Annotated in this window: 101 protein-coding genes, 1 tRNA gene and 1 other RNA gene (1 of these 103 cut by a window edge); 67 read left to right on the plus strand and 36 right to left on the minus strand. The window is 44.8% G+C overall.

What is annotated here, in order from left to right; translation table 11 throughout:
- Positions 1–1949, minus strand: partial view of an LPS assembly protein LptD gene (lptD, locus tag MHO32_RS01135; protein WP_005450467.1) — the 5' portion only. The gene continues 397 nt to the left of window position 1, outside the view; the window shows 1949 of its 2346 coding nt (coding positions 1–1949); its start codon is at positions 1947–1949; its stop codon lies beyond the left edge, outside the window.
- Between the two features lie 269 nt (positions 1950–2218).
- Between lptD and djlA the strand changes: the two genes are divergently transcribed.
- Positions 2219–3079, plus strand: coding sequence for a co-chaperone DjlA (gene djlA / locus MHO32_RS01140; protein WP_009698850.1), 861 nt, complete (start codon positions 2219–2221; stop codon positions 3077–3079).
- Between the two features lie 136 nt (positions 3080–3215).
- On the opposite strand, the gene MHO32_RS01145 is transcribed toward djlA, so the two are convergent.
- From MHO32_RS01145 to leuA, 5 genes are all read right to left on the minus strand, one after another.
- Positions 3216–3998, minus strand: a complete 783-nt coding sequence (locus MHO32_RS01145) for a DUF547 domain-containing protein (RefSeq protein WP_009698849.1) — start codon at positions 3996–3998, stop codon at positions 3216–3218.
- Between the two features lie 133 nt (positions 3999–4131).
- Positions 4132–4734, minus strand: coding sequence for a 3-isopropylmalate dehydratase small subunit (gene leuD / locus MHO32_RS01150; RefSeq protein WP_005450464.1), 603 nt, complete (start codon positions 4732–4734; stop codon positions 4132–4134).
- A 10-nt stretch (positions 4735–4744) separates the two neighbouring features.
- Positions 4745–6163 (minus strand): 3-isopropylmalate dehydratase large subunit, encoded by a 1419-nt coding sequence (gene leuC, locus MHO32_RS01155; RefSeq protein ID WP_005450463.1) that lies wholly within the window; start codon positions 6161–6163, stop codon positions 4745–4747.
- 111 nt (positions 6164–6274) lie between these two features.
- Positions 6275–7366 carry a 3-isopropylmalate dehydrogenase gene (leuB, locus tag MHO32_RS01160; protein ID WP_114320410.1) on the minus strand — a complete coding sequence of 364 codons (1092 nt, stop codon included), beginning with the start codon at positions 7364–7366 and terminating at the stop codon, positions 6275–6277.
- Between the two features lie 89 nt (positions 7367–7455).
- Complete coding sequence (gene leuA, locus MHO32_RS01165) at positions 7456–9003, minus strand: 2-isopropylmalate synthase (RefSeq protein WP_005450461.1); 1548 nt, start codon at positions 9001–9003, stop codon at positions 7456–7458.
- Between the two features lie 534 nt (positions 9004–9537).
- Here leuA and MHO32_RS01170 point away from each other — a divergent pair.
- The 8 genes from MHO32_RS01170 to MHO32_RS01205 all read left to right on the plus strand — a co-directional run bounded on the left by MHO32_RS01170 (position 9538) and on the right by MHO32_RS01205 (position 20404).
- The gene (locus tag MHO32_RS01170; RefSeq protein ID WP_038897765.1) at positions 9538–10326 is read left to right on the plus strand and encodes an SH3 domain-containing protein; all 789 of its coding nucleotides are present in this window, start codon (positions 9538–9540) and stop codon (positions 10324–10326) included.
- Positions 10327–10542: 216 nt separating this feature from the next.
- On the plus strand, positions 10543–11091 hold the full coding sequence (locus MHO32_RS01175) for a phosphatase PAP2 family protein (RefSeq protein ID WP_005450458.1): 549 nt from the start codon (positions 10543–10545) through the stop codon (positions 11089–11091).
- Between the two features lie 3 nt (positions 11092–11094).
- Positions 11095–12141 carry an MJ1255/VC2487 family glycosyltransferase gene (locus tag MHO32_RS01180; RefSeq protein ID WP_047512564.1) on the plus strand — a complete coding sequence of 349 codons (1047 nt, stop codon included), beginning with the start codon at positions 11095–11097 and terminating at the stop codon, positions 12139–12141.
- 532 nt (positions 12142–12673) lie between these two features.
- On the plus strand, positions 12674–13633 hold the full coding sequence (calR, locus tag MHO32_RS01185; RefSeq protein ID WP_005430441.1) for a LysR family transcriptional regulator CalR: 960 nt from the start codon (positions 12674–12676) through the stop codon (positions 13631–13633).
- A gap of 299 nt (positions 13634–13932) precedes the next feature.
- Positions 13933–15741 (plus strand): AMP-dependent synthetase/ligase, encoded by a 1809-nt coding sequence (locus MHO32_RS01190; RefSeq protein ID WP_038897768.1) that lies wholly within the window; start codon positions 13933–13935, stop codon positions 15739–15741.
- A gap of 449 nt (positions 15742–16190) precedes the next feature.
- A complete protein-coding gene (locus MHO32_RS01195) occupies positions 16191–17915 on the plus strand; it encodes an acetolactate synthase 3 large subunit (protein ID WP_005450455.1) in 1725 nt (574 codons plus the stop codon).
- 1 nt (position 17916) lies between these two features.
- Positions 17917–18411, plus strand: coding sequence for an acetolactate synthase small subunit (gene ilvN / locus MHO32_RS01200; RefSeq protein WP_005450454.1), 495 nt, complete (start codon positions 17917–17919; stop codon positions 18409–18411).
- A gap of 112 nt (positions 18412–18523) precedes the next feature.
- A complete protein-coding gene (locus MHO32_RS01205; RefSeq protein ID WP_239210528.1) occupies positions 18524–20404 on the plus strand; it encodes a sensor domain-containing diguanylate cyclase in 1881 nt (626 codons plus the stop codon).
- Between the two features lie 92 nt (positions 20405–20496).
- Here the strand turns inward: MHO32_RS01205 and MHO32_RS01210 are convergent, their stop codons facing one another.
- Positions 20497–21174, minus strand: a complete 678-nt coding sequence (locus MHO32_RS01210; protein ID WP_017190055.1) for a GntR family transcriptional regulator — start codon at positions 21172–21174, stop codon at positions 20497–20499.
- 151 nt (positions 21175–21325) lie between these two features.
- On the minus strand, positions 21326–22738 hold the full coding sequence (gene pykF, locus MHO32_RS01215; RefSeq protein WP_005450451.1) for a pyruvate kinase PykF: 1413 nt from the start codon (positions 22736–22738) through the stop codon (positions 21326–21328).
- A 432-nt stretch (positions 22739–23170) separates the two neighbouring features.
- On the opposite strand from pykF, the gene MHO32_RS01220 reads away from it, so the two are divergent.
- The 6 genes from MHO32_RS01220 (at position 23171) to MHO32_RS01245 (ending at position 29874) form a co-directional block, all read left to right on the plus strand.
- Positions 23171–23932 carry a DeoR/GlpR family DNA-binding transcription regulator gene (locus tag MHO32_RS01220; protein ID WP_005450450.1) on the plus strand — a complete coding sequence of 254 codons (762 nt, stop codon included), beginning with the start codon at positions 23171–23173 and terminating at the stop codon, positions 23930–23932.
- Between the two features lie 115 nt (positions 23933–24047).
- Positions 24048–25880: a glutamine--fructose-6-phosphate transaminase (isomerizing) gene (glmS, locus tag MHO32_RS01225; RefSeq protein ID WP_005450449.1), complete on the plus strand. Its 1833-nt coding sequence runs from the start codon at positions 24048–24050 to the stop codon at positions 25878–25880.
- A gap of 222 nt (positions 25881–26102) precedes the next feature.
- Positions 26103–27215 carry a DUF481 domain-containing protein gene (locus tag MHO32_RS01230; protein WP_005450448.1) on the plus strand — a complete coding sequence of 371 codons (1113 nt, stop codon included), beginning with the start codon at positions 26103–26105 and terminating at the stop codon, positions 27213–27215.
- Positions 27216–27346: 131 nt separating this feature from the next.
- Positions 27347–27724 (plus strand): DUF3316 domain-containing protein, encoded by a 378-nt coding sequence (locus MHO32_RS01235; protein WP_009698839.1) that lies wholly within the window; start codon positions 27347–27349, stop codon positions 27722–27724.
- Positions 27725–27797: 73 nt separating this feature from the next.
- Positions 27798–28487, plus strand: coding sequence for a heavy metal response regulator transcription factor (locus MHO32_RS01240; RefSeq protein ID WP_239210529.1), 690 nt, complete (start codon positions 27798–27800; stop codon positions 28485–28487).
- Positions 28480–29874 carry a heavy metal sensor histidine kinase gene (locus MHO32_RS01245; protein ID WP_009698837.1) on the plus strand — a complete coding sequence of 465 codons (1395 nt, stop codon included), beginning with the start codon at positions 28480–28482 and terminating at the stop codon, positions 29872–29874. The genes MHO32_RS01240 and MHO32_RS01245 overlap by 8 nt, the downstream gene beginning before the upstream one ends.
- Here MHO32_RS01245 and MHO32_RS01250 read toward each other — a convergent pair.
- From MHO32_RS01250 to MHO32_RS01275, 6 genes are all read right to left on the minus strand, one after another.
- Entirely contained in the window at positions 29828–30472 is a 645-nt protein-coding gene (locus tag MHO32_RS01250; protein WP_017190058.1) for an HAD family hydrolase, read from the minus strand. The two genes, MHO32_RS01245 and MHO32_RS01250, sit on opposite strands and share 47 nt — an antisense overlap.
- 102 nt (positions 30473–30574) lie before the next feature.
- A complete protein-coding gene (locus tag MHO32_RS01255) occupies positions 30575–31105 on the minus strand; it encodes an MltR family transcriptional regulator (protein WP_005450437.1) in 531 nt (176 codons plus the stop codon).
- 86 nt (positions 31106–31191) lie between these two features.
- Positions 31192–32340 (minus strand): mannitol-1-phosphate 5-dehydrogenase, encoded by a 1149-nt coding sequence (locus tag MHO32_RS01260; protein WP_239210530.1) that lies wholly within the window; start codon positions 32338–32340, stop codon positions 31192–31194.
- Positions 32341–32454: 114 nt separating this feature from the next.
- Complete coding sequence (locus tag MHO32_RS01265; RefSeq protein ID WP_017190060.1) at positions 32455–34407, minus strand: PTS mannitol transporter subunit IICBA; 1953 nt, start codon at positions 34405–34407, stop codon at positions 32455–32457.
- A 600-nt stretch (positions 34408–35007) separates the two neighbouring features.
- Entirely contained in the window at positions 35008–36756 is a 1749-nt protein-coding gene (locus MHO32_RS01270; RefSeq protein WP_239210531.1) for a lysophospholipid acyltransferase family protein, read from the minus strand.
- A 143-nt stretch (positions 36757–36899) separates the two neighbouring features.
- Positions 36900–37193, minus strand: a complete 294-nt coding sequence (locus MHO32_RS01275) for a hypothetical protein (RefSeq protein ID WP_049534632.1) — start codon at positions 37191–37193, stop codon at positions 36900–36902.
- A gap of 163 nt (positions 37194–37356) precedes the next feature.
- On the opposite strand from MHO32_RS01275, the gene MHO32_RS01280 reads away from it, so the two are divergent.
- The 3 genes from MHO32_RS01280 (at position 37357) to MHO32_RS01290 (ending at position 40221) form a co-directional block, all read left to right on the plus strand.
- Entirely contained in the window at positions 37357–38076 is a 720-nt protein-coding gene (locus tag MHO32_RS01280; protein ID WP_005450432.1) for an SIMPL domain-containing protein, read from the plus strand.
- A 229-nt stretch (positions 38077–38305) separates the two neighbouring features.
- Positions 38306–38578, plus strand: coding sequence for a hypothetical protein (locus tag MHO32_RS01285; RefSeq protein ID WP_009698831.1), 273 nt, complete (start codon positions 38306–38308; stop codon positions 38576–38578).
- Between the two features lie 347 nt (positions 38579–38925).
- The gene (locus tag MHO32_RS01290) at positions 38926–40221 is read left to right on the plus strand and encodes a tyrosine-type recombinase/integrase (RefSeq protein ID WP_239210532.1); all 1296 of its coding nucleotides are present in this window, start codon (positions 38926–38928) and stop codon (positions 40219–40221) included.
- A gap of 186 nt (positions 40222–40407) precedes the next feature.
- On the opposite strand, the gene MHO32_RS01295 is transcribed toward MHO32_RS01290, so the two are convergent.
- Positions 40408–41193 (minus strand): hypothetical protein, encoded by a 786-nt coding sequence (locus tag MHO32_RS01295; protein WP_193236704.1) that lies wholly within the window; start codon positions 41191–41193, stop codon positions 40408–40410.
- A 305-nt stretch (positions 41194–41498) separates the two neighbouring features.
- Positions 41499–42887, minus strand: a complete 1389-nt coding sequence (locus MHO32_RS01300) for a hypothetical protein (RefSeq protein WP_193236702.1) — start codon at positions 42885–42887, stop codon at positions 41499–41501.
- Between the two features lie 338 nt (positions 42888–43225).
- On the opposite strand from MHO32_RS01300, the gene MHO32_RS01305 reads away from it, so the two are divergent.
- From MHO32_RS01305 to MHO32_RS01320, 4 genes are all read left to right on the plus strand, one after another.
- Positions 43226–43411, plus strand: a complete 186-nt coding sequence (locus MHO32_RS01305) for a helix-turn-helix transcriptional regulator (RefSeq protein WP_239210568.1) — start codon at positions 43226–43228, stop codon at positions 43409–43411.
- Complete coding sequence (locus MHO32_RS01310) at positions 43392–44660, plus strand: virulence-associated E family protein (RefSeq protein WP_239210533.1); 1269 nt, start codon at positions 43392–43394, stop codon at positions 44658–44660. The genes MHO32_RS01305 and MHO32_RS01310 overlap by 20 nt, the downstream gene beginning before the upstream one ends.
- A gap of 188 nt (positions 44661–44848) precedes the next feature.
- Positions 44849–45049, plus strand: a complete 201-nt coding sequence (locus tag MHO32_RS01315) for a helix-turn-helix transcriptional regulator (RefSeq protein WP_336246129.1) — start codon at positions 44849–44851, stop codon at positions 45047–45049.
- Positions 45050–45233: 184 nt separating this feature from the next.
- Positions 45234–46004 (plus strand): hypothetical protein, encoded by a 771-nt coding sequence (locus MHO32_RS01320; protein WP_239210535.1) that lies wholly within the window; start codon positions 45234–45236, stop codon positions 46002–46004.
- Positions 46005–46056: 52 nt separating this feature from the next.
- Here the strand turns inward: MHO32_RS01320 and MHO32_RS01325 are convergent, their stop codons facing one another.
- The gene (locus MHO32_RS01325) at positions 46057–46311 is read right to left on the minus strand and encodes a hypothetical protein (RefSeq protein ID WP_239210536.1); all 255 of its coding nucleotides are present in this window, start codon (positions 46309–46311) and stop codon (positions 46057–46059) included.
- 76 nt (positions 46312–46387) lie between these two features.
- Between MHO32_RS01325 and MHO32_RS01330 the strand changes: the two genes are divergently transcribed.
- From MHO32_RS01330 to MHO32_RS01340, 4 genes are all read left to right on the plus strand, one after another.
- Positions 46388–46750 (plus strand): hypothetical protein, encoded by a 363-nt coding sequence (locus MHO32_RS01330; RefSeq protein ID WP_239210537.1) that lies wholly within the window; start codon positions 46388–46390, stop codon positions 46748–46750.
- Between the two features lie 477 nt (positions 46751–47227).
- Positions 47228–48103, plus strand: coding sequence for a phage integrase N-terminal domain-containing protein (locus MHO32_RS01335; RefSeq protein ID WP_239210538.1), 876 nt, complete (start codon positions 47228–47230; stop codon positions 48101–48103).
- A 68-nt stretch (positions 48104–48171) separates the two neighbouring features.
- Positions 48172–48303 carry a hypothetical protein gene (locus tag MHO32_RS25745; protein WP_020840061.1) on the plus strand — a complete coding sequence of 44 codons (132 nt, stop codon included), beginning with the start codon at positions 48172–48174 and terminating at the stop codon, positions 48301–48303.
- A 25-nt stretch (positions 48304–48328) separates the two neighbouring features.
- Positions 48329–49270, plus strand: a complete 942-nt coding sequence (locus MHO32_RS01340) for a hypothetical protein (protein WP_239210539.1) — start codon at positions 48329–48331, stop codon at positions 49268–49270.
- Between the two features lie 249 nt (positions 49271–49519).
- Here the strand turns inward: MHO32_RS01340 and MHO32_RS01345 are convergent.
- The 5 genes from MHO32_RS01345 to rpsU form a co-directional block, all read right to left on the minus strand.
- Positions 49520–49595, minus strand: a tRNA-Ile gene (locus MHO32_RS01345).
- 145 nt (positions 49596–49740) lie between these two features.
- Positions 49741–51603 carry an RNA polymerase sigma factor RpoD gene (rpoD, locus tag MHO32_RS01350; protein ID WP_005450428.1) on the minus strand — a complete coding sequence of 621 codons (1863 nt, stop codon included), beginning with the start codon at positions 51601–51603 and terminating at the stop codon, positions 49741–49743.
- A 99-nt stretch (positions 51604–51702) separates the two neighbouring features.
- Positions 51703–53463: a DNA primase gene (gene dnaG / locus MHO32_RS01355; RefSeq protein ID WP_239210540.1), complete on the minus strand. Its 1761-nt coding sequence runs from the start codon at positions 53461–53463 to the stop codon at positions 51703–51705.
- Between the two features lie 148 nt (positions 53464–53611).
- Positions 53612–54055, minus strand: coding sequence for a GatB/YqeY domain-containing protein (locus tag MHO32_RS01360; protein WP_005450424.1), 444 nt, complete (start codon positions 54053–54055; stop codon positions 53612–53614).
- A 28-nt stretch (positions 54056–54083) separates the two neighbouring features.
- Positions 54084–54299: a 30S ribosomal protein S21 gene (gene rpsU, locus MHO32_RS01365; protein ID WP_001145625.1), complete on the minus strand. Its 216-nt coding sequence runs from the start codon at positions 54297–54299 to the stop codon at positions 54084–54086.
- 230 nt (positions 54300–54529) lie between these two features.
- Between rpsU and tsaD the strand changes: the two genes are divergently transcribed.
- Entirely contained in the window at positions 54530–55546 is a 1017-nt protein-coding gene (tsaD, locus tag MHO32_RS01370) for a tRNA (adenosine(37)-N6)-threonylcarbamoyltransferase complex transferase subunit TsaD (RefSeq protein WP_005450422.1), read from the plus strand.
- A 187-nt stretch (positions 55547–55733) separates the two neighbouring features.
- Positions 55734–56552: an alpha/beta fold hydrolase gene (locus MHO32_RS01375; protein ID WP_005450420.1), complete on the plus strand. Its 819-nt coding sequence runs from the start codon at positions 55734–55736 to the stop codon at positions 56550–56552.
- A 39-nt stretch (positions 56553–56591) separates the two neighbouring features.
- On the opposite strand, the gene plsY is transcribed toward MHO32_RS01375, so the two are convergent.
- Positions 56592–57203 (minus strand): glycerol-3-phosphate 1-O-acyltransferase PlsY, encoded by a 612-nt coding sequence (gene plsY / locus MHO32_RS01380; protein WP_005450419.1) that lies wholly within the window; start codon positions 57201–57203, stop codon positions 56592–56594.
- A gap of 265 nt (positions 57204–57468) precedes the next feature.
- Here plsY and folB point away from each other — a divergent pair, with 265 nt between their 5' ends.
- From folB to MHO32_RS01395, 3 genes are read left to right on the plus strand one after another with little or no spacing between them, the layout of a single operon-like run.
- Positions 57469–57828, plus strand: coding sequence for a bifunctional dihydroneopterin aldolase/7,8-dihydroneopterin epimerase (gene folB, locus MHO32_RS01385; protein WP_005436044.1), 360 nt, complete (start codon positions 57469–57471; stop codon positions 57826–57828).
- On the plus strand, positions 57825–58307 hold the full coding sequence (folK, locus tag MHO32_RS01390; protein WP_005450416.1) for a 2-amino-4-hydroxy-6-hydroxymethyldihydropteridine diphosphokinase: 483 nt from the start codon (positions 57825–57827) through the stop codon (positions 58305–58307). The genes folB and folK overlap by 4 nt, the downstream gene beginning before the upstream one ends.
- A 15-nt stretch (positions 58308–58322) precedes the next feature.
- Complete coding sequence (locus MHO32_RS01395; protein WP_009697588.1) at positions 58323–59126, plus strand: undecaprenyl-diphosphate phosphatase; 804 nt, start codon at positions 58323–58325, stop codon at positions 59124–59126.
- A gap of 78 nt (positions 59127–59204) precedes the next feature.
- Here the strand turns inward: MHO32_RS01395 and MHO32_RS01400 are convergent, their stop codons facing one another.
- On the minus strand, positions 59205–60425 hold the full coding sequence (locus MHO32_RS01400; protein ID WP_239210541.1) for a multifunctional CCA addition/repair protein: 1221 nt from the start codon (positions 60423–60425) through the stop codon (positions 59205–59207).
- A 148-nt stretch (positions 60426–60573) separates the two neighbouring features.
- Between MHO32_RS01400 and MHO32_RS01405 the strand changes: the two genes are divergently transcribed.
- Together MHO32_RS01405 and MHO32_RS01410 are read left to right on the plus strand one after the other, a co-directional pair.
- Positions 60574–62202, plus strand: a complete 1629-nt coding sequence (locus MHO32_RS01405) for an ExeA family protein (protein WP_050934699.1) — start codon at positions 60574–60576, stop codon at positions 62200–62202.
- The gene (locus tag MHO32_RS01410; RefSeq protein WP_222325826.1) at positions 62202–62927 is read left to right on the plus strand and encodes a general secretion pathway protein GspB; all 726 of its coding nucleotides are present in this window, start codon (positions 62202–62204) and stop codon (positions 62925–62927) included. Before MHO32_RS01405 ends, MHO32_RS01410 begins: the two co-directional genes overlap by 1 nt.
- A 110-nt stretch (positions 62928–63037) precedes the next feature.
- On the opposite strand, the gene MHO32_RS01415 is transcribed toward MHO32_RS01410, so the two are convergent.
- From MHO32_RS01415 to MHO32_RS01425, 3 genes are all read right to left on the minus strand, one after another.
- Positions 63038–63649 (minus strand): TIGR04211 family SH3 domain-containing protein, encoded by a 612-nt coding sequence (locus MHO32_RS01415; RefSeq protein WP_005450408.1) that lies wholly within the window; start codon positions 63647–63649, stop codon positions 63038–63040.
- Positions 63650–63843: 194 nt separating this feature from the next.
- The gene (locus MHO32_RS01420; protein WP_005450407.1) at positions 63844–65103 is read right to left on the minus strand and encodes an inorganic phosphate transporter; all 1260 of its coding nucleotides are present in this window, start codon (positions 65101–65103) and stop codon (positions 63844–63846) included.
- Between the two features lie 130 nt (positions 65104–65233).
- A complete protein-coding gene (locus MHO32_RS01425) occupies positions 65234–65914 on the minus strand; it encodes a TIGR00153 family protein (protein ID WP_005450406.1) in 681 nt (226 codons plus the stop codon).
- 205 nt (positions 65915–66119) lie between these two features.
- Between MHO32_RS01425 and MHO32_RS01430 the strand changes: the two genes are divergently transcribed.
- Entirely contained in the window at positions 66120–67652 is a 1533-nt protein-coding gene (locus MHO32_RS01430) for a CYTH and CHAD domain-containing protein (protein ID WP_009697592.1), read from the plus strand.
- A gap of 25 nt (positions 67653–67677) precedes the next feature.
- On the opposite strand, the gene MHO32_RS01435 is transcribed toward MHO32_RS01430, so the two are convergent.
- Complete coding sequence (locus MHO32_RS01435) at positions 67678–68496, minus strand: ion transporter (protein WP_239210542.1); 819 nt, start codon at positions 68494–68496, stop codon at positions 67678–67680.
- A 48-nt stretch (positions 68497–68544) separates the two neighbouring features.
- Between MHO32_RS01435 and MHO32_RS01440 the strand changes: the two genes are divergently transcribed.
- The 3 genes from MHO32_RS01440 (at position 68545) to hldE (ending at position 74273) form a co-directional block, all read left to right on the plus strand.
- The gene (locus MHO32_RS01440) at positions 68545–69801 is read left to right on the plus strand and encodes a methyl-accepting chemotaxis protein (RefSeq protein ID WP_005450397.1); all 1257 of its coding nucleotides are present in this window, start codon (positions 68545–68547) and stop codon (positions 69799–69801) included.
- Between the two features lie 120 nt (positions 69802–69921).
- Complete coding sequence (gene glnE / locus MHO32_RS01445) at positions 69922–72765, plus strand: bifunctional [glutamate--ammonia ligase]-adenylyl-L-tyrosine phosphorylase/[glutamate--ammonia-ligase] adenylyltransferase (protein WP_239210543.1); 2844 nt, start codon at positions 69922–69924, stop codon at positions 72763–72765.
- 77 nt (positions 72766–72842) lie between these two features.
- Positions 72843–74273, plus strand: a complete 1431-nt coding sequence (gene hldE, locus MHO32_RS01450) for a bifunctional D-glycero-beta-D-manno-heptose-7-phosphate kinase/D-glycero-beta-D-manno-heptose 1-phosphate adenylyltransferase HldE (protein ID WP_005450394.1) — start codon at positions 72843–72845, stop codon at positions 74271–74273.
- Between the two features lie 206 nt (positions 74274–74479).
- On the opposite strand, the gene tolC is transcribed toward hldE, so the two are convergent.
- A complete protein-coding gene (tolC, locus tag MHO32_RS01455; RefSeq protein WP_005450392.1) occupies positions 74480–75802 on the minus strand; it encodes an outer membrane channel protein TolC in 1323 nt (440 codons plus the stop codon).
- 229 nt (positions 75803–76031) lie between these two features.
- Between tolC and nudF the strand changes: the two genes are divergently transcribed.
- From nudF to parC, 6 genes are all read left to right on the plus strand, one after another.
- Positions 76032–76682 (plus strand): ADP-ribose diphosphatase, encoded by a 651-nt coding sequence (gene nudF / locus MHO32_RS01460; RefSeq protein WP_005450390.1) that lies wholly within the window; start codon positions 76032–76034, stop codon positions 76680–76682.
- Entirely contained in the window at positions 76682–77125 is a 444-nt protein-coding gene (locus MHO32_RS01465; RefSeq protein WP_005395930.1) for a DUF1249 family protein, read from the plus strand. The genes nudF and MHO32_RS01465 overlap by 1 nt, the downstream gene beginning before the upstream one ends.
- A 61-nt stretch (positions 77126–77186) precedes the next feature.
- A complete protein-coding gene (gene cpdA / locus MHO32_RS01470) occupies positions 77187–77993 on the plus strand; it encodes a 3',5'-cyclic-AMP phosphodiesterase (protein ID WP_239210544.1) in 807 nt (268 codons plus the stop codon).
- A gap of 54 nt (positions 77994–78047) precedes the next feature.
- Positions 78048–78632 (plus strand): esterase YqiA, encoded by a 585-nt coding sequence (gene yqiA / locus MHO32_RS01475; protein ID WP_009697597.1) that lies wholly within the window; start codon positions 78048–78050, stop codon positions 78630–78632.
- A gap of 254 nt (positions 78633–78886) precedes the next feature.
- Positions 78887–80767, plus strand: a complete 1881-nt coding sequence (parE, locus tag MHO32_RS01480; protein ID WP_005447744.1) for a DNA topoisomerase IV subunit B — start codon at positions 78887–78889, stop codon at positions 80765–80767.
- Positions 80768–80770: 3 nt separating this feature from the next.
- Entirely contained in the window at positions 80771–83059 is a 2289-nt protein-coding gene (gene parC / locus MHO32_RS01485) for a DNA topoisomerase IV subunit A (RefSeq protein ID WP_005447746.1), read from the plus strand.
- 38 nt (positions 83060–83097) lie between these two features.
- Here parC and degS read toward each other — a convergent pair whose 3' ends face one another.
- From degS to zapG, 3 genes are all read right to left on the minus strand, one after another.
- Positions 83098–84165: an outer membrane-stress sensor serine endopeptidase DegS gene (gene degS, locus MHO32_RS01490; protein WP_009697598.1), complete on the minus strand. Its 1068-nt coding sequence runs from the start codon at positions 84163–84165 to the stop codon at positions 83098–83100.
- Positions 84166–84371: 206 nt separating this feature from the next.
- Positions 84372–85739: a Do family serine endopeptidase gene (locus tag MHO32_RS01495; RefSeq protein WP_101960637.1), complete on the minus strand. Its 1368-nt coding sequence runs from the start codon at positions 85737–85739 to the stop codon at positions 84372–84374.
- 218 nt (positions 85740–85957) lie between these two features.
- Positions 85958–86401 (minus strand): Z-ring associated protein ZapG, encoded by a 444-nt coding sequence (zapG, locus tag MHO32_RS01500; protein WP_005447760.1) that lies wholly within the window; start codon positions 86399–86401, stop codon positions 85958–85960.
- Between the two features lie 196 nt (positions 86402–86597).
- Between zapG and zapE the strand changes: the two genes are divergently transcribed.
- The 8 genes from zapE (at position 86598) to sspB (ending at position 93160) form a co-directional block, all read left to right on the plus strand.
- Positions 86598–87701, plus strand: a complete 1104-nt coding sequence (gene zapE, locus MHO32_RS01505; RefSeq protein WP_005447762.1) for a cell division protein ZapE — start codon at positions 86598–86600, stop codon at positions 87699–87701.
- A 254-nt stretch (positions 87702–87955) separates the two neighbouring features.
- Positions 87956–88384: a 50S ribosomal protein L13 gene (gene rplM, locus MHO32_RS01510; RefSeq protein WP_005372872.1), complete on the plus strand. Its 429-nt coding sequence runs from the start codon at positions 87956–87958 to the stop codon at positions 88382–88384.
- 15 nt (positions 88385–88399) lie between these two features.
- Positions 88400–88792, plus strand: a complete 393-nt coding sequence (gene rpsI, locus MHO32_RS01515) for a 30S ribosomal protein S9 (protein ID WP_005436094.1) — start codon at positions 88400–88402, stop codon at positions 88790–88792.
- Between the two features lie 547 nt (positions 88793–89339).
- A complete protein-coding gene (gene petA, locus MHO32_RS01520; RefSeq protein ID WP_005436095.1) occupies positions 89340–89930 on the plus strand; it encodes a ubiquinol-cytochrome c reductase iron-sulfur subunit in 591 nt (196 codons plus the stop codon).
- Positions 89930–91195: a cytochrome b gene (locus MHO32_RS01525; protein ID WP_005447764.1), complete on the plus strand. Its 1266-nt coding sequence runs from the start codon at positions 89930–89932 to the stop codon at positions 91193–91195. Before petA ends, MHO32_RS01525 begins: the two co-directional genes overlap by 1 nt.
- On the plus strand, positions 91192–91929 hold the full coding sequence (locus tag MHO32_RS01530; RefSeq protein ID WP_009697600.1) for a cytochrome c1: 738 nt from the start codon (positions 91192–91194) through the stop codon (positions 91927–91929). Before MHO32_RS01525 ends, MHO32_RS01530 begins: the two co-directional genes overlap by 4 nt.
- Before the next feature lie 96 nt (positions 91930–92025).
- The gene (gene sspA, locus MHO32_RS01535; RefSeq protein ID WP_005436105.1) at positions 92026–92661 is read left to right on the plus strand and encodes a stringent starvation protein SspA; all 636 of its coding nucleotides are present in this window, start codon (positions 92026–92028) and stop codon (positions 92659–92661) included.
- A 19-nt stretch (positions 92662–92680) separates the two neighbouring features.
- Positions 92681–93160: a ClpXP protease specificity-enhancing factor gene (gene sspB, locus MHO32_RS01540; RefSeq protein ID WP_005447768.1), complete on the plus strand. Its 480-nt coding sequence runs from the start codon at positions 92681–92683 to the stop codon at positions 93158–93160.
- 64 nt (positions 93161–93224) lie between these two features.
- Here the strand turns inward: sspB and MHO32_RS01545 are convergent, their stop codons facing one another.
- From MHO32_RS01545 to MHO32_RS01560, 4 genes are read right to left on the minus strand one after another with little or no spacing between them, the layout of a single operon-like run.
- Positions 93225–93866, minus strand: a complete 642-nt coding sequence (locus MHO32_RS01545; protein WP_005447770.1) for a BON domain-containing protein — start codon at positions 93864–93866, stop codon at positions 93225–93227.
- A gap of 22 nt (positions 93867–93888) precedes the next feature.
- Positions 93889–94479, minus strand: coding sequence for a phosphoheptose isomerase (locus MHO32_RS01550; protein ID WP_005447772.1), 591 nt, complete (start codon positions 94477–94479; stop codon positions 93889–93891).
- Positions 94480–94482: 3 nt separating this feature from the next.
- Positions 94483–94851: a YraN family protein gene (locus MHO32_RS01555; protein ID WP_005447774.1), complete on the minus strand. Its 369-nt coding sequence runs from the start codon at positions 94849–94851 to the stop codon at positions 94483–94485.
- Positions 94838–96649 (minus strand): penicillin-binding protein activator, encoded by a 1812-nt coding sequence (locus MHO32_RS01560; protein WP_239210545.1) that lies wholly within the window; start codon positions 96647–96649, stop codon positions 94838–94840. The genes MHO32_RS01555 and MHO32_RS01560 overlap by 14 nt, the downstream gene beginning before the upstream one ends.
- 68 nt (positions 96650–96717) lie before the next feature.
- Between MHO32_RS01560 and rsmI the strand changes: the two genes are divergently transcribed.
- The 16 genes from rsmI (at position 96718) to lpxC (ending at position 115231) form a co-directional block, all read left to right on the plus strand.
- Positions 96718–97581, plus strand: coding sequence for a 16S rRNA (cytidine(1402)-2'-O)-methyltransferase (gene rsmI / locus MHO32_RS01565; RefSeq protein ID WP_005447783.1), 864 nt, complete (start codon positions 96718–96720; stop codon positions 97579–97581).
- A 356-nt stretch (positions 97582–97937) separates the two neighbouring features.
- An RNA gene (rnpB, locus tag MHO32_RS01570) (RNase P RNA component class A) lies at positions 97938–98366 on the plus strand.
- Positions 98367–98542: 176 nt separating this feature from the next.
- A complete protein-coding gene (gene rsmH, locus MHO32_RS01575; RefSeq protein ID WP_239210546.1) occupies positions 98543–99493 on the plus strand; it encodes a 16S rRNA (cytosine(1402)-N(4))-methyltransferase RsmH in 951 nt (316 codons plus the stop codon).
- 5 nt (positions 99494–99498) lie between these two features.
- Positions 99499–99816, plus strand: coding sequence for a cell division protein FtsL (gene ftsL / locus MHO32_RS01580; protein WP_005428577.1), 318 nt, complete (start codon positions 99499–99501; stop codon positions 99814–99816).
- Positions 99813–101618 carry a peptidoglycan glycosyltransferase FtsI gene (locus MHO32_RS01585; protein WP_005447785.1) on the plus strand — a complete coding sequence of 602 codons (1806 nt, stop codon included), beginning with the start codon at positions 99813–99815 and terminating at the stop codon, positions 101616–101618. The genes ftsL and MHO32_RS01585 overlap by 4 nt, the downstream gene beginning before the upstream one ends.
- Before the next feature lie 60 nt (positions 101619–101678).
- Complete coding sequence (gene murE / locus MHO32_RS01590; RefSeq protein ID WP_050934694.1) at positions 101679–103154, plus strand: UDP-N-acetylmuramoyl-L-alanyl-D-glutamate--2,6-diaminopimelate ligase; 1476 nt, start codon at positions 101679–101681, stop codon at positions 103152–103154.
- A gap of 2 nt (positions 103155–103156) precedes the next feature.
- Complete coding sequence (locus MHO32_RS01595; protein ID WP_005447788.1) at positions 103157–104521, plus strand: UDP-N-acetylmuramoyl-tripeptide--D-alanyl-D-alanine ligase; 1365 nt, start codon at positions 103157–103159, stop codon at positions 104519–104521.
- Positions 104521–105603, plus strand: a complete 1083-nt coding sequence (gene mraY / locus MHO32_RS01600) for a phospho-N-acetylmuramoyl-pentapeptide-transferase (protein ID WP_005447790.1) — start codon at positions 104521–104523, stop codon at positions 105601–105603. Before MHO32_RS01595 ends, mraY begins: the two co-directional genes overlap by 1 nt.
- A 39-nt stretch (positions 105604–105642) precedes the next feature.
- Positions 105643–106956 carry a UDP-N-acetylmuramoyl-L-alanine--D-glutamate ligase gene (murD, locus tag MHO32_RS01605; protein ID WP_009697606.1) on the plus strand — a complete coding sequence of 438 codons (1314 nt, stop codon included), beginning with the start codon at positions 105643–105645 and terminating at the stop codon, positions 106954–106956.
- A gap of 18 nt (positions 106957–106974) precedes the next feature.
- Positions 106975–108171: a cell division protein FtsW gene (ftsW, locus tag MHO32_RS01610; RefSeq protein WP_009697607.1), complete on the plus strand. Its 1197-nt coding sequence runs from the start codon at positions 106975–106977 to the stop codon at positions 108169–108171.
- On the plus strand, positions 108158–109225 hold the full coding sequence (gene murG / locus MHO32_RS01615; RefSeq protein ID WP_047512505.1) for an undecaprenyldiphospho-muramoylpentapeptide beta-N-acetylglucosaminyltransferase: 1068 nt from the start codon (positions 108158–108160) through the stop codon (positions 109223–109225). Before ftsW ends, murG begins: the two co-directional genes overlap by 14 nt.
- Positions 109226–109247: 22 nt before the next feature.
- Positions 109248–110705, plus strand: a complete 1458-nt coding sequence (murC, locus tag MHO32_RS01620; protein ID WP_005447797.1) for a UDP-N-acetylmuramate--L-alanine ligase — start codon at positions 109248–109250, stop codon at positions 110703–110705.
- 191 nt (positions 110706–110896) lie between these two features.
- Positions 110897–111682: a cell division protein FtsQ/DivIB gene (locus MHO32_RS01625; protein WP_009697609.1), complete on the plus strand. Its 786-nt coding sequence runs from the start codon at positions 110897–110899 to the stop codon at positions 111680–111682.
- Entirely contained in the window at positions 111675–112937 is a 1263-nt protein-coding gene (ftsA, locus tag MHO32_RS01630) for a cell division protein FtsA (protein ID WP_005447800.1), read from the plus strand. The genes MHO32_RS01625 and ftsA overlap by 8 nt, the downstream gene beginning before the upstream one ends.
- Before the next feature lie 30 nt (positions 112938–112967).
- Positions 112968–114212 carry a cell division protein FtsZ gene (ftsZ, locus tag MHO32_RS01635; RefSeq protein WP_009697610.1) on the plus strand — a complete coding sequence of 415 codons (1245 nt, stop codon included), beginning with the start codon at positions 112968–112970 and terminating at the stop codon, positions 114210–114212.
- Between the two features lie 101 nt (positions 114213–114313).
- Positions 114314–115231, plus strand: a complete 918-nt coding sequence (gene lpxC, locus MHO32_RS01640; protein ID WP_005447804.1) for a UDP-3-O-acyl-N-acetylglucosamine deacetylase — start codon at positions 114314–114316, stop codon at positions 115229–115231.
- The last annotated feature ends 112 nt before the right edge of the window (positions 115232–115343 follow it).

Genomic DNA, 115343 nt, shown 5'->3' on the forward strand with positions numbered 1-115343 from the left:
ATGTATTCTCGAGTGACGTAACGGTAGTTACCTTGAACAAAACCACCATTGAATTGGTATTCCAGCGTGCTGTTAGCAAGCTGCATTGCGCTCAAATCAATGTCGTATTGAATACCGCCGTGGTAGAACAGGTAATCGTTGTAGTTGAAGTCTGTTTCAATTGCCCAAGATGAGTAGTTTGAGGTCTCATCTGGCACGCTAGGACTGTTACTGATCTTGGTTTTCTTATCGAAGTAGTAGATCTGACCAAACGAGATATTGAGGCGCTCTTTATAGTCATCATCAAAGAATCGAGTACTTGCACCGTAACTCAACTGGTTTGCTGATGCGATCTTATCAATGCCACTGTATTTACGGCTGCGGAATAGACCATAGTAGTCAGTTTGCAGCAAGGTGGTATCGTAGTTGTAGATGTTCGTCTGATCTTCTTCAGGGACATACAAGTACTGCAACTGAGGCTCTAGCGTTTGTGTGTAGCCTTCAATCCAGCTAGTGTCACGCTCTAGATACATACGTGCATGCGTACGGAACTCTGGAATGACGCGTGATACGTTTTCATCAAGCTGGTTGCGTAAATTAGTATCTGTTAGCCCTGTTAAGTCTTGAGAGTAGTATGTCGATAGGACACGAGCTTCTGTAGTCCATGTCGCCCAAGAGTTCGAAAGCGGGATAGTAAGACCAGGCTCTACGTGAACACGAGTTGCATCGGGCTTAGCTGTATCATCAGTATCAAAGCGGCTGATTTGGCTCTTCACGTCAAAGTTAACGTAATTGCCCATGAGTGGTGTGTAGTAGTTCAAATCCAACTGAGGCAGCAGACGGTATGGTTGGTTCTCGTCTTGAAGTAGGATTTGGAAATCACGAACTCGCAGTGATGCATCCCAGAAATTCGAACGGTATTGTACTTCACCTTCTTGAAGCAACTGACCATCTTCTCGGTTACCAATATCAGAGCTGAGATCTCGGAAGTAATCAATATCGCTGACTTTGGAGTAGTCTAAGTTGACTAACCATTGTTTGTTGATGATGCCTTCATGTTTGAACTGGTAACCCCAACGCGACTCGTCGTTGTACTTCTTGTCGCTGTTCATGTACTCGCCTTTGATTTCACCTTGTCCCCAACCATCGGTTAGGTAACGAAAATCAGCGTCGAGCTTGTTACCACGCTTCTGCATGTATAACGGAGTGATCGTCATGTCGTACTCAGGCGCGATGTTCCAATAGAATGGAATCTCAACTTCCATACCATCGTTGGAGCCATACGACAGAGAAGGGAATAGGAAACCTGTCTTACGCGTATCACCAATTGGCATTGTTAAGTACGGTACGTAAAAAACGGGAACGTCCAATACTTCAAAACGAGGGTGGTGCAGTGTAGCGGTTTCTTCATCTTGGTCGACATCAATACCTGATGCGACTAATCGCCAAGAGTTATCGCCTTGAGGGCATGATGTGATAGAGCCGTCTTCCAGCTCATAAACGGATTGACCCGTACGTGCGATATACGCTGCGGTACCTCGACCTTGCTGGCAAAGGAATTGGTAGTCGGTATTTTCTAGCGAGAAGGTATCTCGGTTGATGTCGTTGGTGACACGATCAGAGCGCGCCTTCACCTTACCGTCATTGAAGGTTACGTTACCTTCCGCTACCACTACATTGTCTTGTTGATGAAGTGTCACGCTATCCGCAGTAATCTTCTTTGGTCCTTGCGTCACTTCTACGTTGCCGGAGTATTGGGCTTTGTCGCCATTGATCGCCTGAAGACTATCAGCTTGTACTACGACTGGGGAATTTAGCGCGTCCTCCTCACCACTTGTCTCGACCAAACATTGATCTGTGATGGGCATTTCCTGCACACTATCATTGATATTCGCTTCAGCTTGAGTGGTGGGTACAAACAAGGCGGTGCTGATAGAGGCCGCTAAAAATGTGCGGGAGAAATGTTGCATTGAATTGAACTTTCCTGTGTCACTACTACTCGATGGCTATAGGGCTTGTTGTACCCTAGCTTTATAGCCAAATGAATCAACTATAGTTTGCAATTATCCCAGAGCATGGACTCGCTGTGGCATAATGCCGATATAAAATAGCTGCAAAGATAAGCAGGCGAAATAGCCTGACCGTAAAAAAACTAATTCCATTATCATAAAGGAAATCGTTGCGTCCGGCACTATAAGACCGCCGTCGTCGATAAAAATTCATTGATAGAGAACACATAATGCATATTTTTGGCAAAATATTGGGTGCCTTTTTTGGCTTGTTACTCGGAGGTCCATTCGGTTTATTGTTTGGTCTATTTATCGGTCACCAATTCGATAAAGCACGTCGTTTGAGTCAAGCGGGGTTTTCTACTGGCGGTTTTGGTAAAGGTCCAAGCCAAGCTCAACGTCAGGAAGAATTTTTTAAAGCAGCATTCGCAGTAATGGGACATGTGGCTAAAGCCAAAGGGCAGGTAACGAAAGAAGAGATTCAACTTGCTTCAACGATGATGGACCGCATGAGCCTTCATGGTGAGCAACGCCGTGCTGCCCAAGATGCATTCAGAGAAGGTAAAGAGAGCGACTTTCCGCTGGAAGAAGTATTGGTCCGAGTGAAGATCTCTTCAGCCGGTCGCTTTGATTTGCTGCAATTCTTTTTAGAGTTACAAATTTCTGCCGCATTTGCCGATGGTTCTATTCACCCGAGTGAGCGCAGTGTTCTACATAAAATTGCTCGTGGTCTTGGTTTCTCTTCCGAACAGCTAGAGCGACGTCTCAATATGCAAGAAGCGGCTTTCCGTTTCCAAAGCCAAGGTGGCTTCCATGGTCAGCAGCAAGGTCAGTATCAATCTTCAGGTGCAGGGTGGCAGCAAGCGTCACAAGCAGACCAGTTGGCCGATGCCTATAAAATTCTGGATGTGTCTTCAGATGCAGACGGTAAAACCGTTAAGCGCGCTTACCGTAAATTGATGAACGAGCATCACCCAGATAAATTGATGGCAAAAGGCCTACCACCAGAGATGATGAACGTTGCGAAAGAAAAGTCGCAGGAAATTCAAAACGCGTACGATCTGATCAAAAAGGTGAAGGGCTTTAAATAAGCGCGTATTCTTATCAAATCTCAATAAAAAGGGCACCTAGTGCCCTTTTTTAGTTTCTGTCTGGTCTTTGGTTTGGTGATGGTTTCGAGCTTTCGGGTTAGCATGATCCAAAAGCGCATAGACCTACCAGCCCCCATCAATTGGCTTGATTTAAATTCCAATCGTATTCGTATTTTACTTTTCCAGAAAAGCCTTGGTATTGCGGAGCATATTGAGCAATGTGATTAAATACTTGTTCCTCACCACCAAAATCTTCAGCAAACCAGTCATAAATGGAAGAAAGCTGCGCTGAATTACCTTTAATTGATACACCTTTACTACTGTTAATAAATGTTTTGGCTGCAGAGTCGAGTAGCGCTTGCGTGTTTTCAGCGGTGAATGCTTGAGTTTGTAAATTTGGACATCCCAAGCTTGCACAATTCACTGCATAGTGTGTTCTCGGATCTTGCCAAATTGGACGCAAAATACGATGTTCAATGTCGTTTAAAGTCAAATCTTTACCATTCACCACCACAACTTCGTCTCCCCAAGGTCCAAAGCTAAATAGCCCGCCTAGTTTCGTAATGGATTTAACAGGGTAGTTATCCAAAATTAGGTCAACGGTGATGGCGTTATAAAGGTTAACCCAATACGCGTATTGCTCTGCTTGATTGTATTGTAGGGGATCGAGTTTGGCTAAGCGTTGGATGTACTGTTTTAACTTCGCTTTATCCGTTGCTGAAACTTGGTTATAGCGAAATAACGTGTTTTCATCCTGCTCAACCAAATAGCGGTCTAATAGTTGTTGCCATTCTTGATGAGAAATTTGTGTTTTGCTGGCTTGATTCGATTGCTTCCAATACGGCCACAAATCGGATTTCGGCGCAGAAAAAGCGGAGAAAGAGACGAGGGCACACAATATCAATAATAGACGCTTCATAATTGAACCTTTGGGTTAAACCTTGTTGATAGTGTAGACCTGTAGAAGAAGTAGTTTCTTTCTGAGGTAATGAAAATAAAAGAAAAAAGGCTGGCATAAGCCAACCTTGTATTTGTTTCAATCTCGATTTGAATTAGCTTAAGAAGCTTGGAATTTTCGCTTCGTATTCAGCAATCTTATCTTCGTGTTGAAGGGTCAGACCGATATTGTCTAAACCGTTCAGTAAGCAATGACGACGGAAGGTGTCGATTTCAAAACCATATTCTTTGCCGTTAGCACGAACGACATTAGCTTCTAAGTCCACTTCCACTTCAGCACCTTCGTTAGCCTCAACAAATTGGAATATTTCATCCACTTCTTGTTCTGTAAGGCGAACAGGTACCATCTGGTTGTTGATGGAGTTACCGTAAAAAATATCGGCAAAGCTAGGTGCAATCATCGCTTTGATGCCGTAATCGGCTAATGCCCAAGGGGCGTGCTCACGAGAAGATCCACAACCGAAGTTTTCTCGTGCTAGCAAGATAGAAGCGCCTTGGTAGCGCGGAGCGTTCATCACGAACTCTGGATTTGGCTGTTCGCCAGCATCATCTAAGAAACGCCAGTCATGGAACAAGTGTTTACCAAAACCTAGACGAGATACCTTTTGTAGGAACTGCTTAGGAATAATGGCATCGGTATCTACGTTCGCTGCATCTAGAGGAACAACTAAGCCTGTGTGTTGTTTAAAACCTGACATCTGTTCTCTCCTAGTCCTGGTTCTCAAAAGAAGTCAATTCGCGAATATCAACAAAGTGACCAGCGATTGCCGCTGCCGCTGCCATAGCAGGGCTAACCAAGTGGGTGCGACCATCACGACCTTGGCGACCTTCAAAGTTACGGTTTGATGTTGACGCACAACGCTCATGGGGACCCAAGCGGTCGTTGTTCATGGCCAGACACATTGAGCAACCCGGTAGACGCCATTCAAATCCTGCCTCTTTAAAGATAACGTCCAAGCCTTCCGCTTCAGCTTGGGCTTTTACTTGTTCTGAGCCCGGAACGATAAGAGCTTGAACATGCTCTGCGACTTTACGACCTTTCGCTACTTCTGCTGCTGCACGCATGTCTTCGATTCGTGAGTTAGTACAAGAACCAACAAAGACTTTATCGACGTTGTAATCTGATAACGACTTACCAGCTTCAAGTCCCATGTAAGCCAACGCTTTTTCAGCAGAGGCTTTTTCTACTGGATCTGCAAAGCTCTCTGGTGTTGGGATTGGCTGGTCTACAGCGATTACTTGACCTGGGTTTGTGCCCCAGGTGACTTGTGGCTTGATGTCTGCACCGTTCAGCGTTACTACGGCATCAAACTGAGCATCATCATCCGTTTTTAAGGTTTTCCAGTATTCCACTGCCGCATCAAATTCAGCACCCTGTGGCGAGAACTTACGACCTTTAATGTAATCGAATGTGGTTTCATCTGGTGCAATCAAGCCTGCTTTTGCGCCTAGCTCAATCGCCATGTTACATACCGTCATACGACCTTCCATGGAAAGATCAGTGATGGCTTCTCCACAGAACTCGACGACATAACCTGTACCGCCAGCAGCTGTGGTCTCACCAATAATGGCAAGTACGATGTCTTTAGCAGTGATGCCCGGAGCTACTTTGCCTTTCACTTCGATTTTCATCGTTTTTGCACGTGCTTGTTTTAGCGTTTGAGTTGCTAGCACGTGCTCCACTTCTGAAGTACCGATACCAAATGCAAGTGAACCAAATGCACCGTGAGTTGCGGTATGTGAGTCACCACAAACAATGGTCATACCCGGTAGCGTAATGCCAAGTTCTGGTCCCATTACATGCACAATGCCTTGGTATTTGTGGTTAATGTCGTAAAGCGTAACGCCAAATTCTTCACAGTTTTTCGATAGCGTTTCCATCTGGATACGGGCCATCTCGCCGGAAGCATTGATGTCTTTTGTCGTCGTGGAAACGTTGTGGTCCATAGTCGCAAAAGTTTTGCTGACCTGACGCACTTTACGACCTTTTTCACGCAAGCCGTCAAATGCCTGCGGAGACGTCACTTCGTGTACCAAATGACGGTCGATGTACAAGATTGGGTTTTCCCCTTCTGCTGCGACGGCAACGTGTGCGTCGTAGACTTTTTCGTATAGTGTTTTGCCCATTGGTTTGCTTCCTTTCCTCGTTATCCTTGTCGCTTTGTTTTAGCACCAATGACTGAGAGGTAAGTCATTGGTGGATAGAGGATTTAGTATTTATTATGAATCTGTTCTGTATTATGAGTTTGAGATGTACTCAGCGATCTTATCGCCCATCTCAGATGTTGTAAGCGCAGGGTTGTCACCAGCAAGATCGCCCGTTAGCTCCCCAGCTGAAAGTGCTTTTGATACTGCGGCTTCAATGTCTTGCGCCGCAGTTTCTTCACCTAGGCTGTAACGCAGCATCAGTGCTGCTGATAGGATTTGCGCCACAGGGTTAGCAATATTCTTACCTGCGATATCGGGTGCACTGCCACCTGCTGGCTCGTACAGACCAAATTTACTTTCGTTTAGGCTTGCTGAAGGCAGCATACCCATTGAGCCAGTGATCATTGCACACTCATCAGAAATGATGTCGCCGAAGATGTTTGAACAAAGCATTACGTCAAACTGAGCTGGGTCTTTAATCAACTGCATTGTTGCGTTATCAATGTACATGTGTGACAGCTCGACATCTGGGTAATCTTTTGCGATTTCTTCTACCACTTCACGCCATAGGATTGAGCTTTGCAGAACGTTCGCTTTATCGATTGAACACACCTTCTTACGGCGTAGACGTGCAGATTCAAACGCAATTTTTGCGATACGTTCGATCTCAAAGCGGTGGTAAACCTCGGTATCAAATGCTTTTTCTGTTGCGCCTTCACCTTCACGACCTTTCGGTTGACCGAAGTAGATACCACCAGTTAATTCACGTACTACCACGATGTCAAAACCACGACCTGAGATGTCTGCACGAAGTGGTGAGAAGGCTTCTAGACCAGAATGGATCTGTGCTGGACGAAGATTACAGAATAATTGGAAGTGTTTACGTAGCGGAAGTAGGGCACCACGTTCAGGTTGGTCATTTGGTGGTAAGTGCTCCCACTTTGGTCCGCCTACTGAACCGAATAGGACGGCATCAGACTCTTCACACGCTTTGACTGTACTTTCTGGAAGTGGGCAGCCGTGATTGTCGATCGCAATACCACCAACATCATGCTCGTCACGTTCAAATGCAATACCGTGTTTCTTTTCGATTGCATCCAACACTTTATGCGCTTGCGCCATCACTTCTGGGCCGATACCGTCGCCAGGTAAAACGGCAATTTTGTATGATTTGTCTGTCATGTTAATCCTTTAATATTTCTAAATTTTTGAGCTTATCTAAACGAATTTGGTTGGAGTCTGAGATGTGAATCAGACCCCAATGAATCACATTAAACTGTCGCGATCTTCTTTTGCTTCATCTCTTCAATCTTATCGGCACGATGAATGCTGTTGATGACGTGTAATAGCGCTTGACCAGATGCTTCTACGATATCGGTAGAAACGCCGGTACCGTGGTACTTACGACCTTTGTAGTTGGCGATAATGTCTGCTTGACCAAGACCATCTTCACCTTCACCTTTTGCCGTGAGGTCGAACTTGTCTAGAACGATGTCGTAACCTGTCACGCGGTAGATACATTGGTATAGCGCATCAACCGGACCATTGCCGACTGCAGCCTCACACGTTTCCTCATCACCACATTGCATCTTGATGCTGGTAGTCGCCATTACGCTGCCTGATTGCACACTTAGGTAGTTCAACTTGTAGAAATCATCTTCTTCACGCAAGTTTGAGAAGTGCATTAGGGCTTCTAGATCGTAATCAAATACTTGACCCTTACGGTCGGCAAGCTTCAAGAAGTCCTCGTACAACGCATCTAAGTTGTATTCTTCTTCTTTGTAGCCCATTGAATCCATGTGGCTTTTCACGGCTGCACGACCACTGCGGCTGGTTAGGTTCAGAGCTTGGTTTTTAAGACCGATCGATTCAGGCGTCATGATCTCGTAAGTGTTTTTGTTCTTTAGCATCCCATCTTGGTGAATGCCTGAAGAGTGGCTGAATGCGTTGGCACCAACGATCGCTTTATTGCTCTGAATTGGCATGTTACATAGCTGACTAACCAACTTGCTGGTGCGGTGGATTTCGTCGTGTTTTAGACCGGTATGCACACCCATGAATTCTTGGCGTGTTTTTAGGATCATCGCGATTTCTTCTAAAGAACAGTTACCTGCACGCTCACCGATACCGTTAATGGTGCCTTCTACTTGTCGCGCCCCTGCTTGGACGGCTGCGATAGAGTTTGCGACTGACATACCTAAGTCATCGTGGCAGTGCACAGAGATGATGGCTTTGTCGATGTTGGGTACGCGGTTGAATAGGGTTTCAATGATGCCACCAAACTCACTTGGTACTGTGTAGCCAACGGTGTCTGGAATGTTGATGGTGCTTGCGCCCGCATCGATAGCGGCTTCAACCATGCGGCATAGGTTGTCGATTGGAGTGCGCCCTGCGTCTTCACAAGAAAACTCGACGTCGTCGGTGTAATTGCGTGCGTGTTTTACTGCTTTAACACCCATTTCAACCACATCGTCGTAGCTGCGGCGAAGTTTGTCCTGAACGTGAACAGTCGAAGTGGAGATGAAGGTGTGAATTCGGAAAGCATCAGCGACTTTTAGTGCTTCAGCGGCGGCATCGATGTCTTTCGCAACGGCACGCGAAAGGGCACAAACTCGGCTATTTTTTATGTGTTTTGCGATGGTTTGTACGGACTCGAAATCACCTGGTGAAGAGACAGGAAAACCCGCTTCGATAACATCAACGCCCAGCCTTTCAAGCGCATAGGCAATCTGCAGTTTTTCTTTAACCGTCAAGCTTGCTGACAACGCTTGTTCGCCATCACGCAATGTGGTGTCGAATATAATGACCTGATCGTTCATGTTTGCTTCCTTCATGATTTTTGCACTTTCGCGCAAGTTAATCGTTTACTTCCGGTATTTAGATATAAAAAAACCCGCATTTGCATGCGGGTTTCTAAGAAATTGGTGTGGTTATTTTTCTTCCACAGCCTACCCGCGCGAACTGGTCACGATCAGGAGGAGGCTAAGCAGGATAGAAAAACGTGCTGACATAGTTGTTAAGCATTCCACAAAATTAAGTTAACAAATTAGTACCGCACTCAATGGAGCACGTCAACCCTAAAGTTGATTTTTTATTCATATCGGATCAGTAGGTGAATTAATCTTCTATCAATGATGGACGTCTTCAATGTGAAGAAAGGGGAGATGTTTGTGCTACAACAATTATTGCCGCGACTAAGATCACGCTCACCATCTTCTTCTCATTGTTTTGATACTGCATGCTTTGCGAGCTATCACACAAAGGAGGCAATTGGTTGGCATAAATTCAGCAGAGCGATTTATAGTAGAACGGTTGTATCTACCGAATTTTTGAGGCAAATAGGTTAGGGATTAATGGATTTAGCGAAACAACTTGGACGTTCTGCGCTGGCTCTAGCTCTGGTTTCTTTATCTGGGTGTCAGTTACTTCAATTTGGGCAACCGACAGAGGTCACCTCTTCAGTGGTGGCGAGCGATCATGCTCATAGTGTCTTGATGATCAACCACCAAATGGATGAATACTTGAGTGAAGATGGACGTGAATCCTTTCTAAATCAAATGCTGGTGGCGTTAGAGTCGGATAACCGTGACAAGTTTAAAGGTAAAGATCCAGACACTTACTCTTGGTGGAAGATCCGTGTCCAGCCAAATCAATGGAAGGAAGCAGAAGTAAGTCGTCCTATTGTAGAGGGAGTAGATACGTCAAATACACTTGAATTTATGGATGTTTCATATCGCTCAAAGACCACTCTTAATTTGCGAGCAAAACCGAGCTTAAAAGGGGAGAAGCTGGGAGAGCTAACCAAAGGTGAGGTCTTTAATGCTCTTGCTAAAGTGGAAGGCGAACCATGGTTGTTGGTCGAACAAAAAGGTGTGATTAGAGGTTACGTACACAAAGACTACGCTCGTAGTAATGTCGTCAACCGAGACATTTTGTCGATCAAGCCTAATCCACTATTAAAGCATAATGTTGAGCCAAGCGAACAAGGGAAAAACGAATTGTTCGGTAGCTATACTTGCCGTGATTTGAGCTATGAGCTCACGAAAGATGGTCACATGACCACCGGCTCGCTTAGAGCATGTCGTAAACAAAGAAAGATCTGGTACATCGATGCACCAGTCTCTGCTTCCAATCAGTCTTGATCTTTTATGCTCAGACCTTCTGGGTGAATATCTTCGTACTTATGAGCTCGGTTGATCAACGTAACGATTACCGAGCTTAGTGCTAATCTTAACTCCCGCCGTTTTTTCTGCCCTGCTGCAAATGATAACGTGTCATTAATTATCCAAATTCTCGTCATGTAGTTGTCACCTTACACGCCTAGTTTTCATGTAAAGGTCAAAGTAAAGGAATGTTACATGCGAGCTTTAGAGACAATTAGCCAGCCAATGGCAAGCATTGCTAAATTTGATTTGGCGTTCTCCAGTGTGTGTTTACAACATCGATTTAATCAGCAAGTCGCGAATATCAGTAAAGGAGTTTCTCATAGTGGGGATGGACACCTCTATGTGGTGTTAGGGTTGTTAGCTTGGCTACTTGATAAGCAACATGGTCATTGGTTCTTGATTACCGGGTTAACCGCATTTGCCATCGAATTACCCATTTACTGGGTGTTGAAAAACAGCTTTAAGCGCCGTCGTCCTGAGGAATTGAGCGCGTTGCTTCCTGCCTTTATTACTCCCTCTGACCGTTACAGCTTACCTTCAGGTCATACTGCGGCGGGCTTTTTGATGGCGACGCTCATTCATCATTTTTATCCAGACTTAGGCATATTTGCTTTCACTTGGGCAGCCTTGATTGGGACATCACGTATTCTGCTTGGCGTGCACTTTTTTACTGACATTATCATTGGTGCTTTGTTGGGGAGCCTATGTGGTTCTTTGGCAATTGGGCTCATTGGAGGTTAATGGATGAAAATTCTGTATGGTGTTCAAGGCACAGGAAATGGTCACATCGCCCGCGCAAGAGCCATGAGTAAAGCTTTTCAAACTCACGACGTGCAGGTTGATTTTCTTTTCTCTGGACGCGAACCAGAAAAGTACTTTTCAATGGAGTCTTTTGGAAACTATCAAACTCGGCGTGGCTTTACCTTTGTGACAGAGAAAGGTGCCGTCAGCTATGCTAAAACGGCATTACGCAATAACTTGGTTCAGTTTATCCAAGAAGTAAATCAGCTGGATTTGTCTTCTTATGATCTGGTGATCAATGATTTCGAACCCGTCTCGGCTTGGGCTGCTCGTAAGCAGAACAAACCTTGTATTGGTATCAGTCATCAAAATGCATTCCGCTACCCAGTACCTCTTAAGGGGGCGAGTTGGTTGGATAAATCCGTCATAGAGCATTTTGCTCCTTCGCAACACCACCTAGGTTTGCATTGGTATCACTTTGATCAGCCGATCTTACCACCTATCGTTCATACGCTTGAGCAAACGAGTGGTAATGATGACTTTGTTCTCGTCTATCTTCCGTTTGAATCAATAGAAGACATCAGCGATTTGTTGTTCCATTTTAATCAACAGTCTTTTGTCTGTTATCACCCGAACGTGATTGAGTGTGAGCAAGTGGAAAATATTGAACTAAGACCTCTGTGTCACACTAACTTTCAATCTCATTTGCAACGTTGTAGTGGAGTGATTGCCAATGGTGGTTTTGAACTGCCATCGGAAGCCCTTTCTCTTGGCAAGAAGCTATTACTTAAACCGCTTTCTGGGCAATTTGAACAGCAAAGTAACGTCGCAACATTGGAAGACTTAGGGCTAGCATCTTCGATGGAAAACCTTGATATTTCGACGGTACGTCAGTGGTTGAAAGAACAACAAGCAGAAAGCGTGAAGTATCCTGATGTTGCAAAAGCGATCGCCAACTGGGTATTACAAGGTGTCTGGGATGCACCTGAAAAACTCTCTGAACAACTATGGGAACAAGTCGATTTTCCGAGTTACGTATCGAATATTTAACGTCTGATTTATCTTCTAAGTTGCAGTCATTCACGCGCTGATTGGCTGCATTTTTATGCCTTCTATATCATTTCTATTCACGGTCATTTTGCTGACTCTTTAACTGATTTGCATGTTTTGTGAACTTAACTATTGATGCTGGTTTTTGAACTCAAATGCAAACAATAAGCAGGGCAAATGGGTTGTATGATCCCTGTAGATTGTCATTAACGTGCTAAATAGGTTGTAAGAAACCTCTGATTTAGGCGTTTTATACTTTTTTATGTTTTTCTTAACGATATGATAAATATGGAATAAATAACTAATTGGCTAAAATTTAATGATTAAATATCAATCTAGTTGCGAAACCTTGATTGATTAGTTGATAGTACGGTTCGAGCCGGAAATATCTGGACGATAAATATAATACAAATTCGGTTTTCTATTCCTTAAAAAATGATTTGAATCCAGCCACGGTCGTTTGTGTGCAAAGAGATTCTATTCGTTAAGAATTCATTGAACCAAGTTGACGATTACATAAGAGGCGCACTCCATGTTAGATAAAAAAGACGCGATGAGCGCAATTGCTAGCTACCGTATGGAAAGCACATTGCGTGGTGTAGATTTAAACCTATTGACCGTATTTGATGCAGTGATGCAAGAGCAAAATATTACTCGTGCAGCACATAACCTTGGCATGTCACAACCAGCAGTAAGTAATGCGGTTGCTCGCCTAAAAGTAATGTTTAATGATGAGCTATTCATGCGTCAGGGTCGTGGTATTCAGCCAACTCAGCGTGCTCGTCAACTGTTTGGTCCTATCCGCCAAGCACTACAGCTTATTCGTAACGAACTTCCAAGCTCAGTTTTCCAACCTGAGTCTTCAACTCGTCTATTTAAACTGGCGATTTGTAGCCCATGTGATATGCGTTTCGCACCGAGAATCATGGCTAACATTAACGAGCAAGCACCAAGCGTACAGCTACACCTAGATGCGGAATTTGATCGCCTTCTATCTGAGCGTATGCGCTACCAAGAAATCGACTTCGTAATTGACTACGCACGTTTTGATGATCAAGGCTTCTCAAGCACTGAAATCTTTAAAGATGAGCTAGTGGTTATTGCTTCTAAGACGCACCCTCGCATCCAAGGTGGTGTATCTGCTGAGCAACTGATCAACGAGAAACACGCGAAGCTATCACGTGTACATGGTCAACGTAGCTTCTCTGAGCAAGCGTACCGCGAACTTGATTGCCAAGCCGCTTATGAAGGTTCAAGCCTAAGCAACCTGCTATACGTAGTAAGCCAATCTGAGCTTGTGACTATCGCTCCTCGCTGGATGGCTGAGAATGCAGTGAACAGCGACCAGTTGCAAATCCTAGATTTCCCATTTGAAAACAAGGAAATCAGTGGTTACCTAAGCTGGCACGAATCAAGTGAGAAGGACAAAGGCCACATCTGGTTACGTGACCAACTTATGATCACTTGTGGTGAAGTTGTTGCGCTTAAATAAGCTGAATTTTTAGCCTGATCAACTGGTCAGACTGGACTTGTAATCATCAATTTTTACAATTCCTTGCCCCTGAGAGAACGCCGTCTCTCAGGGGCTTTTTATGTCCGCTATTTAATAGTCGAAACAGCGACTTAAGTTGATTAAACCTTCAGCAGTTAAAGACCTGCTATGCTCTCATTAGTGATAGTCGTCTCTTAATAATGATAAGTTTGATAATGGTCAGTTGCGTTTTTAAGCGTCGAGGTTACACTTGTGCGCTCAAATAGCTTACGCCTGTAAGCCAAAAGGTAATGTAAAGAATGGCCAAGTTAGATTTTCATATCGTAAAACGTATTCGTGAACAAATTGCGAAGGGTAGTACTCGTGTTGCGCTTAAACATAAAGTCGGCGACACATGGCAAGGTATTACTTGGGAGCAGTTTGGTCAGCAAGTAGATGCTTTGTCACTTGCGCTTTTGGCTCAGGGATTGGGCGTTCAAGATAAGATCGGTATTTTTTCAAATAACATGCCGCAATGGACCATTGCTGATTTTGCAGCACTTCAATTGCGTGGCGTTACCGTACCTATCTATCCAACTAACACCGCAGCTCAATCGGCTTACATCATTGATAACGCAGACGTCAAAGTGTTGTTCGTTGGTGAGCAGCCACAGTTTGATGCCGCGGTTAGCATTTTCGATGAATGTAAGCAGCTAGAACTGATCGTTGCGATGTCAGATGATATTGACCTAGGCGATCATGCATTTGCCATGACATGGAAAGACTTCGTTGCTCAGGGCGACGTTAGTCACCAAGCTGAGCTAGAAACTCGTTTAGAACATGCGCAAGAAGAAGATCTACTGACCCTGATTTACACCTCTGGTACCACAGGTCAACCGAAAGGTGTAATGCTAGATTACGCGAACATCTCTGCTCAACTTGAAGGTCATGATGAGCGCTTGAGTTTAACTGAAGACGACGTATCGCTGTGTTTCTTGCCATTATCACACGTGTTTGAGCGTGCATGGACATTCTATGTGCTTTATAAAGGTGGTACCAACTGCTACCTGCAAGACACCATGCAAGTACGTGATGCCCTGAGTGAAGTACGCCCAACCGTGATGAGTGCGGTTCCTCGTTTTTATGAGAAGATCTTCTCTGCGATCCACGAGAAAGTGTCACGTGCACCATTCCATCGCAAAATTATGTTTACTTGGGCGGTCAACATGGGTGCGAAGATGGCTGCTTGTCATCAAGAAAACCGCAAGCCATCACTGATGCTACGTAAATCTTATGCTTTGGCAGACAAACTAGTGTTGAGCAAGCTACGTGCATTATTGGGTGGACGCATTAATTTCATGCCATGTGGTGGCGCGAAGCTAGATGAAACCATTGGGCGTTTTTTCCACGCAATTGGCATCAATGTTAAGCTTGGCTACGGTATGACAGAAACCACGGCAACCGTATCTTGTTGGGATGATCAATGCTTTGATCCGAGCTCTATCGGTATGGCAATGCCAGGCGCTCAAGTTAAGATTGGTGAAAACAACGAAATTTTAGTGCGCGGTCCAATGGTGATGCGTGGCTACTACAAAATGCCAGAGGAAACTGAGAAGACGTTTGACGAACATGGCTTCTTGAAGACTGGCGATGCAGGCTACATTGATGAAAATGGCAACTTGTTCATTACTGACCGCATCAAAGAACTGATGAAGACTTCAAACGGTAAGTACATTGCACCTCAAGTCGTAGAAGGTGCAATCGGTAAAGACCACTTCATTGAGCAGATTGCTGTCATCGCAGATACACGTAAATTTGTATCGGCTCTGATTGTTCCGTGTTACGACTCACTTGAAGAGTATGCGAAAGAACTAAATATCAAGTACCACGATCGTGTTGAATTGATCAAACATCATCAGATTGTTGAGATGCTTGAGAAGCGTGTTAATGACCTGCAGAAAGAACTGGCTAAGTTTGAACAAGTTAAGAAATTCAAACTTTTACCTAAAGCATTCTCGATGGATGATGGTGAGTTGACCCCAACACAAAAACTTCGTCGTAAAGTCATTAACGACAAATACCAAGATGAAATCGAAGAAATGTACACTGAAAAGTCTGATAAAAAGTAACTTAAGCTAACTTAGATTTCAGATTGATGAAAATGTCCCCAGTTGCCTGATATTGTGCTGCTGGGGATTTTTTATGACCGTCTTTCACACTTTTAGTTGTGACTTATGAAGGAAGTTTCGCTGAAAGTTGCCATTTCTAGTGAAATTATTCACTTTATTTTCTTTTGGTTTCTTATCTTGATTCTATTTTGCGCTACTTAGTTAGCGTCAAACCCTGCCTTTGTTCTGATTTATAGCATCTTGTTTAAAATTTGATTCAACTCTCATTAGACCCGTTGATAATAAAACGTTACATTTGTTGTGTTACCTTGCGTTTTGTTATGACAGACGTAAGACATAGCTGAAAAAGTGGAAGTATTTCTATTAGGCTACGAATAAGACCTAGACTATGTAAAACCAGACCAAACCGTTGGCCTTACGGTGAGGAAAACTGGTAAGGAGAGCAAATTATGACAGCAATGTTGTCAGGCGCAGAGATGGTTGTGCAATCTCTGATTGAAGAGAGCGTAGAGCAAATCTTTGGTTACCCTGGTGGGTCCGTTTTAGATATCTACGACGCACTGCACGCCAAAACCGATCAAATCAAACACGTACTAGTAAGACACGAACAAGCCGCTACCCATATGGCAGATGGCTATGCGCGAGCGACGGGCAAGCCCGGAGTCGTACTGGTATGTTCTGGTCCTGGTGCAACCAATACCATCACAGGTATTGCGACTGCATACATGGATTCAATTCCAATGATTGTTATCTCAGGTAACGTACCAAACAACCTGATTGGTAATGATGCCTTCCAAGAGTGTGACATTGTGGGTGTTTCACGCCCTGTTGTGAAACACAGCTTCCTCGTTAAGAAAGCGGAAGACATTCCTGAAACGATCAAAAAAGCGTTCTACATCTCGACAACAGGTCGACCTGGACCGGTTGTGATTGATTTGCCGAAAGATATTTTGAACCCGCAAATCAAGCTTCCTTACGAGTACCCAGAAAGCATTTCGATGCGTTCATATAAGCCAACGACGTCTGGTCACAAAGGTCAGATCAAAAAAGCGTTGAAGTCGCTTGTTGAAGCGAAGAAACCAGTACTGTACATCGGTGGTGGGGCGGTAATTTCCGGTGCGCATGAGCATATTCAAACGCTATCGGAGCAGTTAAACCTTCCTGTTGTAAGCACACTAATGGGGTTAGGTGCCTTCCCGGGTACACATAAAAACTCGCTTGGTATGCTAGGTATGCACGGTACTTACGAAGCTAACATGGCGATGCATGAAGCGGATCTTATCTTTGGTATTGGGGTACGTTTTGATGACCGTACGACCAATAATCTAGAGAAGTATTGTCCGAATGCTAAAGTGATGCACATTGATATTGACCCATCTTCTATCTCGAAAAATGTGAAAGTTGATTTGCCTATCGTAGGTTCTGCTGAAAAAGTATTAGCGACCATGGTTGGTCTGCTCAACGAGCAGGGCAATAACAACGATCAAGAAGCGATAGGTCAGTGGTGGGAAGACATTCAAGTATGGCGAGATCGCAACTGCTTGGCGTATGAGACATCTCCTGAGCGCATTAAGCCGCAACAAGTTATCGAAACACTGCACAAGCTAACCAAGGGAGACGCTTACGTTGCGTCTGATGTAGGACAGCACCAGATGTTTGCGGCGCTTTACTATCCATTTAATAAACCACGCCGTTGGATTAACTCGGGTGGCCTCGGCACAATGGGCTTCGGTCTACCTGCTGGTATGGGTGTGAAATTCGCCATGCCAGAAGAAGAAGTGGTGGTTGTGACTGGTGATGGCAGTATCCAAATGAATATTCAGGAGTTGTCGACGGCCATGCAATACGACATCCCTGTAAAAATCATTAACTTGAATAACCGTTTCCTAGGCATGGTAAAACAATGGCAAGACATTATTTATCAAGGTCGTCACTCTAACTCGTACATGAGTTCTGTTCCTGATTTTGCAGCGATTGCAGAAGCTTATGGTCACGTCGGTATTCGTATCGAAACGCCAGATCAGCTAGAAGCGGGTCTCCAAAAGGCGCTCGACATGAAAGATCGTTTGGTGTTTGTCGACATCAACGTAGATGAAACCGAACACGTTTACCCAATGCAGATCAAAGGCGAGGGTATGGACAAGATGTGGCTAAGCAAAACGGAGCGTACTTAATATGAGACACATTATTTCTTTGTTAATGGAAAACCAGCCAGGTGCTTTGTCTCGCGTTGTCGGTTTGTTTTCTCAGCGTGGTTACAACATTGAATCATTGAACGTATCACCAACTGATGACGAAACACTGTCGCGTCTAAATATCACGACTAACTCTGATGAAATGCAGTTGGAGCAGATTCAGAAGCAATTGCATAAGCTGATCGATGTGCTCAAAGTGCAAGAAGTCACGGAATTTGACCACATCGAGCGCGAACTGATGATGGTCAAGGTGAAAGCGAGTGGTTTTGCTCGTGCTGAAGTGAAGCGTACCGCGGATATTTTCCGTGGTCAGATTGTTGATGTCACGGCTTCTCAATATACGGTGCAACTTGCGGGTACCAGTGAGAAACTGGACGCTTTCATCCAAGCGATTTCGGAAGTTACGGAAGTGGTCGAAGTGGCTCGAAGTGGTGTCGTAGGCATTGCTCGCGGGGAACGTTGCCTCAAGCCTTAATGAAATCTGATGCATTTAAGAAAAGCCATCGTTGTTCGATGGCTTTTTGTTTAGAAAATAATAAACAGTGATATAATTGCTGCTTTCGTAATCAATGTGAGTAGTAGAACGCGTGAAAGTCAGGAAGTTAGTCAGCGCTTTGTTGGCGACGACGCTATTTTTTAGCGCGCTCATCTCAATTTACTACTATCAGAAATATCAAACGCTGTTAGCGGATAACGTCAAGAGCACCGCTAAAGAAGCTCTTCATCAACTCGCGTATTCCGAGCGAGAATATAACAACGTTCAAGATCAAATCTCTTCCATCAGTGATCTACTCGGTCATAGCCAAAGCCTTTACGATTATTTGCGTGATCCTAGCGACAAAAATCTCGCCATTTTACAAGAGGTGTGGAGCTCAGTCGCCGTTAACCAAAAATGGTATCGGCAGATACGTTTCCTAAACCTTGAAGGGCAAGAGAACGTACGGATTAATTACGACTTCAAAACGGGCATTGCTGCGCCAGCTCAGGTTTTGCAAGATAAGTCCGAGCGAGCTTATTTCCAATTCGCTCAGAATCTTAGCAATGACCAGATCGGCTCTTGGGGGATAGAGTTAGAACGAGAAAATAGTGAGCTCGTTTATCCGTACAGTCCATCGATTCGTATCATGATGCCTGTTGCGATGGATGGCACGCGCGAAGGCTATCTGGTACTGAACATCAACGTTCAATATTTGTCGTCACGTTTAAATTACTCACCTGTAAGAGATTTTAACATCGAGCTTATCAACCAAGCGGGCTACTACGTTGCGAGCTCTCATAATGACAAGCTGTATGGCGATATTATTCCTGCTCGCTCTCGATTCAACTTTGGTTTGCTTCACCCCAAAGTTTGGCAGAACATGGGGGCAGAAAAGATGGGTTACGAATACGATGGTAACCATCTGGTGATCTTTAATACGATTAACTTTGTGCCGGGGGAGTCTCTTCATTTAATTATCGATCTTTCGCAAGAACAGCTCTTAGAGCGAGCTGATCGAGACATTGATGACTTATTGCAAGAAGCTCTCTTTGTTTTAAGCTTGATGCTGGTTTTCGCGCTCCCGATAACAACTTTAGCACTGCACTATCGTCGCCATAGCATTGAGTCCAAGCTGGCTCGAGCGGCACTGGATGGCATGACCGCAGTGATGATTTCGGATACTTCACACCGAATTATGATGGTTAACCAAGAGTTCGAACACATGATGGGTTATTCGAATTCTCGCTTACGAGGCTGGAATGCCCACAATCTGATTTTTATCCCCGAAGACATTGAAAATATTCTGGCGATTTGGAATCAACTGGGTGTTGAGCAAGTATGGGAAGGTGAGGTGCGTTGTCGTACTAAACTTAATCATGTATTTACTGCCATTATGCGTATTCAAGCCATTATGGCAAAGTCTGGTAAGGTCAGTTATTACATCACTTCACTGGTGGATATTTCGGAGCGTAAAGAGCTAGAAGAAAAGCTGCGCAACTTAAGTGAGAAAGATGGTTTAACCAGCCTTTGGAACCGCCGTAAATTTGAAGAGCAGCTTGCACAATATACCAACTTGGTTGAACGCTATCCGAATACACCAACGACTTGTTTAGCCTTATTTGATATCGACCATTTCAAGCGTATTAACGATGAACTGGGGCATGATGAAGGCGACAAAGTCATTTGTACTGTGGCTGAAACTTTACTTCGTGGGGTGAGAAGCACCGACTTCGTGGCTCGAGTTGGCGGAGAGGAGTTCGCGGTGATCATGCCGCACACTACTACGCAAGAGGCGGAAGTGGTTTTGAATCGCTTGCGTGTTGCAGTAGAGCTAAGTAGTGACCGTTCAGTGACCGTAAGTGTGGGTTACAGCGATGTGACTGCGGATAGAACTCGCAGTTACAAATGTGCCGATATTGCCCTGTACGAGTCAAAAAGTGCAGGGCGGAACCGAGTGTCGATTTGTCACAGTTTTGATGACATTGCTTAGAGGCGATGAGAAAAAGCAGTAATTGGCTTCTCTAGCAAATAAAAAAATCGGGATAACCCCGATTTTTTGCTATCTATTGGGCGACGATATGATTAAGCCGTTTCTAGCTCTAGTACGGTTTCAATACGCTGCATTGAGCTCAATAAATGCTTATCAAGCAGTGTCATTGCTTCTTCGCTGTTCTTCGCAAGAACAAGCTTCATGATCATCTCATGTTCATCAATGTTGAACAGAGCATCTTGCTCAGAGTTCAATGTTTGCATCGCAAAGTAGCGGTAGCGTTTGATTTGGTTGATCAGATCACTGAAGAACTCAAACATGTTCTTTGAATCAGCACCTTCCAGCAAAGAGACGTGGAACTGATGGTGGCGCTCTTCCCACTCTTTCCAACAGAATGTTTCGTCAAAGTTCAGACGAGATAGCTTATGGTATGACGTTAGCACGTCCAATTCCCAGCTTTCATCACCCGCCAAGATTGCTTTCTTAAGCAGTACAGAAGAAACCACACGAAGGCTTTCGTATAGGTCGTTCAATTCTTTTTTGCACACAGGCGCAACCCAACAGCCTTTTTGTGGCTCAAGCTTTACATACTTGCTCCAAGACAGTTGCACAAGTGCTTCGCGGATAGGTGATGCACCAACGTTGTATTTCTCTTTCAGGTCAGCAACCACAAGCTTTTGACCTGGCTTTAATTCACCCGTCAGGATGTCCTGACAGATCATTTTCGAAACTTTGTCGGTAAGAGTAGGACTGGACACAAGCAACCTCATGAAATTTTATTATCGTGACGACAACTAAACAGTACGTAGTTCGGTTGTGATTGATAATACAGCGTACTGATTATGAGGGCAAGATTAAATATATAAAAAAAGAGGGCCGAAGCCCTCTTTTTTATTGAACTGATGATTGAATTCTTCAGTCTTATAGAACGTGTACAGAAGCTGTGTTCGTTGTGCCTGAAGCTACTAGAGCACCAGAAACCATAACAACGATATCGCCTTTGTTACCTAGACCTGATTCTAGAGCAAGTTCTTTACCTGCTACGTAGAACGCGTCAGTGCTTTGGATAGACTCAACAACTACTGGAGTAACACCTTTAGTTAGAACTAGCTGTGCAGCAGTCTTAGTGTTAGTCGTTAGTGCTAGGATGTTTGCAGTTGGGAAGTACTTACGTACTGAACGTGCAGACTTACCACCTTCAGTTGCAACAACGATAAGTGGAGCAGCTAGTTTTTCAGCTGTGTCTACCGCGCCTTTACATACTGCTTCAGTGATGCGAAGACGTGGGCTGTCTAGACGAGAACCTAGCTCAGCTTTTAGAGCTGAATCAGTACGGTTCGCGATTTGAGCCATGATAGTTACCGCTTCAACTGGGTACTTACCTTTAGCAGTTTCACCAGAAAGCATAACTGCGTCAGTACCGTCCATTACCGCGTTAGCAACGTCGCCAGCTTCCGCACGAGTAGGACGTGGGTTGTTGATCATAGAATCAAGCATTTGAGTTGCAGTGATAACCATCTTACGTGCACGGTTACACTTCTCGATCATCATCTTCTGAGCGAAGATTACTTCTTCAGCTGGGATTTCAACACCTAGGTCACCACGAGCAACCATGATGCCGTCAGAAAGCTCTAGGATCTCGTCGAAGTTATCAACACCTTCTTGGTTTTCGATCTTAGAGATGATGTGGATGTTCTCGCCGCCGTTTGCAGCAAGTACTTCACGGATTTCTTGAACGTCAGAAGCTTTACGGATGAAAGAAGCAGCTACGAAATCAACACCTTGCTCACAACCGAATTTAAGGTCGTTCTTATCTTTTTCAGATAGTGCAGGTAGGTTTACAGAAACGCCTGGAAGGTTAACACCTTTGTTTTCGCCTAGAGCACCGTTGTTAAGAACTTTACACTTAACTTCAGTTTCAGAAGTTGCAAGCACTTCCATTTCGATTAGACCGTCGTCTACTAGGATAGTGTTACCAACGTTTAGGTCGTTAGCAAAACCAGCGTAAGTTACTGCAACTTTGTCTTTGTTACCTACAACTGAGATGTCAGTTGTGAAAGTGAATTCTTGACCAGCTACTAGATCAACGTCGTTGCCGTCTTCTAGTTTGATAGTGCGGATTTCTGGACCTTTAGTGTCTAGAAGGATTGCAAGTTGTTTGCCTGTAGCTTCCATTACTTGGCGGAAGTTCGCGATACGAGTGCCGTGCTCTGCGTAGTCACCGTGAGAGAAGTTAAGACGCATAACGTTCATGCCAGCGTTTACTAGTTCAGTTAGCTTCTCTACAGATTCAGTTTTAGGGCCAATCGTACAAACGATTTTGGTCTTTTTCATGGAAGATACTCTCCGGTAAGTATAGTTACAATTTGAAAGTCGGTTGTTTACTCTGAAGTTAGGGCGTTTTGATGACATTTAGTGCCTGTCACCCACCGATTTTCCGCCGCATTATTGGAACTTCAGATTCTGTAAGTCTTTCACCAAGTTTAGTCATTTTATGACTAAAAGATCGGCGATTTTGGTTACCTTTTTGTGACTAATCCCACTTTATATGCAGAAAGTTGCAAAAAAATAACCTTCAATTCTGTAATTTTTTTTCTTTTCGGTGGCGAATTCTACCACCGAATGAATCCAATATCACTGTTTAAGAATTGTCTTAGGACAAGGTTTTATCGAGAAATATTAATTTTTTGGATCGAAATAAATGGACTTAAAAGTTTCGTTTTGACTATAATAAATTTCAAACCGAAACTTAAAATTAAAACATAAATGTCGAAACGAAACACTCAACTAAGAAGACACGCCATTTCTAACCTAGTAAATGAGCTTGGGGAAGTCAGCGTTGATGAACTGGCGCAGAAATTTGAAACCTCAGAAGTCACGATTAGAAAGGACTTAGCTTCTTTAGAGAAAAATGGACAACTTTTGCGCCGTTACGGTGGTGCGATTTCGATTCCAACCGAAGTTATTCATGAAGAATTGAGTCCAATTGTTTCGAGTCGAAAGTTAAGTCTAGCAAAAGCGGCGGCATCACTGATTCGTGATCATAACCGAATTGTGATCGACAGTGGCAGCACAACAGCGGCATTGATTCAGCAATTAAACGACAAACGTGGTTTGGTTGTAATGACCAACTCGTTGCATGTCGCAAATGCACTTAACGAATTAGAGAGCGAACCAACCCTGTTAATGACAGGTGGAACTTGGGATACGCACTCAGAATCCTTCCAAGGCAAAGTAGCCGAATCTGTACTAAGAGCTTACGACTTTGACCAGCTGTTTATCGGTGCTGATGGTATCGATTTAGAGCGCGGAACCACAACGTTCAATGAATTGGTTGGCTTAAGCAAAGTCATGGCAGAAGTCTCTCGTGAAGTCATTGTCATGATCGAGTCTGAAAAAGTCGGACGCAAAATTCCGAACTTAGAGTTGGCTTGGGACCAAATTGATGTATTGGTTACCGACGCAGAGTTACAGCCAGAACACAAAGCACAGATTGAACAACATGGCGTAAAAGTCATTTGCGCCTAATCTAACTAAGTAAACAGTTTCATATTTCACTTCCCTCTGGATAAAGGCCTTTGCTTGCTGCCTCTATTTGAAACCATGGCTAGGGAAGAACAAAACTACAAACGGAGATAAACACATGTGTGGAATCGTAGGTGCAGTAGCACAACGAGATGTTGCAGAAATTTTGGTTGAAGGTCTACGTCGCTTGGAATACCGCGGTTATGACTCAGCGGGCGTAGCGATCGTTGATGGCGAAACCAACCTAACGCGTATTCGTCGTCTAGGTAAGGTACAAGAGCTGGCAGACGCAGTTGATCAAGCAAAAGTGATCGGCGGTACTGGTATCGCACACACTCGTTGGGCAACACACGGTGAGCCTTCAGAAGTGAACGCACACCCACACATGTCTGGTGACATCGCAGTAGTACACAACGGCATCATCGAAAACCACGAAGAGCTACGTGAGCTACTTCAATCTCGCGGTTACGTATTTGAATCTCAAACGGATACTGAAGTTATCGCTCACATGGTTGAGTGGGAGCTTCGCACTTCAGAAACATTGCTTGAAGCAGTACAAAAAACAGCAAAACAACTTGAAGGTGCATACGGTACAGTGGCACTGGATCGTAAAGATCCTTCACGTATTGTTGTGGCGCGCTCAGGTAGCCCAATCGTTATTGGTTTTGGTGTGGGTGAAAACTTCCTCGCATCTGACCAACTTGCGCTACTTAACGTAACACGCCGTTTCATGTACCTAGAAGAAGGTGATGTTGCTGAGATCACTCGTCGTGACGTAACGGTATTTGATGCAACAGGTGAGCGTGTAGAACGCGAAATCACAGAATCAAACGCGGAACACGACGCAGGTGACAAAGGTCAATACCGTCACTTCATGCAGAAAGAGATCTACGAACAACCAACAGCGTTGATCAACACAATGGAAGGTCGTATCACGGCAGACTCTGTTGTCACTGAAGCAATCGGTGTTAACGCGGCAGAAATCCTAAGCAAAGTGGAACACGTACAAATCGTTGCATGTGGTACATCTTACAACGCTGGTATGACAGCACGTTACTGGTTTGAAGACATTGCGGGCGTGAGCTGTGATGTAGAAATCGCGTCTGAATTCCGTTACCGCAAATTTGTGACGCGTCCAAACAGCCTATTGATCACGCTTTCTCAATCTGGTGAAACCGCCGATACGCTAGCAGCACTTCGCCTAGCAAAAGAGAAGGGTTACATGGCGGCAATGACCATCTGTAACGTAGCGGGTTCTTCTTTGGTTCGTGAGTCTGACTTCGCATTCATGACACGTGCAGGCGTGGAAATCGGTGTGGCATCAACTAAAGCGTTCACGACTCAGCTTTCTGCGCTACTCATGCTAGTGACGGCACTTGGTAAGCAACAAAACCGCATTAGCAAAGAGAAAGAAAAAGAGATCGTAGAAGCGCTTCACGCTCTACCGAAACAAATCAATGCAGCGCTGTCTTTCGAAAAAGAAATTGAAGCACTAGCACCAGACTTTGCCGATAAACACCACACTCTATTCCTAGGTCGTGGTGAGTTCTACCCAATCGCGATGGAAGCGTCTCTAAAACTAAAAGAGATCTCTTACATTCACGCAGAAGCCTACGCGGCAGGTGAATTGAAACACGGTCCTTTAGCATTGATCGATGCAGATATGCCAGTTGTGGTTGTTGCACCAAGCAACGATCTTCTAGAGAAGCTGAAATCAAACGTTGAAGAAGTACGTGCTCGTGGTGGTCTGCTTTACGTATTTGCCGATGCTGACGCAGGCTTCGAAGGTGATGAGACAATGAAGATCATCACAATGCCACACGTTAGTGAAATCACGGCGGCGATCTACTACACCATTCCAATGCAGCTACTTTCTTACTACGTAGCGCTGATCAAAGGTACGGACGTAGATCAACCACGTAACCTAGCGAAAGCGGTAACCGTAGAATAATCAACACATGGTGTGATTAAGATTACACTTGTTTATGTTGCGCTATGTAAGTAGCGAGAACCTAAAGCGAAGTCACATGACTTCGCTTTTTTTATGCTTGTTGACATGGTTATGATGCGCAATACGTTGACATTCACTTGTTTACTTTCTGACACGTCGGACGGCGAGCATTACTATCGTAAGCCCAACGGATGTGGTTTCTATTGAACTGAAAAGGTCACTATGAAAATCAAACTCTTGGCAGTATGTATTGTTTCTTCGTTCTACCATCACTACGCCTTAGCAGATGAAGAACAAACGCAGCAACGCAAAAGCCAAACAGTATTTATTGATGAAAACGATGATTGGCTACAACTTAAATCTGGCGAGGTGATCAAAGGCGAGTTAACGGGGACAATCAAAGAAGAAACGAACTCGTTCGATCAAGAGATTGAATTTGATAGTGATGATCTTGGTGATCAAGAGATTGAACTGGAAGATATCGCGATATTAGAAACAGCGAGCTTTTTTACCATTCGAACCGCAAGCGGTGATGTTTTCGACGGTTACTTGTCGATTCGTGATGAGCAGCTGTACTTGACTAATGACGGTGAAGAGATGGCGTTTCCTATTACGGATGTTGTATCGATTTATCGCGGGGCAGAGAAAGATTCTGATCATTGGACGACCGAGATTTTCTTTGGTTTAGACATTAGCAAAGGCAACACCGATGAGTTTTCACTGCTCGGTGAAGTGGAAGCGGAAAGAAATACCGTTGGCTCGCGCACTAAGTTAAAAGCGAAGCACGAAAACTCCAAGACGAATGATAAAACGACGGCAAACAATAGTTCGTTTGATGGCTCCTACGATATCTATTTGAGCAATCGTCTGTTCTTTCGACCGCTCAAACTCTCTGTACTCAGTGATGAGTTTCAAAACATTGAATACCAGGTTAATGCTTCAATGCAGATGGGTTACTTTATCATTGCCAATTCACAAACAGAGTGGGATGTCTCTATTGGTCCCGGTTATCAGTACACCGATTTTAAGACGGTAGAAGAGGGGGAATCGGGTGACGCGACCAGTAACACGCTGGCGTTTGAATCTAACTTTGAGTATGAACTGACCGATGACATCGATTTAAGCCATACCTATAACCTGAATTGGGCAAGTAACGACGCGGGCGGCGCCCGTCATACCAATGAGCTAGGTTTCGATATCGATCTTGTTGATGATCTTGAACTTAGCATTAAAGCCGTTTGGGATCATGTCTCTGACACCAAAGCCGACTCGGAGGGGGTAGTACCAGAGAAAGACGACTACAAATTCCACTTTGGTTTAACTTACGAGATTTGATTATGCTCCTTGTGAGGCGAAGATGATTGTTGGATTTATGACAAAAATGTCATCTTTGGGATAGGTTGGTGTCAGGTGTCTTGTTGAATAATGAAGTCATTGAAAACAAACACACTGAAAAGGTCATCAACATGAAAGCAATGAAAACCGCTCTCCTTGTCGCAGCTATGGCAATCACTAGCGCATCCGCGTTTGCCAACCCTATCTTCACTAGCGGTAATTATGTGAGCAGAGAAGAGATGAAGACTCTCTCTGTGGAACCTACCGCAACGTCAGATGCCGCATACCAACAAGCTTTCGCTGAACTTAATGCTTTGAAAAGCATGTCGGCTCGTGAGCTTAATAAAGAGCTGAATATCTCTAACTTCAATATTGCATCTAAGAGCACTCATCTGAAAGACAGTGGGTTCATCACGGTTCAAGAACGCATGAACGCAGATGGGCAGCTGGAATATGTCGGTACAGTGAATGTCAAAGTGCACTATGCAGAGCGCGACAGTAATCGATAAAAGTGAAGCGTGAAAAGAGTATGATGTTGTTGCGTCGTACTCTTTTTTTGATGGCTGAGGTAGAGGATAGAAGTTGAAATTACTGATTGTAGAAGATGAATTGAAAGCCGGAGAATACTTGCAAAAAGGGTTGGTAGAATCGGGTTATGTTGTTGACTGGGTGCGCGATGGTGTAGACGGGCTGTATCATGCAACAAGTGAGTCTTATGATCTTATTCTTCTCGATATCATGTTACCAAAGCTCGACGGTTGGCAAGTGCTTAACACCCTGCGTAGCAGTGATATCCATACCCCGGTCATTATGCTTACGGCTAAAGAACAAATTGAGGATCGTGTTCGTGGTTTTGAATTAGGAGCCAATGATTACGTCGTCAAACCTTATGCCTTTGCCGAGCTTCTGGCGAGAATTCAAAATGTGTTTCGCCATCATACTTCCTCGCGAGTTTTAACTTCTTCGCAGACGCTGCAAATAGCCGACCTAAAGCTGGACATGATGAAGCGAGTTGCGACGCGGAACGGGCAAACCATCACTTTAACTGCCAAAGAATACGCGCTACTTGAGCTTTTGATGCGAAAAGAGGGACAAGTCCTATCACGAACGACCATTGCTTCACTGGTGTGGGATATGAACTTTGATAGCGACACCAATGTTATCGATGTTGCCGTTAAGCGATTGCGCCAAAAGGTCGACAAGCCGTTTGAGGTAGCTTTGATCCACACCGTTAGAGGGATGGGCTACAAGTTGGAAGCTCTTGATGCGTAAGTTACCAGCCAACCTCTCTATGCAAAACAAGCTCGTTTTGATGTTTGTTGGCACGACATTGGTGGTATATCTCGCTTTAGCATTCATTCTGTATTACACCATCGAACGTCATTTCTTCACCCAAGATTACAACGACACAGTGACCAAATATAACTCGATAGAAAAGACGATGCTGGTCTCACCGGAGTCGGCTTATCTACTTATCGACAATAGCTCTGTCTATATGTGGGCATTTAAAGAGGAAGCACTGACTTACAAAAACTCGACGCTCTCTATCCCTAAGGATTTGTCGTTGACGCTGAGCTCTCCACAGATCTTAAATCAAAACAATGCGATAGAGTGGCGTGAAAACTCGTTAGATATTCGAGCGTTCGCTTTTAAAACCAAAGATGTCACTGTTGTTATTGGCGTGAGCATCAACCATCATCGATTATTCTTAAATAAGCTTGGTTGGATCTTATTTTGGTCTTTAGGCTTCGCATTTATTGCATCGACGCTATTTAGCCGAGTGATCGTTAATCGCGGTTTAAAGCCCATTTTGACCTTAAATAAGCACATTCAACACATCACACCAGAACAGTTGGATATCCGCATTGCCCCAGAAACCTTACCAGTAGAGCTACGTGAACTTGCTACTAAGCACAATGCCATGCTGGATCGGTTACAAACTGGTTTTCATCGTTTGAGTGAGTTTTCTTCTGATATTGCTCATGAGCTCAAAACGCCTTTGACCAATATTACGACCCAAAACCAAGTGATATTAGGCGCGTGCCGTACATCGGAGGAATACCAAGAAGCGATTGCTTCTACGCTTGAAGAGTTAAACCGAATTACCAAGACCATCAATGATTTGCTGTATATCGCAAAAGCGGAGAATAAGCTTATCCATCGACACAATGAGCACTTCGCTGTTCATGAACAGCTTGCTCACTTAATCGAGTACTTTGGCATACTGGCGGAAGATTCTGCTTTGAGCATCATCACTTCGGGGCAAGCGATGTTGTACATGGATCGAAATATGTTTGAGAGAGCGGTAGGGAATTTGCTCTCTAATGCCATTCGCCATGCTTATGATGAAACAACGATTCGTGTTGATGTCGAGCAGAGTGATGAGTTTGTCACCATTACCGTTCACAACGTCGGTGAGACGATACCTAAGCAAAATCTACCGTATCTATTTGATCGCTTTTATCGAGTCGACAAGTCACGCCAACATTCTGGCAGCGTTGGAGCTGGGCTAGGGTTGTCGATCACACAGTCGATCGTTCACGCTTATGATGGCAAGATCACCGTGACTTCAGAAGAACACCAAACCCAGTTCTGTTTAATATTGCCCGCAGCTAAAGCGTATCCAGAAGCGGAATCACTTCCTCAAGAGATGCTTTAATTATCACTTTATCTTTAAATTCCTGCAGTGGTGGCAGTAAATCTGGAATCATCACGGCGTGGCATTCAGCAGCGAGAGCAGCTTTAATGCCATTGTTCGAATCTTCCAATACAAGACTCTCTTTTGCATCGATGCCGAGGTGGTGATAAGCCATTTGATAGCAGTCGGGGTTGGGCTTACCACGTTCTACATCTTCAGCGGTAATCACTAAATCGAACTGGGTAAGGTACTCAGTATTATTGAAGTTATGTTTTACTTCTGGGAGATGAGAAGAGGTCACAATAGCAGTGAGCAAACCACGTTGTTTAATGGCTCGTAACAACGAATCGAAACCAGGTTTGAGCGCAATACCTTGGTCTCTGAGGTGATGGAAATGCTCATCTCGCACAGCCTTGTAGCGCGGCATATCGATGGCTTGTTGAAAATGCTCGGCGAGTATTCTTTCACATTCAGGGTCTTGGACGCCGATGAATTGTTGATAGAAATCATCAGTGATGGCTAAGCCTTGCTCGGTGGCGGCGTACTGCCAACTCTGTTTGTAGATAGACTCGGTGTCGAAAATCAGTCCATCCATATCAAAAAGTACAGCTTTTAACATTGGTAGAGCTCCTACGTAGGGTGTAGAGCGGCTGACATTGATTATGTTGTTATACCCAAGCAACCTCGAATCCTTTTGAAGGTAACTTGGGTATAAATAGCGTTAGAATGGGCTCTCTTTGCCGAGTTCATTGCAGATTTCGACAATAGCAAGCGAGAGCCCTGACTTAATGATTTGTTGTTGACGTTGCAGTTGAAGCTGATAGAACTCAAGGTCGATATCGTCATCTGGTTCGCTGACTTCGAGTTGTACCATACCCATCTTCTTCACCAAGTGCAGTTTTTTGATTGGCTCTAGAATATTGGGGTCTGTGAACTCGTAATCAGAAGCGTCACTATTGAGTTGGTTTTTGAGTTTGATGATGTCTTCGATGTCGTGATAAATGTCATCGGGAAGCACACCTAAGCCAAACAATAACTTCAAACGAACAGATAGATCGCCCAGCGGTCCTGAGTCTTGTAGCAGCGGACCGACCACAGATTGGACAGCGAAGTTATCTTTACGAAAAATTCTTTGCACTAGCCCATCGATCGAATCGTTAAATACGTCGACGGTTGCAATAAAAAAGCCTCGTACCGAAGGTGCGCTGTTTAATCGCTCAATGATCTCGGTTTCGTTGATGTTATCTGCCATATACTGAATACATTTCTAATTATTAGTATCCCCATCTCTTTAAGTGGATAAGGATATAGAAGGGGAGCCAAGCTCCCCTAGGTAAATCAAAGTTGGTTGTAAAGTGTCTCGATTTGAGCCACTTCAGCACTGTCTTCTGCAAGACCTGTGTATGTCGCTAGCGTCTTCTTCACACCCACTTCTTTTAATGAGGTTTGCAGTTCTACTGCTTGTGGGTCGGTGTCGTTAGTGTACTTCAACGCAGCAGCAATGCCTTTCAAAAGAGTTTTATTTTCAGTGCCATACTCAATTGTACCGAGTAAAGGCTTCACTAATCTATCGTTCGCCCCCAATTTACGAATTGGTTGGCGACCAACACGATCAACTTCATCAACTAAATAAGGGTTGGCAAAGCGACCTAGGATCTTTTCGATGTAAGCGTTGTGCATGTCGCGGTCAAAACCGTAGCGTTTGATCAGTACTTCTCCGCTTTCTTGCATTGCTTGTTTTACTTCTGCGTGAATGCTTGGGTCTTCAATTGCTTCGCGAATAGTGCGATGTCCTTTCAAGCAACCTAAGTAAGCGGTAATGCAATGACCCGTATTTAGGGTGAACAGCTTACGCTCGACAAACGCCATTAGATTATTGGTTCTTTCCATGCCAGCGATATCAGGGATTTCACCTTTGAATTGCTGTTCATCCACAATCCATTCACTAAAACTCTCTACCGTGACTTCTAGTGGGTCATCGTTCGCGGCTTCTGCTGGTGGTACGATGCGGTCCACTGCGGAGTCGACGAAGCCAACTAGCTCGTCTGCTTTCGCGTGTAATGATTCATCCAAATGTTTGTACACTTCACCTTTTAGGTGAGTCGTGCCACGAACCATGTTTTCGCACGCGATGATGTTCAACGGTTTTTCGTTGCCTGCCGCAAAGCGCTTTGCAATGCCGGTCGCGATGGTTTTTGCAATGATGTCCAGTACGTTGGGACCTACGGCAGTTGTTACCAAGTCAGTTTTTATAATGCGATCGATGACATCTTCGCTGGCGGAGTTAACAGCGGTGACGTGGGTTACGGTGTCAATCTGGCATTCCGTACCGACCACTTTTACTTTGTATTCTTGTTTGTGGCTAAGTTGATCAACCAGTGGAGCATCAACGTCTGCAAATGTGACCTCGACTTCTGCATCTGCCAATAGTTTTCCGATGAAGCCACGACCAATGTTACCTGCGCCAAAATGAACTGCGTTTTTCATAATTCTTACCTACCAATGTCTGAAATGTTGACTAAAACGAATCTAGGGTGAGGCCAACCGCATAGGGGGTGACAGCTGACCTCGGTTTGCTCAGGAGCAAATTAAAAGGAGTGATTAAGCCGCTTGCTGACCACCAAGGATGTTCAGAATCTCTTCTACATCGTTGGTGCTAGTTAGCTTCTCAATTGCCTCCGGCTCATCGAGCGCGTTTGTAATGGTGGTAATCACCTGGATGTGCTCATCGTTCTTAGCTGCAATGCCGATAACCAGTTTTGCTACATCATCGTCGTCTTCAGTAAATTGGATACCCGCAGGGTATTGGCAGATTACAATGCCTGTTTTCTTCACGCGGTCTTTCGCTTCTACGGTACCGTGAGGTACTGCGATAGATTCGCCTAGGTAAGTTGGAACCAACGCTTCACGTTCAAACATCGCGTCTACGTATTCTGGTTCTGCGTAGCCAAGTTCAACCAATTTGTTGCCTGCAAAGCGAATGGCTTCTTCTTTGTTGGCTGCTTTCAAACCTAGGTGAATGTTCTCACGTTGAATTTGGAATACAGATGGTTGCTGTGGCTCAAAGCTGTCGTCGTTCGCCGCCATTACCGACACTTTTACCATTTGGTCGTCATTGGCTGCGGATTGGTTTTGTGCTGCTAGTAGTTTGGTGACTAGCTGGTTGTACATTTCGCTGTCTAGGAAGTTCGTCAATGAAATGTGGTGTGCGTTCGGAGCATGCTTACGTGCACGATCCGTTAAGTCTTTATGAGTAATCACGATATCTGCACTCTCTGGTAAGTTGTTAATAGCAAGGTTGGTTACATGGATGTTCAGACCGGCGTCTTGAACCTTTTTGCGCAGCATGCTTGCACCCATTGCGCTTGAACCCATGCCCGCATCGCAAGCGACAATGATGCTTTGTACTGTCGCTAGGTCTACGTCACCTTTGCTTTGGCTGTTTACCACCGCATCGTTTTTAGATGCAGATTTCATGTCTTTCATTTGTGATGTTGCTTTCTCTAGTGCAGCTTCATCACCGTCTTCTTCTGTTGACGTTTGCGTCTTCATCAGTAGTGCCGCTACTGCGAATGACACACCTGTTGCTGCTGCGATAGATGCGAGTACACCTACGATTGAACCTTTCTGAGTCATCAACAAGATAGCGAAGATTGAACCTGGTGATGCTGGAGAAACGATACCTGCGTTAAACATTGTTAGAACGAATACGCCAGTCATACCACCTGCAATGGCTGCTAGGATTAGGCGAGGGTTCATTAGAATGTATGGGAAGTAAATTTCGTGGATACCGCCGAAGAAGTGGATGATTGATGCACCACCGGCAGTTTGACGAGCCGTTCCTTTACCAAACACCATGTAAGCCAGCAAGATACCTAGACCAGGACCTGGGTTCGCTTCGATTAGGAAGAAGATAGATTGACCTGTCTCAGACGCTTGTTGGATACCTAGTGGAGAGAAGATACCGTGGTTGATCGCGTTGTTTAGGAACAGGATCTTCGCAGGTTCAACGAAGATTGAAGTCAGTGGTAACAGGTGAGCAGATACTAGGAAGTTAACGCCAGCTGCTAAGCCACCAGATAGAATTTTTACGAATGGACCGATAAAGATAAAAGCAAGAATCGCACATAGCATGCCGATGATGCCTGCAGAGAAGTTGTTAACCAACATCTCAAAGCCACTTTTTACTTTACCGTCGATGTAGTTATCGAATTTTTTGATCGCCCAGCCACCCATCGGACCGACCATCATTGCACCCATAAACATTGGGATGTCTGTACCGACAATCACACCCATTGTTGTGATTGCGCCGACTACCGCACCGCGATCGCCACCGACTAATTTACCACCGGTATAACCGATAAGCAGTGGTAGCAAGTAGGTAATCATAGGACCAACCATAGAGGCTAACGTTTCGTTAGGTAGCCATCCAGTTGGGATGAATAGAGCAGTGATAAAGCCCCACGCGATAAACGCGCCGATGTTTGGCATTACCATGTTTGACAGAAAACGACCAAAATTTTGTATCTTGATCTTGGCATCTGGTGATATCATAACAATTCCCCGTTCGATGTTCTGATGAATATTGTTGTAGTAAACGGTTCGCCAAAACCGCTTGTTTGATTGCTTAGTACCCAATCAATTTACCACACATTTTCCAATTGGAACTGACAACGGGTTTTTCGTGATCTACGCCCGCATTTCCTAGGCTGAGAAACGGTTTTTAAGTGACTTGGATCGACTTATTGACCTGTAAATAAATAACAAAAAGCCACTTTTAAATCTGTCAATAAAAATACTAGTGATCAATTCGATCTTCTGACAAATTAAAATCCAAAATACTTTGTGATTTAGATCACTTTTGATTTCTTTTGAAATCCGAATTAAATACCGCAAGTGATCAATATCACACTTTGTGTTGTATTGCTTGGTCTTGTAAGTGTGATCTATATCTGGTTTGGTAATTTGTGAAAGTTTTTGACGTAATTAGCGTGACCAATGTCATCGCTAAGGTTTTGATAAATTGCGTTGATGAATGTCTTTTCGAACCACTTCACGCAGTGATATGTCATTAGTGATAGAAAGATTAGAAGTGCATTGCTCTAGGGCTTCATTCTATCCATGACAACGCACTTTTCATGGATATTTCAATACTCAGCGGTGTTGACCTAAGTAACGGTGAGCCTGCTCGCCCCCCATGTACCGTGCTAATGTTTTTTCTTGGACATTACGCAAGTCAACCATGATCAATCCATCCAAAGCGTTGTTGAATGCTGGGTCTACATTGAAGCAAACCAGCTTGCCGTTGAGACTTAAATACTGACGTAGCAACACTGGCACGCCTTTCCCTTCGTCAATTCTGGCAATCACTCGAGACAGCAGTTGTAAATCGCCTAATGCCGTAAGCATGCTGGTATTCCAACCACGATGGTTCTCTGGCAGAGGGTTAGATGGCGTGACGTATTCTGCACAGTCTTTGTCATAGTGGTGCAGTGTCATTGATTGAGCCAACAACTGGCGTGCTGTGTCGCTGTAGTCATTGCTGATACTGACTGGACCAAATAGGTGTGTGTAATCTGGGTTTTGATGTACGAAGGTCGCAATGCCTTTCCACAGTAGCAATAATGCACTCATGCTCTTTTGATATTGCTGAGCGATCACCGAACGCCCCATCTCGATCGATTTTCCCATCTGATCTAAAAAGCACTGGTCATAGTTAAACAGCGTACGTGAATACAGACCTTCTACACCACGCTTCTCAATCAGTTGATCAACCAGACCTAAGCGATAAGTGCCGACCAAGCATTGGTTTTCTCTGTCCCACACAAATAGGTGCAGATAGTCATGATCGAAGTGATCAATATCTATCGCTAATCCAGTGCCTTCACCAACTTGACGAAAATTGAATTCACGTAGACGACCAATTTCATGCAGTAGAGAAGGAATGCTCTTCGCCTCAGCACAATAGACATCGAACTCTCCACTTTCGAGTAGCTTTGTTTCTTCTGGTAGGTTGTTCAGTTCTTCAAGCAATTCGCCTATGGGTAACCCTGCCGCAATTGGAGAGAGCATTTCCGAAGAGGACGAGGGCTTGATTGGTTGGGTGTCACGATTAAGTAAATAAGTATTGAGGCGCAAATAGTTAACGACCTGATCATCGTTAAGTGTGTTGAGCTCTTTAAATTTTATGGCTTGCCCAAACGAAAGCTTGATGGTTTGTGCGTGTTTGTTCAATAGCTCTCGACCAAGCATTAGGGTGCGCAAAAGTGGGTGGATTTTCCCCGCCATGTAAAAGCGTTTGGAATTTTGACCACTGATAAAGACTGGAACCGTAGTCGCTTTGTTTTTGCGGATAAGGCTACTGACACTGCGGCTCCACTCTTTGTCTTCTATACGTTGTGGTTTCGCATCGACTAATTGCGATACTTCACCGGCAGGAAAGACGAGTAATAAGCCACCATTAGCCAGATGCTTGTTGGCTGCTCTAAGCGCTTTCATGTTGGATTTGACAGCGTCTTTGCCTTCAAATACATCGACGCCAATGAAGAGCTGATCCAGCTCAGGAACGGTCTTAAGGTATTGATTGGCTAAAATTTGAATATCCCCCCTGACCATCAATAGCAGCTCCGCCAAGATCACGCCTTCCACACACCCTAGAGGGTGGTTCGCCACAATGACGGTTGCACCTTGCTTAGGAACAGAGTCGAGTGAACCATGAGTGATACGATAATCGATGCCCAAGATATCTAGGGTAAAGCGGAGAAAGGTTTTGGTGTCGGCATTGATAGGTCGTCGGGCGTAGAACTTATCAAGTTGGTTTAAACCCGTTGCCCATTCAGTAACATTTTCACCAATGCCAAATGGCGTTTTACGAGGGAGACGAAAGGGGGTCGAACTATCCATATTTACCTCAGCGTACAAGTTGCTGATTGGATGGTAGAAATTACAGATGACAGTTCAGAGGCAAAAGCATGAGCCTTTGATGACAAAGCCGTGAAGCTTTATTGAACAAAGGCTATTCACCCAGATTTATGAGGGGAGTTTGTTTATGATTTATCACCGGCAAACATCAGGACGCTCATGGCGTTAAGCGTTTTACTGATTGACTCTATAGAGCTTAATACCTGTTTGGTTGGTTCATTTTCCAATAGTAGACGACCATCAAACCCCTTGGTTCCACAAGGCTCTTCTTCGCAAGCCAATGTTCGCTCTTCATGCGTATTTTCTTCGGTGATTTGCTTATCAATTGTTGGGTCTTCAGAGGTCATATTGTTGGCACTAAAACAAGAAGTTGAGATGAAGACACCACTAATAAGAAGCATTAACTTTGTTTTCAACATGATGATAAACTCAATAATAAAACACTGTTCGATTTTATGTTATTGTCTTCATCATTTCGAGTGATATGACAGAAATTTAGCTTTTGGTCGCTATTCTTTTGCCATTCGTAGGCTATCTTATCTGCATAACAAATTGATTGGTTTAACGAAATCAGGAGGATGAATGGAGAACGTTTCCAACAAAGCGTCAATATGGTTAGGGCTGTGTCTAATTATTGGTTTGGGAGTGTTGGGTTTCTTTATCCAGCAGACAGCGGTGAAATATAAAGCGTATGAACGTGTGGTTACGGTGAAAGGCTTGTCTGAGCGAGAGTACCCAGCGGATACAGTAATTTGGCCTATTCAATTTACTGTGGCGAGTAATGATATGACCGCAATGTTTGATGACATTGATCAGCAGACTAAGCTGGTCATCGATTTTCTTGTGGCAAAAGGACTGAATGAATCAAACTTCTCTCTGTCATCACCAGCTGTCATTGACCGTAAAGCTCAGCAATATGGTAGTGAGCAAGATATCGAATATCGCTACCTCGCAAACCGAACTGTGACGGTTTACAGTCAGAATATTGATTTGGTGAGAGCAGCAATCAATGAAATTGGCGAGCTAGGCAAACAGGGCGTTTTATTAAACCAAGATCCTTACTCGAATCGTGTGGAGTACAGCTTTACTAAGCTTAACGAGATTAAGCCTGATATGATTGAGGAAGCGACGAAGAATGCACGAGAAGTAGCAGAAAAATTTGCTAAAGACTCACAGAGCTCGCTCGGTAAAATTAAGCGAGCGACACAAGGTCAGTTCTCAATTTATGACCGAGATAGCAATACGCCTTACATCAAGAAGGTACGCGTTGTTTCAACTGTTCAGTATTACCTATCGGACTAAGCAAGATTATCTCAAGTTTCAACCCAATCTCACAAGCCAGTCATTTGACTGGCTTTTTTATGTTCAATCGATTGCATTATAAGTGCTGTAGGTTTTCTCGCTTATGCAAGTGATCTTTTATAAAACTAAGTTCTTATTTGTTTGGCAATGAAGTTGATAAAAGTCAATTCACAGAAGGAGTTAGAGGCGTAATTTTGACCGCACTTATTAGCTAGAAGGAATTACTAGAATGGCCTTTAAACATTACCTCAGAGAGTTGTTAGGCTTAACCATTGTTGTCTCTGTGGTATTCGGAGTATTGAGTATCTTACTGGACTTCTGTGCTCTTGTAGCGCTGTGCGAACATCAAGAGAATATTGCCCATATTTTTTTCCATGAATCGTTCTACTTTATCGCATTCCTGATCCCGCCTTATTTCTTATGGAAAGTGATTAACCGTCCCGGCTTAGTTTCAGCAACAGAAGAATATCAGGTCAGCAAGCTTGAGTTAGAGCGCCCTTAGCTGGAAATAAACCTAAACGTAAGTGCTTGGCTTGCGATGAGGATATTGGACGGAATCTCTATCTTCCAGATACAACAAAGGCCCGTAGATTTCTCTACGAGCCTTTCGGAATATGGTGGCCCCTCCCAGACTTGAACTGGGGACCAATCGATTATGAGTCGTAAAATATCTCGTTTCATAGAATCTCGAATTATCTCACAACTTACCAAAGTTATTGAATTTTAAGCGCTTAACAGGCTTGCCTTATTGCATGTTATCTCACAAACTGTCATTAAGCGACTTCCTAACTACACCCACAACTACACCCAATTTAGTGCTGGGTGTAGTTGCGCAACAAAGGATCTGCCATGGCAATTACGCAAAAAGAGATTGTGGGGCTCAAGCCGAAAAGTAGTGCTTACTATGTTTGGGATGATGACAGAACAAAAGGCTCTGGGCGCCTCGGAGTAAAGGTTTTCACCAGTGGCAATAAAGGTTTTGTCTTCCGTTACTACCGTCAGAGCAAGCGTCTCTTTATTCAGTTAGGTCGATTTCCGGCGTTGAGCCTTGTTGATGCACGGAAAGAGGCACACAAACTGGGCTTAATGCTTAAGCAGGGACTCGATCCTAAATTTGAAATAGCCAACGCAGAGAAAAAGCGTGAAGCCGCCCGACGTGAAGAAGAGCGTAAGGGGAGCATAGAGCTATTGTTTCAAAGTTACGTGAACCAGATGAAAAAAGAGGGGAAAAGAACTTATCAAAATGTTTACCGCTCGCTGGAGAAGGAGGTTTATCCATTTATTTCTAGAGAAACGAAAGCTTGCGATGTAACTACTGCTGACATTGTTACGATTCTCGCTCACATGATACAACGTGGTGCCGCAACACAGAGCAATCGGGTCAGGAGCTACCTTCATGCCGCATTTAACTACGGTCTTTCACATGATAATGACCCAGCGAATTACTTGAGAGACGCTAAGTTTGGTCTCGCCTTTAATCCAGTGTCTTCTATACCAAAACAAAAAGACGCAGAACGAGTAGGAGAGCGTTACCTAACTTTCACAGAACTACACCAGTTTATGCAAGACATTGAGTTTGACATTGAAGGGGTTCGAGCCTCAGAAATGATGCGATGCCTTATTCTTCTTTGTATTCATACTGGAGGGCAGAGGCCTTATGAGATTGCAGCATCAAAATGGACGGCAATCAACTGGGATGAACGAACCTTGCTTATCACACCAGACCTTTCGAAAAATAAGCGTAGCCACTTGGTGCCTTTAACTAACACAGCTATATCGATCTTAAAGAGATTAAGAGAAAGAGACTCAACCAGTCATTTTATCTTCCCTCATTATAAAGACGAAAATGACCACGTTCGCTTAGATTCATTGAGCCAAACCATTGCTCGTTATAGAGATGATCACCCTCACTTTGAGCATTTTATCCCTAGAGATTTACGCCGCACATGTAAAACCCTGATGGGAGAGCTTGGCATAAGTAAAGCATTGAGGGATAGGCTACAAAACCATGCGCTCAATGATGTGAGCTCAAAACACTATGATAGATATGAGTACCTAAGTGAGAAACGTCATGCTTTGGAACTGTGGGAAAGCAAACTATTAAGAGTCGACTACGTTTCACCTAACGTAGTGGAGTTTCGATGACTTATCTTTTCTAAAGAATTTCAAGTCGAGCTTATGATTGTTTGACGATTACGTAAGCTTTATTCAGTTTTATGCTTTGGCGGAAAAAGTAACTTAACAATTATGAGCTTAAATTGATTTTCTAAGAACTAAACAACCGCACTCGTTGGTGCGGTTGTTTAGTTATTGTATTGGGGAAGTAAACACCTAACTTTGTGGTCCATTGGTGCTGAATACACCTTTAAACCAAAGTATCATCCTCGCGATGATACCTTTCTTTTTTCGAAGTTGCTCCGCTTTGATTGCGAGAATGACGTCTCTAGAGGCTTCCATTAACAACTTAACTTTGAAATCATCTATGTTGTTAATACTAAAACCTTCCGCATCTCCGGCTTTATCATGAAAGCTCTCGATTATGTTACTCAGTTTATCTCCCAAGGAGGGACTAACTGCTTCTATCACTATTATTGAGTCTTGCAGTTGATTGAGTTTTACTCGTGCATATTTTACGTAATAGAGTGTTAGGTTGTGTTCGTTTTCAATGTATTTCTGCACAGACTCGTCAATAAAGAGCATAAATGGTGTTATGAACTTAGGTATCAGTATCTGTCTCATCCAAAACTCATCATGAACTGAGTTTTTATGGTTACGTGCGTTTGTAAGAAAAGTTAGATATAGAGTTAGGGCTGAGAGTACCGCTGAAACAACTATAGCTATTATGGCGATGAGGTCAGAAGATTTTAATTCGTTATCTGACTTTTTCTCTTTTGATGTAGTGTCTTTAGGACTACTTACGTCTTCTCTTTCTGTTTTCTCTTCAACAACACACCGGATATCAGTTAGATCATACTCAACAACACATAGGTCATTTGGTATGAAATCATAATATTCAACCGTAGCTATACTGTCGTCCGCATATACCTTAAAGGTAATAAATAACGTGGACAGTATAACTAGTAAGAAGCCTGAGCAGCGATTATAACTAGACTTCAAATGAGCTTAGTCCTCTTCTAATCGCTCTAGTACACTCTTCTGCGCTGTCTGGGTTTAGTCCAGACATGTCAATTCTAGTAAGGAGCTCGTTCGTATCTTCTAGGCTTGCTAATAAATGTAAAAGTTCAGCACCAACTAGACCAAGAAAATAAGAGCTAGTTACTAATTGTTCGTGTTTTGCTTTGAATACGAAATACTCAGCATTTCTTACGCCAAAGTGCTCTCGTGCTCGGTAACCGTTCTTTCGACCAGTAAAAAGACTAGCATTGTCAAACTTACTGAAATCTATAGTCAATTCATTGCTTTTAGTCATTTTTATCTTCAATACCTTGTAGTGGCGTCGTACTACCTTGCAAAGGAATCCTAATGTTAATCATCAAACCAGGAAAATATACGCCTTTCATTGAGTATACAAAGCTAGAATCTGGTGGCAACTCTAAACTAGATTCTTTGTTGAAAGCAATCGTAACACTTTCTTCGCCTTTGGAGTTTACCTCTGTGTGAGAATGGTAGGTACCATCGAATTTTACAACGGTAGAACCTGATATCAAGTTCATCTGTGCTGCAGAGTTCTCAACTCCACGAACTCGCAACTCTACATAAGAGCGATGTATATCCTCAAAAGTTTCAATTAAATTAACGGTTCCTTGACCTCGCGTAGGATCTGAATCTTTCTTTGATGAGGTATTTCCCTGTAATGCCGAAACTGTTAATAAATTACATTTAGACTCTTTGCCCAAGTGCTTATCAACATACTTCATAGCTAATTTTTTTGCTTTACTCTCTTTAGGTAGCTCTTCAAACGTCTCAGCGATAGTATCCCCCAAGTTAAGGACCATAAGCTCAAAGAATCTACCTCGTTTCGAGCTCGTGTTCAAAAAGCTTCTAACAAACCATACTGGAGCGGTTCTATTACAGTGATCATTTGCGTTATCTAATATCTCTCCGATACAGTAACGTAATTTGGTTGCTGCTTGCTCTTTCAGGGTTAGGAGTTGCTCATTGAGGCATTTTTCTAGGTGGGCAACACATCCATTTGCTGTATTAGTTTTCTTGTCGTCGGAAGAAACGCTAGCTGCCTCATTTAGTCTATTATCGACCTTATAGACATGTACGCTGCCATTGGTAACTTCAAATTTCATTGATTTATTACCGGGGCTGATAGCTTCTGACAGGATGCCAATATGTCTTGTTAACTCACAAGCTCGTCTATCCTTTGGTAATTTACCTTCATAGTCTATCGGGCTATCAATTTCAGCACGATAATCTTGATACTCTAGTGCTAGTCGGCCTAACAAGAACTCACTAGCAAGGCTAGTTTTAGTCACTTTGGACTGACTGAAGAAGACTTTTTTAATTTTTTTGTCAGATAAAGATACCTGAAGTTTCCCTAGCGATTTCAATACTGATTCAGGATCAGAAAAAATATCAAAAACGCTTGGGGCTTTGAATTTATAAAAAGATTGATTGTTGTCTTTTGCTTTTAGTTGAGTATTCTTGTAAATTCTCGACAGATCTCTAAGTATTGGATTATTATCGGTTTTTATAAAGCTGGCATCTTCCATTGCCTTTTTTCTTAATTTCTTTTTGTGTTCCTTTCTCTTTATTCTAACTTTTAAAGATTTGCTGTTACGTAGATGTTTTTTCAGTTTTTTGATGCGAACACAATCTGCCGGAAATAGCCTTTTTTTCAATGCCTAGCCCTCCAAAAATGGACGTTGATTTTATCACTATCATTCATTTTCAAGCAATTAGGTTTCTATTACTGCAATTAGGACTGTGTTAGTGAAACTGTATGTCCTGTTAAGAAAATTAGGTGTTTTAGTTATAGCTAATGGTTCTAAAAACAATGCATGTAGTTATGGCTTTCTCTTAATTTCGATACATTACGTTTTGATGCTAATTTGCTGGTTATGGGGCTTGTATAAATAAACAATCGACCTCCTAAAAGCATCACCTCCTTTTTTTTCAAAGATACTAACTCCTGTCACTTGATGAGATAAGGAGAAAGTTGATGACACATAATCGAATCATGTCCTTAAAAGAGGTTTCAGAAGCCTTAGGACGAACTCCCAAAACTATTTGGCGATGGTGGGCAAAAGAGAAAACATTTCCGAAACCTATTCTTATCAATGGACGCTGCCTTGGGTGGCGAGAGTCTGAGCTAGATAACTGGATGGAGAGTCAAGGGGGTAAAAGTGACAACAACAAGTGCTAAAAGTCAGCCGAGCGAGCCTCAACTCGATTTTCCAGACAAGAAAAAAGAAGGGGTTAAGAAGCTTATTCTCAATACGGATGACAACCTAAGGGTACTGTTAGATCACAAAGGATATGTCCCTTACTTAAATGCGATGAACACTGAGATAGAAGTGCTCCATAACGGTAAGGTGATGGAATACGAGGTGCTAATAAGTAAGTTAATAAGTGACTGTGCAAGATTCGATGTACCAAAAGCTGCAATTGGTGATCATCTACATGTCTTGGCAAAGGAGCGTTCATATCACCCTATTGTTTTGCATCTGTCTGACTCTAAATGGGATGGCGTCGAACGAGTGAAAAAAGTTATTGGGTGCATCCGTTCTAACAGGCCTGAAGTTACGGAGTTAATTATGCGGAGGTGGCTTGTTGGTTGTATTGCGGCGCTGTACGAGCCTCGGTTTAGCAGTAAGTTAGTTCCAGTGCTTCAGAGTAAGCAGTCTTTTAGAAAAACCGCGTTCTTATCAAGAATAGGTGACATCGTACAAGGGGCATTTCTTGGAGGTCGGGCATTAGATCCCCGCTGTAAAGATAGCGTGTTACCTATTATTAAGTCATGGATTGTTGAACTTGGTGAACTGGAGTCCTCAACAAAGCACAGTCAAGGTCAGCTGAAAGCCTTTATATCCCAAGAGGCAGACACAATCAGGTTGCCCTATGCGCGTACCGACCTCAAAAAACCGAGGCAAACGCTTTTGATAGCGACGGTAAACGGCCAAGACTTCTTAAAGGACAGAACGGGTAATACTCGGTTTGGTGTGATTGAACTAAATGAACCCATTGATATGACTACTGTGAATCGGATTCTCGGGTGGCAATACAACGGAACTGGCAGCCTTCGCCAAGAAGAGCCCGAGTCATTGCGGCAGTTTTGGTTGGAGGTCAAGCACATGTATGAAGCTGGTGAGCCGTGGGTACTGTCAATGGACGAGCAGGCTCTGGTTGATACGGTATCTGATAAATATTTGGACAAAGGGCGTTGGTATAAAATGCTTCAGGAGCGAATATCAATGGGCTCTGATGATAATCGAAGCCAGACTGAATGGCTTGCGCCAGGCCAAATTAGCCAGATCTTAGGCATACCATGTAACTATGTTGCTCATGTTGGCAGAGCTCTACAGCGATTAGCTGATGAGGGGAAAATTGAAACTCGTTACAAAGATGGTTACAGACTGTATTTGTTTCCAAGCAGCTATCGTCCACATTTCTGAGGTTGTATGTTCATAACTTTGCTTCACTTACCTCACTTAAAGTGGAGTAAGTGAAGTAAATTGAGAAAAACCAAGTTTATGTCGTTCGCACTGCGAACATCTGATCAATTCAATCAATCGACCTCTTAAAACCGTTACACCTCTTTTTATCAAAGATACTGGTTCAGTCATCAAATGAGAAAAGGAGGATGCTCATGGCAAGAGACCGAATTATGTCCCTTAAAGAAGTTTCAGACTCACTAGGTCGCAGTCCGAGGACGATCTGGCGTTGGTGGGCCAAAGACAAATGTTTTCCTAAACCAATTCAAATCAACGGACGTTGTTTAGGGTGGCGAGAAAAAGACTTTGTTGATTGGCTAGTTGCACAAGAGCAGTCCTTTGAAGAGTAAAGTTATAGAAGCGAGGTAATAGGCCTCGCTTTTTCGTTCGCACTGCGAACATCGACTTAATACTTTGTGAAATACAGCGATCGTTAGTTTAAAAAAAATATCCGGTTCTATCTGTCTTAATGTTCATTTTGAAGCTCAAGAGGAGCAGGCATTACAGCTTCTCATCCATTAAGAAGGAAAGAAAATGAATAGTGTTAAACATATTTCGACTGAAACGTTTGATTCCGCAGCTGTGAAGTTTTGTAATCAAACAAGCATCGCATTATCTGGTCATGTTGATATGAGACATGTGTTATTTGGGTATTTCGAGGAGTTTCTATCTCCTATGACGCCTTTAAATCATGACCATGCGCTCTGCGCTGTTATAGAGGACATTGATTGCATCATTGTTGATTACGGTAAAGACATCAGACGGTTTCTTAACCTCACAGAGGCTTTAGCTTGGGCTAAATCCATTCTAGGAGTGAAGGTATTCAGGTGTGTAGATTTATCCTTGTTTGGTGAGGCTGGCTTCTTCATAGAAGACTACATGGATGAACTAAGAGAAAACTCTGATAGTTTGATAGACTTTTTCGTAGATAGCTTTAATCACCACGGTTGGCGTGTGTCTCCATATCAACTTGCTCGTGATGTAGAGATTATGTGCGAAGATAACGAACCGGAACTTGTTGAAGCTTTATATAACTTTGCTAGAAATATTCATGGCTTTAGTTCTATAGGACCAGATCGCTCGCCTTGGTTCATGAGTAAACCTGATATTGAAGGGGCCTATAAAGTTTGTGTCTTTAACGGAAAGGTTGAGTCGGTAGAGCTTAAACGTGTTCATACTGAAGGCGATGGGGCTAGTGGTTTGATGGTGTTACGTGAGGAAGGGGAGCCTGTGTTGTTATCTGACCGAAAGACAGATGAATGGCTGTGGTCTTATACTTTTAACCAAGCTACACCAATTACCTAAAAGGCATGATTAATTAGAAGCGGCTTGACGTAGAGTTGAGTCGTTTTCTTTATTACCAGTAGTGATTATCCGAGTGAGGTCTTTCGGTAATTTTATTCCTCAGTGTCCCTTCTAAATCTCGTTCAAAATCATTACCGATGTCATCGAAATAGGTTGTGTCTGACAGCCCATCATCAAAGCTTATATGCTCTTTATCTCTGCTTTTTACAGCATCAGAGGCATCTAGAATTAAAATAATGCCTTCAAGTAGAGCAATGCAAGTTGTGCTGAGTATTGCTAATAGGCTAGGGACCTTTTTATCTTCCATGTTTTCACCTGTACACAATCAGTATTACGTCACGAATTTGAGTGTAGCATTCTTATAAAGTTAGCTATGAAATAACATGTTCGCAGTGCGAACAAAGCAAGATAAAGGGGGACGTATGGTTCACATGGAAGAGTTTCTTTGGAAGCGCTATATGGAAGATATGGAGCATGTGTTTCTGGATGCACTTGCATTTGTGAGTGACCAACATCGTGTTGTGCTGGCGAAAGCATTAACGGCCATTTTTGCTGAGGATGCTCCATTTGAACTATCTGATGAGAACATACTGGCCTACCTAAAATCTACTGATGCGATCAAGCGTCAGATATTCATCAAGTATGGTTACTTTGAGCCACGTTTTGACTTGCCTTTGCAAGAATTGGTTTTATGTATTGACGATATCAAAGAGCCTTTACTCAAATCTATCAAGCTGCCAATGTAGCGCCTCCTGTCACTAGCTATGAAATAGGTAGTGACAGGAGGCGTGCCTCAACCACCAAAGCTTACGCTTTCTGCATTCCACTCTTTTTTAAAGCGGGGTCGCTTGGTGACAGCCAAGTGACGGCTTGCTAGCCTAACAATGTAAATACAAGTAGCCGTCGCTCTAAAGACACTTCAGAAATCGTAAATCATATAAATAGGAGAAAGAAACGTAACCAGCATTGTTCTTCATAATGCTCTTCTCGTAGGTGCTCAAGCTTCTTCAAGTAGACCATGTACGACAGTCGTCACTTCGACATACAAACCATAAATCTTGCCCTCATCGCCTCTGAGGCATTCTGCTTACTAACCATAAGTTGGAATTGGGCTTATCACTAACCAACAGGTCACAGTGGTTTGATTACGTTTCTCTTCGATATGTTTCAAATAAACAGAGCCATATGAGCTATATGGCTCTCATTTGATTAGGAGTAGAGGTATGGCTAAGCCGAGCTTAAGGCACGGACTTGTTTTGTTGATGAGACGTAATGCAGACGGAAGTTATGCATCCCAAGCTGCACGCAGCAATATTCTTATTCAAATTGAGAAACAGTTAAAAGGGGGAGGCTACAGGCACTTAACTCCTCATACGCTTAAGCTAAAGCACGTAAAATTTCTTGTTGAGCATTGGCAGAGCCAAGGCTTGAGCATAGGAACGATCAAAAATCGCATGGCTCATGTTCGTTGGGTATTTGAAAAAACTGGCCGTGAGCATTTATTGCCGAAATCGAATGAAGAACTAGGTATCGGAAAGCGAGTGTTTAGCGACAATACAATGAATAAGGCAAAAACACTTGATGTGGAAAAGCTCAACACAATCTCAGACCCGTACATCAAAACAGCATTAGAACTACAATCTGCGTTTGGTTTGAGACGAGAAGAAGCGTTGAAGTTCTCACCCTGTATAGCTATCAAAAATGATAGAATTTTTTTAAAGGGTTCTTGGACTAAGGGCGGTAAGGAACGAGAGGTTCCAATTCGAAATGAATACCAGAAGCGAGTTTTAGAACATGCCGTTGAAATAGCTCCCAAAGGTTCTATGATTCCGGCTGGAAAAACATACATCCAACAACTAAAACATTATGAGAGCACCTGCAAGCAAGCTGGGTTATGTAAGAATCACGGCTTGCGACATCAGTACGCCCAGACACGTTATATTGAACTTACAGGCATGAAGGCTCTAAAGGCTGGTGGTTTGACGAGCAGAGAGCTTAGCGTAAACCAGAAAATGGTAGATAAGGAAGCTCGTTTGATTATCAGCAAGGAGCTGGGACATGAAAGAGAAGAAGTCACGGTAATTTATCTGGGACGATAAACTAGACAGCTCACCAATTCTTCAGTAGATTGAAAAGTAATCAGTAAGAATAAGAGTGGAGCTTTACTATGTTGACGCAAATTCTAGATGCTGCCGATATGACGTTAGCGCAGTTCTTGTTTTTATCTCTTATCGTCTTCGGAACGACATGTTTGATTCTGTTTGCAACTTGGTATGACCACAAGCATGGAATTGAATAAAGTGCGAATCTAAAAAAAGCGCCCCTTGAGAAAGGGGCGCTTTTTTGTTGTAGGCAATAAGGATTCTCTGAGTTTTCTGCTCTTGATGGCAAATTGCTTTAAGTATGAGGTTGTCTTTTCTGGCATGGGAGATCTTCTTGATTCTGATTATTCAGAAAAACTGAATAGTGTTTTTGGATTTAATGTAATTCCAAACATCAAAGTAAACTTAGATAATTGTCATACGCAATTAGTGACTTATGTGAATGAAGTGTTTTTGACAAGATTTTTCCACATATCGCTGACTAACTTTAATTCAGAGAAAGTGGTAATGAATGTAATTAAGTTAATACTTCTGACAACGATTCCAACAGTCATGTTAGTCGGATGTGGAGGTAGTGGTGGCTCAGATAACAATAATAGCTCTAATTCTATGGAGTCGGAGGTATTCGAGTATATTGCTAATGCTCCATTATACTTACAACCTTACGAGCAAGTTGATGTTACAAAAACATACCATGCGTCGGTAAACGGTAAGAGCATTAAAGTTGATACGTTGAATGGGGCTATCCAAGAATACAGTCAAGTTCGTATCGATGATGAGAGAGCTATCAACCCTGTATTATCAGATTGCGCTGAATATATTGAATCAATCAAGCCACGCTTGAATCATTATTTCCACTCATTGACTCCGGAGCAAAGTGACCTCTATGGAGAAGATGGTGAAGCTAATGCCAAATTTTTGGGACTTGGTAAAATCACAACTGATGATGACAATGGAGAGCAAGCCGAACTGCTAGAGGTTTCTAGCTTTAGGTTTGAGCCTCGCTCACGTTCTGAAGATGCAGTGTACGTGAATAACAACTGGTCTGGCGTAATCGATCTCCATCATGCTATAGGCTTTTCTTACTTTGAGGTCGATGTGGGTAATAACTGCCATATAAGCTTGGACAGCTGGAATATTTCAAATGGAGATATGCTGAGGTAACTGTGTGCTTGCAGGAAACGTCGACACAATTATTTAAAAGCGCCCCTTGAGAAAGGGGCGCTTTTTTGTTGTATGCAATAAGGGGTTATCTGAGTTTTCTGCTCTTGATGGCAAACACTACTTTTGATTAACAGGAGAGGACTCGAAATGTGCGTTAAGTCTCTTCCTAACTACACCCACAACTACACCCAAAATCATCAAATGCAAAAAAGGCGTAGTAGGTACTAACCTGCTACGCCTTTCGAAATTTGGTGGCCCCTCCCAGACTTGAACTGGGGACCAATCGATTATGAGTCGACTGCTCTAACCACTGAGCTAAGGGGCCTTAATAGGTCAACGATTATAGGGGAAGCGTTGCGAGGTGTCTAGCCACTAGGTGGGGCAATTGCGCTTAGTTTTTATTCACTTAGCTTCACAGATAATAAAAAAGGCGACCCATTGGTCACCTTTTTTGATTTTAATCGCTTCGATTACTCGTCTAGGAAGCTGCGCAGTGTTTCTGAGCGGCTTGGGTGACGTAGTTTACGTAGTGCTTTCGCTTCGATCTGACGGATACGTTCACGAGTAACGTCGAACTGCTTACCTACTTCTTCTAGAGTATGGTCAGTGTTCATGTCGATACCAAAGCGCATACGAAGTACTTTTGCTTCACGTGGTGTTAGACCTGCAAGTACGTCTTTCGTTGCCATTTTCAGGCTCGTTGCCGTAGCAGAATCTAGTGGTAGCTCTAGCGTAGTATCTTCGATGAAATCACCTAGATGCGAATCTTCGTCGTCACCGATTGGTGTCTCCATAGAGATTGGCTCTTTAGCGATCTTCAGTACTTTACGAATCTTGTCTTCTGGCATTTGCATACGTTCTGCCAGTTCTTCCGGTAACGGCTCACGACCCATCTCTTGTAGCATTTGACGAGAGATACGGTTTAGTTTGTTGATCGTTTCGATCATGTGTACCGGAATACGAATCGTACGTGCTTGGTCCGCGATTGAACGAGTGATTGCCTGACGGATCCACCACGTTGCGTAAGTCGAGAACTTGTAACCACGACGGTATTCGAACTTATCTACCGCTTTCATCAGACCGATGTTACCTTCTTGGATTAGGTCCAAGAACTGTAGACCACGGTTGGTGTACTTTTTAGCGATAGAAATTACTAGACGTAAGTTCGCCTCAACCATCTCTTTCTTCGCACGGCGAGCTTTCGCTTCACCGATAGACATACGACGGCTGATGTCTTTAATGTTTTGAACGTTCAGAGAAGTCTCTTCTTCAATCATTTTTAGTTTAGCGATTGAACGACGGATTTCTTCTTCGTTACGTTTGATCTTCTCAGCGTATGGCTTGTCAGATGATAGGATTTCATCTAACCATGCTTCGCTTGATTCGTTACCTGTGAACAGCGCGATGAACGATTTCTTCGGCATTTTGCCGTATTCAACTGCAGACTTCATGATCAGACGTTCTTGAGTACGAACGCGATCCATTGCTGTGCGCAGTTCATTCACTAAGTGGTCGAACTGTTTTGGTGTTAGACGGAATTCTTTGAATACGTCTAGCATCAACTCGTTAGCTACTGTTGCTTTCGGGCTTTCGTAACCGTGCTCGTTGATTGCAAGCTGAAGGTTTTGGTATGTGCTGCGTAGCTGGTTGAATTTCTCAAGCGCAAGCTCTGGGTCGATACCTACATCTTCTTCAGAGTCATCTGAATCGTCATCACTTTCTTCGTCTTCATCAACGTCTTCTTCGTCTTCTTCTTCTAGCTGAGATTCAGTTAGTTCAGAACCGATGTGCGTCGCTGTTGGTGCAGCTGTGTCGTCTGCATCAGGGTCAACAAATCCAGAGATTAGGTCAGTTAGACGAAGTTCTTCTGCTTGAACTTTGTCAAACTGCTCAAGAATGTATGGGATAGTGCCAGGGTATTCAGCAACAGACGATTGAACTTGGTTAATACCTTCTTCAATACGTTTTGCGATGTCGATTTCGCCTTCGCGAGTCAGCAGCTCTACAGTACCCATTTCACGCATGTACATGCGCACTGGGTCTGTTGTACGACCAATTTCACTTTCTACGCTAGAAAGTGCTGCTGCTGCAGCTTCAGCTGCATCTTCATCGGTGATGTTTGTGTCATCGTTCAGTGCAAGATCATCAGCATCAGGAGCAGTTTCTACTACCTTGATACCCATGTCGTTGATCATCTGAATGATGTCTTCTACCTGTTCTGAATCTACGATTTCAGCAGGTAGGTGGTCGTTTACTTCGGCGTAGGTCAGATAGCCTTGTTCCTTGCCTTTAATAACAAGTAACTTTAGCTGTGACTGCGGATTTTGATCCATAGACGGTATCCAACTTCGTAATCTGGTGAAGGAATCAGTATGCGAAATGCAAACCACTTACTATAACAAATTAAATTGTTGCTGACTAATTAAACAGGGTTACGCTTTTAAATCTAGCATCAAAGCTAGCAGCTCCCTTTTCTCTTCGGCTGATAAACCGACACTTCTTGCTTTGGCCTGCAGGTTTTCAATTTGTTTTTCTACGCACTGGGCAATAATTTTATCCAGTGAGTCTAAAAATATTTCTTCTTGGTTGTCTTCATCGAGGGGAATATCCCAGCTCGCGAGACGAGACAGAAGGGTCTCATTTTGGCTGTTTCGCCAATGCTCTAATAATTGGCCAGTGTTGATATGGGGATGCGCCTGACATTTATCAAGTACATCAGCAAATAAACTTAGGCCTGGTATGGATAAATCTCTCACTGAGGAAAGATCTGGTACCATTTGAGCATAGCTCGGATTCTGAATAAGTAGAGCGATTACCTCGCGCATCGGAGTTCGTTTGATCTCTTTGTGCGGCTGAGGTCGACTTTCACCCGTCTTTTTACGTGGTTGACGTAAGCGGTTATCAAAACCCGTGCGTTCATCAAGTAGCTTTTCGAGTAACTCCTGAAAATAGGGATCAGGAATCTTGTCAATCAATGCACTCGCATAGGCTCGTAGTGCTGATTTACCTTCATTATTACCCAAGTTGATTTGGTGTAATTCAATCAGGTTATCAAAGAGATAACTCGAAAGCGGTGTGGCTTGTTCTATTTGCTGTTCGAAGGCTTGCTTGCCATATTTTCGAACGTAGCTGTCAGGGTCTTCACCGTCAGGTAAGAACAGGAACTTCAATGTATTACCCGTTTTAAGGTACTGAAGTGCATTTTCTAGCGCGCGCCATGCGGCTTCTTTACCTGCTCGGTCACCATCGTAACAACATACGACGGTATTCGTTTGCCTAAACAGCATTTGAATGTGGTCGCCAGTGGTTGACGTGCCCAAAGAGGCGACAGAGTAATCTACGCCATATTGCGCCAACGCGACAACATCCATATAACCTTCAACCACCAAAATTCGTGGTGGTTCACGATATGCTTGTAGCACTTCGTAAAGACCATAAAGCTCTTTACCTTTATGGAAGATAGGCGTTTCTGGTGAGTTCAGATATTTTGGTGTGCCGTCGCCAAGTACGCGACCGCCAAATCCAATCACTCGACCACGGCGATCACGAATGGGGAACATGATACGACCACGGAAGCGGTCATAGCGGTTACCTTTGTCGTTCTCGATCAACATGCCGCCAGTCACAAGCATGTCTTGATTGTCTTTGTTCTGACCAAAGTTTTTACGGACTAAGTCCCATTCATCCGCCACATAGCCGATGCCAAACTTCTGTACGATTTCACCCGACAAACCGCGGTCTTTTAGGTACTCAATCGCCACTTTACTTGTTGGCTGCTTGAGTTGGTTACGATAGAACTGAGCAATGCTGCCCATGATATCGTAGAGACTACGCTTTTCGCTGCTGCTGGCTTGTGGTCCTGAGTTAAATTGACCGCCACCACCACTGCGTTGTTCGCGTGGTACATCTAATCCAAGATAAGATGCCAGTTCTTCAATGGCTTCGACAAAGTCTAGGCGTTCGAACTCCATAATGAAGTCGATGGCATTGCCATGCACGCCACAACCAAAACAGTGATAAAACTGCTTTTCTTGGCTAACGCTGAATGACGGTGTCTTTTCGTTATGGAAAGGGCAGCAAGCGCCGTAGTTTTTGCCTTTTTTCTTAAGTTTCACGCGCGCGTCGATGATATCGACAATATCGAGTCGAGCTAGGAGGTCATCAATAAAACTACGAGGGATGTGTCCAGCCATAAAACCTAACAAAAAAAGAAAATCATGATTGGTGTGAATGGGTTACAGAGAAAAGCATGTGTGCGGCTTTTTGTTATTCCATTCTGCCAGATACAAACAAGCCGTGCGTTCCAAAGGATAGCACGGCTTGCTGCAATTGGGTGGGGTATTAAGCCAATTTAGCGCGAACTAAACCGCTTACTTTACCCATATCTGCACGCCCTTGAATTTGCGGTTTCAGAACGCCCATTACTTTGCCCATGTCTTGCATGCCAGCTGCGCCAGATTCAGCAACTGCGCTCTCAATAAGAGCTGCAACTTCTTCGTCTGTCAGTGGTTGAGGCATAAAGTCCTCAAGAACGGTAATTTCAGCTTGTTCCGCATCAGCAAGATCTTGACGACCTGCTGCTTCAAATTGCGTTACAGAGTCGCGACGTTGTTTAACCATCTTGGTCAACACAGCAAGAATGTCGTCGTCGCCCAGAGTAATCTGTTCGTCAACTTCACGTTGCTTAATTGCAGATAGAGCTAAACGAATAGTACCAAGGCGCAATTTGTCCTTGGCTTTCATCGCTAATTTTTGCTCTTCTTTGAGTTTATCAATCAGAGCCATAACTAAATTCCTTTCCGGAGCTCAGTTATTAGTACAGGCGAACGCGACGAGCGTTTTCGCGAGCTAGCTTCTTAGCGTGACGCTTTTGAGCTGCTGCTTTAGCGCGTTTGCGAACTGTAGTTGGTTTTTCGTAGTGCTCACGACGACGCACTTCAGAAAGGATACCTGCTTTTTCGCAAGAGCGCTTGAAACGACGTAGAGCAACGTCGAACGGTTCGTTTTCACGTACTTTAACTACTGGCATATGCCTTTCACCTCAGGGGTTATTCGTTAACGCTGGAATTTAATGAACCAAATCACAATTGTTTGGTCAGTTACCAGCTTGATCAAAAATGGTGCGGAATTTTAATCCGATCAACACAGCTTTGTAAAGCGTTTTATCGCCTATTGTCTGTACAAAATTTGTTTGAAGCACCAAGGCAGGGTAATATGACGCCCAAATTTCCTCTATATAGAAAGCACACTGAGAAAACCATGCGCATTATTGGTATTGAAACCTCTTGTGACGAGACTGGCATCGCGATTTATGACGATGAGAAAGGTCTTTTATCACACAAGCTTTACAGCCAAGTAAAACTTCACGCAGATTACGGCGGCGTGGTGCCTGAGTTGGCTTCACGTGACCATGTTAAGAAAACCATTCCTCTTATTAAAGAGGCTCTGAAAGAAGCGAATCTGACTTCCAAAGACATCGACGGTGTTGCATACACGGCAGGTCCGGGTTTGGTAGGTGCATTGCTTGTCGGTGCCACTATCGGTCGCAGTATTGCTTATGCTTGGGGTGTGCCTGCGGTGCCTGTTCACCATATGGAAGGTCACCTACTGGCGCCTATGCTAGAAGATAACCCACCACCGTTCCCATTTGTGGCGGTATTGGTATCGGGTGGTCACTCAATGATGGTTGAAGTTAAAGGCATCGGCGAGTACAAAATCCTAGGCGAATCTATTGATGATGCGGCGGGTGAAGCATTCGATAAGACTGCGAAGCTAATGGGCTTGGATTACCCTGGTGGTCCACTGCTATCTAAGTTGGCTGAAAAAGGTACTCCGGGTCGCTTTAAATTCCCACGTCCAATGACGAATGTGCCAGGTTTGGACATGAGCTTCTCAGGTTTAAAAACTTTCACGGCAAACACGATTGCTGCAAACGGTGATGATGAACAAACTCGCGCTGATATCGCTTACGCATTCGAAGAAGCGGTATGTGCTACGCTGGCAATTAAATGTAAGCGCGCACTTGAGCAAACAGGTATGAAGCGCATTGTTATTGCTGGCGGTGTAAGTGCTAACCGTCGTCTGCGTGCTGAGCTTGAAAAACTGGCTAAGAAAGTTGGTGGTGAAGTTTACTACCCACGCACTGAGTTCTGTACGGACAATGGCGCGATGATCGCATACGCAGGTATGCAACGCCTGAAAAACGGTGAAGTGGCAGATATGTCGGTAGAAGCGCGTCCGCGTTGGCCTATCGACCAGCTTACGCCAATCGCGTAATCAAACTTCTACTGAAGGTTTGAAATATATTCAACACGATAAAGGTCTCTGCTCATCAGAGGCCTTTATTTTTAACTAGCTAATTGAAAGGCCTTGTGTAATTGATTGTAAGAGCCTAACTGATGCGAGCAGTTTTGTTTCGTTTCAGTGATAGGATTGTGCCGAAGAATAATAAATGGATATAACAATGAATAAGTTTGAAATTGAAGGTCAGCAGCTTGCTTACCTAGATAAGGGCGAAGGTCCTGTATTGCTGTTTGGTCACAGCTACTTGTGGGATAACCAAATGTGGGCTCCACAGATTGAAGTGTTGAGCCAATCATATCGTTGTATCGTGCCTGATCTATGGGCGCATGGTGAGTCGGACGCCGCGCCTGCTTCGACACGATCTTTAGTCGATTACGCTCAACATATGCTGGCACTCATGGATCATTTGGAGATCGAACAATTCTCTATTGTTGGTTTATCGGTTGGTGGGATGTGGGGAGCAGAGCTGACGTCACAAGCTCCTCAACGTGTTAAATCTCTGGTTCTTATGGATACATTCATCGGTTTGGAACCTGAAGTTACACATAAGAAATACTTTGCGATGCTGGATGCGATAAGCCAAGTTCAAGCCGTACCAGCACCGATCGTTGAGGCTGTCACACCGCTGTTCTTTGCCAACAACGCAGAGCAAGCCAATCCTGAACTTGTGGCATCATTCAAGCAAAGTCTTGAAGCATTGCAAGGTGAGCGCGCGGTCGAAGTAGCTCGTATTGGACGTATGGTGTTTGGGCGTCGTGACGTTATCGAAGATGCAGAGATGTTTGCATTGCCAACCTTGATTGCGGTTGGTCGCGAGGATAAGCCTCGTCCAGTATTTGAATCTTACTTAATGAACGATTGCATCACTGGCAGTGAGTTGGTTGAGATCCCTGAAGCGGGTCATATCAGTTCATTGGAACAGCCAGAAATCGTCAACCAGATGTTGTTGGATTTCTTGAATAAAGTGCATGCGTCGTAATTTTTTCAAGTAACGATTGAATAAACAAAAAACTCGGCATTACGCCGAGTTTTTTTCTACCAATTTCTTTTCACCAATCTTGGGTTCTTCCCCTGACAATAAGCGGCGAATATTCTGATGATGTTTAAACACGATCAAACAACAAAGCATCGCGACAGGTAAGGTGTACTGCGGTTTGAACATCCAAGCATAGAAGGGCGTAACGAGTACCGTAACAAGCGCAGCTAGAGAAGAGTAGCGAAACAACAAAGCGACCGATAACCAAGTCAGCATGACCAGCCCAGTCAGATCCAATCCAATAGGGGCTATTGCACCAAGTGCTGTTGCGACACCTTTACCCCCCTTAAAGTGGAAAAATATTGGGTACATGTGACCAAGGCACGCTGCAATGGCAATAACGCCAAGGATGATTGGGTCGATACCAAGAAAGTAGCCGCTCCAAACCGGAATTGTTCCTTTGAGCATGTCGAACAGCAACACTGCCGCCGCTGCACCTTTGCCTCCGATACGCAGGACATTGGTGGCTCCAGGATTGTTAGAGCCCACTTTACGCGGATCCGGCAGTCTTAATAAACGACAAATTAGCACCGCGCTGGAGATAGAACCCAGCAAATAGGCTGCCATTGTCATTATTAGTGCCAGTGCGTCCATAGAAGTCCTTGATGGATTGGAATTTAATGCTCAGTTCCTGAGTAATTGCTATCATACCGCGATTCGGCTTTGAGCAAAAATACTCTCTGCGATAGAGCTTGCATTATGGGATTTCTTGTATATAAAGAGTCTTCGCAGTTTATACCCAAGCGACTTTTCCAGCCAATTTACAGAGTGAAAGGTCATAGTAGGTTGCTTGGGTATAGAATAGTACGATCAATTTGCCCAAATCGGGTATCCGACCTCTGTAAAAGAAGGACATAAGATGGCTCTGGATAAAGTTTTTATTGAACAGTTAGAAGTAATCACCACCATCGGCGTTTACGATTGGGAACAGCAAATCAAGCAAAAGCTGGTTCTGGATATCGAAATGGCACACGACAACAAACCTGCGGGTAAGAGTGATGATGTTCAAGATGCGTTGGATTACTCACAAGTGAGTGAAGCGGTGTTGAATCACATCGAAAATGGTCGTTTCTTGTTGGTTGAGCGTGTCGCAGAAGAAGTTGCAGAACTTATCATGCAACGTTTCTCTGTACCTTGGGTGAAAATTCGTTTGGCGAAGCCTGGTGCGGTGCCTCAAGCACGCGCAGTTGGCGTTGTGATTGAGCGAGGTCAGGCATGATCAAAACGTATATCGGAGTAGGCACCAATATCGAAAGAGAGCAGCACGCGCGAGTAGCTTATCAAGAGTTACAAAAGCTAGGCTGCGATCTGTGTGTTTCTCCGATATATGAATGCGAGCCAATCGGCTTTAGTAGTCAAAACTTCTACAACTTCGTGATTAGTTTCTCCACGAAGCTATCACTCGAAGAGTTGAGTCACCACTTACGCGAGATTGAATTTCAGTGGGGGCGCGAAGAAAACGCGCAAAAGTATCAGGATCGAACCTTAGATCTCGATATAGTCTTGTTCGGTGAATGCATTTCGCCACAAAAACCTGAGCTACCTCGCAGCGATATCTACAAATATCCTTTTGTAACAAAGCCCCTGTATGATCTCGAACCTCAATTGGTGATCCCCGGCGATGGAAGAACAATCGCAGATATTTGGCAGGCGATGCAGCCAGTCGATTCACTCAAACCAGTTTCTTTTTCACTTTAATTTTGAGTTGTTTACATGAGTTACTTTGAAGCCTTTATTTTGGCTCTGATTCAGGGTCTGACAGAGTTTTTGCCAATTTCCAGCTCTGCCCATTTGATCCTGCCTTCTGCCATTCTTGGTTGGGAAGACCAAGGTCTGGCATTTGATGTTGCTGTTCACGTTGGTACGTTAATGGCCGTTGTGATTTACTTCCGACAAGAAGTCATCACGCTATTCCAAGCGCTATTTGCTTCTATCTTTAAGGGTGATCGCAGTAAAGAAGCCAAATTAGCATGGATGATCGTGCTGGCTACGATTCCTGCATGTGTATTTGGTTTGTTGATGAAAGACATCATTGAGATCTATTTGCGCAGTGCCTATGTAATTGCAACGACGACCATCATTTTTGGTCTGCTACTTTGGTGGGTAGACAAGAATGCAAAACTGGTTGCCGATGAATACCAAACGGGTTGGAAGAAAGCGCTATTTATTGGTATCGCTCAGGCGCTTGCTATGATCCCTGGCACTTCTCGTTCTGGTGCCACGATTACTGCGGCTTTGTACCTTGGCTTTACTCGTGAAGCTGCGGCGCGTTTCTCGTTTCTGATGTCGATTCCAATCATCACCTTGGCTGGTGGTTACCTAGGCTTGAAACTGGTAACAAGTGGCGAGCCTGTACACGTTGGCTTCCTGCTAACTGGTATTGTGACATCCTTTATCAGTGCGTACATTTGTATCCACTTCTTCTTGAAGATGATTTCACGTATGGGTATGACGCCATTTGTGATTTACCGTCTGATTCTAGGTTTCGGTTTATTCGCCTTCTTGCTAACGGCTTAAGTTGAGCAGCTAAAACTGAAATAAAAACGCCCGCTTTTAATTGCGGGCGTTTTTGTCTGTCTACCTGCTTTGCCGGACTTATTTGCCTAATGCAATTCTAACCGCTTCTACACGGCGCTTCTCTTGTTCATCACGAATAGCGGGTCCTTGAAAACCCTCTTTAATAATGGCTTGCACATCGACTGATGTCGCCGCTTTATAGGCTTGCATAAACAATTCTGCTTGCGGGTAGGGTTGCAGTTCTAATCCTTTACGACCAGCGTGATCGGCTTGGCAGCAAATTAAGATATCTTGCAAGCGTTCGGATTTACGCCAAACATCAAACTTATTGAGAATTTTGATGACGGTTTGAGGTTTAAGCTCAGCCGCTCGATGAATATTGGAGTGCTGCTCGCACACCATTAATGCTAAGTCGCGGAACTCATTAGGTACGCGTACACGATCGCACAGTTTTTTGATTAGCTTCAAACCGGTATGGCAATGCATCTTATGGCTCGGCCATTCCTTTTCAGGCGTGATGCCTTTACCCAAATCATGCACTTGTGCAGCAAATCGAACTGGCAGTGAATCACTGAGTTTTGCTGCTTGCTCAGCCACCATTAAGGTGTGGATACCAGTATCAATCTCCGGGTGCCACTTCTCTGGTTGAGGAACCCCAAACAATGCATCAATTTCAGGCAAGACAACCGCTAATGCACCGCAATCTCTAAGCACTGATAAGAATACGTCAGGTCGAGCAGTGGACAATGATTTGTGCCATTCTTGCCAAACGCGTTCTGGTGTCAGCGTGCTCAGTTCTCCTGATTCTGCCATATTGCGCATCAGTAGCATGGTTTCTTCTGCGACACTAAAGCCTAAGTGGGCTAACTTTGCAGCGAAGCGTGCGACACGCAAAACACGCAGTGGATCTTCGATAAAGGCATTCGAAACATGGCGCAGCACTTTAGCTTGCAGGTCTTGCTGGCCACCATGGGGGTCGTACAACTTACCGTCATTATCCATTGCCATCGCATTGATAGTGAGGTCACGACGGATCAGATCGTCTTCTAATGTGACACTTTGATCGAAAAAGCAATCAAAGCCAGTGTAGCCTGCGCCAGATTTTCTTTCGGTTCGTGCAAGGGCATGTTCTTCTTTGCTCTTAGGGTGTAAGAACACAGGAAAATCTTTTCCAACCGCAGTATAGCCTTGGCTAAGCATGATTTCCGGCGTTGCTCCAACTACAACCCAGTCTTTGTCGTAGCTATCTATTCCAAGCAAATGATCTCGAACTGCTCCACCAACTAAATAAACTTGCACGGATTACCTCTTAATTTATCGATCTGACGTTGGACATTGTAGCAAGCAATGGTACTTTTCTTTACTTCTAAAAGAACTTAGCGCTTTGTTTAAGTCTAATAAGGAAATACCCGATTTGATTGAGGGTGGGTTTTAGCTGGAGATCCTAATGTATAAGGACTTTTTCGGGTTTGTTGAACTGCCATTTTCCATAGTTCCAAACTCGCGTTATCTGTATCTGAGTCAACGTCATAAAGAGGCGATTACGCATCTGCAGGCGGGGTTAGGCGATGGTGGTGGTTTTGCTATGCTAACCGGTGAAGTAGGGACAGGTAAAACCACGGTTGCTAAAGCCATGCTGGCAAACTTGGATGAGAATACGAAAGCGGGCTTGATCCTTAATCCGACCTTCTCAAGCCGCGATTTACTTGAAGCTATTTGTGACGAGTTCAAAGTCACCTACCCCGAAGAAGCGAGCCTCAAGCAGCTTAACCAAGCGATTCATGATTACTTATTGCGCAATCATAAAATGGGCTGGACGACCTTATTGGTGATTGATGAGGCTCAGCACTTAGCCGCTGATGTGCTTGAACAGCTTCGCTTATTAACCAACTTAGAAACGGACACCAGAAAGCTCCTCAAAGTGCTGTTAGTTGGTCAGCCAGAGCTGCAACGCTTGCTGCAAACCACTCAATTGCGTCAACTTGCTCAACGGATTACTGGTCGATATCACCTGCTACCACTCGATGAGAAAGAGACTGCGGACTATATTACTTTCCGCCTGCATACTGCTGGTGGTGATAAACAGTTGTTTGACCGTAGCTCGACCAAATTGATTGCTAAGTACAGTCACGGCATCCCACGCTTGATTAACCTGATTTGTGATAAGTCGTTAAACCTGAGTTACCACAAAGGTAATGTTGTGGTTGATAAGCAAACAGTACATCAGGCTTGTGAAGAGGTGATGCAGTTCCAAGCCGAAATTTACCAGCAAGACCAGCCTGTCCGTCGTAGCTTTGAATGGCCTACTTGGGGCTCTGCTGCGATTGGCGTGTTTGCCGCGGTAGGTATTGGTTGGGCAGTGATGCAGAAAATGCCATCTCAAGTTAGTACCAGCATCCAACCTAATCCCATTCAAGTTGCTCAGACGACATCGCAACCTGTAACTGCAGAGATGAACGAGCAACTCACCAGTGAACAACGCAATATGCTCTTAGAGCAGACGCAATCGAACTTGGCAGTTAATGAACTGTACAAGTTGTGGGGCTATCGTGCCTCTGTTCGTGACAACTTGTGTTTGTCCGAACCGCAATCAACCATGCGTTGTGAGCGTAAAATGGCAACGTGGCCGTTGTTAGTGCAACAAAATCGCCCTGTCATCTTAGAGCTGAATTACCAAGGGCAAGTGGGTTACGTCCTGTTGTACGCGATTGGAAATGACAAGGTGGAAGTCCTTAATGGTAGCCAACGTTTGCGATTGCCTGTTTCATGGCTTAAACCATTGTGGCAGGGCAATATCATTGAATTGTGGCAAGCTCCTCTGAGAGAGACCCTACGTTTAGATATGGAAGGTCCAGCAATTGAAGTATTGGATACCCTTCTCGCTCAAGCGGTGAATGAACAGCCATTAGGCACGGACATCTTTGATGCTGCATTAAAAGAGCGAGTGGAATTGTTCCAGCGTTGGCAGGGCATTGGCGTTGATGGTATTGCCGGTCAAAGAACTTTAGAGCGCTTACAGCAGAGCGTGCAAACTGATGCTCCTGCCTTGAAACAGATTAAAGAGGAGGGCGCATAATGTCAGTCATGAAGCATGTGGGGCTCTTTTTATTGCCGGTAAGTATTACGGCAGTCGGTGCTGCTTGGTATTTGGACTTATTTGCTCAAGAGGGCATAGCTCCAGCGGCAACAGAGATACAAGCACAAGCAACCAATGCATTGGTCGAGCTTAAATCTACGACTAACTTTGAAAGCTTGAGTTATCCTGAAGAGCCCCAATTGGCGCAGCTTCAGCGTGAATGGCCAACAGCAGAGCTCTCACAGGACATTGGTACCTTTATTGGTGAAGAGTATGCGAGTAATGACGCCGTTCCTGGTGAGCAAGAGCTACTCAACGAGCCTCAGAAAACAGTAAAAACAAGCCCTACAATGCGAAGTGGTGATGACCTTGGTTTGTCTTTAGATGATCTTGATTTGTCCTCATTGTCGCCTGACCTTGCTTTGAAAGTAGAGAACGCGCTTGCGAACGATGACGAGCCATCGACAAACGATAGCTCGTCTGTTGACGATTTAGAGCGAGAAGCTCAACAATGGCATGGTCGTTTGCCTGCTCTTAACTTACAAACTCACATGTACTCAAGTGATGTAAAGCGACGTTGGGTGAAAATTAACAATGTTGAGTACCACCAAGGCGATGTTGTCGATGGGCAAGTGACCTTAAAAGAGATCCAACCTCAAGCGGTCATTGTCGAATTCCAAGGCGAGCAGATCCGTATTCCTGCTTTGTATGAATGGAAAGGCTAGAGGCATCCTATCGTTTCTTTCTCTGTATCATTCAGGACTAAACAGACAAAACAAAAAAGCCAGTCGAGTTCGACTGGCTTTTCTTTTACCGATTCATCAGAGTAAGGTGATTATGCCCAACCTGCTGGTGATTTCTTTCTACGTGGGATGATATGAGGAAGAATCAAACCAAACAGTAGACCTAGACCTGCAACACCACCACCGTAAGTAAAGTACTTCAGTAACATGTCGTCTTTTTGTGTGTCTAGTTTGGCGCGAAGTTCGCGGTTTTCTGTTTCAACAGAAGTAAGCTGGTCGCTGATTTCAGAGTATTTCTTCTCTAGATCAGAAATTTGTTGGTTGCGTGTTTCTAGTGAGGTTACTAGACCCGCTTTTTCTGTGTCTGAGTTCTGGCGTGCGTTTGCCAGTTGCTCTTTCACTTCTTTCAGTTCTTTCTCAACGCGAGGAAGGCGGATTGCCATGCTCTCTTGGTTAGTTACAAACTTGCTTTGAACCCAGCCAGTACGACCGCGTGCATCACGGATTTGGGTGTAACCCGTGTCTTTGTTTGTTTGAAGAAGTTGTACTTTAGAGCCTGCGTTAACACTACCCATGATACGGTAAGTGTTGTTTGGACCAGAGTGCATGAAAGTGAATAGGTCATCAGAAATATAACGGTCTGCCGCTAGTGCCGCTGGCGCTGCTAGCAAAGTAAACAAAACCGTGATGATTAGTTTTTTCACAGTAAATCCCTTAACGATTTTCTTGGATACAGCTTTGGCACCGAATTATTGGAGCCGGAAATAGACGAATATTATGCAGTTTCAAACTTAGGTGCAACAAAGAAGGGAGGCAAAGCCTCCCTTTCTGTGCGTTTGAGTCAATAATGACAAAGCGTTTACATTGTATTGACCCAGCGCTTCGCGCTAAAGCAGTGTTACGAGAACATCGCTTGGATGCCGTAGAAGAATACGACTGCTAGTAGTGCACCAGCAGGTAGCGTAACGATCCAAGATGCAACGATGTTACGAACTACGCCCAAGTTAAGGGCTGCAATACCACGAGCGAAACCTACACCTAGAACCGCACCAACCAGTGTTTGCGTTGTAGAGATAGGTAGACCTGTACCTGACGCTAGAACTACTGTACATGCTGTTGCTAGCTGAGCAGCAAAGCCACGGCTTGGTGTTAGTTCAGTGATACCAGTACCAACTGTTGCCATTACTTTGTGACCTAGTGTTGCTAGACCAACAACGATACCAAAACCACCTAGAGGAAGAATCCACCATGCGATTGAGCTTTTCGTTGTGATTTCACCCATGTGCTCAACAGTTGATACAACTGCAGACAGTGGACCGATCGCGTTAGCTACGTCGTTTGAACCGTGAGCGAATGCCATAGCACACGCTGTGATAACCATTAGTACGCTGAAGATACCTTCTACGCCAGCAAAGCTGCGGTCTTCTTCACGGTTAGCAAATTTCTTCTGAATGTAGAAGTAACCGCCAGCCATTACTGCTGCAGATACGACTGCTGCCCACATCCATGCTTCACCGTTGCTAAGGTGTAGACCTACGTGTTTCAGACCTTTCTTGATAGTTACAAGTGCAATCACCATCGTCGTGATGAACATGTAAACTGGAACGAAACGTTTTGCGTTGAATAGTGGGTTCTCAGTATCAAAGATCAGACGCTGTGCGCTGACAAAAATGACGTAAGCAAAGAATCCTGAGATAACCGGAGTAATAATCCAGCTACCGACAATCCCTTGTACACTGCTCCAATCAACTGCTTCAGTACCTACAGACACACACGCAAAACCGATGATTGCACCGATGATAGAGTGAGTAGTCGATACTGGCCAGCCCATGTAAGAAGCAAGTAGAAGCCAAGTACCAGCCGCAAGAAGCGCTGACATCATGCCGTAGACAAGAATATCAGGTTGGCTAGCAAATAGAGATGTTTCGATAACACCTTTACGGATAGTGTCGGTTACTTCACCGCCTGCAAGGTATGCACCCGCAAATTCAAAGATCATCGCAATGATGATTGCTTGTTTTACGGTTAGCGCTTTTGAGCCAACAGATGTACCCATAGCATTAGCAACGTCGTTCGCGCCAATACCAATCGCCATCATGAAACCAAAAATCGCTGCAACAATAATCAGGACAGTGCCGTAGTTCGCAAGGATATCCATCGTAATACCTAGTTGTTTTATAACAAGCGGAGCAAAATTTTGCGCGCGTCAGCCCATAAGACGGTGAATTTTGTCATCGTCCATCTGACACGCGTGAATAATGCTCTTCGTTATGTCGTTAACTTATGTTTTAAGATCGAGATAGCATGACTTCCAAACGAGCACCTACGCGCTGCGCTTGGTCGGCAATACCACCTACCCATTCAAGAATCTTGTACAAGAACATGACATCGATAGGGTTCATGTCAGATTCAATCACCATCAGTTGTTGGCGAAGTTCAATCTGCATTGCATCGGTATCATCTTCAATCACGTCCAATTGATGAATCATTTCAGCAACGAGCGTTACTTCACGGCCTTTGAAGCCGGTCTCTAGAAGTTCATCAAGTTCGTTAATTACTTTTTGCGCCTGATCAGCCGCATCAAGACAACGTTGAACGTATGCGAGGAAGTTTGGTTGGAGAGCCTCAGGAATGACAAGTTGACGACCATATACACGGCCAGCAATGTCTTTTGCCAGGTTAGCAAGTTTGTCTTGTTGAGTTAGAAGCTCAAGCATGTCAGTACGATCGACTGGCATAAACAAACCGCGAGGCAGTTTTAGACGGATTTCACGTTTTAGCACGTCCGCCTCTTTCTCTAGGTGAGAAATTTGAGCACGGATTTCAGCTGCTTTTTCCCAGTCACCCTTTGAAGATACTTCAAAGAACTTAACCAGGTGTGAACAACATTCGTTGACACACACAACGTGGCGCTGCAAAGGCTTAATTGGGGACTTTGCAAATAACCCCATAATTGTATTTACTGGCATGGTCATTCAACCTAATAACTATAACCTTAAAAAAACATACACCATTTCTTGGCGAAATGTTGAACGATGGCTATAAAGGCGCGCATGTTAACGCATTAAATCGCTCATTAAAACTGTTTTAGATCATCATTCGGGTGATATTTCTTTCTTGCCGTGTGAGAAATTAGGCAATATCCTGTTTCTATCTGCTTTGAAAGGTATAGCTATGGAAACCGAGATAGAACTGAAGTTTTTTGTTTCTCCTGAATTTTCAGAGACTTTAAGAGCTAAAATTTCCGAAACAAAAGTACTTCAGCACAGTAGTCGTGATTTGGGTAACACCTACTTTGATACCGCTGATAAATGGTTAAGAAAGCACGACATTGGTTTAAGAATTCGCCGTTTTGATGATGTTTTTGTCCAGACTGTAAAAACAGCAGGACGCGTTGTTGCAGGCCTTCATCAAAGACCAGAATACAATGCTGAGCACACCAGTAATGAGCCGGACCTCACGCTTCATCCTTCTGATATCTGGCCTTCTGGCAAAGATGTCGCTACGCTACAAGCGGAACTGACGCCGCTCTTTTCTACCAACTTTACTCGTGAACAATGGTTGATTGGGATGCCTGATGGTAGCCAAATCGAAGTTGCATTCGACCAAGGAGCTGTGATTGCTCAAGGTACGGATGGAGAAGAGAAGCAAGATCCTATCTGTGAAGTTGAATTAGAGCTGAAATCGGGTCAGACAGACGCTTTGTTTACCCTTGCTCGCAGTTTGTGTGAGGCAGGTGGTATGCGCCTTGGTAACCTGAGTAAAGCTGCGAAAGGCTATCGCTTAGCCAGTGGTTACGCTGGTGATGAAGTCAAACCACTAGCATTAGTGGACAGCACGAAAAACGACACAGTCGAGTACTGCCTGATTAATTCGCTAGAGCATGCGCTATCGCACTGGCATTACCATGAGCAAATCTACACTGAGCGTGATTGCGTTGAAGCATTACGTGAAATCGTTAATGCGATTCGCTTTATCCGCCAGACATTTACTATCTTTGGCAGCATGGTGCCGCGTCGAGCAAGTGCAATTCTTCGCCAAGAAATGAAGTGGCTAGAAGAAGAGCTTGAATGGTTAGATGAACACGCTCACTTAGAAGAGCTGCTAGATGATAAAGGCAACGTGCTGCGCAAACTTGATGCGCGTAAGTTCCTTGTTTCTGAGTTGACACAACAACTGGGCGAGTTGCCAAGCCGCGAAGCGGTGTTAGAGCTATTAAGCTCTGCACGTTACACCGGTTTGTTATTGGATTTGAGCCGTTGGATTCTGACGCGTGGTTGGCAGCCATTTTTGGATGATAAAGCGCGCGAAAAGATGTCGAGCAACATTCAACCTTTCTCAGTGAAGCAGTTGGATCGCACTTGGGCTGAGCTGATGGAAGCTTTCCCCGCAGAGCGAGAACTCTCGGCTCAAGAGTACGTGGATCAGCGATACCGTCTTTTACGTAACTTGTACACCGGTATCGGTTTTGCGAGCTTGTACGATGCAGAAGAGCGCAATACCTTCCGTTTACCATGGGCAGACCTAGTGCATGGTATCGACGACCTGCTTATGCTTAATCACCTTCTGCCATTAATTGGCATGTTAGAAGGGGAAGAACAAGAGCAGTTAGAGCGCTGGCTACACCGCCAAGAACGTTCCATCCTGCATGCCATGGATCAGACTCGCGCAATCAGTGTTGAAGTCGAGCCATACTGGCAAGAATAAGAGTAAAAAATAGGACCCTCTGGTCCTATTTTTTTGTCTGTTGTTTTTGCTCTTGCAGTTCATCTTCGATGGACTGCAGTCGATTTAAGATCTGCTCCTGCCTTTCTAATACTTGCTCCAAGAGCTTCTCTTTATTCTTAGAACGATTGTCCTGTTGTCTGGTCGGTGCGGTTAGGATCGACGTGATCAAACCTGAAATCATACCGAAGATGCCGACACCACAAATGATGATCAGTACGGCAAGCAGCTTGCCTCCTGTCGTGACTGGATAGTGGTCGCCGTAGCCAACGGTCGAAATAGTGACAAATGCCCACCACAAAGCGTCTGTTCCTGTTTGAATATTGGCTTCAGGGTTTTGCCCTTCAATAAACAACATGGCGCTAGAACCAAGAGTGATGAGAACCACCATTAACAGCAGAATAGACGCTAATGTAGTTTCACGGCGGTTTTGCTTGAGCTGGAAAAGAATGAACTTTGAAGAGCGTAAGACCAGAATGACACGCAGGATGTGAAATAAGCGAGCAAAGCGCAAAGGCTCAATCATTGGGATGCTCGCCACAAAATCAATCCAGTGATGCTTGATAAATGACCAACGATCTGTGGCTCGGATCAAATCTACGATGAGCTGCAGTAGAAAAATACTACAGATTATAAAATCCAGACCGATAAGAACTTGACGGGTTTCGTGATCAAGTGGGAAAAACAACAGGCCTGAGATCACAAATAGCGCCATAAAGGACAATATTAGTGATAGCAACCCCATCGGTTTGGTGCTGTCTTTGATATCATAGTTTTTCATACGAAGCTCGAAATAAATCGCGCAACCAGAGCCAATCGCGCGCATAACTATAAGTAATACAAAGACTATATAAGACTCGGTGGAGAACTGACAATGGAAAAGCTGGCATTTAAGCCGTGGGAAAGGGTGATATCCGACATCAAGCTCGTTCCGAAAATGGTCATGTTGATGGTATTCAGCACCATCTTGATTGTGGCAAAGCAATTGTGGGACGCAAGTACCTTCTACAACTCATTACTTGCAGCAACGCAAAATGAACAAGTTGCCCAACAGCACTATGAAGCCTACTTAACACAAGTGGCTTGGCAAACTGCATTGTTGATTGTGGTGTTTGTGGTGTTACTGCTTGCAGCAGCTCGTGTCATGCTACGACAAACACAATATTTGAACGATGCAATCAAGTTAATGGCAAGCAAAAACCTTTCTGTGCCATTTGGTATGGATTGTAAAGACGAATACGGTGACGTAGCGCGTGAGCTAGAGAAAACCCGTCGTCAGTTGCATGATGTCATCCAAATGCAGATCAACGCATCTGATGAGCTTGCAACGTTGACCGAAGTGATGACATTGAGTATGTCGGAAACAAAAGAGTCGGCACAAGAAGAGTTTAATGAGATCGATCAACTTGCTACCGCAATGAGTGAGATGTCATCGACAGTTCAAACGGTTGCGGATCATGCGCAGACGGCATCTTCATTGACCGAGCAGGCATCAACGCAAGCCGTGACTGGTCAGCAGTTCTTGCAGAAAACGGTCTCTAAGATGAGTGAACTGTCTTCCGATATCGCGTCTTCGGCAAGTGCCGTTAACCAAGTAGAAGAGCGTGTTGACGCAATTGGTAGTGTCGTTGGCACCATTCAAGGTATTTCTGAGCAAACTAACTTGCTTGCACTGAATGCGGCAATTGAAGCGGCGCGAGCTGGTGAAGCTGGTCGCGGCTTTGCTGTCGTTGCAGATGAAGTTCGTAACCTTGCACAACGCACTCAGCAAGCAACCGTTGAAATCCAAGAGATGATTACTCAGCTTCAATCAAGTGCCACCTCAGCAGTGGAATTGATGGAGAAAAGTGTTGTTGAAGCAGCAGAAGGGGTAGAGCTGGTATCAAATGCTGGTAGCGAGTTGGACGGCATTGTTGGGCAGGTGACGCAGATTAACGACATGAACTTCCAAATCGCAACGGCGTCAGGCCAACAAAGCAGCGTTGCAGAGGAAATGAGTCAAAACTTAACCAACGTTCGTGAGCTTGTTGAAGCTTCAGTTGTGGTCGTGACTGAGCTATTGGAAACCTCTGAGATGATGCAAAGCAACGCCGAAGAGCTAGATAAGAAGATTAAATCTTTCGAAGTCTAGTTTCTGTAAGCTTTGATAAAACGCCCACAAACCTTTTGTGGGCGTTTTTATTTATGCCAACTCTGGTATAAAAGAGTGTATACCTCTCAAACCACAGTGCTTTTCAAACAAGGAAGAAAAATGCAGCTGCCTTCGTCACTGATTTCTGTCGCGGATTCCGCGGTCCAAAATGCTGAGCAAGCGGGATACTTTCAACAATGGCCTACCGAGATTGCCGAACAGTTTCGTTTTGTGTCTGGTCTAAGTAAGTTCATTACCGAAGCGATTCACCGTGATGAGAAACTCGCGCAAGACTTGCCAAACATGCTGGCAGAAAATAGTCGACAACAAGCGTATCGTGTTCGTCTAGCGGAGCTGTTGGCTGGATGCCAAGATGAGATGGCTGGGCATCGTGTGCTGCGTCAGTTCCGTAACCGCGAAATGGTTTACATTGCGTGGAAAGACTTCACCCATACTTGGACGTTAGAAGAATCGCTTTGTCATTTGTCTCAACTGGCTGAAGCGATGATCTTCGAAACTTATCAATGGCAATACAAGATTTGCTGTAATGAGTGGGGCACGCCAACCAATGCCGAAGGTGAAGCGCAGCCTATGCTGATCATCGGCATGGGTAAACTTGGTGGCGGCGAGCTGAACTTCTCTTCTGATATCGATCTGATTTTTACTTATCCAGAAAACGGTGAGACACAAGGCGCGCGCCGCAGCATTGCTAATGCGCAATTCTTTACCCGTTTAGGGCAGCGCATCATTAAAGCGCTCGACCAACAAACCTTTGACGGCTTCTGTTACCGCGTGGACATGCGTTTGCGTCCGTTTGGTGAGAGTGGTCCGTTGGTAATGAGCTATGCGGCACTAGAGGATTACTACCAAGAACAAGGAAGAGATTGGGAACGTTACGCGATGATCAAAGCGCGTGTGATGGGCAGTGAAATGTATCCGCAATATCAAGAGTTGCGCCAGATGCTGCGTCCGTTTGTTTTCCGCCGTTATATCGACTTCAGCGCGATTCAATCCCTGCGCCGCATGAAATCAATGATCAGCAGTGAAGTGCGCCGTCGCGGTTTGAGTAACAACATTAAACTGGGTGCTGGCGGCATTCGCGAGATTGAGTTTATCGCTCAAGTGTTCCAGTTAATTCGTGGTGGTCGTGAACCTTCTTTACGTGGTCGTGGTTTACTAGAAACTTTGAATGCCATTGGTGAGCTAGGTCAGCTTACTCAATCAGAGGTTGATAATCTTGAAGCTGCCTATAAATATCTGCGCCAGCTAGAAAACCTGTTGCAAGCCATGGCAGACAAGCAAACGCAAACCTTGCCGGATTGTGAAGATGAGCAATTGAAACTTGCTACGGCGATGCGTTTTGAATCTTGGGATACGCTCATTGCTCAAACCCAACAACACATGGCAAATGTCCACAAGGTGTTTGAAAGCTTAATCGGTGATGACGAAGAAGATGAAACAGAAGCGGTGGCTCGTCATTTTCACGAATTGTGGGACATGGCGACCAAGCAAGATGTGCTTGAACACGTTCTACAAGAGGACATTAAAGCTGAAAACTCACAAGAGTTAGCAAAAACCATCATGCAGTTCAAAGCGGACTTGGCAAAGAAAACACTTGGACCGCGTGGTCGTGAAGTGCTAACTAAGTTGATGCCTAAAGTCTTTGATGCGGTATTTGCCCACCCAGATGCGCAATTCGGTTTGCCACGTGTTTTGCACTTGCTGCACAACATCTGCACTCGTACAACGTATCTTGAATTGTTGGATGAACATCCGGCAGCCTTAATACAACTGGTTCGTTTATGTACCGCCAGTCCTATGATTTCAGAGCAGCTATCGCGTTATCCGATTCTGCTTGATGAGTTGATCGACCCTCAGCATCTGTACAACCCAATTCCACTTGATAGCTACCGAACAGAGCTACGTGATTTCCTTGCCCGCATCCCAGAGGATGATATGGAGCAGCAGATGGAAGCGCTGCGCCAGTTTAAGCAAATCTGTATCTTACGTATTGCAGCGGCAGACATTGCTGGTGTATTGCCCGTCATGAAAGTGAGTGACCACTTAACGTATTTAGCGGAAGCGATCGTTGAAGCGGTAGTGAACCAAGCGTGGCTGCAAGTGTCGGAAAAGTATGGCGAGCCAACGCATGTGAAAGATCGTGAAGGCAAAGGCTTCGCCGTGATTGGTTACGGGAAAGTCGGCGGCTGGGAACTGGGTTATAACTCAGACCTTGATATTGTGTTCATGCACGATTGCCCAGTTAACGTTTATACCGATGGTAAAAAAGAAATCGATGGTCGCCAGTTCTATCTTCGTTTAGCGCAGCGCATCATCCATATTTTCTCAACTCGTACAGCATCAGGCATTCTGTATGAAGTGGATACTCGCTTACGCCCATCTGGCGCTTCAGGCTTATTAGTCAGCCCAACAGATGCATTTGATGATTATCAACATAAAGATGCCTGGACGTGGGAGCATCAAGCTCTTGTGCGTGCTCGTATGATTTATGGTGATGAGCCTTTGGCGATCGCCTTCCATAACACTCGCCACGATGTGTTGTGTAAACTGCGTAACCAAGACACGTTAAAGAAAGAAGTGGTCGATATGCGTGAGAAAATGCGTGACCATCTTGGCGGGAAAAAGTCCGGTCGTTTTATGCTTAAGCAAGATAACGGCGGCATTACCGATATTGAATTTCTCGCTCAATACCTTGTGCTCAACTACAGTCACAGTAAGCCTAAGCTCATTCGCTGGTGCGATAATGTACGTATTTTTGAAACTCTAATCGCACAAGGTGTCATGGAAGAAGATCAAGCGATGCAACTGACACGCGCATACACATCAATGCGCGATGAAATTCATCGTCGAAACTTGCTTAACTTAGATGCCGATGTGGCAGAAGAGAAATTTATTGCGGAGCGAGAGTGGGTGAAGCAAGCATGGAATCAATGGTTTGCCTAAGCAGAAGTAGTGCACAAGGTTCAGCCTAGAAAAAGGCTGTGTTAAACTCACCACGATTTAATTTTTGGAGACCAATAATGAAACCAATTCTACCTGATTACAACAGCGCTGGTGTGCTTATCATCGGCGATGTCATGCTAGATCGTTACTGGTATGGCCCGACTGGACGTATCTCTCCTGAAGCGCCAGTACCTGTTGTGAAAGTAGAAAATAATGAAGAGCGTCCGGGTGGTGCTGCGAACGTGGCAATGAATATTGCCTCACTTGGCGGTCACGCTCACATTGTTGGTCTAACGGGGATGGATGAGCCAGCGAAAGTTCTGACTGAAACGCTGAACTCGCTAAAAGTAAAATGCGATTTCGTCGCGCTGCCTGATTACCCAACCATCACTAAACTACGTGTGATGAGCCGTGGTCAGCAATTGATTCGTCTGGATTTTGAAGACAAGTTCGAAAACACCGATGCTGAACCTGTGTTATCTCGTATGGAAACTGCTTTGCCAAGCGTGAAAGCTGTGATCATGTCTGATTACGCGAAAGGTTCGTTAGAGCATGTACAGGCTTACATCCAGAAAGCACGTGCTGCGAATATCCCAGTCTTCATCGACCCGAAAGGTGCAGACTTCGAACGCTACCGTGGTGCAACGCTACTGACACCAAACATGAAAGAGTTTGAAGATGTTGTTGGTAAGGTGAAGTCAGAGCAAGAGCTGGTAGAAAAAGCGCTAGCACTAGTAGAAGAGTTCGAGTTTGAAGCTCTATTGGTAACGCGCAGTGAAAATGGTATGACGCTGATCCGCCGTGGTCAGGAACCATTCCATCTACCGACTCAAGCAAAAGAAGTCTATGACGTAACTGGTGCGGGCGATACGGTGATCTCTGTATTGGCGGCTTCTGTTGCCGCAGGCAAATCATTTGAAGAAGCTTGTGCTCTAGCCAATGCAGCGGCAGGTGTTGTGGTTGGTAAATTGGGTACCTCAACGCTTTCTGAAATTGAGCTGGCAGAAGCCATTCACGGTAGCCAAGATACAGATTACGGTGTGATTTCAGAGCAAGCTCTGATTGAAGCCGTGAAGAAAGCACGAGCGAAAGGTGAGAAGGTTGTGATGACTAATGGTTGTTTCGATATCTTACACGCTGGTCACGTGTCTTACTTAAACCACGCCGCAGAACTCGGTGATCGCTTGATTGTTGCGGTAAACACGGATGATTCGGTAAAACGTCTAAAAGGTCCTGGTCGTCCAGTAAACCCAACCGATCGTCGTATGGCTGTGTTAGCTGGTTTAGGTGCTGTCGATTGGGTTGTGCCTTTCAGCGAAGACACGCCTCAACGCCTTATTTCGGAAGTACTACCAAGCTTGTTAGTGAAAGGTGGTGATTACAAGCCTGAAGAGATCGCTGGTGGTAAAGAAGTGATTGCCGCAGGCGGTGAGGTTCGCGTGCTGAACTTTGAAGATGGTTGCTCAACTAGCGAAATCATCAATGCCATCAAAGGCGGTAAAGGCTAAGCCTTCCTTGCTTTCGATTCTTAAAGAAAAGGTCGCTCTATGGGCGACCTTTTTTGATCGTAATTGTTTTTTGGAATGTAATGCTTAGCAAAATAGCTCGCAATAAAAAACGCCAGTTGAAAGCTCAACTGGCGTTTTATGCATTATACCCAAGTCATTCTCGCTGAACTAAGCGTCTCGAGGTTACTTGGGTATACATGAGACATTTATTTTGCTGGCTTAAGGCCTGCATCAACATCTAGGATATCTTGCTCGCTCAGTGTACCTACCGCTTGGCGTAGCTGAAGACCAGCAAGAATGTAGTTGTAACGTGCGTCTGACAAGTTCTTGTTTGCATCGTATAGACGGCGAGTTGCGTCTAATACGTCAACGATAGTACGAGTACCTACATCGAAACCGGCTTCTGTCGCTTCTAGTGCAGATTGCGCTGACACTACAGACTGTTCGTACGCTTTTAGTGCGCCGATAGAAGCGTTGATGTTGTTGTTTTGTGCACGCACTTCTTTCACAACACTACGGTATTCTTTTTCCAGCTCTTCGCTTGCTGATACATAGCCGTATTCTGCTTGTTTCACTTCAGACGTTGTACGACCACCAGTGTATAGAGGAACTGCTAAGTTAACACCGACTTTGAAACCGTCAGTCGTGTTATCTGTAACACTTTCAGATGTATCTGCGTAGTTGTAGCCACCGTCTAGCGAAAGCGTTGGCAGGTGACCAGAGCTTGCTAGTGAGATGTTATCGCGCGCGATGTCTTGTCCGATACGTGCAGATAATAGGCTCAGGTTAGTTGTCTTCGCTTCTTCAATCAATGTTTCAGCAGCTTCAGAAGAGCGGCTTGCAGAGAAGCGAGCTGTATCTAGAACGTTTAGGTTCTTGTGCTCTTGACCTGTAATCTCACGTAGCGATTCGTAGCTGTTGATTAGCGAGTTTTCCGCCAATACTTCGTCTGCAAGTACAGCATCGTATTGTGCTTGCGCATCGTGTACGTCAGTGATTGCTGACAAACCAACTTCAAAACGTTGTTTAGTTTGCTCTAGTTGGCGACCAACCGCTGCTTTTTCTGCACGAACGAACACTAGGTTGTCTTGTGCGCGTAGCACTTCGAAGTACGCTTGAGAAACTCGAAGGATCAAACCTTGTTGTGTTGCGGCATAGTTTGCGTCGGCACGACGAGCTGTTTTCTCTGCGGTATCAAGCGTGATCCAAGATGCACGGTTGTATAGCTCTTGTGTAAAACCAACACCTGCTGACAGTACATTTTCGTCAGTAGACGTTTTTCCGCCTGCATCTAGATCTCTGTCGCCACGAGTGATGTCGTAGCCTGCTGTCAAGTTGATCTGTGGTAGTAGGGCACTGCGGCTAGAGTTGATTGCTTCAAAAGCTTGATCACGCTGCGCTGCTACACTGAGCAATTGAGGATCATTTTGTTTTGCTAAGTCATAGATTTCAGCAAGAGAGTCTGCCCATGCAGATGTACTCATACTGCCTAGCGCTGCACTGATAAATAGTGGAAGCAGTTTTTTCATTTTCTATTCCCGCGGTCTATAGATTGGTTAATTCTCAGTAGTTTAACTCAATTTGGACGATATTTACTCGAAACTTTGCACTTTTTTACACGTAATTATCCAGTTGTGCAATAAATAAAGGAGAATTGCTTAAAATAATTTATAACTATTGTACAAAAAGTTGAGCCAAGTCCTTTGAGCAAGCGAATAACAATGAGTAAACTACAAGATTCACTCAGAGAGGTGTTGAATGCAACAGTGTGACAAGCAACAGAATGATTTTACTCCCCAAGATGTGGAAATAATCTCAAAAGAAACCGTATTTAAAGGCTTCTTTAAAATGGTGAAATACCGTTTTAAGCATAGATTATTCGCCGGTGGCTGGAGTGGGATTGTCGAACGAGAAATGTTCGAACGTGGTCATGCTGCAGCCATGCTCCCGTATGACCCCGTGACTGACCAAGTCGTGATCATAGAACAGATCCGCGTTGGAGCATTAGAGCATTCGCACCCATGGCAGTTCGAAATTGTTGCTGGCATGATTGATCGAGATGAATCAGCAGAAGCTGTGATTCGTCGAGAAGCAGAAGAGGAAGCGGGCATTCAGGTAGGACGTGTTGCTTCGGTTACCTCTTATTATCCCTCTTCGGGCGGCTGCTCAGAGAAGCTTGATGTGTTCATTGGTGAAGTCGATGCATCTAAAGCGCATGGCATTCATGGTTTAGACTATGAGAATGAAGATATTCGAGTCCATGTAATGAGCCGTGAAACTGCGTATCAGTGGGTGAAAGATGGCAAATTTGAAAATGGTGCTTCAATCATTGCGCTTCAATGGTTGCAGTTAAATCATCAAGAATTGACATCACAATGGGGTAAATCCCCTATGGTGGAGAGTAAGTAATGGCGCAAGTAGCTGAAAAGCAAAGATACCATGTCGACTTAGCAGGTCTTATGAGAACTTATGAGACCAACTATGCGAAGTTGAACGCTTTGCTGCCTGCCTCTGCCGAAGTTGGTGACGTACGCTGTTATCAGGCGGCGAATATGGTTTATCAACTGACCGTGAATGAAATCACAAAATACACCACAGTTGTTGAGATATGTCAGAGTGATGAAACACCAGTGTTTCCTTTACCGACGATGTCTGTCAGGCTTTATCACGATGCGAGAGTAGCTGAAGTATGCTCAAGCGGAGAGTTTTCTCGCATTAAAGCTAAATATGATTATCCCAACGACCAGTTGATGCAGAAAGATGAAAAGCATCAGCTTAATACGTTTCTTGGTGAATGGCTGACATTCTGTTTACGAAGTGGCATTAGTAGAACGCCGCTTGCCTTCAATTGATTGTCACGTCACTAAGGAAAAATAACAAAAAACTATATAGTGGACGAATCAGGTTTTCATTTTGCAACCATCTAGTGACAGCATAAAGCTATTACAAATCACGGATACTCATCTGTTTGAGGCAGATGAGGGCAGTTTGCTGAGCGTAAGAACCGCCGACAGCTTTGCAGCCGTGGTAAAAGAGATTCTTCATCGTCAAGTGCCATTTGAATACATCTTGGCTACAGGCGATATTTCACAAGATCATAGTGCAGAGTCATATCAGCGTTTTGCTGAGGGTATCTCGCCGCTGAAAAAAGATTGTTTTTGGCTTCCGGGCAACCATGACTACAAGCCAAACATGGGTAGTGTGCTACCATCCCCTCAAATTCAAGCTGTTGAACACCTAAAGCTGGGTGACGATTGGCAGGTAATTCTGCTGGATTCGCAAGTGGTCGGCGTTCCTCATGGGCGATTAAGCGATCAACAACTGACTTTGCTTGAAGAAAAGCTCGCAGAAAATCCGCAGCGACATACGTTGGTGCTTTTGCATCATCATCCACTTTTAGTGGGCAGTGCTTGGCTAGATCAGCACACGCTGAAAGACGCAGAGGCGTTTTGGCAGGTCGTAGACCGATTTGACAATGTGAAGGGTATTCTCTGTGGTCATGTTCATCAGGATATGAACATTATTCACAAAGGTATTCGTGTGATGGCAACGCCTTCAACGTGTGTACAGTTCAAGCCGAACTCTGATGACTTTGCATTAGATACACAGTCACCAGGCTGGCGGGAATTAGAACTACATAGTAACGGTGACATCTCGACACAAGTTAACCGTTTACCAGATGGTCAATTCCAGCCAGACTTTACCTCAAGCGGATACTAATCATTACCATGCCCGAACTTTATGTTCGGGCTTACTTTTTTACATGAGGCAACCATGAGCCAATCTTCTTTGCTGCTTTATATTCACGGTTTTAACAGCTCACCGCTTTCGATGAAAGCGAACTTAATGAAAGAGTATTGTGAGCAGCAGCGTCCAGATATAAAAGTCATCGTGCCTCAGTTACCATGCTTCCCTCAACTTGCTGCACAATGCTTGCTCGATATCATTGAGCAATACAAAGATGACTACAACATCGGCTTGGTGGGTAGCTCATTGGGTGGATACATGTCTACTTGGCTCAATGATAAGTTTGGTTTTAGAGCAGTGGTTGTTAACCCCGCGGTGAAGCCGTATGAGTTGCTGGTGGACTATTTAGGGGAGCAAACTAACCCCTACACGCATGAAACCTATACACTTGAAGCTTGTCATATTGACGAGCTAAAAGCTCTTGATGTACAAAGCATCGCGTCGCCTCAATCCTTTTGGCTTTTACAACAAACCGAAGATGAGGTTTTAGACTATCGCCAAGCCGTAGAAAAGTTCGCACAAGCGACGCAAACGGTAGAAGAGGGCGGTGATCACAGTTTTGTAGGCTTTGAGCGTTATCCTGCTCAAATCATTGAATTCTTAAAACTGTAATACTAAAGAGACGGATTGGAATAGGCTCATAGTTTTTATTGATATATCCAACTGTTTCTTGACATAGTCGATATGCTTTCCGACTATGTTTTGCCAAAAAGATCTTAAGGGTATTTAAGCCCTGACTACTTTGTTATGCATCTTCTTTATCTTTAGATAAATGTGCAGACGGGGTAGCTTTTTCGTTTCTCGAGTACAGCTCGCGTGAATGCGAGGCTCGGGTTACAAGTAAACTTTGAGAACAATTCCGTATTATGACTGAACAATATAATGCTGGTGCCATTGAAGTACTGAATGGCTTAGAGCCAGTACGTCGCCGACCAGGGATGTATACGGATACAGCGCGCCCAAACCACTTGGGCCAAGAAGTTATCGATAACAGTGTCGATGAAGCGCTTGCCGGACATGCCTCAAAAGTACAAGTCATCCTACATGCTGACCAATCACTAGAAGTGATCGATGATGGTCGAGGCATGCCTGTTGATATACACCCAGAAGAAAAGGTATCAGGCGTTGAGCTGATCCTATGTAAGCTTCATGCGGGTGGTAAATTCTCCAACAAGAACTATCAATTCTCTGGTGGTTTGCATGGTGTAGGTATCTCTGTAGTAAACGCGCTATCAAAGCGTGTTGAAGTGACGGTTCGTCGTGACGGTCAAATTTATGAGATTGCTTTCGAGCATGGTGACAAGGTTTCTGACCTCACTGTCACAGGGACATGCGGTCGTCGTAACCGTGGTACCAGCGTGCATTTCTGGCCAGATGCAAAGTACTTTGATTCCGCAAACTTCTCTGTTACGCGTCTGGTGAACAACCTACGTGCGAAAGCAGTACTTTGCCCGGGTCTGGAGATTACGTTTACCGATAAAGTAAACAACAAAGACTACAAATGGCACTACGAAGATGGTCTTAAAGACTATCTAGCGGAAGGTGTGAAAGGTTATCCAGTTCTACCTGAAGAACCATTTACTGGTGAGTTCTCAGCAGAGACTGAAGCGGCAAACTGGGCAGTAATCTGGCAGCCAGAAGGCGGCGAGATGATCACGGAAAGTTACGTGAACCTTATCCCTACCGCTCAAGGTGGTACACACGTTAACGGTCTACGCCAAGGTTTGCTTGATGCGATGCGTGAGTTCTGTGAATTCCGCAATTTGTTACCTCGTGGTGTGAAGCTAACTGGTGATGACGTTTTCGACCGCTGTTCTTACGTCCTGTCAGTTAAGATCCAAGACCCGCAATTTGCCGGTCAAACCAAAGAGCGTTTGTCTTCTCGTCAAACGGCTGCCTTTGTCTCTGGTGTAGTAAAAGATGCATTCAGCCTATGGTTGAACGAAAAGCCACAACTGGCTGAGCAGTTAGCGGAAGTGTGTATCGCGAATGCCCACCGCCGTATGCGTGCTAGTAAAAAGGTTGTGCGTAAGAAGGTTGCATCAGGTCCTGCTCTACCAGGCAAACTGACAGACTGTTCTGTGCAAGATCTCAACCGCACCGAAATCTTCTTCGTGGAGGGTGACTCGGCGGGCGGTTCTGCTAAACAAGCACGTGATCGTGAGTTCCAAGCGGTAATGCCACTGCGCGGTAAGATCCTAAACACGTGGGAAGTCTCTGCAGACCAAGTGCTTGCATCTCAAGAAGTGCACGATATCTCAGTTGCTCTGGGTATTGACCCAGACAGCGATAACCTAGACAGCCTTCGTTACGGTAAAATCTGTATCCTTGCCGATGCGGACTCGGACGGTTTGCACATCGCAACGCTGTTATGTGCGCTGTTCACTCGTCACTTCCGTGCGCTGGTTGAAGCTGGTCATATCTACGTCGCGATGCCGCCTCTATACCGTATCGACTGTGGCAAAGAAGTATTCTATGCCTTAGACGATGACGAAAAAGATGGTGTATTAGAGCGCTTGTCTAAGAAGAAAGCCAAAATCAATGTGCAACGATTCAAAGGTCTGGGTGAGATGAACCCACTTCAGTTGCGCGAAACGACCATGGATCCAAATACGCGTCGCTTGGTTCAGCTAACCATCGATGACTCGGCGGCGACCATGGAAATGATGGACATGCTGCTTGGTAAGAAACGAGCAGATGATCGTCGTTCTTGGCTGCAAAACAACGGCGATATGGCAGAGGTTTAACGGATGTCTACAGAAATTACTTACGATGGCGTTGAACAGTTGCCAATGCGCAAGTTCACCGAAGACGCTTATCTGAACTACTCGATGTACGTGATCATGGACCGCGCATTGCCATACATTGGCGATGGTCTGAAACCGGTTCAACGACGCATCATTTACGCAATGTCGGAGCTTGGTCTTTCGGCATCAGCAAAATACAAAAAATCCGCACGTACCGTTGGTGACGTGTTGGGTAAATACCACCCGCACGGTGACTCTGCATGTTACGAAGCGATGGTATTGATGGCGCAGCCATTCTCTTACCGTTACCCATTGGTTGACGGTCAAGGTAACTGGGGTGCGCCAGATGACCCGAAATCATTCGCAGCAATGCGTTATACCGAAGCAAAACTGTCTAAGTTTGCCGAAGTACTGTTAGGCGAATTAGGTCAGGGTACAGTTGAATGGCAACCTAACTTTGATGGCACGATGAAAGAGCCACAAATGTTGCCAGCACGTCTGCCTCATATCCTGTTAAACGGTGTAACCGGTATCGCAGTAGGTATGGCGACGGATATTCCACCTCACAACGTTCGTGAAGTGGCGGATGCGACCATCCATTTGATCGACAACCCGAAGGCGGAACTGCCAGATGTGATGCAGTTCGTTAAAGGTCCGGATTACCCAACAGAAGCGGAAATCATCTCGCCACAAGCAGATATTGAGAAGATTTACCGCAACGGTCGTGGCAGCATCAAGATGCGCGCGGTATGGCACAAAGAAGGTTCAGATATCGTAATCACTTCTTTGCCACACCAAGTATCAGGTGCAAAATTACTTGAGCAAATCGCTAACCAAATGCGTGCTAAGAAGCTGCCAATGGTTGACGATCTTCGTGATGAATCGGATCACGAGAACCCGACGCGTATCGTTGTGGTTCCGAAGTCAAACCGCGTTGATTGCGATCTGTTGATGAACCACTTGTTCGCTTCTACGGATCTTGAGCGCAGCTACCGCGTTAACTTGAACATGATTGGTTTGGATAACCGTCCTCAAGTTAAAGGTCTGGTACAAATTCTGTCTGAGTGGATCGAGTTCCGTCGTACGACTGTACGTCGCCGTCTACAACATCGCCTAGACAAAGTAATGGCTCGTCTACACATCTTGGAAGGTTTGTTGGTTGCTTACCTAAACCTAGATGAAGTGATTGAGATCATTCGTACTGAAGACGATCCAAAAGCAGTGCTGATGGAACGCTTTGGCATTACCGATATCCAAGCGGATGCAATTCTAGATACCAAACTTCGTCATCTAGCAAAACTAGAAGAGATGAAGATCCGTGGTGAGCAAGACGAGCTAGAGAAAGAACGTGAGAAGCTAGAACAGCTACTAGGTTCTGAGCGTCGTCTGAACACACTACTGAAGAAAGAAATCAAAGCAGACGCAGAGAAATATGGTGATGACCGCCGTTCTCCAATGGTTGAACGTGCAGAAGCAAAAGCATTGACTGAACGCGACCTAGTACCAAGTGAGCCAATCACGGTTGTGCTTTCTGAGAAAGGTTGGATTCGTCACGCGAAAGGTCACGATGTGGATGCTGAAGGCTTGAGCTACAAGTCTGGTGACCAATACTTAGCACATGCGCGTGGTAAGAGTAACCAGCAAGCGGTGTTCTTTGGCAGTGATGGTCGAAGCTACTCACTTGAGTCGCATTCATTACCGTCTGCAAGAAGTCAAGGCGAGCCAATTACAGGTCGTTTGAATATCACCGCAGGCAGCAATATTCGCCAAGTGATCATGGGTGAAGAAGATCAGCTTTGGCTGGTGGGTTCTGATGCTGGTTACGGCTTTGTATGTAAAGGCTCAGATTTGCTATCTAAGAACCGCAGCGGTAAAGCATTGGTGACTCTACCTGCGAACTCTGAGGTGATGACACCAAAGACGATTGCAGACTTGGATTCAGATGAAATTCTAGCTATTACGAATCAAGGTCGTATGCTGTTGTTCCCAATCAAAGACCTACCGCAATTAGCGAAAGGTAAGGGTAACAAGATCATCAACATCCCAGCAGCGAAGGCGAAAGAACGTGAAGAGGTGCTTTCTCACTTGATGGCTCTGCCACAAGGTGCGTCTCTTACACTTTATGCGGGTAAGCGAAAATTAGGTTTGAAACCTGCTGATCTTGAGAACTTCCGTGGTGAACGCGGACGTCGAGGCAGCTTGCTACCGCGAGGTTTGCAGCGCGTAACTCGAATTGAAATCGAAATGGGTGGAAGCTCAGAGGTTTCAGAAGAGCCGAGCGATAGCGAATAACGCACAAACAAAAATCCCAGCCAATGGCTGGGATTTTTTTATGCTTCTTGTTTGTCTTCGGCGATGGTTACTTTCAAATTCATTTCTTTACCCTTGCGGATAATACCAACATCAACGCTGGTGCCTGGACGCAAGTCAGTAACAATATCCATCACACTTTGACGACCTTGCACTTTGGTTCCGTTAATGCTGATAATGATGTCCTGCTTTTCAAAGCCAGCCGCACTTGCAGGTCCATTTGGATCAATGCCTAGGACGACAATACCGCCAATGTGCTGGTTACCTAGTAAGCGGGCAGTAACCGCATTGATATCCTGTCCGTCAATACCAATGTAGCCACGGATCACGCGACCATCAGCAATGATCTTTTGCATGATCTTATTCGCCAGAGGAGCTGGAATCGCAAAAGAGATGCCGTAGGTCTCAAGGTCTGTCGCCTGTTGGAATGAAGCCGTATTAATGCCTACCAGTTCACCTTGAGTGTTGACCAAAGCGCCGCCAGAGTTACCTTCGTTGATTGCCGCATCGGTTTGAATGAAGGCTTGACGACCATCGCTGATCGATGAGCGTCCTGTTGCTGAGATGATGCCAAACGTCGTGGTTTGACCTAAGTTGTATGGGTTTCCGATAGCCAGTACCACGTCACCAACCTGAGGCTTGTAATCAGGATTCAGTGGGATGACAGGTAAATTAGAGCCTTCAACGCGTAAAATCGCGATATCTGTACGCTTATCCGTACCGACCAACTGAGCTGCAGCAACACGACCATCTTGCAGTGCGACTACTATTTGGTCTGCTTGAGCGACGACATGGTAGTTAGTAATGATGTAGCCTTTCTCGCTAACAATCACACCAGATCCCAAGCCCTGAGTTGAAAGCTTGCTTCGGTCGTTTTCAACATACTTGCGACTATAGATATTCACAACCGCTGGCGCTGCCTTTCTTACCGCTTGGTTAAAAGAGACTTCGAGCGAGGCGATATTGCTCGGCTGCGGATCGCTGAGTGCTGTAGGAATAACATTGCTGCGCAAAGATGGAACGGCGAGTAATACGATGATGGCAGTTGCTAAGCCTAAAAAGACAGAACGTAACAAAAAGCTAAGCATAACCTCTCCATGATTGAGCGCCCAATTGGCATAGAAAACTGAAGGATAGCATTACATTGAAAAATAACAAAAGGGCAAGACGTAATCGTCTTACCCTTTTATAAAACCATGACATACGAGGTAAAGTGTTCGAGCGTTATCACGAATATCGATGTGGTTAACGCACGTTTACTTCAGCCTACGTGATTGCTGTTAACTCAACACGATTAGCGGATAACGAGGTAAACCGTTCGATCGCCGCGTTGAACGTTGATCGCCAGTACACCTTGATGCTTCTCTACAATCGCACGTAACTCCGCTAAGTTCTTCACGCGTTTACGGTTTACACCAATGATAATGTCGCCTTCTGCCAACTGATATTGTGCTGCTGGCGAGTTCTCAGCAACGCTCGTTACCTTCACACCTTGGATAGAATCACTTGGTGTCGTATTGCTAAGCTCAGCGCCTTTGAGTCCTTCATGTAGAGTCTCAGCCTTCGCTTTGACATTGGTTGATTCTCCCAAGGTCACATCAAAGCTCTTCTTCTTACCGTCTCGGACAACGCCAAGCGTGACTTTTTTACCAGCCCCTAAGGTTGCGACTTTCGCGCGAAGCTCGGCGAACGTATCAATCGCTTTGCCATTAATCGAAATGATGACATCACCAGCTTTTAGGCCAGCCTTGTCAGCGGCGCTGTCTGGAACCACTTGACTAACAAAGGCACCTTTACTTGATTCATAGCCCAGAGCTTCTGCCAACTCAGAAGTGACTTCACCACCTTGAACACCAAGCATGCCGCGTTTTACTTCACCAAACTCCAAGATTTGATCAGTTAGGTTTTTCATCATGTTGGACGGAATCGCAAAGCCAATACCGACGTTGCCTCCGTTTGGACCAAGAATGGCGGTGTTGATGCCGATCAGTTCACCATTGAGATTAACCAAAGCGCCACCGGAGTTACCACTGTTAATTGCTGCATCGGTTTGAATGAAGTTTTCAAAGTTTTCGACATTTAAGCCGCTTCGACCCAGTGCAGAAACGATGCCGGATGTCACTGTCTGACCTAGACCAAACGGGTTACCAATGGCTACGGTAAAATCACCTACGCGTAGTTTGTCTGAATCCGCGACTTTAATTTGTGTCAGGTCTTTTGCTTTTTCGAGCTTAAGCAAGGCAATGTCTGACATCTCGTCTCCGCCGACGAGTTCTGCATCGTACTCTCTACCATCATATAGACGGACACGAATGTCATCAGCGCCTTTGATAACGTGATAGTTCGTTACGATTTGACCTTTCTTAGCGTCAATAATGACACCAGAACCTAAACCTCGGAACGGACGCTCACGAGTTTGTTCTGTCGGGAAATCAGGACCAAAGAAGAACTGAAACTGCTCTGGAATACGACTGGTTTGAACTTGTTTGCCTTCGACCGCAATACTCACAACCGCAGGGGTTACTTTTTCGAGCATTGGGGCAAGACTAGGTAACTGCTCCCCATCCACACTGAGTGGAAGCGCCGCTGTTGCGGTGACTGGGGTGATGATTGAACCCAAGCTTAAAGATAGAACGGTTAACGCAAGCAATGGTTTTTTCATCCAATAACTCCTCTTGAAACGGGTCTGCCAAAAAAGAAATATCCGAATGCTTTGTCTCTTATTGATAGTAATTAATATAGGGACGAATTCGGACAATCAAAACGTGGCGGCAGCACACAAGTTGTTAGAGATGAGTTGCTTAAGAAAAGTTCAACAAGGGTCAATACAAATTGATAAGAAATGTGAATGTATTGACCCAATTAGGCAGGATAAGGGGATTAAGACGCTTTCGCTGTGACTGCTTCAGGTGCGTCGATGATTTCTTTTTCCTGATCTTTTAAAAGACCAGTTGCGCCGTTGGCATAGTCTTTTGGTTGTTCATTGACGTCTGATTGATCCTCTTCGACTTTATCAGATGACATTGCAGTCTTCTTATCGAATGGATTGTCTTGCTCAGGCAAGTTTGGCAGAAGTTCAGAAGACGTCTTCGCCATGTGCTGGTATAGCTTGGTATAATCTTTACCTAAGGTGTCCAGCATTTCTGCAGTTTGTGCAAAGTGATCGACGAGCTCTTGACGTTGTTGCTCTAGTTCAAATTTGGCTGCTTCCAGCTCTTTTTGCACAGACTTTTGTTTTTTGTATTCGGGGGTGGTTAGTCTACTAATGACTACGCCTACGATTGTACCGACCAGCAAACCCACAATGGCATAAATCCAAGGCATAACTGCTCCTTATAGTTGTTTTAACAAGTCTTTTACTACTTAGTTACACGCGGTGCTTGTCCATGTTACTATGGCTTGAACAGCCGATAAAGAAAAATAGCGGTAAGTCTTCGGGGACTGATATCTACCTCTCTCTATGCTCAACGCTGACCCCGAGGTGACAATTTTTTCTGTACCTCTGATACGACTCTATACCATGACACCATTAAAACGATACCAACAAGACATAGCAGAGCATGGATTCCAGCGTGATGAAGCCCAATATAACGCTGTCGTTGCTTTAGACAATCTTTACCATGCGATTGCAGAGTTTCAGTCTGCGCCTATTCCTCAGCTTAGCACTTGGCAGAAATTACTTGGTAAAAAGCCAGAATTACCAGAACCGCCGAAAGGGCTCTACTTTTGGGGTGGTGTTGGGCGTGGTAAAACTTATCTTATGGATGCGTTTTTTGACGCGTTGCCTACAGAACGAAAGATGCGAGTGCATTTTCACCGCTTTATGTATCGAGTCCATGATGAACTCAAGCGGTTAGGGGAAGTTGAAAATCCACTGTCAAAAGTCGCTGACTTATTCAAAAAAGAAGCGGATGTGGTCTGCTTCGATGAGTTTTTTGTTTCTGACATTACCGATGCGATGATTTTAGCGACATTGCTGCAAGAGATGTTTAAACGCCAGATGATTTTGGTTGCAACATCCAACATTGAACCTGAAAACTTGTACCGTAATGGCTTACAACGGGCGCGCTTCTTACCAGCGATAGACATGATCATTCAGCGCTGTGACGTGCTTAATGTCGACAGTGGAGTGGATTACCGTCTAAGAACGTTGCAACAAGCTGAAATCTACCATTATCCGCTAGATGAACAAGCGTCCGTCAATCTCAATAAGTACTACCACCAGTTGATTGGCGAAAGAAAGGTCGCAGCACACAGCATTGAAGTAAATCATCGTGAAGTTAAAGTAATTGAAGCAAGTGATGGCGTGCTACATGCGTCTTTTGAGCAACTTTGCCAGACACCACGCAGTCAGAATGACTATATTGAACTGTCGCGTATTTACCATACGGTATTGTTGGCAGAGGTGAAGCAGATGGATCGTAAGATTGATGATGCAGCAAGACGTTTTATCGCTTTAGTTGATGAATTTTACGAACGTAACGTGAAACTGATTATTTCTGCAGAAGTCTCGATGGAGTCTCTGTATACGCAAGGGCAGTTAGAGTTCGAATTTAAACGTTGTTTGTCTCGATTGACTGAGATGCAAAGCCATGAATACCTCGCTAGAGAGCATCTGGCGTAAAAATCGACAACTCATCTTAAAAAAGTGAAGAAAAAATTCGTGATTTAACGCAAAAAAAGGTGATTTTTTCTTCGCTCTTCTCTATAATCCTGCGACCCACCGTTACTGCAGACCTGATTATCGAAGTTATTTCGACATAGAAGGTCGAGAGTACCAACGACTCGAAGGGGTGATGACTGGGCTCTTAGACAGTGTGGGAGCACTATTGGGTGTTCCTTTAAAGTTTAAATTTTAATTAACGGGTTATTATTAGCATGAAAACTTTCGTTGCTAAACCAGAAACTGTAAAACGCGACTGGTACGTTGTAGACGCAGAGGGTAAAACTCTTGGCCGTCTAGCAAGTGAAATTGCATCTCGCCTACGTGGCAAACACAAAGCTGAATACACTCCTCACGTTGACACTGGTGATTACATCATCGTTATCAACGCTGAGAAAGTTGCTGTAACTGGTAACAAAGCTAAGAACAAAGTGTACTACCGTCACTCTGAATTCCCAGGTGGTCTAAAATCTATCACTTTTGAAAAGTTGATCGATCGTAAACCTGAGATGGCTCTTGAGCTTGCAGTTAAAGGCATGCTTCCACGTGGTCCTCTAGGCCGTGCTATGTACCGTAAGCTTAAAGTTTACGCGGGCGCTGAGCACAACCATGTTGCTCAACAACCACAAGTACTAGACATCTAATTGGGGATTTCGAAAATGGCAGAGAATCAATACTACGGCACTGGCCGTCGCAAAAGCTCAGCTGCGCGTGTTTTCATCAAACCAGGCAGCGGCAACATCGTAATCAACAAGCGTAGCCTTGATGAGTACTTCGGTCGTCCAACTTCTCGCATGGTTGTTAAACAACCTCTTGAGCTAGTTGAACTAACTGAGAAGCTAGACCTATACGTTACTGTTAAAGGTGGCGGTATTTCTGGTCAAGCTGGTGCTATCCGTCACGGTATCACTCGCGCTCTTATGGAGTACGATGAGTCTCTACGTCCTACTCTACGTGCAGCTGGTTACGTTACTCGTGACGCTCGTTGCGTTGAACGTAAGAAAGTTGGTCTACGTAAAGCACGTCGTCGTCCACAGTTCTCTAAGCGTTAATTTCCTTTTATCGGAAATTATGCTGTTCCAGAGTTTCTCTGGATACTGTGTACCAAAGCTCGGCTATATGCCGAGCTTTTTGTTTTTCTAACGCGTGGAAAAGCGTTTTTTCATTTCATATCGAACTTCACATCGCCACTTAATATCCTCGCAACATTTGAATGTTTTATCTGCACTTTTTCTGGATTTATTCGTGCTACAAGACGGAGATAACAAAAGTGGGGAGTCCCTTCACATTCTTGACATATCTTTCTATGTAATCGACTGAAAACAGCCGGAATACAAGGCTTTTTATCCCATTCTTAGCCATTCTTCGTTTCGCTTTCTTGTTACAAATCACATCTATTTTTTATAATTTTGCCGCTTTTGTGACGGCGTGAGCGATTTGCCTCACAATTGTTACAAAAAGGTAGCTTTATCTTGTCAAAAAGTAGGGTTTTCTTTATCATTTCCCCCCAATAAATAGAACTAAATTCATTATTTGTTAGCCATGCTCTTATAAGCGGAATAATAACGATCCAAAGGGAGCAAATGGGAGAATGTTTGGATGAGCAACGCGCCTTTAAATAACGGTCGCAGGCGTTTTCTAACCGCTACAACGGCAGTTGTTGGTGGATTAGGGGCAGCTGCCGTCGCCGTGCCTTTTATCAAATCATGGAATCCGAGCGCCAAAGCAAAAGCTGCGGGTGCACCGGTGGAAGTGGATATCAGTAAAATCGAAGCTGGTCAGATGGTTCGTGTTGAGTGGCAAGGTAAGCCTGTATGGGTTGTACGTCGCACTCAAGAAGTGGTGGATAACCTAAAGAACATCGACGGACAGCTTCGTGACCCACAATCAGAAATGGAACAACAGCCAGTTTATGCTCAGAACGCGCATCGTTCGATCAAGCCTGAGTATTTCGTGGCAGTTGGCTTCTGTACTCACTTAGGTTGTTCACCGACCTATCTACCTGACACGTTCTCTGAGCAAGTTCAAGGCGTTAAGTCTGGCTTCTTCTGTCCATGTCACGGTTCTAAATTCGATATGGCTGGTCGAGTGTTCCAAGGTGTTCCTGCACCTCTGAACCTTGTGGTTCCTAAGCACATGTACTTGAGTGATACGAAGCTCATGATCGGTGTTGATGAGGGAGACGCATAATGCAAGCACTACTAGACTGGGTTGAAAAACGAATTCCCGCGATGAATGCTTATAAAAAGCATTTGTCTGAATACCCAATGCCTAAGAACTTCAACTTTTGGTACCTTTTCGGTTCTCTGGCAATGTTGGTACTGGTTAACCAAATCCTAACCGGTATTTGGTTAACAATGAACTACGTTCCTTCTGGTGATGGTGCGTTTGCTTCTATCGAATACATCATGCGTGACGTTGATTACGGCTGGTTGTTGCGTTACATGCACTCAACTGGCGCGTCAGCGTTTTTCGTTGTTGTTTACCTGCACATGTTCCGTGGTCTGATTTACGGTTCATACCAAAAGCCTCGTGAGCTACTTTGGATCTTCGGTATGTTGATCTTCTTGGTTCTAATGGCTGAAGCTTTCATGGGTTACCTATTACCATGGGGTCAGATGTCATACTGGGGTGCTCAGGTAATCATTTCTCTATTTGGTGCGATTCCTGTTATTGGCGATGACTTAACGCTTTGGATCCGTGGTGACTACATCATCTCAGGTGCAACGCTAAACCGTTTCTTCGCACTACACGTTATTGCGCTACCTATCGTTCTACTTCTTCTTGTTGTTCTGCACGTATTGGCACTACACGAAGTTGGCTCTAACAACCCGGATGGTATCGAGACTAAGCTACCAAAAGGCTCAATGGGCGACGATTACGAAACACAGTTCAAGTTCCACGATTACTACACGAAGAAATACGACATCATCGATTCGATTCCTTTCCATCCATACGGTACGGTTAAGGACCTAGTTGGTGTGGCTGGTTTCTTGTTCTTCTTCTGTTATGTGCTGTTCTTCAACCCAGAAATGGGTGGATACTTCCTTGAGCCACCTAACTTTGAAGCTGCAAACCCACTGAAGACACCTGAGCATATCGCTCCTGTTTGGTACTTCACACCATTCTACGCAATCTTACGTGCGGTTCCAGACAAGCTATTGGGTGTAATCCTAATGGGTGCGTCAATTGCAGTACTGTTTGTTCTACCTTGGTTGGATCGTTGTAAAGTTCGTTCTTACCGTTACCGCAGCAAAATTCACCTATTGAATATTGTTCAGTTCACTATCGCCTTTATCGCTCTGGGTATTTTGGGTGCACTACCGGCAACGCCGCTGTACACGCTTTTGTCTCAGATCTTTAGCTTGTGTTACTTCATGTTCTTTGTCCTGCTGTTCTTCTACAGCAAAAATGAAGCGACCAAACCATTACCAGAGAGGGTGACATTCAAATGAAGAAGTGGATTGTAATTCTATTTGCTATGTTGCCATCTCTCGCGATGGCAGCGGGTGCCAACGTACCGCTAGACAAGGCGAACGTGGACCTATCGGATAAAGCTTCGCTACAAAACGGCGCGAAGCTATTCATGAACTACTGTTTTGCTTGTCACTCAACGCAATACCAGCGTTACGAGCGAGTGGCAACAGACTTGGATATTCCTGTTGACCTAATGAAGGAAAACCTGATTTTCGACCCTGAAGCGAAAATTGGTGACCTTATGGTGAACGCAATGCCTGCAAAGCAAGCTGGTGATTGGTTTGGTGCTCCGCCACCGGATCTAACTCTTGTTGCTCGAGTTCGTGGTGCAGATTGGCTGTACACTTACCTACGCTCTTTCTATGTTGACCCATCACGTCCATTCGGTGTGAACAACATTGTATTCCCAAGCGTTGGTATGCCACATGTACTTGAAGAGCTTCAAGGCATTCCTACTCCAGTCTACGGCACGAAAGTGGTTGACGGTGAGGAAGTTCAGGTCGTTGTAGGTACTGAAACAGACGGTACTGGTGAGCTAAGCTCTGGCGAATATGACAAAGCGGTTGGTGACCTAGTTAACTTCCTAGTTTACTCAGGCGACCCAGTTCAACTAGAGCGTCATGCGCTTGGTTGGTGGGTGATGGGCTTCCTCGTTCTACTAACAATTGTTGTCGTGATGCTTAAGAAAGAGTATTGGCGTGATGTGCATTAATTGTGCTATCATACCGTGCTAATTCCCAATTTTAATTGACGAATAATGGAGGCTTAGCCTCCATTATTTTTATTTGTAAGTGTGCTGGAGGGCTCCATGGCTGTAGCTGCCAATAAACGTTCTGTGATGACTCTTTTCTCAAGTGCATCAGATTTGTATAGCCATCAGGTTCGCATCGTATTAGCTGAAAAAGGCGTAAGTGTTGAAGTTGAGCTTGTTGATGAAGCTAACCTTCCTGCTGAGCTTGTGGAACTGAACCCATACAAATCAGTACCAACTCTTGTGGACCGTGAGCTAGCTCTTTACGATTCAAAAATCATCATGGAGTACTTGGACGAGCGTTTCCCTCATCCACCTCTAATGCCTGTTTACCCAGTTGCTCGTGGTAACAGCCGTTTGATGATGTACCGTATTGAACGCAACTGGTACTCACTAGCTGAAAAAGTTGTTAAGGGTAACGCGGAAGAATCAGAAAAAGCACGTACTAAACTACGTAACGATCTTCTGACTCTAGCGCCAATCTTCGCTGAATACGAATACTTCATGAGCGAAGAGTTCAGCCTAATCGACTGCTACCTAGCTCCACTATTGTGGCGTCTGCCTCAACTAGGTATCGACCTTGTAGGTCCTGGTTCAAAAGAGATCAAAGTTTACATGAACCGCGTATTTGAGCGTGATTCATTCCTTGCTTCTCTAACTGAAGCTGAACGTGAAATGCGCCTAGTTCGCTAAGCGATTTAGATAACACGTTATGGATATTGCAAAAATGACTGCTCGCCGTCCGTATATGCTTCGTGCATTTTACGATTGGTTGGTAGACAACGACTTAACTCCTCACTTGGTGGTTGATGCAACGATGCCGGGTGTGCGTGTACCAGTTGAGTTTATTCAAGATGGTCAAATCATCTTGAATATTGCTCCACGTGCTGTTGGTCAACTTGAGTTGGGTAATGATGCGATTACCTTCCATGCTCGTTTTAGTGGTCGACCTCATTCAGTGATCGTACCGGTTTATGCGGTACAAGCGATTTACGCTCGAGAGAATGGTGCTGGCACCATGTTTGAACCTGAAGAAGCGTACACTCATATCGAAGAAGAAGGGATTGTTGAAGAAGAACAGTCACCAACTTTTACTACCGTGAGTGATGATTCAGAAGTCATGGACTCGGAGTCTGAAGAGGAAGAAGCTCCTCGTCCGAAAGGCAGACCAAGCTTACGAGTTATCAAATAAAAAAAAGCAGCGTGCCCACGCTGCTTTTTTATTATCTGCTAAGTTGTATTAAACAACTGTCTAGCTAGTTCACTTGAGAGCCTAATTCAGTGACTGTTGCTTCAGGCTGTGTTGTTTCTGGTTCTTCCACTTTTAATGGCTTTTCATCACCATATTGGAAGCCTTTAATCACTTGTTTTACGCCTGAGATATTACGTGCAATCTCTGTTGCTCGATCGCTTTGTTGTGGCGTGACGTAACCAAACAAGAATACATCGCTGTCTTCAGTAATCACTTTTACTTTGATGCCATTTAACTCGCTATCAGTCAGTAATGCTGATTTAACCTTGGTGGTGATCCAGCTATCGTTGCTGATTTGAGTTACGCTCAATGGTTCTTTTTGTTTGATCTGGTTATGGATATTTTTCACACCACTTACTGCACGAGCTCGACGTTCAAACTCATTAATCAGTTCGCGAGTTGGGGCTTGCCCCATTAATACAACAGTCCCATTGTATGAACTCGCAACGACGCGAGCTTTTCCTTTGAATGGTGCTTTATTGCCAATCGCTGCAACTTCAAATTCGATGTTGTTGTCTTGCCAAATTTCTTTGGTTGTACGTGTATCTGTAACGATATTGGCAGTAGTTGCTGCCCCTGCAATAAACAAACCCGCACAGCCACTCATGCTGAGTGCTGCAAATAAAATGACAAGACTACGTATCATATTTCTAAACTCTCAATTTCAATTATTCTTCGTGAGCAGGGAAAAGAACTTGGTCGATGAGGTCACACAAGCAATGAAGGGTGACCATATGTACTTCATGGATGCGTGCTGTTCGATGTGATGGAATGCGAATCTCCACATCATTTTCACCAAGCAAGCCAGCCATTTCACCGCCATCTTTACCAGTAAGAGCAATGATCGTCATATCGCGAGTTACCGCGGCTTCCATTGCTTTGATGATGTTTTTGCTGTTACCACTGGTAGAGATTGCGAGCAAGATGTCGCCCGGCTGACCAAAAGCGCGTACTTGCTTGGAGAAGATCTCTTGGTAGTGGTAGTCATTGGCAACGGCAGTGAGCGTTGTGTTATCCGCCGTCAACGTCATTGCTGGTAGGCTAGGGCGCTCTGTTTCGAATCGGTTCAAAAGACAAGAGACAAATTGTTGTGAATTCGACGCACTGCCCCCGTTGCCACAGCATAGGATTTTATTGCCGTTGAGTAAGCTTGAAACCATTGCCTGAGCAGCGTGAGTAATTGCATCTGGTAGTGCTTCTGCTGCAGCGATTTGAATTTGAATACTTTCTGTAAAACTGTCTTTAATGCTGTCTAGCATCGTTTATCCTTCAGAGATTGCATTTTGTATCCAGTTGATGTCTCGACCACTGTCGTGAATGGCAATAACATCAAACCGATAATCGATAGTGTGTGCCGAGCATTTTTGCTGGCTTAGCCAAATTTGAGCTGTTTTGACTAGTTTACGCATTTTTGCGTAGGTGACCATTTCTGCTGCAGAGCCAAAAGCATCATTCTTACGATATTTGACCTCAACAAAGACGATAGTTTCACCTTGTTGGAAAATTAAATCAATTTCGCCGACTTTCGTTAGGAAGTTTTGATCTAAAAAGCGCAAACCCTGACGCTGCAAATATCGCTTCGCCAGGGTTTCGTATTGATTGCCGATTTGTCGCTTACTAAAGAGCCCCACGCTCGGCCCAGTCTAACTCACGTTGTACTACACAGTTGTTGTTGATACTTAATACACCTGTTTGACCATCAACTGAGTAGCCCGGTAGTAACTTCATTTGCGGTAACTCACCAAGCAGTTTGTATGCGTCCATACCTAATGCTTCTAAGCGTTTTTCCATATTGGATTGATCTGGCCATAGCTCATTCATTTGTGTCGCGATGGTTGGATCTGGATTGATTAACATCGGAATGTCGCTGTACGCCACGCCTGATAGATCTTCGTAAGTTGCGCCACCACTGTTACTGCGAGAGTTAGAGAACAACTTAGGTGGTTTTGCATCTGGGTTAATCGCGACTTCGATAAATGGCTTGATCAACGTCAGTTCGGAACTGCGTGCGACAATATATACCGCATCCACATCACGACGACTACGAGGTTGGCTCTCTAAAGAGATGCGCATCAGAGACTGCATTTGTGCGATGCGTTGCTGACTCTCTTGTAAGCCAAATACACCATTAATGTTCTTTTGCAGTTGGCGTTTATCACCAAAGTAACTAGTCGCAACTTTGTTTGAGCTGTATTTGCTCCACTCTTCATTAAACGCTTCAACAACACGCTGACCATAAGCTCCGTTTGGCGCTAAGATCATTGGGAATTGGTAGCCTTGGCTGAATAGGTACTTGGCTGCCTGTGCAACTTCTTGCTCTGGAGAAAGTGCTAGGTAACACATGTCTGTGCCAGCTTGCACTTCTTCCGGAATGTTGAGTGCCAACGTTGGAATTTTCACGCCTGTTTCGGAACCGTCTAATGTCGCTTGTAGCTTCTCTACGTTTTCTTTTTGTAGAGGACCAACGACAAAATCGATGTTCTCATTGATTAAGCGCTGTTTGATTTGATCGGCGCTGTAAGCGTGTGTATCAATCACCGTCAGCGTCGCACTTGGATCTCGTGCTTGGTCGTTCATCATCGCAAAGATGAAACCATCGCGGATCAGTTGTGCTTGCGGAGCAAATTTACCCGTTAGCGGTAACAGAAGCGCTGTGTTGTTTGGTTTCACAATCTCTAACGAGAGGATGTTTTGAATTTCTGCAGGAGTATAAACCGCTGCTGGATGTGAAGGGTTTTCACTTAACCAGTGCTCAAGCGTGTTTTTAAGCTGAGGAATATTGCTCGATAACGTTTTTGCATAGATCGCTAATTGTAGCCAACCATCTAGTACGTCTTCGCTTGGTTCAGTTTGTAATGCCGTCAGTTCATTTTCAGAGTAACTGCCGAAGTTCATCCAAATACGGCTAGAGATCTCACGTTGCTCTGCTGATGTCGCGTATTGGCCTTCGGCTACCAATTGGCGGTTTGCTTCAAACGGTTGGTTTAAGCTTTGGTAAGCGTCCGCGCGCAACTCGTAGTAGTCTTTCCACTGTTCGCTTGGCAGTTTCCACCAAGGTTTAAAGTTCAGCCCTTGCAGCAATTGTGAGTATTTACCTTGCTTTTGCTGTAAGGTCGCACGAGCCAATTGCCACTCAGCCTGTTGAACTTCGCTCAGTTGCTGACGAGAAAGACGTTTGATTAACAGCTCAGCTTGGTCTAACTCATTTGCTTGGATTGCCGCTTTGGTTGCCATGATCAACCAGTCGTTTTGTAGGCTACCTTCGGTGCTATCAGCTTGAATCATGTAGTTCTGAACAGACTGTGTCGGCTCAAGTGTAATATCTACGCTATCTGGTTGTCGCGGACCTGAAGAACAGGCGGCGAGCGTAATTGCCAGTGCAACAGGAGTGAGTAAGCGTGGTACACTGAGTCTCTTATGGTTCATCATTGCCGTGAGTTCTCTATAATTTTGTACAAAATTGTCTCTATATTAATCGTTGAAGTGATGGTAAACAAATGACAGATAAAAATAAGTTGCCGAATGAGGGGCCAACTCTATACATCGTACCGACTCCAATCGGAAATTTAGCGGATATCACTCAACGTGCTATCGAAGTTCTGTCGAATGTGGACATCATTGCCGCTGAGGATACTCGACATACAGGCAAATTACTGTCTCACTTCAATATCCAAACCAAAACTTTTGCGCTGCATGATCACAACGAGCAACAAAAAGCACAAGTTCTAGTTGAAAAGCTACTGTCAGGTCAGTCTATCGCATTGGTTTCTGACGCTGGTACGCCGCTAATAAGCGATCCAGGATACCACTTGGTGACAAAATGTCGTCAAGCGGGCGTAAGAGTTGTGCCTCTTCCTGGTGCGTGTGCGGTCATCACTGCGTTAAGTGCTTCAGGTCTACCATCTGACCGATTCAGTTTCGAAGGCTTCTTACCACCGAAAAGTAAAGGTCGTAAAGACAAGTTCTTGGAGATTGCTTCTGTTGAACGTACTTGTATCTTCTACGAATCTCCGCATCGTATTTTAGACTCTCTACAAGATATGTTAGACGTTCTTGGTCCAGAACGTGAAGTGGTATTGGCTCGTGAACTAACCAAAACCTTTGAAACTATTCAAGGAATGCCTCTTGGTGAGTTGATTGAGTGGGTGAAGAGTGACGATAACCAACAACGTGGTGAGATGGTATTGCTGATTCATGGTCACCGAGATTCAACGGAAGAGAGCCTACCTGATGAAGCGACGCGTACATTGGGCATCTTGACTAAAGAGTTACCATTGAAGAAAGCCGCTGCGCTTGCCGCTGAAATCTACAGTTTGAAGAAGAATGCTTTATATAAGTGGGGCTTGGAGAATCTGGGTTAAAAGCTTCTAGAACGAACGCCGGCACTTTGGAAACGCTTCGCTTCTGGAGGTGAGGCTCGAGAATATAGCGGTCTTAATCCTGCGCTCAGCTATCAATATATCCCAAGACGTACATTTATCTTAAGTGAATTTCTGTTTGAAAGGAGAACCATCAACTCGGTTCTCCTTTTTATTTTTTAAGCTTACCTACAACGTTCTCTCTTCGGGGTATCGCGCTCCCGGTTCTCGAATCCGGCAACGCAATGTTCCCCAGATTTAAGTATTCTTGTTTGTTTTCTGAGCAATTAACATCCTCATTTCATCATATCTGTGATCTCACTAGACTCAGAAGGGATAACTCTATACAATCCGCCATCGGAGCTGACTGGGTAGTCGCTGCTTTGTTGATGTCCTTCGGGAGACTGACGTCGAAGTCCCTTTGGGAGACTGACGTTGACGTCCTTCGGGAGACTGACAAAGGGGAGGAAAGTCCGGGCTTCATAGAGCAAGGTGCCAGGTAACGCCTGGGGGGCGCAAGCCTACGACAAGTGCAGCAGAGAGAAGACCGCCGATGGCCTTAGGGCACAGGTAAGGGTGAAAGGGTGCGGTAAGAGCGCACCGGACGACTAGTAATAGTTCGTAGCAGGGTAAACTCCACCTGAAGCAAGACCAAATAGGCCTCCACATTGCGTTGCTCGCGTAAGGAGGCGGGTAGGTTGCTCGAGCCAGTGAGTGATTGCTGGCCTAGACGAATGGCTACCGCCGCGCAAGCGGAACAGAACCCGGCTTATGTGTCGGCTCCACCTATTCGAGACCCATCCCTACTTCGGTAGTGATGGGTTTTTTGCATTTTATTGACGCAAACTATGTCATTACCAATAAACTTGGCGCTGAATCACGTCTAACTTTAGACTTGAGGTGGCGATGATGTGGGAAATCAGTACACTAAAGAATCGCTTCAAGATCATTCAACGAGAAAGCTATGACCGAAACATTTCAACATATCTCAGTGTTATTAAATGAATCCATTGATGGCTTGGCTATCAAACCCGATGGTATCTATATCGATGGAACATTTGGCCGTGGCGGTCACAGCCGAACTATCTTGTCGAAGCTCGGGGAGAATGGTCGTCTATACAGTATCGACCGTGATCCACAGGCTATCGCAGAAGCGAGCAAAATCGACGACCCTCGTTTTACCATCATTCATGGTCCATTTTCTGGTATGGCGAAGTACGCAGAAGAATACAGTTTAGTTGGTAAAGTTGACGGTGTCCTGCTTGATCTTGGCGTGTCTTCTCCACAGTTAGATGATGCTGAGCGTGGCTTTAGCTTTATGAAAGATGGTCCACTAGATATGCGTATGGACCCAACATCAGGTATCCCTGTTTCTCAATGGTTGATGGAAGCGGATTTGGATGACATTACTTGGGTCATTCGCGAGTTCGGTGAAGACAAACACGCACGTCGCATAGCGAAAGCGATCGTGGCATACCGCGAAGATGAAGAAAACGAGCCTATGGTTCGTACTGGTCAATTAGCTAAATTGATCTCGGATGCCGCTCCAAATAGTTTCAAAGAGAAAAAACACCCAGCGACTCGTGCTTTTCAGGCGTTTCGTATTTACATCAACAGTGAATTAGAAGAAATTGATACAGCACTAAAAGGCGCTGCGAGCATCTTGGCTCCAGAGGGGCGCTTATCAGTGATCAGTTTCCACTCTTTAGAGGACCGTATGGTAAAACGCTTTATTCGTAAAGAGAGTAAAGGTCCAGAAGTGCCACACGGCATCCCAATGACAGAAGAGCAGATTCGTGCTCTGGGTAGTGCAAACATGAAGCCTGTTGGTAAAGCTATCAAACCAACTAAGCAAGAAATTGACATGAACCCGCGTTCTCGAAGCTCAGTGCTAAGAATTGCAGAAAAGCTTTAATTATTATGACGAAAACCACTCCTAACCTTGCTAAGTTGATAGCGACGGATTTGATTACCGTCGGTCGCTGGTCGTTGTTGTTGATGATTTTGATCTTCGCAACCGCAATGGGAGTGGTGTTTGCAACCCACCATGCGCGTCAAGCGATCACTGAAAAAGATCATACATTGGTTGAGCGGGAGCGATTGGACAGCGAATGGCGCAACCTAATGTTGGAAGAAACAGCTCTCGCAGAACACAGTCGCGTTCAAGACTTGGCAAAGAAGGATCTTGAAATGAAACGACCAGATGGCGATAAAGAAGTGGTTATCACGCTAAAATGATTGGAAAGAAAGCCAAATCTAAACAAGGAAATACGCGCAAGTCTGCTGCAAAAGAAAAGAAAGTTTCTGCAGCAAAACCGCAACCCACCAAAGAAACAAAAGAAACAGAAGTAACGGCAGAACCAGAGTCATTTTTGATTCGCTGGCGTTTTCACTTGCTGCTGTTTTTTGTCTTCTGTGCCTTCGCTCTTCTCGTTGGGCGCGTGGCTTACATTCAAATCATCGAGCCAGACAACCTTATCAAGCAAGGTGATCTTCGTTCTATCCGTGTAAAAGCCATTCCTTCCGCGCGTGGGATCATCTCTGACCGTAACGGTGAACCGCTGGCAGTGAGCGTACCGGTAGAAGCCGTTTGGGCAGACCCGAAAACCATCTTTAAAGAAGGCGCACTGCAGCAAACTAAGAGTTGGTACGCACTTGCAGACGTGCTTGGCTTAGATCGCCAAGGTCTGATTAACAAAATTAAGAAGAACGAATCCCGCCGTTTTATTTACCTTCAACGTCAAGTAAGTCCAGCGATGGCGAACTACATTCGAGAGTTAAAGCTGCCGGGTGTGGGGTTGAAATCAGAATCTCGTCGTTACTATCCCGCAGGTGAAGTTAGTGCCCACTTAGTCGGTGTAACAGGCATTGATGGACATGGTTTAGAAGGTGTTGAACGTAGCTACGATGAATGGCTGACTGGCGCTGCGGGTAAGAAAACCATTCGTAAAGACCGTTATGGTCGTGTCGTCGAGAACATTGCTTTGGAAGAGAAGCAAGAAGGTAAGCCGCTGCAACTGACCATTGACCAAAGACTGCAAGCCATCGCGTATCGCGCAATTAAGCAAGCTGTAGCCGATCACCGTGCAACTTCTGGCTCTGCAGTAATGCTTGATGTAAAAACAGGTGCCGTGTTGGCGATGGTGAATGCGCCATCTTATAACCCAAATAACCGCAGCGACTGGCAAAGCTACAAGATGCGTAACCGAGTTATTACCGACTCAATGGAGCCTGGTTCGACGATTAAGCCATTCGTGATCTTAGCCGCTTTAGAAAATGGTGTGGCGGACAAAGATACGATCGTCGACACCGGAAATGGCATTCTTCAACTCGGTGGTAGCCGTGTTCGTGACGTGTCCAAAGTAGGTAAAGCAAGCCTGACCAAGATTTTGAAAAAATCGAGTAACATCGGTGTGACCAAGCTTGCGATGCGAATGCCAGTGGAAGCGCTATTGGGTTTGTATAGCTCTGTTGGTTTGGGCGAATTGTCCGGCTTGAACTTGGTTGGTGAGGTGACCGGTATTTTCCCAAGCCGCTCTCGTTGGTCTCCTATTGAGCGAGCAACGATTTCTTTTGGTTACGGCTTATCCATCACGCCAATTCAGCTTGCTCATGCGTACGCGACGCTAGGCAACTTAGGAAAATACGAACCAATTCATATTATCGAAAGTAACGATAACGATATGTCACGCCAAGTGGTGAGCAAAGAGCATGCTCGTCAAGTGTTAGATATGCTAGAGACGGTAACACAAAAAGGTGGTTCAGCTCGAAGAGCGGCTGTTCCAGGTTACCGAGTCGGGGCAAAAACCGGTACGTCACGTAAAGCGACAGCAGGTGGCTATAGTGATGAATACATTACATATACCGCTGGTCTTGCGCCTGTGAGCGACCCGCGAATTGCGTTGGTAGTGATTGTGAATGAGCCACAAGGTGATGATTACTACGGTGGTTCAGTAGCATCTCCTGTCTTTTCCGAAATCATGAAAGGTGCGCTGCAAATCTTGAATGTTGCCCCTGACGAAAATAAATTCCAACAGTAGGCTTATAAGTCTGCTAAGAAACAAAATGAAGAAAGCTGAGCGCATGCTCGGAGAACATATATGACTAAAGCCATCAGTATGGACACGCTGCTTTCCGCTTGGGTAGATTGCCCTAGCTTGTCCTCTATCCTTGTCTCTGAATTGGAACTCGATAGCCGAAGAGTTCAATCTGGTACCACGTTTGTTGCCATTATCGGTCATGTTGTCGATGGACGTCAGTTTATCCCAACAGCAATTGAACAAGGAGCGAACGCGGTTATCGCTCAAGCCTGTGATGTAAAAGCGCATGGCTCGATTGAGATCATTAACGACGTACCAGTTGTTTATCTTGATGCATTAGACAAATGCTTATCTCAAATTGCGGGTCAGTTGTACCACTATCCAAATATGGAGCTGATTGGTGTCACAGGTACGAACGGAAAAACCACCATCACTCAACTGATTGCTCAGTGGATTGATTTAGTCGGTGCAAAAGCAGCGGTTATGGGTACAACGGGTAATGGTTTCCTTGATAACCTGCAAGAAGCTGCAAATACAACGGGCAACGCCGTTGAAATCCAAAAGACACTTGCTTCCCTCGCTGAGCAAAAAGCGCAATACACTGCGCTTGAGGTTTCTTCCCACGGTCTGATTCAAGGTCGTGTTAAGGCTCTGTCTTTCGCTGCGGGCGTATTTACTAACCTAAGCCGAGATCATCTAGACTACCACGGCACTATGGAAGAGTACGCTAAAGCTAAACTTACCCTATTTACAGCCCATCAATGCGAACACGCAATCATCAATGTAGACGATGTAGTCGGTGCAACTTGGGCGAAACAGCTTCCTAATGCTCTAGCCGTATCACTCAAACCAACGACAGATTTTGCGCATACAGTGTTTGCTAATCATATTGCTTATGCAGAATCAGGCATTACGATTGAGTTTAGCGGCAAGTTTGGTGAGGGCACATTACATGCTCCGCTGATCGGAGAATTTAATGCAGCGAACCTAATGTTGGCATTTACAACGTTGCTTAGCTTAGGTTTCGATAAACAGAGCTTGCTTGCAACGGCTGCACAGTTGCAGCCTGTACTTGGTCGAATGGAACTGTTTCAAGCGGAAGAGTGCGCGAAAGTGGTTGTGGATTATGCTCATACACCTGATGCTTTGGAAAAAGCGCTGCAAGCGCTTCGTGTTCATTGCCAAGGTAATCTTTGGGCTATCTTCGGTTGTGGGGGCGATCGTGATGCTGGAAAACGCCCAATGATGGCGGAAATTGCTGAGCGTTTGGGTGATAAAGTGGTTCTGACGGACGACAATCCACGCAGTGAAGATCCGGCTCTTATCATGAAAGATATGCTGGCAGGGTTAACTAAGCCAGCTGATGCTATTGTGCAACACGACCGCTTCAAAGCACTGTCTTATGCACTTGAAAATGCCTCTTCTCAAGACATTATTCTTCTGGCTGGTAAAGGTCATGAAGACTATCAAGTTCTAAATTCTGGAACCATTCACTACTCTGACCGCGAGTCAGCCATGACATTATTGGGGCTTTGATCATGATCACCGTAACGCTTTCTCAAATTGCTGAAATCACAGGTGGTGAATTGGTTGGCAATGACGTTGCCATCGAATCTGTTTCTACTGATACTCGCACAATCGACCTAGGGGCACTATTTGTTGCTTTAGTCGGTGAGCGTTTTGATGCTCATGATTTCTGTGAACAAGCCGTAGAGTCTGGTGCTGGGGCACTATTGGTGCAAAAAACACTTAATGTGAATGTGCCTCAAGTTGTTGTTGCTGATAGTAAGATAGCATTGGGCGAAGTTGCTGCGTGGGTTCACCAATCATGTCAAACACCAACGGTTGCGATCACCGGAAGTTGTGGAAAAACCACAGTAAAAGAGATGGTCGCAAGCATCTTACAATTGAAAGGTCAGGTGTTATTTACTGCGGGTAACTTTAATAATGACATCGGCGTTCCGCTGACACTATTACGTTCGCAAAAAAACGATGACTACGCTGTGATTGAGCTTGGAGCAAACCACATTGGTGAGATTGCTTATACTACTCAATTAGTTAAACCCGATATGGCCCTTGTTAACAACGTAGCTGCAGCACACCTTGAAGGCTTTGGTTCGATTGATGGAGTGAAGCAAGCAAAAGGAGAGATCTACCAAGGGCTTTCCGCTGGTGGCGTTGCGATTGTGAACTTAGACAGTCATGGTGAAGCTAAGTGGGAGGGGGTTCTCGCTGATAAGAAGGTGATTACTTTCTCACAAAGCAACACAAACGCTGACTTTTATGCGACAAATATCGTGATGAACGCCGCAGGTGAAGCAAGCTTTGACTTACATATCGCCGCAGGTTCACAAGAAATTGAACTGTCTCTGGGTATTATTGGTCAACACAACGTGTCTAACGCAATTGCCGCTTCTATCATTGCACTGCAAATGGGAGCGACCTTAGAAGAGGTTCGAGCTGGTCTTAAGCATCTTAATAAAGTTAAAGGTCGTGTCGAAGTGGAAGAGCTGAGCGACAAGATCAAACTGATTGACGACAGCTACAACGCAAGTGTTCCCGCAATGAAGGCTGCTGTTGATTTGCTAGCGGCATTTCAAGGACAACGTTGGTTGATTTTAGGCAATATGGCGGAGTTGGGTGAGGAAAGTCTTGCACTTCATCGTCAAGTCGGGGAACATGCTGCCCCACAAAAATTTGAACATGTTCTCACGTATGGTGCAGATGCAAGGGTTATTAGCGAACTCTGCGACGGCATCCATTTTGAGACACATCAAGAGATGATTGACTACATCAAGCAGCATCTAGACCAAGCGGCTCCTGAGCATCACACGATGTTGGTGAAAGGGGCGAACGGTGCACGTATGTTTGAAGTCGCTGCTGCTTTGAAGGAGTATTATTAATGATTATTTGGCTTGCCGAGCTGCTACAGCCATACCTATCTTTTTTCCGATTGTTTGAATACCTCTCTTTTCGAGCAATCCTCAGCGTATTAACCGCTTTAGGTTTATCCCTATGGATGGGACCTATCATGATCAAGCGTCTACAGATGCTACAAATTGGTCAGGTTGTCCGTAACGAAGGTCCAGAATCCCACTTTAGCAAGCGTGGTACCCCAACGATGGGCGGTATCATGATTTTGGCAGCTATTTCTATCACCATTCTTTTGTGGACTGACTTATCAAACCCTTACGTATGGGCAGTACTAACCGTGTTGTTAGGTTATGGTGCGATTGGCTTTGTCGACGATTATCGTAAGGTCGTTCGTAAGAACACCGATGGTTTGATTGCTCGTTGGAAGTACTTCTGGCAGTCGTTGATTGCATTTGTTGTGGCGTTTGCGTTGTACGCTTATGGCAAAGACACAGCCGCTACTCAACTTGTTGTGCCGTTTTTCAAAGACATCATGCCGCAACTTGGTTTCATGTACATTATCCTCACTTACTTTGTGATTGTGGGTACCAGTAATGCGGTAAACCTAACCGATGGTCTGGATGGCTTGGCAATTATGCCGACCGTTTTAGTCGCAGCCGGCTTTGCCGTGATTGCGTGGGCGACGGGTAACGTTAACTTCTCAGAATACCTCCACATTCCATATCTACCACACGCATCTGAGTTGGTAGTTGTATGTACGGCAATTGTTGGTGCGGGTCTTGGTTTCTTGTGGTTCAACACATACCCAGCGCAAGTGTTTATGGGTGATGTTGGTTCACTTGCTCTTGGTGGTGCGCTTGGTACGATCGCAGTACTTGTTCGTCAAGAGTTGGTATTGGTGATCATGGGGGGTGTGTTTGTAATGGAAACACTGTCGGTAATCCTACAGGTAGGTTCGTACAAGCTACGTGGTCAACGTATTTTCCGTATGGCACCGATTCACCATCACTACGAATTGAAAGGTTGGCCAGAACCTCGCGTAATCGTGCGTTTCTGGATTATTTCTATGGTTCTTGTTCTGATTGGTCTAGCGACACTGAAAGTGCGTTAATCGTACTTTCCAAGAATAAGACAAATTGCGTGAGCAAATATGGAACGTTGGCAAAACATACATAAGGTTGTTGTTGTAGGGCTCGGTATTACCGGGCTCTCTGTCGTTAAACACCTAACAAAAACACAACCGCAACTAGTGGTCAAAGTCATTGATACGCGTACTAACCCTCCTGGGGCTGAACGCTTGCCTGAGCAAGTCGAATTGCACAGTGGCGGGTGGAATACTGAGTGGCTTGCAGAAGCTGACTTAGTTGTGACTAATCCCGGCATTGCTTTGGCGACACCAGAAATTCAAGTCATTCTTGCGAAAGGGACGCCAGTTGTTGGCGATATTGAACTCTTCGCTTGGGCTGCCGATAAACCTGTTATTGCGATTACTGGCTCTAACGGTAAAAGCACAGTAACGGACTTAACTGGTGTCATGGCGAAAGCCGCAGGTCTAACAGTAGGTGTCGGTGGCAATATCGGTGTTCCTGCTCTTGATTTGCTAGAGCAAGATGCAGATTTGTATGTCCTTGAATTGTCCAGCTTCCAATTAGAAACTACGTCGAGCTTAAAACTCAAAGCCGCTGCGTTTCTAAACCTTTCTGAAGACCACATGGATCGTTATGACGGCATGGCGGATTATCGACAAGCTAAATTGCGTATTTTCAACCATGTAGAACTGGCAGTTGTAAATCGAGATGACCAAGAGACCTTCCCTGATATTGATATGCCGTTAGTGACATTCGGGAGCGATGAGCAAGCTTACGGTCTTGAATTGGATGGCAATCGTACTTGGTTGCTCGATCATGGTCAGCGTGTCATTGCTAGTGATGAGCTAAAGCTGGTTGGTAAGCACAATTTAGCCAATGCTCTAGTCGTACTTGCACTGCTTAAAGCGGCAGGTGTGGATTATCACAAATCATTGAATGCACTTAAAACTTACACGGGTTTGACACATCGATGCCAAGTGGTTGCGGATAATCGTGGCGTAAAATGGGTGAATGACTCAAAAGCGACCAATATTGCGAGCACTATGGCAGCGCTTTCTGGTTTAGAGTCGACGGGCAAACTGTACTTGCTCGTTGGTGGTGTTGGTAAAGGTGCGGATTTCACTCCACTAAAACCGATCTTCGCGACACTGAACCTGCAACTTTGCTGTTTTGGCGCTGATGGCGATGAATTTATGCCACTGCACGAATCAGCAACTCGTTTCGACACCATGGAAGATGTGATTCAACAGATATCTTCGCAGTTAAAAACGGGTGATATGGTGATGCTGTCTCCGGCATGTGCTAGCTTTGATCAATTCGACAACTTTATGGCAAGAGGTGACGCATTCGCAGCTCTTGCCGAGAAATACGCATAATTAAAGGTCACACACTTCGTGGGTTTAGGTAACGTTAAACGCAGCATTGGTATTTGGCTTAAGCATCCTGCACCTGAGGCGCTTTTTGATCGTCAGCTTGTATGGATTGCGTTGGGTTTGATGTTAACGGGGTTGGTGATGGTGACATCAGCATCATTTCCAATCAGCTCTCGTTTGACGGATCAGCCATTTCATTTCATGTTCCGTCATGCAACCTTTCTTGTGCTCGCGATAGGTGTCTCTTCCGTAATTCTGCAAGTGCCATTAGAGCAGTGGTTTAAGAGAAGTCATTATCTTCTTTGGCTCTCTTTTGGGTTACTGATTGTTGTACTGCTTGCGGGTAAGTCGGTGAACGGTGCATCGCGTTGGATACCTCTCGGTCTGTTTAACTTGCAGCCTGCCGAAGTCGCCAAGCTCTCGCTATTTGTCTTCATGTCTGGTTATTTAGTACGTAAGCAAGACGAGGTCCGTCAGACTTTCTTTGGCGGATTTATGAAGCCAATCATGGTATTTGCTTTCTTCGCAGTATTGCTCCTGGGGCAGCCCGATTTAGGTACTGTGGTTGTAATGTTGGTGACCTTGTTTGGCATGTTGTTCATTGCAGGGGCGAAGCTGACACAATTCTTGGCTCTAATGATTGCCGGTATTGCGGCTGTTGTTGGCTTGATTTTGGTCGAGCCATACCGTATTCGTCGTGTCACTTCGTTCTTAGACCCTTGGGAAGACCCATTCGGTAGTGGTTATCAGCTAACGCAATCTTTAATGGCATTTGGTCGCGGTGAGTGGTTTGGTCAAGGTCTTGGTAACTCAATCCAAAAACTTGAATACCTACCTGAAGCGCACACTGACTTCGTGTTTGCGGTACTGGCTGAAGAGCTGGGTTTTGTTGGTGTTGTGTTAGTGCTAATGCTGATTTTCAGCTTGGTGCTTAAAGCGGTTTACATTGGCAAACGAGCGTTCGAAGAAGGCGAAATGTTTGGTGGTTACCTCGCATTTGGTATTGGTATTTGGTTTGCCTTCCAGACGTTGGTTAACGTCGGCGCTGCTGCCGGTATCGTTCCAACCAAAGGTCTTACTCTTCCACTGATCAGTTATGGTGGTTCGAGTCTTATTATTATGTCCGTGGCGGTGTCTATCTTGCTGCGTATCGATCATGAATGCCGCTTAAAGCACGGCAAGAAAGAATCAGAACAACAAGTCGATGAAGAAAAATAAACGTTTGATGGTGATGGCTGGTGGTACTGGCGGTCACGTATTCCCTGGTCTAGCGGTAGCTAAGCAGCTACAAGAGCAAGGTTGGGAAATTCGCTGGTTGGGTACCGCGGATAGAATGGAAGCTGATTTGGTGCCAAAACACGGTATCGAAATCGACTTTATCAAAGTAAAAGGTCTACGAGGTCAAGGCGTTAAGCGTCTTCTTGCGGCACCATTTCAGATTATTAATGCCATCATGCAAGCTCGCACTCATATGAAGCGCTGGCAACCCGATGCTGTGCTGGGCATGGGCGGCTATGTCAGTGGTCCCGGTGGTATTGCGGCTTGGGTGAGCGGAATCCCTGTCGTATTGCACGAGCAAAATGCAGTAGCAGGTTTAACGAACCAATGGTTATCAAAAATCGCTAAGAAGGTTTTTCAAGCTTTCCCGGGCGCTTTTCCAAATGCCGAAGTGGTTGGTAACCCAGTTCGTGAAGACGTGACTCAATTGGTCGCGCCAACCGAACGCATGCAAGAACGCCAAGGTCCAATTCGCATTCTGGTTATGGGTGGCAGCCAAGGCGCACGCATTCTTAACCAAACTCTGCCAGAAGTGATGGCGAAATTGGGTCAAGATTACATTATTCGCCATCAAGCGGGCAAAGGCGCAGCGGAAGAAGTCAACGCAGCATACCAAGCCAATGGCGTGATGAATGCAGAGGTTACAGAGTTTATCGATGATGTGGCGCAAGCTTATGCGTGGGCAGACTTACTGGTTTGTCGCTCAGGCGCGCTAACGGTATCTGAAGTGTCTGCTGCTGGTGTGGGTGCTATCTTCGTTCCGTTTATGCATAAAGACCGTCAGCAAGCATTAAATGCAGATCACTTAGTGGATTGCGGTGCAGCGAAAATGATTGAACAACCAGATTTAACCGTTGAGTCACTGACTCAGCAGATCCAACAATTGGATCGACAAGCTTTACTTACAATGGCAGAGCAAGCGCGTGGCGCTGCAAAATTGAATGCGGACCGAGTTGTCGCACAAGCCATTGTCGCTTTGACCGAAAAGCGTTAACGAATTATTGAGAATAGAATTGATGACTATCCAACATACACAAGACTTAGCTCAGATTCGCGCAATGGTGCCAGAGATGCGCCGCGTGAAATCCATCCACTTCATCGGTATTGGTGGTGCGGGCATGAGCGGCATTGCAGAAGTGCTGTTGAACGAAGGCTACCAAATCACAGGCTCTGATTTATCAGAGAACCCAGTGACAGAGCGTTTAGTATCAAAAGGTGCGACAGTATTTATCGGTCACCAAGCAAGTAATGTTGAAAAAGCCAGTGTTGTTGTGGTTTCAACCGCGATCAACGAAGAAAACCCAGAAGTGATGGCAGCACGTGAGTTGCGTATCCCTATCGTGCGTCGAGCAGAGATGCTTGCTGAATTAATGCGCTTCCGTCACGGGATTGCTGTTGCGGGTACACACGGTAAAACGACGACGACTGCTCTAGTTACGCAAATCTATTCTGAAGCAGGTCTTGACCCAACGTTTGTTAACGGTGGTTTAGTTAAGAGTGCAGGTACAAATGCACGCTTAGGTTCGAGCCGAATTCTGATTGCAGAAGCAGATGAAAGTGATGCTTCATTTTTGCACCTACAACCTATGGTAAGCATCGTGACGAACATCGAAGCTGACCACATGGATACTTACGGTGGCGATTTCGAAACGTTGAAGCAGACATTCATCGATTTTCTTCACAACTTGCCGTTTTATGGTCAAGCTATTGTCTGTATTGACGATCCAGTCATTCGTGAGCTTATTCCACGTATTAGTCGCCAAGTGATAACTTATGGCTTCTCTGAAGACGCTGATGTGCGCATAGAGAATTACCATCAGGAAGGTCAACAGGGCAAGTTCACGGTGGTTCGTGAAGGTCGCGCAAACCTGGATATCACGCTGAACATCCCTGGTCGCCATAACGCATTGAACGCATCTGCAGCGATTGCGGTTGCTACAGAAGACGACATCAGTGATGAAGCGATCTTAAAAGCAATGGCGGGTACACAAGGTACAGGTCGTCGATTTGATCATTTAGGCGAGTTCGATACTGGTAATGGTCATGCAATGCTTGTCGATGACTATGGTCATCACCCAACAGAAGTGGACGTGACGATTAACGCAGCACGCAGCGGCTGGCAGGATAAACGTCTCGTCATGATTTTCCAGCCTCATCGTTATAGCCGTACCCGTGACTTATACGATGACTTTGCGAATGTGCTGGAGCAAGTGGATGTTCTGATCATGTTAGATGTATACGCTGCGGGCGAAAAACCGATTGCCGGCGCGGATGGACGTGCTTTATGCCGCACTATTCGTAGTCGCGGAAAGGTCGATCCAATTTTTGTCCCAGAAATCGAGCAATTACCTTCAGTTTTGGCTAACGTTATACAAGATGGCGACCTGATTTTGACTCAAGGCGCAGGTGATGTTGGTAAAGTTGCCAAGCAGCTTGCTGCTCTTGAATTGAATATAAATAAGATGCTTGGCTAACAATAGGGACGGGCGCAAAGTGCAGAGAAAGACCTAGATCTCGATTTTGCGTCAAGAACGTTGTGATTTATCACTATCAGTGTTTGATAGTTTACAAGAGCTCAGTATAATCCCAAGGTTAAAGTCAATGCTTTTGCCAATGTGTACTAACACGGTGAAAAGTACAGGACAAAAGTCAGGAAACGAAGACGTTGTTGAATATTGCACTGAATGAAGAGCGACTTAACACGGACAATAACCGTGGTCGTCAAGATAAAATCTTGGGTGCGCTATTTTTCTTTGTTGTGGTGACCTTAATTAGTTCTGTTTTGTACTCAGCGATCAGTTGGATGTGGGATGACCAAAGGTTACCTCTCTCCAAAATTGTACTTCAGGGAAAACTGGAGTATGTCACAGCAGACGATGTGCAAGCAGCGTTTGGACAAATTGATCATATTGGCACCTTTATGTCTCAAGACATTGATGTGTTGCAGCAAAGTGTCGAAGCCCTTCCATGGGTCGCGCATGCTGCGATTCGTAAGCAATGGCCAGACACGGTAAAAGTATTTTTGACAGAACATCAACCCGTTGCCATCTGGAATGGCAATGAGCTGTTAGATGCTAATGGCTTAGTATTTAATGGTGATGTTGGCCTGCTAAAGGAAGAAAAAGTTAAGTTATATGGTCCCAATGAGACTGGACCGGAAGTTTTGCAAACCTATCGCGATCTCCGTCCTAAGTTCCAAACGTTGGGGCTGGCTATTTCGTCATTAGTGTTAAACGAACGACGAGCTTGGCAGATCATCCTTGATAACGGTATTCGACTAGAGCTCGGTAAAGAGTCTCTGGATGAGCGGATAGAGCGCTTCTTTTTGCTTTATAACAAGCTCGGCAGTGACACTCAAAGAATCAGTTATATCGATCTTAGGTACGATACGGGAGCCGCAGTTGGTTGGTTCCCTGAACATGAGTTAGAACAAGAGAGTACGAATGACTAAGGCCGCTGATGACAACATTATTGTTGGTCTTGATATAGGCACTGCAACCGTATCAGCTCTAGTGGGTGAGATTCTACCGGATGGCCAAATAAATATTATTGGTGCGGGTAGCAGCCCTTCACGTGGCATGGATAAAGGCGGCGTGAATGATTTGGAGTCGGTTGTAAAATCAGTACAACGCGCAATTGATCAAGCTGAGTTGATGGCGGAATGCCAAATCAGCCGAGTATTTATTTCGTTGTCTGGTAAGCATATCGCAAGCCGAATTGAAAAAGGCATGGGCACCATATCTGATGAGGAAGTGTCTCAGGAGGATATGGATCGCGCTATCCATACTGCAAAATCGATTAAAATCGGTGATGAACAGCGAATCCTTCATGTGATTCCACAAGAGTTCACCATCGACTACCAAGAGGGCATTAAAAACCCACTTGGTTTATCAGGAGTGAGAATGGAAGTCAGTGTCCATTTGATCTCATGCCATAATGATATGGCACGCAATATTATTAAGGCTGTAGAACGTTGTGGTCTTAAAGTAGAGCAACTTGTGTTTTCTGGGCTTGCTGCAAGTAATGCAGTGATCACCGAGGATGAAAGAGAGCTTGGGGTTTGTGTGGTTGATATCGGTGCCGGCACGATGGATATTTCTATCTGGACCGGTGGTGCGTTACGTCACACTGAAGTATTTTCTTACGCAGGAAATGCAGTAACTAGCGATATTGCTTTTGCTTTTGGTACGCCAGTGAGCGATGCTGAAGAAATAAAAGTCAAATATGGCTGTGCCTTGAGCGAACTAGTCAGTAAGGATGACACGGTTAACGTTCCTAGCGTAGGTGGTCGACCTTCACGTAGTCTGCAACGTCAGACGTTGTCAGAAGTGATTGAACCACGATACTCTGAGCTTATGGGACTGGTTAACCAAACTATCGACTCTGTACAAGCGAAATTGCGCGAAGAGGGCATTAAGCACCATCTCGCTGCGGGTGTAGTTCTTACCGGCGGTGCTGCGCAAATCGAAGGAGTGGTAGAATGTGCGGAACGCGTATTCCGCAACCAAGTAAGGGTTGGCAAACCGCTTGAAGTCAGCGGGTTAACTGACTATGTAAAAGAGCCGTACCATTCTACGGCAGTTGGATTACTTCATTACGCAAGAGACATGCAGTCTAGCGACGATAGCGATTATAATGAACCTAAGCGCTCATCTGTTACTGGCTTTTTCGGTAAATTGCGTAATTGGATACAAAAAGAGTTTTAACCTGAGTTGCAGGATAAACGGAGACAACACATGTTTGAACCGATGATGGAAATGTCTGACGATGCAGTAATCAAGGTCGTTGGAGTTGGTGGCGGCGGTGGTAACGCCGTTGAACACATGGTGCGTGAATCCATCGAAGGTGTGGAATTCATCAGCGTCAACACTGATGCGCAAGCACTTCGTAAGACAAGCGTTGGCAATGTCATTCAGATTGGTGGTGATATCACTAAAGGTCTGGGTGCAGGTGCGAATCCACAGGTCGGCCGTGAGGCAGCTCTCGAAGACAGAGATAGAATTAAAGATTCCCTAACTGGTGCCGATATGGTGTTTATCGCAGCAGGTATGGGTGGCGGTACAGGTACTGGTGCAGCACCTGTTATTGCTGAAGTAGCTAAAGAGCTTGGCATTCTTACTGTTGCGGTCGTAACAAAACCGTTCAGCTTTGAAGGCAAAAAGCGTTTGGCATTTGCTGAGCAAGGTATCGATGAGCTGTCTAAGCATGTTGACTCTTTGATCACAATTCCAAACGAAAAGCTACTTAAAGTACTTGGTCGTGGTGTAACGCTATTAGAAGCTTTCGCAAGTGCGAACGACGTTCTTAAGAACGCTGTTCAAGGTATTGCGGAGCTAATTACTCGCCCTGGCATGATCAACGTCGACTTTGCAGATGTACGTACTGTAATGTCTGAAATGGGTCACGCAATGATGGGTAGCGGTATCGCGAAAGGCGAAGATCGTGCAGAAGAGGCAGCGGAAATGGCAATTTCTAGCCCACTTCTAGAAGACATCGATCTAGCTGGTGCTCGTGGTGTTCTTGTTAACATCACTGCAGGTCTGGATATGCGTCTTGATGAGTTTGAGACTGTTGGTAACACAGTGAAAGCATTTGCTTCTGACAATGCAACCGTAGTTATCGGTACTTCTCTAGACCCAGATATGACTGATGAAATCCGCGTAACAGTTGTTGCGACAGGTATCGGCAATGAGAAAAAACCAGACATTACGCTAGTTGCTGGTGGCAAAGCGAAAGTAGCACCAACTGCGACTCCGCAAGCTCAACCACAACAGCAAGCTGCGGCACCACAAGCTGAAGAGAAACCGGCACAGACTTTGCAAACTACTCCAGTGCAAGAGAAGCCACAGGTAACTCCTCAGCCGACAAACACAGTTTCTTCTTCTCCAGCTTCTGCGGGTCAGAGTTCTGCCGCTCCTAAGCAAGAGAAGGAAAGTGGTTATTTAGATATCCCGGCATTTTTGCGTCGTCAGGCTGATTAATCTTTAACCCATAAATTTGACATAGCTCAAGATTATGGTAGCATTCACGGTCGACGTTACAGACGACCGTGTTTTGTAGCATATTTTAGAGAGGCAAGCAGATGATCAGACAACGTACTCTGAAAGAAATAGTGAAAACAACTGGTGTGGGTCTCCACTCTGGTCGTAAAGTCACACTTACTCTGCGCCCAGCTGCTGCAAACACAGGTATCATTTACCGTCGTACAGATGTAAACCCACCTGTAGATTTTCCAGCTGACCCAGCGTCTGTTCGAGACACTATGCTATGTACAGCATTGGTGAACGATGAAGGCGTGCGAATTTCAACTGTAGAACACTTGAATGCAGCACTTGCTGGTATGGGTATCGACAATATTATTGTCGAAGTAGACGCTCCTGAAATTCCAATTATGGATGGCAGTGCAAGCCCGTTTGTATACCTGCTACAGCAAGCTGGTGTTGAAACGCAAAATGCACCGAAGCGTTTTATTCGTATTAAGAAACCAGTTCGTTTTGAAGATGGCGATAAGTGGGCAGAGTTTGTTCCATTTAATGGCTTCCGTATGGACTTCGAAATCGACTTTAACCACCCTGCGATTGAGTCAGATGAGCAACGTCTTCTGTTTGATTTCTCATCTCAAGGTTTCGTTCGTGAAATTTCTCGCGCACGTACGTTTGGTTTCATGCGTGATATTGAATACTTACAGTCTCAGAACTTAGTTCTTGGTGGTAGTTTCGATAATGCAATTGTACTGGATGATTACCGTATTCTTAACGAAGAAGGTCTACGCTTTGATAATGAGTTTGTTACTCACAAAGTACTAGATGCTATTGGTGACCTTTACATGTGTGGTCATGCCATTATCGGTGAGTTCCGTGCTTTCAAATCAGGTCACGGTCTAAACAACCAACTTCTACGTGCAGTTCTTGCGGATCAAGAAGCATGGGAATGGACAACATTCGAAGAAGAAGTGGGTTCACCAGTTGCTTTTGCAGAACCAAACATGGTTTTAGCGTAATAAACAGCGCAAACAGATTAAAAAAGCCAGGCAATGCCTGGCTTTTTAGTATCTGAATGTTGAGTCTATATTTCTGACGTACGCTTTGTTTGACATAGGCTTTTGGCAGCAT

This window comes from Vibrio sp. MMH1-50 (assembly GCF_022347645.1).
Lineage (GTDB): Bacteria > Pseudomonadota > Gammaproteobacteria > Enterobacterales > Vibrionaceae > Vibrio > Vibrio harveyi.

Bases quoted from the DNA above. Each gene is read 5' to 3' on its own strand.
- djlA (WP_009698850.1), top strand. From the start codon at position 2,219: ATGCATATTTTTGGCAAAATATTGGGTGCCTTTTTTGGCTTGTTACTC.
- MHO32_RS01145 (WP_009698849.1), bottom strand. From the start codon at position 3,998: ATGAAGCGTCTATTATTGATATTGTGTGCCCTCGTCTCTTTCTCCGCT.
- leuD (WP_005450464.1), bottom strand. From the start codon at position 4,734: ATGTCAGGTTTTAAACAACACACAGGCTTAGTTGTTCCTCTAGATGCA.
- leuC (WP_005450463.1), bottom strand. From the start codon at position 6,163: ATGGGCAAAACACTATACGAAAAAGTCTACGACGCACACGTTGCCGTC.
- leuB (WP_114320410.1), bottom strand. From the start codon at position 7,366: ATGACAGACAAATCATACAAAATTGCCGTTTTACCTGGCGACGGTATC.
- leuA (WP_005450461.1), bottom strand. From the start codon at position 9,003: ATGAACGATCAGGTCATTATATTCGACACCACATTGCGTGATGGCGAA.
- MHO32_RS01170 (WP_038897765.1), top strand. From the start codon at position 9,538: ATGGATTTAGCGAAACAACTTGGACGTTCTGCGCTGGCTCTAGCTCTG.
- MHO32_RS01175 (WP_005450458.1), top strand. From the start codon at position 10,543: ATGCGAGCTTTAGAGACAATTAGCCAGCCAATGGCAAGCATTGCTAAA.
- MHO32_RS01180 (WP_047512564.1), top strand. From the start codon at position 11,095: ATGAAAATTCTGTATGGTGTTCAAGGCACAGGAAATGGTCACATCGCC.
- calR (WP_005430441.1), top strand. From the start codon at position 12,674: ATGTTAGATAAAAAAGACGCGATGAGCGCAATTGCTAGCTACCGTATG.
- MHO32_RS01190 (WP_038897768.1), top strand. From the start codon at position 13,933: ATGGCCAAGTTAGATTTTCATATCGTAAAACGTATTCGTGAACAAATT.
- MHO32_RS01195 (WP_005450455.1), top strand. From the start codon at position 16,191: ATGACAGCAATGTTGTCAGGCGCAGAGATGGTTGTGCAATCTCTGATT.
- ilvN (WP_005450454.1), top strand. From the start codon at position 17,917: ATGAGACACATTATTTCTTTGTTAATGGAAAACCAGCCAGGTGCTTTG.
- MHO32_RS01210 (WP_017190055.1), bottom strand. From the start codon at position 21,174: ATGAGGTTGCTTGTGTCCAGTCCTACTCTTACCGACAAAGTTTCGAAA.
- pykF (WP_005450451.1), bottom strand. From the start codon at position 22,738: ATGAAAAAGACCAAAATCGTTTGTACGATTGGCCCTAAAACTGAATCT.
- MHO32_RS01220 (WP_005450450.1), top strand. From the start codon at position 23,171: ATGTCGAAACGAAACACTCAACTAAGAAGACACGCCATTTCTAACCTA.
- glmS (WP_005450449.1), top strand. From the start codon at position 24,048: ATGTGTGGAATCGTAGGTGCAGTAGCACAACGAGATGTTGCAGAAATT.
- MHO32_RS01230 (WP_005450448.1), top strand. From the start codon at position 26,103: ATGAAAATCAAACTCTTGGCAGTATGTATTGTTTCTTCGTTCTACCAT.
- MHO32_RS01235 (WP_009698839.1), top strand. From the start codon at position 27,347: ATGAAAGCAATGAAAACCGCTCTCCTTGTCGCAGCTATGGCAATCACT.
- MHO32_RS01245 (WP_009698837.1), top strand. From the start codon at position 28,480: ATGCGTAAGTTACCAGCCAACCTCTCTATGCAAAACAAGCTCGTTTTG.
- MHO32_RS01250 (WP_017190058.1), bottom strand. From the start codon at position 30,472: ATGTTAAAAGCTGTACTTTTTGATATGGATGGACTGATTTTCGACACC.
- MHO32_RS01255 (WP_005450437.1), bottom strand. From the start codon at position 31,105: ATGGCAGATAACATCAACGAAACCGAGATCATTGAGCGATTAAACAGC.
- MHO32_RS01260 (WP_239210530.1), bottom strand. From the start codon at position 32,340: ATGAAAAACGCAGTTCATTTTGGCGCAGGTAACATTGGTCGTGGCTTC.
- MHO32_RS01265 (WP_017190060.1), bottom strand. From the start codon at position 34,407: ATGATATCACCAGATGCCAAGATCAAGATACAAAATTTTGGTCGTTTT.
- MHO32_RS01270 (WP_239210531.1), bottom strand. From the start codon at position 36,756: ATGGATAGTTCGACCCCCTTTCGTCTCCCTCGTAAAACGCCATTTGGC.
- MHO32_RS01275 (WP_049534632.1), bottom strand. From the start codon at position 37,193: ATGTTGAAAACAAAGTTAATGCTTCTTATTAGTGGTGTCTTCATCTCA.
- MHO32_RS01280 (WP_005450432.1), top strand. From the start codon at position 37,357: ATGGAGAACGTTTCCAACAAAGCGTCAATATGGTTAGGGCTGTGTCTA.
- MHO32_RS01285 (WP_009698831.1), top strand. From the start codon at position 38,306: ATGGCCTTTAAACATTACCTCAGAGAGTTGTTAGGCTTAACCATTGTT.
- MHO32_RS01290 (WP_239210532.1), top strand. From the start codon at position 38,926: ATGGCAATTACGCAAAAAGAGATTGTGGGGCTCAAGCCGAAAAGTAGT.
- MHO32_RS01305 (WP_239210568.1), top strand. From the start codon at position 43,226: ATGTCCTTAAAAGAGGTTTCAGAAGCCTTAGGACGAACTCCCAAAACT.
- MHO32_RS01315 (WP_336246129.1), top strand. From the start codon at position 44,849: ATGCTCATGGCAAGAGACCGAATTATGTCCCTTAAAGAAGTTTCAGAC.
- MHO32_RS01320 (WP_239210535.1), top strand. From the start codon at position 45,234: ATGAATAGTGTTAAACATATTTCGACTGAAACGTTTGATTCCGCAGCT.
- MHO32_RS01325 (WP_239210536.1), bottom strand. From the start codon at position 46,311: ATGGAAGATAAAAAGGTCCCTAGCCTATTAGCAATACTCAGCACAACT.
- MHO32_RS01330 (WP_239210537.1), top strand. From the start codon at position 46,388: ATGTTCGCAGTGCGAACAAAGCAAGATAAAGGGGGACGTATGGTTCAC.
- MHO32_RS01335 (WP_239210538.1), top strand. From the start codon at position 47,228: ATGGCTAAGCCGAGCTTAAGGCACGGACTTGTTTTGTTGATGAGACGT.
- MHO32_RS25745 (WP_020840061.1), top strand. From the start codon at position 48,172: ATGTTGACGCAAATTCTAGATGCTGCCGATATGACGTTAGCGCAGTTC.
- rpoD (WP_005450428.1), bottom strand. From the start codon at position 51,603: ATGGATCAAAATCCGCAGTCACAGCTAAAGTTACTTGTTATTAAAGGC.
- dnaG (WP_239210540.1), bottom strand. From the start codon at position 53,463: ATGGCTGGACACATCCCTCGTAGTTTTATTGATGACCTCCTAGCTCGA.
- MHO32_RS01360 (WP_005450424.1), bottom strand. From the start codon at position 54,055: ATGGCTCTGATTGATAAACTCAAAGAAGAGCAAAAATTAGCGATGAAA.
- rpsU (WP_001145625.1), bottom strand. From the start codon at position 54,299: ATGCCAGTAGTTAAAGTACGTGAAAACGAACCGTTCGACGTTGCTCTA.
- tsaD (WP_005450422.1), top strand. From the start codon at position 54,530: ATGCGCATTATTGGTATTGAAACCTCTTGTGACGAGACTGGCATCGCG.
- MHO32_RS01375 (WP_005450420.1), top strand. From the start codon at position 55,734: ATGAATAAGTTTGAAATTGAAGGTCAGCAGCTTGCTTACCTAGATAAG.
- plsY (WP_005450419.1), bottom strand. From the start codon at position 57,203: ATGGACGCACTGGCACTAATAATGACAATGGCAGCCTATTTGCTGGGT.
- folB (WP_005436044.1), top strand. From the start codon at position 57,469: ATGGCTCTGGATAAAGTTTTTATTGAACAGTTAGAAGTAATCACCACC.
- folK (WP_005450416.1), top strand. From the start codon at position 57,825: ATGATCAAAACGTATATCGGAGTAGGCACCAATATCGAAAGAGAGCAG.
- MHO32_RS01395 (WP_009697588.1), top strand. From the start codon at position 58,323: ATGAGTTACTTTGAAGCCTTTATTTTGGCTCTGATTCAGGGTCTGACA.
- MHO32_RS01405 (WP_050934699.1), top strand. From the start codon at position 60,574: ATGTATAAGGACTTTTTCGGGTTTGTTGAACTGCCATTTTCCATAGTT.
- MHO32_RS01410 (WP_222325826.1), top strand. From the start codon at position 62,202: ATGTCAGTCATGAAGCATGTGGGGCTCTTTTTATTGCCGGTAAGTATT.
- MHO32_RS01420 (WP_005450407.1), bottom strand. From the start codon at position 65,103: ATGGATATCCTTGCGAACTACGGCACTGTCCTGATTATTGTTGCAGCG.
- MHO32_RS01425 (WP_005450406.1), bottom strand. From the start codon at position 65,914: ATGCCAGTAAATACAATTATGGGGTTATTTGCAAAGTCCCCAATTAAG.
- MHO32_RS01430 (WP_009697592.1), top strand. From the start codon at position 66,120: ATGGAAACCGAGATAGAACTGAAGTTTTTTGTTTCTCCTGAATTTTCA.
- MHO32_RS01435 (WP_239210542.1), bottom strand. From the start codon at position 68,496: ATGCGCGCGATTGGCTCTGGTTGCGCGATTTATTTCGAGCTTCGTATG.
- MHO32_RS01440 (WP_005450397.1), top strand. From the start codon at position 68,545: ATGGAAAAGCTGGCATTTAAGCCGTGGGAAAGGGTGATATCCGACATC.
- glnE (WP_239210543.1), top strand. From the start codon at position 69,922: ATGCAGCTGCCTTCGTCACTGATTTCTGTCGCGGATTCCGCGGTCCAA.
- hldE (WP_005450394.1), top strand. From the start codon at position 72,843: ATGAAACCAATTCTACCTGATTACAACAGCGCTGGTGTGCTTATCATC.
- tolC (WP_005450392.1), bottom strand. From the start codon at position 75,802: ATGAAAAAACTGCTTCCACTATTTATCAGTGCAGCGCTAGGCAGTATG.
- nudF (WP_005450390.1), top strand. From the start codon at position 76,032: ATGCAACAGTGTGACAAGCAACAGAATGATTTTACTCCCCAAGATGTG.
- MHO32_RS01465 (WP_005395930.1), top strand. From the start codon at position 76,682: ATGGCGCAAGTAGCTGAAAAGCAAAGATACCATGTCGACTTAGCAGGT.
- yqiA (WP_009697597.1), top strand. From the start codon at position 78,048: ATGAGCCAATCTTCTTTGCTGCTTTATATTCACGGTTTTAACAGCTCA.
- parE (WP_005447744.1), top strand. From the start codon at position 78,887: ATGACTGAACAATATAATGCTGGTGCCATTGAAGTACTGAATGGCTTA.
- parC (WP_005447746.1), top strand. From the start codon at position 80,771: ATGTCTACAGAAATTACTTACGATGGCGTTGAACAGTTGCCAATGCGC.
- degS (WP_009697598.1), bottom strand. From the start codon at position 84,165: ATGCTTAGCTTTTTGTTACGTTCTGTCTTTTTAGGCTTAGCAACTGCC.
- MHO32_RS01495 (WP_101960637.1), bottom strand. From the start codon at position 85,739: ATGAAAAAACCATTGCTTGCGTTAACCGTTCTATCTTTAAGCTTGGGT.
- zapG (WP_005447760.1), bottom strand. From the start codon at position 86,401: ATGCCTTGGATTTATGCCATTGTGGGTTTGCTGGTCGGTACAATCGTA.
- zapE (WP_005447762.1), top strand. From the start codon at position 86,598: ATGACACCATTAAAACGATACCAACAAGACATAGCAGAGCATGGATTC.
- rplM (WP_005372872.1), top strand. From the start codon at position 87,956: ATGAAAACTTTCGTTGCTAAACCAGAAACTGTAAAACGCGACTGGTAC.
- rpsI (WP_005436094.1), top strand. From the start codon at position 88,400: ATGGCAGAGAATCAATACTACGGCACTGGCCGTCGCAAAAGCTCAGCT.
- petA (WP_005436095.1), top strand. From the start codon at position 89,340: ATGAGCAACGCGCCTTTAAATAACGGTCGCAGGCGTTTTCTAACCGCT.
- MHO32_RS01525 (WP_005447764.1), top strand. From the start codon at position 89,930: ATGCAAGCACTACTAGACTGGGTTGAAAAACGAATTCCCGCGATGAAT.
- MHO32_RS01530 (WP_009697600.1), top strand. From the start codon at position 91,192: ATGAAGAAGTGGATTGTAATTCTATTTGCTATGTTGCCATCTCTCGCG.
- sspA (WP_005436105.1), top strand. From the start codon at position 92,026: ATGGCTGTAGCTGCCAATAAACGTTCTGTGATGACTCTTTTCTCAAGT.
- sspB (WP_005447768.1), top strand. From the start codon at position 92,681: ATGGATATTGCAAAAATGACTGCTCGCCGTCCGTATATGCTTCGTGCA.
- MHO32_RS01545 (WP_005447770.1), bottom strand. From the start codon at position 93,866: ATGATACGTAGTCTTGTCATTTTATTTGCAGCACTCAGCATGAGTGGC.
- MHO32_RS01550 (WP_005447772.1), bottom strand. From the start codon at position 94,479: ATGCTAGACAGCATTAAAGACAGTTTTACAGAAAGTATTCAAATTCAA.
- MHO32_RS01560 (WP_239210545.1), bottom strand. From the start codon at position 96,649: ATGATGAACCATAAGAGACTCAGTGTACCACGCTTACTCACTCCTGTT.
- rsmI (WP_005447783.1), top strand. From the start codon at position 96,718: ATGACAGATAAAAATAAGTTGCCGAATGAGGGGCCAACTCTATACATC.
- rsmH (WP_239210546.1), top strand. From the start codon at position 98,543: ATGACCGAAACATTTCAACATATCTCAGTGTTATTAAATGAATCCATT.
- ftsL (WP_005428577.1), top strand. From the start codon at position 99,499: ATGACGAAAACCACTCCTAACCTTGCTAAGTTGATAGCGACGGATTTG.
- MHO32_RS01585 (WP_005447785.1), top strand. From the start codon at position 99,813: ATGATTGGAAAGAAAGCCAAATCTAAACAAGGAAATACGCGCAAGTCT.
- murE (WP_050934694.1), top strand. From the start codon at position 101,679: ATGACTAAAGCCATCAGTATGGACACGCTGCTTTCCGCTTGGGTAGAT.
- MHO32_RS01595 (WP_005447788.1), top strand. From the start codon at position 103,157: ATGATCACCGTAACGCTTTCTCAAATTGCTGAAATCACAGGTGGTGAA.
- mraY (WP_005447790.1), top strand. From the start codon at position 104,521: ATGATTATTTGGCTTGCCGAGCTGCTACAGCCATACCTATCTTTTTTC.
- murD (WP_009697606.1), top strand. From the start codon at position 105,643: ATGGAACGTTGGCAAAACATACATAAGGTTGTTGTTGTAGGGCTCGGT.
- murG (WP_047512505.1), top strand. From the start codon at position 108,158: ATGAAGAAAAATAAACGTTTGATGGTGATGGCTGGTGGTACTGGCGGT.
- murC (WP_005447797.1), top strand. From the start codon at position 109,248: ATGACTATCCAACATACACAAGACTTAGCTCAGATTCGCGCAATGGTG.
- ftsA (WP_005447800.1), top strand. From the start codon at position 111,675: ATGACTAAGGCCGCTGATGACAACATTATTGTTGGTCTTGATATAGGC.
- ftsZ (WP_009697610.1), top strand. From the start codon at position 112,968: ATGTTTGAACCGATGATGGAAATGTCTGACGATGCAGTAATCAAGGTC.
- lpxC (WP_005447804.1), top strand. From the start codon at position 114,314: ATGATCAGACAACGTACTCTGAAAGAAATAGTGAAAACAACTGGTGTG.